Source organism: Chitinophaga filiformis (genome assembly GCF_023100805.1).
Taxonomy (GTDB): domain Bacteria; phylum Bacteroidota; class Bacteroidia; order Chitinophagales; family Chitinophagaceae; genus Chitinophaga; species Chitinophaga filiformis_B.
In genome coordinates, this window is record NZ_CP095855.1 from 865,071 (window position 1) to 980,413 (window position 115,343).

At 46.7% G+C, this 115,343-nt stretch carries 93 protein-coding genes and 1 tRNA gene (2 of these 94 cut by a window edge); 48 read left to right on the top strand and 46 right to left on the bottom strand.

Annotated features, from left to right (window positions below; genetic code table 11):
• The 4 genes from pafA to MYF79_RS03640 all read right to left on the bottom strand — a co-directional run.
• Positions 1-1,279 carry the 5' portion of an alkaline phosphatase PafA gene (gene pafA, locus MYF79_RS03625; protein ID WP_247812600.1) on the bottom strand. 359 nt of this gene lie to the left of the window's left edge, so only the first 1,279 of its 1,638 coding nucleotides appear in the window; it begins with the start codon at positions 1,277-1,279; the stop codon falls past the left edge of the window.
• Positions 1,280-1,486: 207 nt separating this feature from the next.
• On the bottom strand, positions 1,487-2,227 hold the full coding sequence (locus MYF79_RS03630; protein ID WP_247812601.1) for an MIP/aquaporin family protein: 741 nt from the start codon (positions 2,225-2,227) through the stop codon (positions 1,487-1,489).
• Positions 2,228-2,299: 72 nt separating this feature from the next.
• Entirely contained in the window at positions 2,300-3,838 is a 1,539-nt protein-coding gene (gene glpK / locus MYF79_RS03635; protein ID WP_247812602.1) for a glycerol kinase GlpK, read from the bottom strand.
• Positions 3,839-3,897: 59 nt separating this feature from the next.
• Positions 3,898-5,466, bottom strand: a complete 1,569-nt coding sequence (locus tag MYF79_RS03640) for a glycerol-3-phosphate dehydrogenase/oxidase (protein ID WP_247812603.1) — start codon at positions 5,464-5,466, stop codon at positions 3,898-3,900.
• Positions 5,467-5,786: 320 nt separating this feature from the next.
• Here MYF79_RS03640 and MYF79_RS03645 point away from each other — a divergent pair, with 320 nt between their 5' ends.
• The 8 genes from MYF79_RS03645 (at position 5,787) to MYF79_RS03680 (ending at position 22,400) form a co-directional block, all read left to right on the top strand.
• Positions 5,787-6,557 (top strand): DeoR/GlpR family DNA-binding transcription regulator, encoded by a 771-nt coding sequence (locus tag MYF79_RS03645; protein WP_199654382.1) that lies wholly within the window; start codon positions 5,787-5,789, stop codon positions 6,555-6,557.
• 472 nt (positions 6,558-7,029) lie between these two features.
• A complete protein-coding gene (gene gltB, locus MYF79_RS03650; RefSeq protein WP_247812604.1) occupies positions 7,030-11,559 on the top strand; it encodes a glutamate synthase large subunit in 4,530 nt (1,509 codons plus the stop codon).
• Between the two features lie 29 nt (positions 11,560-11,588).
• Entirely contained in the window at positions 11,589-13,064 is a 1,476-nt protein-coding gene (locus MYF79_RS03655; protein WP_247812605.1) for a glutamate synthase subunit beta, read from the top strand.
• A gap of 175 nt (positions 13,065-13,239) precedes the next feature.
• Complete coding sequence (locus MYF79_RS03660) at positions 13,240-13,788, top strand: hypothetical protein (protein ID WP_247812606.1); 549 nt, start codon at positions 13,240-13,242, stop codon at positions 13,786-13,788.
• Positions 13,789-13,865: 77 nt separating this feature from the next.
• Positions 13,866-14,438 carry a hypothetical protein gene (locus tag MYF79_RS03665; protein WP_247812607.1) on the top strand — a complete coding sequence of 191 codons (573 nt, stop codon included), beginning with the start codon at positions 13,866-13,868 and terminating at the stop codon, positions 14,436-14,438.
• 163 nt (positions 14,439-14,601) lie between these two features.
• Positions 14,602-19,674 carry a translocation/assembly module TamB domain-containing protein gene (locus MYF79_RS03670; protein WP_247812608.1) on the top strand — a complete coding sequence of 1,691 codons (5,073 nt, stop codon included), beginning with the start codon at positions 14,602-14,604 and terminating at the stop codon, positions 19,672-19,674.
• The gene (locus tag MYF79_RS03675; RefSeq protein WP_247812609.1) at positions 19,671-21,974 is read left to right on the top strand and encodes a BamA/TamA family outer membrane protein; all 2,304 of its coding nucleotides are present in this window, start codon (positions 19,671-19,673) and stop codon (positions 21,972-21,974) included. Before MYF79_RS03670 ends, MYF79_RS03675 begins: the two co-directional genes overlap by 4 nt.
• A gap of 48 nt (positions 21,975-22,022) precedes the next feature.
• Complete coding sequence (locus MYF79_RS03680; protein ID WP_247812610.1) at positions 22,023-22,400, top strand: septal ring lytic transglycosylase RlpA family protein; 378 nt, start codon at positions 22,023-22,025, stop codon at positions 22,398-22,400.
• A 69-nt stretch (positions 22,401-22,469) separates the two neighbouring features.
• Here MYF79_RS03680 and MYF79_RS03685 read toward each other — a convergent pair whose 3' ends face one another.
• Positions 22,470-23,021 (bottom strand): type 1 glutamine amidotransferase domain-containing protein, encoded by a 552-nt coding sequence (locus tag MYF79_RS03685; RefSeq protein ID WP_199654390.1) that lies wholly within the window; start codon positions 23,019-23,021, stop codon positions 22,470-22,472.
• A 975-nt stretch (positions 23,022-23,996) separates the two neighbouring features.
• Between MYF79_RS03685 and corA the strand changes: the two genes are divergently transcribed.
• Complete coding sequence (gene corA / locus MYF79_RS03690) at positions 23,997-25,112, top strand: magnesium/cobalt transporter CorA (RefSeq protein ID WP_247812611.1); 1,116 nt, start codon at positions 23,997-23,999, stop codon at positions 25,110-25,112.
• Here corA and MYF79_RS03695 read toward each other — a convergent pair whose 3' ends face one another.
• Positions 25,113-25,616, bottom strand: a complete 504-nt coding sequence (locus tag MYF79_RS03695; protein ID WP_247812612.1) for a DUF2480 family protein — start codon at positions 25,614-25,616, stop codon at positions 25,113-25,115.
• A 170-nt stretch (positions 25,617-25,786) separates the two neighbouring features.
• Positions 25,787-27,895, bottom strand: coding sequence for a peptidylprolyl isomerase (locus MYF79_RS03700; protein ID WP_247812613.1), 2,109 nt, complete (start codon positions 27,893-27,895; stop codon positions 25,787-25,789).
• A 769-nt stretch (positions 27,896-28,664) separates the two neighbouring features.
• On the opposite strand from MYF79_RS03700, the gene nadA reads away from it, so the two are divergent.
• Positions 28,665-29,669, top strand: a complete 1,005-nt coding sequence (nadA, locus tag MYF79_RS03705; RefSeq protein WP_199655052.1) for a quinolinate synthase NadA — start codon at positions 28,665-28,667, stop codon at positions 29,667-29,669.
• An 868-nt stretch (positions 29,670-30,537) separates the two neighbouring features.
• Here the strand turns inward: nadA and MYF79_RS03710 are convergent.
• The 3 genes from MYF79_RS03710 to MYF79_RS03720 form a co-directional block, all read right to left on the bottom strand.
• A complete protein-coding gene (locus MYF79_RS03710; RefSeq protein WP_247812615.1) occupies positions 30,538-31,254 on the bottom strand; it encodes an SDR family oxidoreductase in 717 nt (238 codons plus the stop codon).
• 67 nt (positions 31,255-31,321) lie between these two features.
• Positions 31,322-32,281 carry a helix-turn-helix domain-containing protein gene (locus MYF79_RS03715; RefSeq protein WP_247812616.1) on the bottom strand — a complete coding sequence of 320 codons (960 nt, stop codon included), beginning with the start codon at positions 32,279-32,281 and terminating at the stop codon, positions 31,322-31,324.
• Between the two features lie 63 nt (positions 32,282-32,344).
• Positions 32,345-32,584, bottom strand: coding sequence for a ferrous iron transport protein A (locus MYF79_RS03720; RefSeq protein WP_199654397.1), 240 nt, complete (start codon positions 32,582-32,584; stop codon positions 32,345-32,347).
• Positions 32,585-32,780: 196 nt separating this feature from the next.
• Between MYF79_RS03720 and ybeY the strand changes: the two genes are divergently transcribed.
• Positions 32,781-33,209, top strand: a complete 429-nt coding sequence (gene ybeY / locus MYF79_RS03725) for an rRNA maturation RNase YbeY (protein ID WP_247812617.1) — start codon at positions 32,781-32,783, stop codon at positions 33,207-33,209.
• Positions 33,210-34,532: 1,323 nt separating this feature from the next.
• Here the strand turns inward: ybeY and MYF79_RS03730 are convergent.
• Positions 34,533-34,727, bottom strand: coding sequence for a hypothetical protein (locus tag MYF79_RS03730; protein ID WP_247812618.1), 195 nt, complete (start codon positions 34,725-34,727; stop codon positions 34,533-34,535).
• 337 nt (positions 34,728-35,064) lie between these two features.
• On the opposite strand from MYF79_RS03730, the gene mnmG reads away from it, so the two are divergent.
• From mnmG to MYF79_RS03745, 3 genes are all read left to right on the top strand, one after another.
• Positions 35,065-36,933, top strand: a complete 1,869-nt coding sequence (gene mnmG / locus MYF79_RS03735; protein WP_247812619.1) for a tRNA uridine-5-carboxymethylaminomethyl(34) synthesis enzyme MnmG — start codon at positions 35,065-35,067, stop codon at positions 36,931-36,933.
• Between the two features lie 716 nt (positions 36,934-37,649).
• The gene (locus MYF79_RS03740) at positions 37,650-38,708 is read left to right on the top strand and encodes a lactonase family protein (RefSeq protein ID WP_247812620.1); all 1,059 of its coding nucleotides are present in this window, start codon (positions 37,650-37,652) and stop codon (positions 38,706-38,708) included.
• A gap of 66 nt (positions 38,709-38,774) precedes the next feature.
• Positions 38,775-39,146, top strand: coding sequence for a hypothetical protein (locus MYF79_RS03745; protein WP_247812621.1), 372 nt, complete (start codon positions 38,775-38,777; stop codon positions 39,144-39,146).
• Between the two features lie 17 nt (positions 39,147-39,163).
• Here MYF79_RS03745 and cls read toward each other — a convergent pair whose 3' ends face one another.
• The gene (gene cls, locus MYF79_RS03750) at positions 39,164-40,642 is read right to left on the bottom strand and encodes a cardiolipin synthase (RefSeq protein WP_247812622.1); all 1,479 of its coding nucleotides are present in this window, start codon (positions 40,640-40,642) and stop codon (positions 39,164-39,166) included.
• Positions 40,643-40,763: 121 nt separating this feature from the next.
• On the opposite strand from cls, the gene MYF79_RS03755 reads away from it, so the two are divergent.
• Positions 40,764-45,425 carry a DUF3320 domain-containing protein gene (locus MYF79_RS03755; RefSeq protein ID WP_247812623.1) on the top strand — a complete coding sequence of 1,554 codons (4,662 nt, stop codon included), beginning with the start codon at positions 40,764-40,766 and terminating at the stop codon, positions 45,423-45,425.
• On the opposite strand, the gene MYF79_RS03760 is transcribed toward MYF79_RS03755, so the two are convergent.
• Genes MYF79_RS03760 through MYF79_RS03795 form a run of 8 tightly spaced genes read right to left on the bottom strand, consistent with a single transcriptional unit; the run spans position 45,426 to position 55,377 of the window.
• Positions 45,426-46,556 (bottom strand): VWA domain-containing protein, encoded by a 1,131-nt coding sequence (locus MYF79_RS03760; protein ID WP_247812624.1) that lies wholly within the window; start codon positions 46,554-46,556, stop codon positions 45,426-45,428.
• A 6-nt stretch (positions 46,557-46,562) separates the two neighbouring features.
• Positions 46,563-48,809 (bottom strand): DUF5682 family protein, encoded by a 2,247-nt coding sequence (locus MYF79_RS03765; protein ID WP_247812625.1) that lies wholly within the window; start codon positions 48,807-48,809, stop codon positions 46,563-46,565.
• A gap of 9 nt (positions 48,810-48,818) precedes the next feature.
• Positions 48,819-49,895: an ATP-binding protein gene (locus MYF79_RS03770; RefSeq protein ID WP_247812626.1), complete on the bottom strand. Its 1,077-nt coding sequence runs from the start codon at positions 49,893-49,895 to the stop codon at positions 48,819-48,821.
• Between the two features lie 37 nt (positions 49,896-49,932).
• Complete coding sequence (locus MYF79_RS03775) at positions 49,933-51,381, bottom strand: DUF5691 domain-containing protein (RefSeq protein ID WP_247812627.1); 1,449 nt, start codon at positions 51,379-51,381, stop codon at positions 49,933-49,935.
• Between the two features lie 6 nt (positions 51,382-51,387).
• Complete coding sequence (locus MYF79_RS03780) at positions 51,388-52,695, bottom strand: SWIM zinc finger domain-containing protein (protein WP_247812628.1); 1,308 nt, start codon at positions 52,693-52,695, stop codon at positions 51,388-51,390.
• A 38-nt stretch (positions 52,696-52,733) separates the two neighbouring features.
• Positions 52,734-53,075: a hypothetical protein gene (locus MYF79_RS03785; RefSeq protein WP_247812629.1), complete on the bottom strand. Its 342-nt coding sequence runs from the start codon at positions 53,073-53,075 to the stop codon at positions 52,734-52,736.
• Between the two features lie 52 nt (positions 53,076-53,127).
• Positions 53,128-54,081 carry a carotenoid biosynthesis protein gene (locus tag MYF79_RS03790; protein WP_247812630.1) on the bottom strand — a complete coding sequence of 318 codons (954 nt, stop codon included), beginning with the start codon at positions 54,079-54,081 and terminating at the stop codon, positions 53,128-53,130.
• A gap of 6 nt (positions 54,082-54,087) precedes the next feature.
• Positions 54,088-55,377, bottom strand: a complete 1,290-nt coding sequence (locus MYF79_RS03795; RefSeq protein ID WP_247812631.1) for an MFS transporter — start codon at positions 55,375-55,377, stop codon at positions 54,088-54,090.
• 82 nt (positions 55,378-55,459) lie between these two features.
• Between MYF79_RS03795 and rpiA the strand changes: the two genes are divergently transcribed.
• From rpiA to MYF79_RS03810, 3 genes are read left to right on the top strand one after another with little or no spacing between them, the layout of a single operon-like run.
• Positions 55,460-56,134, top strand: a complete 675-nt coding sequence (gene rpiA / locus MYF79_RS03800) for a ribose-5-phosphate isomerase RpiA (RefSeq protein WP_247812632.1) — start codon at positions 55,460-55,462, stop codon at positions 56,132-56,134.
• A gap of 22 nt (positions 56,135-56,156) precedes the next feature.
• Positions 56,157-56,720, top strand: a complete 564-nt coding sequence (locus MYF79_RS03805; RefSeq protein WP_247812633.1) for a methyltransferase family protein — start codon at positions 56,157-56,159, stop codon at positions 56,718-56,720.
• A 30-nt stretch (positions 56,721-56,750) separates the two neighbouring features.
• Positions 56,751-57,596 (top strand): sulfurtransferase, encoded by an 846-nt coding sequence (locus MYF79_RS03810; RefSeq protein ID WP_247812634.1) that lies wholly within the window; start codon positions 56,751-56,753, stop codon positions 57,594-57,596.
• Between the two features lie 76 nt (positions 57,597-57,672).
• Here the strand turns inward: MYF79_RS03810 and MYF79_RS03815 are convergent, their stop codons facing one another.
• Positions 57,673-58,695, bottom strand: a complete 1,023-nt coding sequence (locus MYF79_RS03815) for a ketoacyl-ACP synthase III (protein ID WP_247812635.1) — start codon at positions 58,693-58,695, stop codon at positions 57,673-57,675.
• On the bottom strand, positions 58,688-58,927 hold the full coding sequence (locus tag MYF79_RS03820) for an acyl carrier protein (RefSeq protein ID WP_247812636.1): 240 nt from the start codon (positions 58,925-58,927) through the stop codon (positions 58,688-58,690). The genes MYF79_RS03815 and MYF79_RS03820 overlap by 8 nt, the downstream gene beginning before the upstream one ends.
• 25 nt (positions 58,928-58,952) lie before the next feature.
• Here MYF79_RS03820 and MYF79_RS03825 point away from each other — a divergent pair, with 25 nt between their 5' ends.
• Together MYF79_RS03825 and MYF79_RS03830 are read left to right on the top strand one after the other, a co-directional pair.
• Positions 58,953-59,789 carry an AAC(3) family N-acetyltransferase gene (locus tag MYF79_RS03825; protein ID WP_247812637.1) on the top strand — a complete coding sequence of 279 codons (837 nt, stop codon included), beginning with the start codon at positions 58,953-58,955 and terminating at the stop codon, positions 59,787-59,789.
• 25 nt (positions 59,790-59,814) lie between these two features.
• The gene (locus MYF79_RS03830; protein ID WP_247812638.1) at positions 59,815-61,080 is read left to right on the top strand and encodes a DUF4910 domain-containing protein; all 1,266 of its coding nucleotides are present in this window, start codon (positions 59,815-59,817) and stop codon (positions 61,078-61,080) included.
• Positions 61,081-61,133: 53 nt separating this feature from the next.
• Here MYF79_RS03830 and MYF79_RS03835 read toward each other — a convergent pair whose 3' ends face one another.
• Together MYF79_RS03835 and MYF79_RS03840 are read right to left on the bottom strand one after the other, a co-directional pair.
• Positions 61,134-62,915, bottom strand: a complete 1,782-nt coding sequence (locus tag MYF79_RS03835) for a DUF885 domain-containing protein (RefSeq protein ID WP_247812639.1) — start codon at positions 62,913-62,915, stop codon at positions 61,134-61,136.
• A gap of 89 nt (positions 62,916-63,004) precedes the next feature.
• Positions 63,005-63,805 carry a helix-turn-helix transcriptional regulator gene (locus MYF79_RS03840; protein ID WP_247812640.1) on the bottom strand — a complete coding sequence of 267 codons (801 nt, stop codon included), beginning with the start codon at positions 63,803-63,805 and terminating at the stop codon, positions 63,005-63,007.
• Positions 63,806-63,926: 121 nt separating this feature from the next.
• On the opposite strand from MYF79_RS03840, the gene MYF79_RS03845 reads away from it, so the two are divergent.
• Positions 63,927-64,544 carry a Crp/Fnr family transcriptional regulator gene (locus MYF79_RS03845; RefSeq protein ID WP_247812641.1) on the top strand — a complete coding sequence of 206 codons (618 nt, stop codon included), beginning with the start codon at positions 63,927-63,929 and terminating at the stop codon, positions 64,542-64,544.
• Positions 64,545-65,405: 861 nt separating this feature from the next.
• On the top strand, positions 65,406-67,160 hold the full coding sequence (locus MYF79_RS03850; protein ID WP_247812642.1) for a toll/interleukin-1 receptor domain-containing protein: 1,755 nt from the start codon (positions 65,406-65,408) through the stop codon (positions 67,158-67,160).
• 419 nt (positions 67,161-67,579) lie between these two features.
• On the opposite strand, the gene MYF79_RS03855 is transcribed toward MYF79_RS03850, so the two are convergent.
• From MYF79_RS03855 to recQ, 3 genes are all read right to left on the bottom strand, one after another.
• Positions 67,580-67,652: transfer RNA gene (locus tag MYF79_RS03855), tRNA-Phe, on the bottom strand.
• A gap of 70 nt (positions 67,653-67,722) precedes the next feature.
• On the bottom strand, positions 67,723-68,493 hold the full coding sequence (locus MYF79_RS03860) for a DUF3050 domain-containing protein (RefSeq protein WP_247812643.1): 771 nt from the start codon (positions 68,491-68,493) through the stop codon (positions 67,723-67,725).
• 19 nt (positions 68,494-68,512) lie between these two features.
• Complete coding sequence (gene recQ, locus MYF79_RS03865) at positions 68,513-70,714, bottom strand: DNA helicase RecQ (protein ID WP_247812644.1); 2,202 nt, start codon at positions 70,712-70,714, stop codon at positions 68,513-68,515.
• A 304-nt stretch (positions 70,715-71,018) separates the two neighbouring features.
• On the opposite strand from recQ, the gene MYF79_RS03870 reads away from it, so the two are divergent.
• The 3 genes from MYF79_RS03870 (at position 71,019) to MYF79_RS03880 (ending at position 74,300) form a co-directional block, all read left to right on the top strand.
• The gene (locus tag MYF79_RS03870) at positions 71,019-71,993 is read left to right on the top strand and encodes an SIS domain-containing protein (protein ID WP_247812645.1); all 975 of its coding nucleotides are present in this window, start codon (positions 71,019-71,021) and stop codon (positions 71,991-71,993) included.
• Position 71,994: 1 nt separating this feature from the next.
• The gene (locus MYF79_RS03875) at positions 71,995-73,086 is read left to right on the top strand and encodes a mannose-1-phosphate guanylyltransferase (RefSeq protein ID WP_247812646.1); all 1,092 of its coding nucleotides are present in this window, start codon (positions 71,995-71,997) and stop codon (positions 73,084-73,086) included.
• Between the two features lie 80 nt (positions 73,087-73,166).
• On the top strand, positions 73,167-74,300 hold the full coding sequence (locus MYF79_RS03880) for a methionine aminotransferase (protein ID WP_247812647.1): 1,134 nt from the start codon (positions 73,167-73,169) through the stop codon (positions 74,298-74,300).
• 90 nt (positions 74,301-74,390) lie between these two features.
• Here the strand turns inward: MYF79_RS03880 and MYF79_RS03885 are convergent, their stop codons facing one another.
• The 3 genes from MYF79_RS03885 to MYF79_RS03895 form a co-directional block, all read right to left on the bottom strand.
• Positions 74,391-75,071, bottom strand: coding sequence for a carbonic anhydrase family protein (locus MYF79_RS03885; RefSeq protein WP_247812648.1), 681 nt, complete (start codon positions 75,069-75,071; stop codon positions 74,391-74,393).
• A 52-nt stretch (positions 75,072-75,123) separates the two neighbouring features.
• The gene (locus tag MYF79_RS03890; RefSeq protein WP_247812649.1) at positions 75,124-76,770 is read right to left on the bottom strand and encodes a SulP family inorganic anion transporter; all 1,647 of its coding nucleotides are present in this window, start codon (positions 76,768-76,770) and stop codon (positions 75,124-75,126) included.
• Positions 76,771-76,980: 210 nt separating this feature from the next.
• Positions 76,981-77,271 (bottom strand): hypothetical protein, encoded by a 291-nt coding sequence (locus MYF79_RS03895; protein WP_199654428.1) that lies wholly within the window; start codon positions 77,269-77,271, stop codon positions 76,981-76,983.
• A 676-nt stretch (positions 77,272-77,947) separates the two neighbouring features.
• Here MYF79_RS03895 and MYF79_RS03900 point away from each other — a divergent pair.
• From MYF79_RS03900 to MYF79_RS03915, 4 genes are all read left to right on the top strand, one after another.
• Positions 77,948-78,274, top strand: a complete 327-nt coding sequence (locus MYF79_RS03900; protein WP_106600155.1) for a PadR family transcriptional regulator — start codon at positions 77,948-77,950, stop codon at positions 78,272-78,274.
• A 47-nt stretch (positions 78,275-78,321) separates the two neighbouring features.
• Positions 78,322-80,100, top strand: coding sequence for a PspC domain-containing protein (locus tag MYF79_RS03905; RefSeq protein WP_247812650.1), 1,779 nt, complete (start codon positions 78,322-78,324; stop codon positions 80,098-80,100).
• A gap of 181 nt (positions 80,101-80,281) precedes the next feature.
• Positions 80,282-82,417 carry a ferrous iron transport protein B gene (gene feoB, locus MYF79_RS03910; RefSeq protein WP_247812651.1) on the top strand — a complete coding sequence of 712 codons (2,136 nt, stop codon included), beginning with the start codon at positions 80,282-80,284 and terminating at the stop codon, positions 82,415-82,417.
• Positions 82,418-82,475: 58 nt separating this feature from the next.
• Positions 82,476-83,384, top strand: a complete 909-nt coding sequence (locus MYF79_RS03915; protein WP_247812652.1) for a M28 family peptidase — start codon at positions 82,476-82,478, stop codon at positions 83,382-83,384.
• Here MYF79_RS03915 and MYF79_RS03920 read toward each other — a convergent pair.
• Positions 83,324-83,998: a hypothetical protein gene (locus MYF79_RS03920; RefSeq protein ID WP_247812653.1), complete on the bottom strand. Its 675-nt coding sequence runs from the start codon at positions 83,996-83,998 to the stop codon at positions 83,324-83,326. The genes MYF79_RS03915 and MYF79_RS03920 overlap by 61 nt on opposite strands.
• A 64-nt stretch (positions 83,999-84,062) precedes the next feature.
• On the opposite strand from MYF79_RS03920, the gene paaA reads away from it, so the two are divergent.
• From paaA to nadD, 5 genes are read left to right on the top strand one after another with little or no spacing between them, the layout of a single operon-like run.
• Positions 84,063-85,067 (top strand): 1,2-phenylacetyl-CoA epoxidase subunit PaaA, encoded by a 1,005-nt coding sequence (gene paaA, locus MYF79_RS03925; RefSeq protein ID WP_247812654.1) that lies wholly within the window; start codon positions 84,063-84,065, stop codon positions 85,065-85,067.
• A 39-nt stretch (positions 85,068-85,106) separates the two neighbouring features.
• The gene (locus MYF79_RS03930; RefSeq protein ID WP_247812655.1) at positions 85,107-85,475 is read left to right on the top strand and encodes a 1,2-phenylacetyl-CoA epoxidase subunit B; all 369 of its coding nucleotides are present in this window, start codon (positions 85,107-85,109) and stop codon (positions 85,473-85,475) included.
• Positions 85,476-85,490: 15 nt separating this feature from the next.
• Complete coding sequence (paaC, locus tag MYF79_RS03935; protein WP_247812656.1) at positions 85,491-86,246, top strand: 1,2-phenylacetyl-CoA epoxidase subunit PaaC; 756 nt, start codon at positions 85,491-85,493, stop codon at positions 86,244-86,246.
• Between the two features lie 13 nt (positions 86,247-86,259).
• On the top strand, positions 86,260-86,751 hold the full coding sequence (gene paaD / locus MYF79_RS03940) for a 1,2-phenylacetyl-CoA epoxidase subunit PaaD (protein ID WP_247812657.1): 492 nt from the start codon (positions 86,260-86,262) through the stop codon (positions 86,749-86,751).
• Between the two features lie 56 nt (positions 86,752-86,807).
• Complete coding sequence (gene nadD / locus MYF79_RS03945) at positions 86,808-87,377, top strand: nicotinate (nicotinamide) nucleotide adenylyltransferase (RefSeq protein WP_247812658.1); 570 nt, start codon at positions 86,808-86,810, stop codon at positions 87,375-87,377.
• Position 87,378: 1 nt separating this feature from the next.
• Here nadD and MYF79_RS03950 read toward each other — a convergent pair whose 3' ends face one another.
• Positions 87,379-88,413, bottom strand: coding sequence for an AI-2E family transporter (locus tag MYF79_RS03950; protein ID WP_247812659.1), 1,035 nt, complete (start codon positions 88,411-88,413; stop codon positions 87,379-87,381).
• 258 nt (positions 88,414-88,671) lie between these two features.
• On the opposite strand from MYF79_RS03950, the gene MYF79_RS03955 reads away from it, so the two are divergent.
• From MYF79_RS03955 to MYF79_RS03965, 3 genes are read left to right on the top strand one after another with little or no spacing between them, the layout of a single operon-like run.
• The gene (locus MYF79_RS03955; RefSeq protein WP_199654439.1) at positions 88,672-88,869 is read left to right on the top strand and encodes a YtxH domain-containing protein; all 198 of its coding nucleotides are present in this window, start codon (positions 88,672-88,674) and stop codon (positions 88,867-88,869) included.
• Positions 88,870-88,893: 24 nt separating this feature from the next.
• Positions 88,894-89,346, top strand: a complete 453-nt coding sequence (locus MYF79_RS03960) for a hypothetical protein (RefSeq protein ID WP_247812660.1) — start codon at positions 88,894-88,896, stop codon at positions 89,344-89,346.
• Between the two features lie 31 nt (positions 89,347-89,377).
• Complete coding sequence (locus MYF79_RS03965) at positions 89,378-89,746, top strand: hypothetical protein (RefSeq protein ID WP_247812661.1); 369 nt, start codon at positions 89,378-89,380, stop codon at positions 89,744-89,746.
• Positions 89,747-89,753: 7 nt separating this feature from the next.
• On the opposite strand, the gene MYF79_RS03970 is transcribed toward MYF79_RS03965, so the two are convergent.
• Positions 89,754-90,779 carry an SPASM domain-containing protein gene (locus MYF79_RS03970; protein WP_199654442.1) on the bottom strand — a complete coding sequence of 342 codons (1,026 nt, stop codon included), beginning with the start codon at positions 90,777-90,779 and terminating at the stop codon, positions 89,754-89,756.
• Between the two features lie 145 nt (positions 90,780-90,924).
• On the opposite strand from MYF79_RS03970, the gene MYF79_RS03975 reads away from it, so the two are divergent.
• On the top strand, positions 90,925-91,692 hold the full coding sequence (locus tag MYF79_RS03975) for a glycoside hydrolase family 25 protein (protein ID WP_199654443.1): 768 nt from the start codon (positions 90,925-90,927) through the stop codon (positions 91,690-91,692).
• 14 nt (positions 91,693-91,706) lie between these two features.
• Positions 91,707-91,985, top strand: coding sequence for a hypothetical protein (locus tag MYF79_RS03980; protein ID WP_247812662.1), 279 nt, complete (start codon positions 91,707-91,709; stop codon positions 91,983-91,985).
• Positions 91,986-92,066: 81 nt separating this feature from the next.
• Here MYF79_RS03980 and MYF79_RS03985 read toward each other — a convergent pair whose 3' ends face one another.
• Entirely contained in the window at positions 92,067-92,279 is a 213-nt protein-coding gene (locus MYF79_RS03985) for a hypothetical protein (protein ID WP_199654445.1), read from the bottom strand.
• 509 nt (positions 92,280-92,788) lie between these two features.
• Here MYF79_RS03985 and MYF79_RS03990 point away from each other — a divergent pair.
• Complete coding sequence (locus tag MYF79_RS03990; protein WP_247812663.1) at positions 92,789-92,983, top strand: hypothetical protein; 195 nt, start codon at positions 92,789-92,791, stop codon at positions 92,981-92,983.
• Positions 92,984-93,115: 132 nt separating this feature from the next.
• Here the strand turns inward: MYF79_RS03990 and MYF79_RS03995 are convergent, their stop codons facing one another.
• Positions 93,116-93,538 (bottom strand): YybH family protein, encoded by a 423-nt coding sequence (locus MYF79_RS03995; protein WP_247812664.1) that lies wholly within the window; start codon positions 93,536-93,538, stop codon positions 93,116-93,118.
• A gap of 80 nt (positions 93,539-93,618) precedes the next feature.
• On the opposite strand from MYF79_RS03995, the gene MYF79_RS04000 reads away from it, so the two are divergent.
• From MYF79_RS04000 to MYF79_RS04010, 3 genes are read left to right on the top strand one after another with little or no spacing between them, the layout of a single operon-like run.
• Complete coding sequence (locus MYF79_RS04000) at positions 93,619-94,809, top strand: DegT/DnrJ/EryC1/StrS family aminotransferase (protein WP_247812665.1); 1,191 nt, start codon at positions 93,619-93,621, stop codon at positions 94,807-94,809.
• 9 nt (positions 94,810-94,818) lie between these two features.
• Positions 94,819-95,547, top strand: a complete 729-nt coding sequence (gene kdsB, locus MYF79_RS04005; RefSeq protein ID WP_247812666.1) for a 3-deoxy-manno-octulosonate cytidylyltransferase — start codon at positions 94,819-94,821, stop codon at positions 95,545-95,547.
• A 23-nt stretch (positions 95,548-95,570) separates the two neighbouring features.
• A complete protein-coding gene (locus MYF79_RS04010) occupies positions 95,571-96,647 on the top strand; it encodes an iron-containing alcohol dehydrogenase family protein (protein ID WP_247812667.1) in 1,077 nt (358 codons plus the stop codon).
• A 170-nt stretch (positions 96,648-96,817) separates the two neighbouring features.
• On the opposite strand, the gene MYF79_RS04015 is transcribed toward MYF79_RS04010, so the two are convergent.
• The gene (locus MYF79_RS04015; RefSeq protein WP_247812668.1) at positions 96,818-98,056 is read right to left on the bottom strand and encodes an MFS transporter; all 1,239 of its coding nucleotides are present in this window, start codon (positions 98,054-98,056) and stop codon (positions 96,818-96,820) included.
• 113 nt (positions 98,057-98,169) lie between these two features.
• Between MYF79_RS04015 and MYF79_RS04020 the strand changes: the two genes are divergently transcribed.
• Positions 98,170-98,910 (top strand): NYN domain-containing protein, encoded by a 741-nt coding sequence (locus MYF79_RS04020; RefSeq protein WP_247812669.1) that lies wholly within the window; start codon positions 98,170-98,172, stop codon positions 98,908-98,910.
• Positions 98,911-98,975: 65 nt separating this feature from the next.
• On the opposite strand, the gene MYF79_RS04025 is transcribed toward MYF79_RS04020, so the two are convergent.
• The 4 genes from MYF79_RS04025 to MYF79_RS04040 form a co-directional block, all read right to left on the bottom strand.
• Positions 98,976-99,119 (bottom strand): hypothetical protein, encoded by a 144-nt coding sequence (locus MYF79_RS04025; protein ID WP_247812670.1) that lies wholly within the window; start codon positions 99,117-99,119, stop codon positions 98,976-98,978.
• Positions 99,120-99,190: 71 nt separating this feature from the next.
• Complete coding sequence (locus tag MYF79_RS04030) at positions 99,191-101,170, bottom strand: thiamine pyrophosphate-dependent enzyme (protein ID WP_247812671.1); 1,980 nt, start codon at positions 101,168-101,170, stop codon at positions 99,191-99,193.
• A gap of 10 nt (positions 101,171-101,180) precedes the next feature.
• Positions 101,181-101,528, bottom strand: a complete 348-nt coding sequence (locus MYF79_RS04035; protein WP_247812672.1) for a phage holin family protein — start codon at positions 101,526-101,528, stop codon at positions 101,181-101,183.
• 47 nt (positions 101,529-101,575) lie between these two features.
• A complete protein-coding gene (locus tag MYF79_RS04040; protein ID WP_247812673.1) occupies positions 101,576-102,505 on the bottom strand; it encodes a hydroxypyruvate isomerase family protein in 930 nt (309 codons plus the stop codon).
• A 175-nt stretch (positions 102,506-102,680) separates the two neighbouring features.
• Here MYF79_RS04040 and MYF79_RS04045 point away from each other — a divergent pair, with 175 nt between their 5' ends.
• From MYF79_RS04045 to MYF79_RS04055, 3 genes are all read left to right on the top strand, one after another.
• Entirely contained in the window at positions 102,681-103,652 is a 972-nt protein-coding gene (locus MYF79_RS04045) for a formylglycine-generating enzyme family protein (RefSeq protein WP_247812674.1), read from the top strand.
• A gap of 68 nt (positions 103,653-103,720) precedes the next feature.
• A complete protein-coding gene (locus tag MYF79_RS04050; RefSeq protein WP_247812675.1) occupies positions 103,721-105,058 on the top strand; it encodes a Gfo/Idh/MocA family protein in 1,338 nt (445 codons plus the stop codon).
• Between the two features lie 68 nt (positions 105,059-105,126).
• Complete coding sequence (locus MYF79_RS04055) at positions 105,127-106,449, top strand: D-alanyl-D-alanine carboxypeptidase/D-alanyl-D-alanine-endopeptidase (RefSeq protein WP_247812676.1); 1,323 nt, start codon at positions 105,127-105,129, stop codon at positions 106,447-106,449.
• On the opposite strand, the gene MYF79_RS04060 is transcribed toward MYF79_RS04055, so the two are convergent.
• The 5 genes from MYF79_RS04060 to MYF79_RS04080 all read right to left on the bottom strand — a co-directional run bounded on the left by MYF79_RS04060 (position 106,446) and on the right by MYF79_RS04080 (position 112,680).
• Complete coding sequence (locus MYF79_RS04060) at positions 106,446-107,042, bottom strand: hypothetical protein (protein ID WP_247812677.1); 597 nt, start codon at positions 107,040-107,042, stop codon at positions 106,446-106,448. The two genes, MYF79_RS04055 and MYF79_RS04060, sit on opposite strands and share 4 nt — an antisense overlap.
• 164 nt (positions 107,043-107,206) lie before the next feature.
• The gene (locus MYF79_RS04065) at positions 107,207-108,577 is read right to left on the bottom strand and encodes a carboxypeptidase-like regulatory domain-containing protein (RefSeq protein ID WP_247812678.1); all 1,371 of its coding nucleotides are present in this window, start codon (positions 108,575-108,577) and stop codon (positions 107,207-107,209) included.
• 122 nt (positions 108,578-108,699) lie between these two features.
• Entirely contained in the window at positions 108,700-110,148 is a 1,449-nt protein-coding gene (locus MYF79_RS04070; RefSeq protein ID WP_247812679.1) for a Gfo/Idh/MocA family protein, read from the bottom strand.
• Positions 110,149-110,227: 79 nt separating this feature from the next.
• Complete coding sequence (locus MYF79_RS04075; protein WP_247812680.1) at positions 110,228-110,917, bottom strand: gluconate 2-dehydrogenase subunit 3 family protein; 690 nt, start codon at positions 110,915-110,917, stop codon at positions 110,228-110,230.
• Between the two features lie 23 nt (positions 110,918-110,940).
• Complete coding sequence (locus MYF79_RS04080) at positions 110,941-112,680, bottom strand: GMC family oxidoreductase (RefSeq protein WP_247812681.1); 1,740 nt, start codon at positions 112,678-112,680, stop codon at positions 110,941-110,943.
• A 103-nt stretch (positions 112,681-112,783) separates the two neighbouring features.
• Here MYF79_RS04080 and MYF79_RS04085 point away from each other — a divergent pair, with 103 nt between their 5' ends.
• Positions 112,784-114,280 carry a gluconokinase gene (locus MYF79_RS04085; RefSeq protein ID WP_247812682.1) on the top strand — a complete coding sequence of 499 codons (1,497 nt, stop codon included), beginning with the start codon at positions 112,784-112,786 and terminating at the stop codon, positions 114,278-114,280.
• On the opposite strand, the gene mutL is transcribed toward MYF79_RS04085, so the two are convergent.
• Positions 114,246-115,343: the 3' portion of a DNA mismatch repair endonuclease MutL gene (mutL, locus tag MYF79_RS04090; RefSeq protein ID WP_247812683.1), read on the bottom strand. 792 nt of this gene lie beyond the right edge of the window; the window shows 1,098 of its 1,890 coding nt (coding positions 793-1,890); the start codon falls outside the window, past its right edge; the stop codon is at positions 114,246-114,248. The two genes, MYF79_RS04085 and mutL, sit on opposite strands and share 35 nt — an antisense overlap.

The following is a 115,343-nucleotide window of genomic DNA, read 5'->3' on the forward strand; positions in this document are numbered from 1 at the left end:
ATTGTACTGTCGCCTTCCTGATCGCGTCATAATCCAGTTTTTGTGCAGAGATCATTTTGAGGTCAAAGCTGATATGATAATTCTCTGTGCTCAATGCCAGTTTATCCACACCAAAACGTTCTTTCAATGCCGCATTCAACCCGCTTAACATTCTCCCGTCGGGCAGGCCCGCAGGGATCTGATGCTCTTCCATAAAGGCTACGGAATTGGCAGCGCCATGGTCGGCAGACAGGAACACCAGGTAATTGCCCTTGCCTAAACGCTGGTCCAAATAACGGAAGAAGGCCGACAGGTCTTTGTCCAGCCGCAGATAAGTATCTTCTACCTCGATAGCATTGGGTCCATATCTATGTCCCACATAATCTGTTGATGCACAGTTGATAGTAAGGAAATCCGTCACTGTATTGCTGCCCAGTTGATATCCTTCAATGGCCGCTTTGGCAAATTCCAGGGTAAGGGTGTTACCGGAAGGCGTGGAGCGCAGGCTGCCTTTGTCTTTCTGGTAGATGTCCGGCATGTTATGCGGAAATGTAGCCTTTGTCTCCCCAATGAAAGTGCCTTCCCATTTCATATCATCCGCTGTACTCTGGATGTAGGTATTGATGGGATATAGTGTTTCCCAGGGCTTCGACATTAATTGCGCCGGCAATTGCCGGGCGTTAAACGCCTTTACCCATTCCGGCAGGTCCTGCATATAAAAGGTACTGGTCACAAAGCTACCATTACTATCGTCCAGCCAAAAGGCGCCGTTCGCTGCATGTCCGGCCGGCAGGATGGACGCCCTGTCTTTCAGGGACACGCCCACCACCTTTGAGCGGAAGTTGGTGGCTATTTTCAGCTCGTCGGTGATCGTAGAGGCCAGCAGGTTACGGGGCGACATTCTGCCGGCATCACTGCTTGTACCCACAGGTTGAACTGTAGTATCTTCCGTGCAATACCAATGACGGCCGGTCACCTGGTCAGTCCAGTCATTGCCGGTAATACCGTGGATGGCAGGTACAGATCCGGTGTAGATCGTACTATGCCCTACTGCTGTAAAAGAAGGTAAATGGGTAATAAAGGTGTTTTCGCAGGAAAAGCCTTCAGACAACATTCTCCTGAATCCGCCATTTTCGTAGCGGTCATAATACCGGTACAGATAATCCCAGCGCATCTGGTCAACAACAATACCTACAACCAATTTCGGATGGTCTACGGGCTTCTGGGCAGAAACGGCAACTGTCTGCAACATGGCGCCGGCGAGCACCAGTGCAGACAGTGATTGACATTTTTTTCTCATGAAAGATAGTTTGGATAACAAATAAGACCTGATTATTAACGCTTTCGGCTATTTAAGGTTGTTAAATTATCTATCCTTTCAAAATTTGAATTGTACAAATATTACCAACGGGAATATAACAGGATAAACACCCGGCTTCTTGTCGCCGGCTTCTCTGCTTATTCTCTCAGACAGGTGCGGCCTCCCGGGTGCCTTTTAAACTGATCATTACTTTATAGCCGGTTGCAGGCATAAGTATAATACTGCGGCAATAGCCGCCCCGATAAATGGGCCAGCCACGGGAATCCAGGCATAGTCCCATCCGTTGCCGGCCTTCCCTTTTACCGGCAGGATAGCATGCATAATACGGGGTCCCAGGTCCCTGGCAGGATTAATAGCATAACCGGTAGTGCCTCCCAGCGAGAGCCCTATTGCCAAGACCAGCAGGGCCACCGGTAAGGCGCCCAGGGAGCCCATTCCCACCGGCGTTTTCTCTTCCCCCAGTTCAGCCCCGGTAAAATAAAAGATGGTGAACAACAATACGAAGGTGCCGATCACTTCACTGCCGAGATTGCGACCGTTGTTCCTGATAGCAGGAGCTGTACAGTAACAGGCTTGTATCAGGCCAGGGTCTCCGGTAATATCCATATGATCTTTATAATAGAACCATACCAGGAAGGCCCCGGTCATTGCCCCCAGCAACTGAGCAAGGATAAACAGGGGAACAGATGCCCAGGCGAATTTTCCGGCTATAGCCAGTGCCAGTGTCACAGCAGGATTCAGATGTGCGCCGCTGTAAGGGCCGGCTACCACTACACCTACAAATACGGCAAGCGCCCAGCCGGTCGTGATCACGATCCAGCCGCCGCCATTGCCTTTTGTTTTATTGAGAATAACATTGGCTACTACGCCATTGCCCAGCAGTATCAGTAACATGGTTCCCAGGAACTCTGCTAATAAAGGGTGCATTGAAGATTATTTTTATCAGTTAGTCATTAAGTCGTGGCGCGGAAATGATCCTTCAGATCATCCGCAGGTATATTACTGGCTTACAACAGCGTCTTCCTGTGCCGAAAGTTTTGCCCAGGCTTTCACTGCCTTTACCGCATGGCTCCATCCCCTGATCCATTTGTGCACCTGCTCTTCCTTACCGGCCGGAGTAAACAAGTGATCCACCTGCCACTGGCGGGCAATTTCTTCCTGGTCTTTCCAGAAACCTGTTGCCAGCCCCGCCAGATAGGCAGCTCCCATTGCAGTGGTTTCTGTGATCTTGGGGCGTATTACCTGTGTACCCAGGATGTCGGCCTGGAACTGCATCAGTAAATTATTGTTGGTAGCGCCGCCATCCACCCGCAATTCCTTGATGCTGATACCGGCATCTGCCTCCATGGCACGCAGCACCTCCATAGTCTGGTAAGCAATACTTTCAAGCGCCGCCCTTGCTATATGCGCCGACGTTGTTCCCCTTGTCATGCCGACAAGTGTTCCTCTCGCATGCTGGTCCCAATGTGGAGCGCCCAGACCGGCGAAGGCGGGTACCAGGTACACGCCATCATTGTGAGGCGCTTTGGCTGCCAGGCTTTCCACTTCAGCAGAGGACCTGATAATACCCAGGCCATCTCTCAGCCATTGCACCACGGCGCCGGCAATGAAAATGCTGCCCTCCAGGGCATATTCCACCTTCCCGTTTATTTTCCATGCAATAGTAGTAACCAGGTTGTTTTGAGAAATGATCGGATGTTCGCCGATATTCATCAGCATAAAACATCCTGTACCATAGGTATTCTTTACCATTCCGGGAGATGTGCACATCTGTCCGAATAAAGCGGCATGCTGGTCGCCCGCAATACCGGCAATAGGAATCGTCACAGAGAAAATAGACGGTGTTGTTTCGGCTATCAGCTCACTGGACTGTTTTACTTCCGGCAGCATGGCAGCGGGAATATCGAAAAGGGACAACAGTTCTTCGTCCCAGCTTTGGGTATGTATATTAAATAACATCGTCCGCGATGCATTCGTAATATCGGTCGCATGCGTTTTTCCGTCAGTAAGGTTCCATACCAGCCAGGCATCGACTGTCCCGAAGGCCAGTAGTCCCCTGGCCGCCTTTTCCCTTGCTCCAGCAACATTGTCCAGGATCCATTTCACTTTTGTTGCGGAGAAGTAGGCATCAATTACGAGACCGGTCTTTTCGCGGATCATTTGTCCGTGGCCCGCCGCTTTGAGCTCGTCACAGTAGGCGGCCGTACGTCTGTCCTGCCAAACGATGGCGTTATGAACAGGCTTTCCCGTATGGCGGTCCCACACAATGGTCGTCTCCCGTTGATTAGTGATCCCGATCGCCGCGATATCTGTTCCTCTCAATCCGGCTTTGGCTACTGCTTCTGCAGCAACGCCCAGCTGACTGGACCAGATCTCGCTGGCATCATGTTCTACCCGTCCGGGGGAAGGGAAGATCTGCCTGAATTCTTTCTGGGCTACAGAAACGATAGCGCCGGCTTTATCAAAGATGATCGCCCTTGAACTGGTGGTACCCTGATCCAATGCCAGGACGTACCGGGTTATTTCCTTTTCCTTCATAAAACTTACACGTGAAATTTAAGGGATGTGGAACGATGGTTTATGCTGTTGATGGTTTATTAATGCAGTAGATAATGTGCTGCTATGGCGGTAAAGGCTTTCACCTGCTCATCTTCCCAGGCCTTGTCTTTTCCCAGCTCCGTTGCCAGTATATTGGCAACGGCAGGCGCCATTTCCACAGCGGCCCTGGCATCGAGCAGAAGGGCGCGTAGTCTTCTCGACAAGACATCGTCTACCGTGCGGGCCATTTCCTGGCGTACCGCCCAGACCACCTGCGCCTTAATATACGGCAACCGTGGGTGCAGCTGTTCTCCCAGATCGGGATTGGCTGTTATCAGGGCACTGATCTCTGCAGCATCACTGCCATATACGTCCAGCGGGGCGGGAGCGGCGGCAGCCGTCGTATAGCCATGGATATGCAGGCTTTGTGTAGCACAGGGCACAACGGCCAATCCTCCTGTAGCGATGGCCGTATCCACCGTATCTTCTGCCATCTTACGGAAGGTGGTCCACTTACCGCCAGTGATGGTAATAAGCCCCGAAGCGGCTGTGATGACCTTATGGCTACGGGATATTTCCTTGGTGCTATCGGTATCTTTCTGCGGCGCGGCCAGGGGTCGCAGGCCCGCATATACGCTCAGTACATCCGCACGGGTAGGTGCTTTTTGCAGGTAGCTACCGGCAGTCTGCAGAATGAAATTGATCTCTGTTTCAAGCGCCTGGGGTTCCAGGCTATGGTCGTTAAGTGGCGTATCGGTTGTGCCCACAAGCACTTTTCCGTGCCAGGGCAGGGCGAACAAGACACGCCCGTCAGCGGTTTTCGGGATCATCAGGGCGCTGCTGCTGTTCAGGAAGCTGGCGTCCAGTACCAGGTGTACTCCCTGACTGGGACGGATAGTAGGCCTGGCGCCCGGTTTATCCATCTGCAGCACTTCGTCGGCAAATACGCCCGTCGCGTTGATCACCGTTTTGGCCTGCAGGTCATATGTTTCTCCTCCTTCCAGGTCTTTTGCTGTCACGCCATTGATCTTTCCGTTTGCATCTTTCCGGAGGCTGGTCACTTTGAAATAGTTCAGCAGCACCGCGCCCTTTTCAGTCGCTGTCTGGGCAATATTTACCGCCAGGCGGGAATCGTCAAACTGCCCGTCGTGATAAACAATGCCTCCTTTCAGGCCATCCTTTCGTATAGCCGGCAAGGCGCTGATCACGGCCTGCCGCCCGATAACACGGGATGGGCCCAGGCTGAGCCTTCCCGACAGCAGGTCGTACAGTTTCAGCCCTATACCATAGAAGGGGCCCTGCCACCATTTATAATAGGGTATGATAAACTCCTGGTCATGTGCCAGATGCGGGGCATTGGCCAGCAGTAATCCTCTTTCGTACAGGGCTTCTTTTACCAGTCCGACATCTCCCTGGGCCAGGTAACGTACCCCACCGTGTACCAGTTTGGTACTACGGCTGGAAGTGCCTTTGGCAAAATCCGACTGTTCCAGCAGGAGCGTGCGGAAGCCCCGCTGGGCAGCATCCATAGCAATGCCCAATCCGGTAGCGCCGCCACCGATCACAATTATATCCCAAACGACTGTTGCCGTATTGCCTAGCTGTTGTTTAAAGGTTAACCTGTTCATTGTGAGGAATATGCTTTATTTTCTTTTAATTAGTTTCAGTTTATTTCATTCACACCGGACGAAAAAGTAACGGGCGCTGGCCGTCCCGTAAACCGAAAATAAATGTTTTGTTTGTTCCTTTTCAGGAAGTTAATGTATTAACGCGCATTTATACATGATATTCCTCACTTTTTACTAAATATTTTTTCTGATGCAATGTGTTTAATTCAACAACATGAAAGTACTTTTGTAACGAATTGGAAGAAGGCATAAGTGTATTTGTTCCAAATCTCCTTAAAACATGTAATGCTTTTTTCTACAACTGCTAATTTTTTGCGCGTATGTCAATGATCAATATTGCAGAAAGACACAAATACATTCTTGACCGTTTAGCTGAGAAAGGATATGTGAATGTAGTTGACCTCTGCAAAGAACTGGATGTTTCCGGTGTTACCATCCGTAAAGACCTCAAACTGCTTGAAGACAAATCTCTCTTATTCCGCTCTCACGGGGGCGCCACTGTCAATAATCCGTACATTAACGACAAACCCGTTAACGAGAAGGAGAAGCTGCGCCGGGATGAGAAGAATAATATTGCTATCGCAGCTTCTGCCATGATAGCCCCCAACGATGCCATTATAATTTCTTCCGGAACAACCGCGCTGGCCCTGTCCAGGAATATCCATCCGAAAGGGCACCTTACCGTGATCACCCCGGCCCTGAACGTAGCGCAGGAGCTGTTACGTCATCCGGAGATCGAGGTATTGCAATTAGGAGGCATTGTGCGCAACAGTTCATCCTCTGTAACAGGCACTTATGCCGAAAGGATCCTGGCCGATTTCTCCGTTTCCAAGTTATTTCTCGGACTAGAGGGTATTGATATCGAATTTGGCCTCACCACTACCAACCTCCTGGAAGCCCAGCTGAACCAGCGCATGGTGGCAACTGCCCAGAAAACCATTGTGCTGGCAGACTCCTCAAAATTTGGGCGTCGCGGTTTCGGAAAGATCTGTGACCTCGAAGAAGTGGATGAGATCATTACCGATAGCGGTGTTTCAGCACATATTGTCAAGGCACTGGAAGAAATGGGCATCAACGTTACGATCGTGTAGCCGACCTGCCAGCTTGTACTCCTTACTATAGTTCGGTCGAGGTAGCCTCATCCTCCCTTAATCTTCCGTTCGGGAACGGAAGATTAAGGGAGGATGAGGCTACCTCGACCGAACCTGTACTATACCTATACCAGATCAGGAAGCCCTGTTTTGTCTCAATTCCCCCGGGAAGGGGTGAAGATTACCCCCTCATTCTCTTTAAACCCCATTTGCCCTCAACACATTAAACATTTTCATTACCCAATAAGCTTCCTCCGGGGCCAAATATGGTCACTTATTACCTGTCCTCTTATTTAATTCTAACGAATGCATGTACTTTTTTAATCTTTTCTAATTTTTTGGGGTTATACAAAAACTTTCGTAAAAAATACCGGTTTCCTTTAGTATCTTTATACCGTTCCCGAAAAATTACGGTACCTCAACCGCCTGGAGTAAGCGGGGAAGGTGTGCCAAGGTCAAAAAATCTAAACGAATGCAAGAAGTGAAGCAATTGCAAGGACTGTATCACCCGGATTTTGAGCATGATGCATGCGGAACAGGCTTTACAGCCCACATTAAGGGCCGTAAATCGCATCAGATCATCCGGGATGCGTTGACCATGTTGGAAAACATGGAACACCGCGGTGCATGTGGTTATGAGCAAAACACCGGTGATGGTGCTGGTATCCTGATCCAGCTGCCACACGAGTTCCTGTACGACGAATGCCTGAAGATAGGCATTAGCCTCCCTGAATTTGGAAAATACGGGGTAGGCATGATTTTCTTTCCGAAAGAGCCTCGCTGGCGCGAAGAGTGCCGCGAGATCCTGAACCGAGCGGCCGAGAAACTGGGATTGGAAATACTGGGTTACCGTAAGGTGCCGGTACGTCCCGATGGCATTGGTGAGGGCGCACTTTCTGTTGAACCGGAAATTGAACAGGTATTTATTGCCTGTCCTTATCATATTACGGACAATGACACTTTTGAGCGTAAACTCTTTGTGCTGCGTAACTACGTTTCTAAAACCGTTCGCAACACTGTTCCGAAAGAGAAAGCGCTTTTCTACATTCCGTCCCTTTCTACAAAGACTATTGTATATAAAGGTCAGTTAACAACTTACCAGGTACGTCACTATTATGCTGACCTCAGCGATGAGAAGATGGTATCTGCGTTTGCACTGATCCACTCCCGTTTCGCCACCAACACGTTCCCAAGCTGGCGCCTGGCTCACCCGTACCGCTATATTGCGCACAATGGTGAGATCAACACGCTGAAAGGGAACCTGAACTGGTTAAGGGCAGGAGAGAAGGACTTCGTTTCCAAATACTTCTCACAAGAGGAAATGGATATGATCCTCCCACTCGTGGAGGAAGGACAGTCTGACTCTGCCAGCCTCGACAACGTTGTGGAACTGCTCCTGCTCACCGGCCGTTCACTGCCGCATGTAATGATGATGCTCATCCCGGAAGCCTGGGATGGCAACGACGACATGGACCCGGTGAAGAAAGCCTTCTACGAATACCATGCTTCCCTCATGGAGCCATGGGATGGTCCGGCATGTATCTCCTTCACAGATGGTAAGATCATCGGTGGCACCCTGGACCGTAACGGTCTGCGTCCTGCCCGCTTCGTCATCACTAAAGATGACCGCGTGATCATGGCATCTGAAGCAGGTGTATTGCCAATAGATCCTAAAAATGTAAAAGAAAAAGGCCGCCTGCAGCCTGGTAAAATGTTCATCGTGGACATGGAACAGGGCCGTATCATCGGCGATGAGGAACTGAAACAGAATATCTGCTCTCAGCAACCTTACGGCGAGTGGCTGAATAAATATAAGATCCGCCTGGAAGAACTGTCTGAACCAAGGGTTACTTTCACCCACCTGGAACACGATCAGATCTTTAAATACCAGCGCGCCTTCGGTTATTCTACTGAAGATCTTTATACCATCATCGCGCCAATGGCCCTCGATGGTAAGGAACCGGTAGGCTCCATGGGTACAGATGCTCCGCTGGCCGTTCTGAGCGATCAGCCGCAGCACCTGACCAGCTACTTCAAACAGCTGTTCGCCCAGGTAACCAATCCGCCAATCGATCCGATCCGTGAGAAGCTGGTTATGTCACTGGCTACCTATGTGGGTAACAATGGCAACCTGCTGGACGAAGATCCGCTGCACTGTCATGGTCTGGCGCTCCGTCACCCGATCCTGACCAACTTCGAACTTGAAAAGATCCGTAGTATAGATACCGGCTTGTTCCAGGCTAAAACACTCCATACTTATTTCAGGGCCGACGGTAAACCCGGCTCCCTCGAAAAAGGCCTGCAGCGTTTGTGCCGTTACGCGGTAGACGCCGTGGAAGATGGTTTTGAAGTGATCATCCTGTCAGACAGGGCGATCGACTCTGAGCACGCCGCTATGCCTTCTCTGCTGGCTGCATCGGCTGTACACCACCACCTCATCCGCAAAGGATATCGTGGCCAGGTAGGTCTGATCGTAGAAGCAGGAGATGTATGGGAAGTACACCACTTTGCCTGTTTGCTGGGCTTTGGCGTAACCGCCATCAACCCATACCTGGCACTGAGCACCATCCGCGACCTGAAGCTGAACGACAAACTGGAGACAGACCTGGATGTGGATAAACTGAAAAAGAACTACATCAAGGCCGTTTGTGACGGTTTGCTGAAAGTATTCTCTAAAATGGGTATCTCCACCCTGCAATCATACCAGGGTGCACAGATATTTGAAATATTAGGTATTAACCGCCAGGTAGTAGACAAATATTTCACCGGCGCCGTTTCCCGTATACAGGGTATGGGCCTCGATGAAATTGCCCGCGAAACACTGGCTAAACACTGGATGGGTTACGGCCGTAAGGAAACACCTGTACAGCGTCTGACCACCGGCGGTATCTACCAGTGGAAGAGAAAAGGGGAGTTCCACCTCTTCAACCCGACCACGATCCACCTCTTACAATATGCTACCCGTATGGGCGACTACAGCGTATTTAAGAAGTACTCAAAAGCTGTGAACGACCAGAGTGAAAAAGCAGCGACCTTGCGCAGCCTCTTCTCGTTCAAACGTACCCGTCCTTCTGTTCCGCTGGAAGAAGTTGAATCTGCTGAAAGCATCCTGAAGCGTTTCGCTACCGGAGCAATGAGCTTTGGTTCCATCTCCCACGAAGCACACTCCACACTGGCTATTGCCATGAACCGTATTGGCGCCAAGAGCAATACCGGTGAGGGTGGTGAAGATGAAATACGTTATCAGCAGTTGCCAAATGGCGACAGCATGCGCTCCTCTATCAAACAGGTAGCAAGTGCACGTTTTGGTGTAACAAGTAATTATCTGACAAACGCGGACGAGCTCCAGATCAAGATGGCACAGGGTGCTAAACCTGGAGAAGGTGGCCAGTTACCTGGTCATAAAGTAGATGACTGGATCGCAAAGGTTCGTCACTCCACACCAGGTGTTGGTCTGATCTCTCCTCCTCCGCACCACGATATCTATTCCATCGAGGATCTTGCCCAGTTGATCTTTGACCTGAAAAATGCTAACCGTGCCGCACGTATCAGTGTAAAACTGGTATCCAAGGCTGGTGTTGGTACCATCGCTGCCGGTGTTGCCAAAGCAAAAGCGGATGTAGTACTGATCTCCGGTTACGACGGTGGTACCGGTGCTTCTCCGATCAGCTCTATCAAACATGCAGGTCTGCCATGGGAACTGGGTCTGGCCGAAACACACCAGACACTGGTAAAGAACAAACTGCGCAGCCGCGTAGTGGTACAGACCGATGGTCAGCTGAAAACAGGCCGTGACATTGCTATCGCTACCCTGCTGGGAGCAGAGGAATGGGGTGTGGCAACTGCTGCACTGGTAGCTGAAGGATGTATCATGATGCGTAAATGTCATCTGAATACCTGTCCTGTAGGTGTAGCCACCCAGGATCCGGAACTGCGTAAGCGCTTCAACGGTGATGCTGAAAATGTTGTGAACCTGTTCAAGTTCCTGGTAGAAGAATTCCGTGAGATCATGGCGGACCTTGGTTTCCGTAAGGTAACCGACATGGTGGGCCAGGTAGACAGCCTCCAGGTACGTGAAAACGTTACACACTGGAAATACAAGCAACTCGATCTCTCTCCGATATTATATAAAGAACCAGCTGCTGAAGAAACAGGGCTGTTCAAACAGGAAGAACAGGATCATGGTATTGGTGAAGTGATAGACTGGCAACTGCTGAAATCAGCACAGCCGGCGCTGGAGAAAAAATCCCGTGTATTCCACCAGTATAATATCAAAAACACCGACAGGGCCGTAGGTACCATCCTCAGTAACGAAATATCCAAACGTTATGGCGGAACAGGTCTTCCGGAAGATACGATCCACTACAAGTTTGTAGGTTCTGCCGGACAAAGCTTCGGTGCTTTCAACACGAAAGGTGTAACACTGGAACTGGAAGGAGAGGCAAATGACTACTTCGGTAAAGGTTTATCCGGTGCAAAACTGATCCTTTATCCATCTCCTGAAGCAGGTTTTAAAGCGGAAGAAAACATCATCGCAGGTAACGTAGCCCTCTACGGTGCTACATCCGGCGAGGCTTACATCCGCGGTAAAGCCGGTGAGCGTTTCTGTGTACGTAACTCCGGCGCTACCATCGTAGCTGAAGGCGTTGGCGATCACGGTTGTGAATATATGACGGGAGGTAAGGCAGTAATACTGGGAGAAACCGGCCGCAACTTCGGTGCAGGTATGAGTGGTGGTATTGCTTATATATATGATGTAAAAGGTGTTTTTGCAGGACGTTGCAACAAGGACATGATCGACCTGGATCCGCTGGACCAGCAGGATGCTGCCGAACTGCAGGACCTGATCACCAAGCATCATGCATATACGAACAGTACGGTGGCCAAGTTCATACTGAAAGACTGGGAAAACCAGCTGCGCCACTTCGTGAAAGTGTTCCCGAAAGAGTACAAAGCTGTACTGAGCGCAAGCAAAACGGGAGCACAGCAGGTAGAGAAGTAGTAACATTCTAACATCTAAGACAAGAGACAATGGGCAAACCAACAGGATTCCTGGAATTTACACGGGAACTGCCGGGCAAAACTCCTGCTAAGGAGAGAGTCCAACACTATAACGAATTCGTAGAGAAATATTCAGAAAAAAAGCTGAATGAGCAGTCTGCGCGCTGTATGAACTGTGGCGTACCATTTTGTCACAGCGGCTGTCCGCTGGGCAACGTGATCCCCGAGTTCAACGATGCAGTGTATCATAAAGACTGGAAAGAAGCTTATGAAATATTGACCAGTACCAACAATTTCCCGGAGTTCACAGGCCGTATCTGTCCTGCTCCATGTGAAAGCGCCTGTGTATTGGGCATTAACCAGCCACCTGTAGCTATCGAGGAAATTGAGCGTCACATCATTGAAGTGGCTTTCGACAAGGGGCTGGTGCAGGCTAAAACACCAAGAGTACGTACCGGTAAAAAGGTAGCGGTGATCGGTTCGGGTCCTGCGGGACTGGCAGCTGCCGCTCAGTTGAACTATGCCGGTCACAATGTAACCGTATTTGAAAGAGATGATGCTCCCGGTGGCTTGCTTCGCTATGGTATTCCCGACTTCAAACTGGAGAAATGGGTAATAGACCGTCGTGTGAAACTGATGGAAGAAGAAGGGGTAGTGTTTCAATGTAACGCAAACGTAGGTGTGAATGTAAGTGTGAATGACCTGCTGCGTGAATACAACGCTATCGTACTGGCAGGTGGATCAACTATTCCCCGCGACCTGAGTATTCCTGGCCGTCAGCTGAACGGCGTACATTTTGCTATGGATTTCCTCAAGCAACAGAACAAGCGTGTCGGCAATCGCCCGGTATCCGGCTCCGACATTCTTGCTACCGGCAAGAACGTTGTTGTAATAGGCGGCGGTGATACCGGGTCTGACTGTGTAGGTACTTCCAACCGTCATGGAGCAATAAGTGTAACACAGCTGGAATTGTTGCCAAAACCTCCCGGAGAGCGTACGCCCTATATGCCATGGCCTACCTATCCTATGGTGTTGAAAACTTCCTCCTCACACGAAGAAGGTGCTGTACGTCAATGGGCTGTTGGTACCAAGGAATTTGTCGGCGATGAAAAAGGTAACCTGAAAGGGTTGAAAATAGTAAATCTCGAATGGGCGCTGGGGCCTGATGGCAGACCAGGCGGCTTCAAAGAAGTACCTGGCAGCGAACAGGAGATCCCTTGTGAAGCAGCCTTCCTGGCAATGGGTTTCCTACATCCTCAACATACCGGCCTGCTGGAAGAACTGGGTGTGGAAAAAGATGAACGTGGCAATGTAAAAGCCAGTGAGAAAGCTTACCAGACCACCATACCAAAAGTATTTGCTGCCGGCGATATGCGCCGTGGACAATCCCTGGTGGTATGGGCAATCAGTGAAGGTCGTGAGTGTGCGAGGAAAGTGGATGAATTCCTGATGGGCGCATCACAACTGGAAAGTAAAGATGATTCATTGCAGGCATTGGCCGTTTAAGAACACCAATGCTGCAGAGAACTACTTATAAAAATATCAAAGAGTCTCATAAGCAGGTTTAGATTTTGTTGTAACCTTCAGCCGGGCCGGGTCTTTACCCGGCCTTTTGCTTGCCTGTAAACCGGACTGCCTTTTTTTGCCATATATTTACACAATAATTATCCCTAAACACCCTATGAGAGCACTTTTACTGTCCCTGTTAGCTGGCCTGTTCCTGTTGCCAGCCTATGCCCAGAAAAGAATTTTTTTGCGTTCTTACGAAAAAAAACTGGATAGTGTCAGGCACTATCAGAGGCTTCTCATTGTAGGAGAAGGAGGAATGCAGGCACGTATGTATATGGACAACCTTTCTGCTGAACTAATCAAGGAATTCAAATCCCGGCAGATAGAATGCAAATATGAATACCTGGGCGATCACCATAAAATAGATACAGATCTTATACTCAAGAAAGCTGAAGCCTGGCCACATGATGCGGTACTCCGATTTTCGCCGCTGACGGCATTTGAAAGAGATGCAGCCCGTCTTAACAACTTTGAACCGTATACTTCTAACGTACAGCAGTTCCTGGTGAATGATTTTGATGTTACGCTGAACGAGGGCGAGGGCACGATATGGTATGCGCGGTTGGAGACAACGATTGAATTCGGAAAACTAACTGTTTACAGAAGGATCCGCAAGGTGATCCTGGACGACCTGGAGAAGCAGAACGTACTGCCACACTGATCTTGCTACCTTAAAAACAGTACATTTGTAATCATATGAGGCAGTTGGTACTTTTTATCATGTTATGCACAGGCCTTGTGCAATTTACATCCGCCCAGGTTGGCACTTCGGTTTACGATACCCACCAATATAAAAAAGGGATCTATAAAACTTTCCAGGAATTCAGGGCAAACACGCCTTCTATTACCGGCACCATTACGGTAAAAAACAGGACCCCTGCAGCACAGGTTTACCTCTTGTCGGCACCTAACGAGTTGAATCTGGTAGACTCCTCCGGGAAAGAACAGAAAGTGAAAAAATACTGGGGTTATTCAGACGGTACTTCTATTTACATAAAAGACAATGGCCTGAATAAGCTGGAAGAGATCGGATACTATTGCCTGTATCGCATTCATGCCATTACCTCTGCCGCTCCCAACAGGGCCACAGGTGGTATGGTGTTCGAGAACACGCCTCCTCCCACGGCCGACAAAAGGGTACTGAACCTGGCAACAGGCGATGTATATGACCTGACGCTGTTCAATATGCGCAGGTATATCCTCCCTCAGGACACTGCCTTACTAAGGGAATTCAACGAAGACAAGCAGAACAAGAACAGATTGGTCTATTATATCCAGAAGTTTAACCAGCGCAACACGCCCTCCTGGTAATATGAATATCCGGCATTTTATTTCAAAAGTCCTGTCCATGACGGGACTTTTTTTATACCTTCCGGCTCAGCAGGTATAGTATTTGTTTGTTTAACCAGATTAGCATACATACCCTAAAGTGTTTTATTTCAGTAAATTACTGTATAAGTAACCTTATTTCATAGTGACAGATCCATCTACAAAGGAAGAAATACATCATGGTCGTCCCTGGTGGCGATGGTTATTGTGGGGACTTGTTGTCATCCTGATACTGCCTGTAATGGTCGTATTACTCTTGCAACTGGCCCCTGTGCAGGACTATATTCGCCGGCAGGGAGAGCAGTATCTGCAAAACAAACTCCATACAAAAGTGCGTATCGGGCATCTCCGTATGCGGGGATGGCGATATCTGGAACTGAAAAATGTATATGTTGCCGATAAAGCATCAAAGACTTTGCTGTTTTCAGGTTCATTAAAAGTGCGGTACAATTTGTTGGCTTTTATCAACAATGAGTTGCGCGTTAATGGTTTGGAATGGGATTCTGTACTCGTCAATGTTTACCGCAACCAGGGGGATAGCACCTATAATTATCAGTTCATCCTGGATGCTTTCGTGTCAAAAAAGACTGAACCAGATACCCTATCTGAAGAGACAGGCACTTCACTTCAGTACCGTATTAAAGATGTAAGCCTCCGGCAGGTAAGGCTCCGCTTCGCGGATGCAGAAGGTGGAATGACCGCCATTGTGCATTTTCGTGAATTGCATATTGACCCGGACGACCTGTTGCTGGATCAGGGCCTATATGCCTTTCGGGGTATTGAACTGAATGGCTTAAAGGGTTTATATACACAGGGTTACCGTCCTAAAGCACTGACCAACGCCGCCCCTCCGCCCACACCGGCCGATACCGCCAGTACCCCGTTCCACCTGTTGTTGAAAAAACTGCACATTAAAAACAGCGCCTTCTTATATGCAGATGAGGCCAGTGGCCTGTCCACCGTTTGGCGCATCAGTGACTTCCGCTTGCTGAACTCAAGCATTGATCTGGATTCTACCCTGGTACAGATAGGCGATCTGAAGATCGGCAAAACAGCGGGCGTGTTTACCTTATCGTCTCCTAAAGATACTTCCTCACCAGTGCCTACGGACAGTCTTCCTAACACCTGGAAAGTGCTGGCCACCAAAGCAGAACTGGAACACCTGGATTTCAAATTTGACAACAATGCGGCGCCTCCGCCAAGAGGAGCGGGGAATGATCCGGATTATAATCATCTCCTGCTGTACAATCTCAATACTTCCATTTCCAATATTATTTACAAGCCCGACACCATTAGCGCAGTGCTTAAGAAACTGGAAACCAAAGAGAAATCCGGTTTTGCTGTGCATGAGGCCCGTTTCAATGTGTTATTCACACCCCAATCGCTGGCTTTGCAGAACATGCTCATTGAAACCAATAAGAGCCTGCTCAGGAAACAGATTGCCGTAACAGTGCCTTCATGGTCGTCGCTCTCTGAGAAGAATATGGATCTGTTACAGCTCCGCGCTAATATCGACTCTTCCCATATCTCCCTTGGCGAATGGTTGCCTTTTGTGCCGGATTCACGTAAGAACCCGGCAATGAAACCGCTGTGGGATAAGGAGATAGATGTAACAGCGGTATTGAAGGGCAGCCTGGGTAAACTGATCATAGAAACATTACGTATAGCAGATAACGTTGGAAACCGGATTCATACAAGTGGGGATATAGAACATGCAACAGATGCCAACCGCTTCTTTGCAAATCTGCCTTCTGTATATATTCAGTCGGGCAATAAACAATTAAGGTCCTGGCTACCGGCAGGTACCCTGCCGGATACGCCCCGCTTACCGGAACAGCTGCTTATTACAGGCAAGGTGCTTGGCGGCATGCAGGACCTGAAAACACAGCTGCAGCTTACAAGTAGCTCGGCCAACGCACAATTGTCTGCGCACCTGGTGAATATCATGGACAGCGTCCGCGCCCGTTATGATGTAGCACTGGCTTCTTTCAAAATACATCCGGGTATCCTGCTGTACGATACAAGCATGGGCTGGATCAGTGGACGGGCATCCGCTTCCGGACAAGGTTATACGTTTCCGGGTATGATAGCGCGGGCATCTGTTAACCTGGATGCGGCTACTTACAATCGTTATACCTATCATGATATAGCCATAAACGGCAATATAGACAAACGGCAGTTACAAGCACAGGGTCAAAGTAATGACACAAGTATCACCCTGGCCTTTGATGTCAATGCCTTATTAAATGATACGAGTGTACAGTCACTACAGGCATCCCTGCAAATGGACAAGGCAGACCTGTATACCACCAATTGGTACAGCGCCCCGCTGATACTCAAGGGAAACCTGACAGCTGACTTCAGCAGCCTCGCGCCGCAGCGCCTTGTGGGCAATGCTTTTTTTCATAATTGGCAGATCGCTACAAACGGACAGGTATTTCCACTGGATACCATTGCGCTCATTGCCAAATATGAGGACCAGCAATACCTGGCACTGGAAGGCCCCTTTGGATTTATACATGCCAATGGCAACATCGACTATACGAAAATAGGTGGCGCTTTCGGGCAGTTGATCAATAAACCACTCCAACCTTACGATAGCGCCAGGCTTGTGCAGCTACCTGCCGGACAAACGCTGGCGTGGAATGCCTCCTTAACCTGGCCCCGTAGTTTGAGGAATATGGCGCCCGGACTCCGGATGGAATATCCATTGCTTATTGACGGACGTTTGAATACTGATAGTAGTCTCCTGGTGATGAACGCCAATCTGCTCAAGCTGGCTTATGACTCATTGCTCGTTGACAGCGTAAAACTTGCTGCACGGATACAGGATACTTCACTCAATGCAACGGTGGACCTTGCAAGATTGTATCATAAGATTGCACCACTGAACCATACACAATTAAAAGCCAATGCGGTGGGCGGTAAGCTGGAATGGGACCTCTTGCTGGATGATATCAGACGCAGACCAAAATATAAAGCCGGAGGCTATGTTACTTTCCTGCCGGCCAATGCCATGGAACTATCTCTGAAAACAGACCTCCTGCTCAATAAGCAACAATGGAAAGTGGACGACAATAACCGCATCCACCTGATCAATGGCCATCCGGATACGGCTCAACTGATGCTTTCCTATCAAAACCAGTCCATACAGGTGCAGACACTACGGGATAGTGGCCAGGGCAAACTGCCTCCATTGAAGGCCACTATTAAAGACTTCAAATTATCTACTATTACGGCATTACTTTCATCCGATACTTTACTGGCCAACGGGATACTGAATGCAGAAGCCCAGGTCAGTAACCTTGACAATGCTCCCCTGATAAAGAGCACTTTAAAAATAGATTCCCTCGTTTTCAGAGGCACCCCGGTCGGCACGCTGGATGCAAATGTGGCAACCCCTCAGGCCAACCAATATAAACTTAGCGCTAATCTAAGCGGCAACCAGAACGATGTGAAAGTGGAGGGTACTTATGATAGTACTATCAATGCAAAGGTCGATATCAACAATATCAACATGGCATCGCTCGAGGCTTTTACATTCGGGAACGTAACACGTATGCATGGTAGTGCAGATGGACAGTTCAGCATTACCGGCACTACAGATAAGCCTAAGGTGCTGGGCACACTGCATTTCAACGATGCCGGTGGTACCGTTACGTCTGTAGGTGCCCGCCTGCGTTTGCCGGATGAAACCATCACCATGGACGAGAGGGGTGTTGCATTTAACCAGTTCGTGGTTGCCGACAGTCTTGACAATGAACTGGTGGTGGATGGCCGTATCAATACGCCCGATTTCAGCCAGTACAATTTCAATCTCAATATCAATTCAGACAACTTTATGATACTGGGCGAACAGCAGGATCCCAAGCAGTTATACTATGGTCCCGCGTTTATAGACACCCGTATCAGGGTACGTGGCAATCTTGATCTGCCCAGAGTAGATGCCAGTCTGAAACTCAGGGATAAATCCAAAATTACGGTTACCCTACCTTCTGAGGAACCCGGCGTTGCCAACAGGGAAGGTGTGATCGTGTTTGTTGACAAGTCAAATCCTGTGGATTCCAGTTTATTTAAAACGGTAGATAGCCTCCGTTTCCAAAACCCACGTTTGAAAGGCATCAACTTTTCCGGTAACGCGGAAATTACACCGGAGTCAATTATCAAGATCATCATTGATCCTGTGAATGGCGATTTTGTAGAGGCGCAGGGAACAGCGAATATCAATGCCACCCTGGATGCCAGCAGTAAGATGACCCTCACCGGACGTTATGAGATCAGTGAGGGAAAATATGAAATGTCCCTGAACCAGCTGATCAAACGCTCTTTCAGTATAGAAAAGGGGAGTACCATTACTTTCAGCGGCGATGCGATGGACGCAGACCTGAATATTACAGCGCGGTATACAGTCAATGCAGCAGCGGCAGACCTGGTACAAGACCAGCTGACTAACATGTCTCAAACCGATAGGAACAGGTATCGACAAAAATTACCTTTCTACGTATACCTCCGTATTAAGGGCGCCATGATGAAACCGGAGATCTCTTTCGAGCTGGACATGCCGGAAGCAGAACAGAATGCTTTTAATGGAAGTGTGTACAATCGCCTGAAACAGATCAACCAGATCCCTTCCGAACTGAACAAACAGGTAATGGGACTGCTGGTACTCAACAGTTTCATTCCCGACGATCCTTTAGCGAGCGATGGTGGCGGCAGTGGCGATTTTGGCGTGCGGAATATGGCGCGACAGAGTGTAAGCAAGATCCTCTCGCAGCAGTTGAATAACCTGGCGGGCAATCTTATTAAAGGAATAGACCTGAACTTCGACGTTGAATCAAGGGAAGATTATTCCACCGGTAACGCACAGGAAACCACCAATCTGAAAGTAGGCGCCTCAAAGAAACTGTTCAACGAAAGGCTCTCCGTATCTGTAGGCTCCAACGTAATGTTGCAGGGAGAGAACCAGGCAAACCCTTCTTCCCTGGTAGGTGATATTTCGATAGAATATAAACTGACAAAGGATGGCCGTTACCGGGTAAGGGTGTATCAGCGAAACGATAACAGTACTGTTATTGAAGGCCAGGTAGTGGAAACAGGTGTGGCTTTTGCGCTTATTATGGACTACGACGAATTCCGCGAAATATTCCACCGTGTCAAATCACAGGAGAAAAAGAAAAAACTCCGCAATAAGAAAACTGTCAGCAACAAAACAAAATGATCAGAAGCAACCAGTATATATCATTCACTGTTATTACAGCGCTTTTTGCCCTGTGCATAAGTGCCTGCAGTACCACGAAAACTGTTCCTGAAAACGACCGCTTGTATACTGGGGCCAAGATAAAATGGGAGGGAAAGAAACCCAGGGACTATGGTACGCTCTCCGTCGGCATGGAGAGCAGGATCAGGCCTAACCGTAACCGGAGATTTGCCGGCATGCCTATCCGGCTTTGGTTATACAATCTTGGCAAAGAGCCGAAAGGAAAGGGACTGAACTATCTGTTAAGGCGTAAATGGGGCGAACCGCCAGTGTTGCTGAGCAGCGCCAAGCCAGATTATACAGCTGATGTGCTGGAGCAGTACCTGGTAGACAATGGATTTTTCCAGGCCGATGTTGTATCTGCAGTGAATAACAAAGGAAAGAAAAAAGCCTCCATTACTTACACTGCTACCCCTAACCACAGGTACCGTATAAAAAGTGTTACCTATGAAACGGACAGCAGCGAACTTGGTAAGGCCATTGCTGCAGCACAAAAGGGCAGTTCCCTTAAACTCAGGCGGCCATTCCGTTTAGACAGTGTAGTGGCAGAACGTCAGCGGGTACATAACATTTTAAAGGAACAAGGCTATTATTACTTTACACCGGACCACCTGCTTGTGGAAGTAGACAGCACCAACAATGGCATGGTAGACCTTTTCCTGAAAATGAAAGATGAAACCCCCTTAGCGGCACGTAAGCAATACAGGATGAAGAATATCACCCTGTATCCGAATTACTCGCTGGATAACGATTCCATCTCCCGCAGAGGTAAGCCCGATACATTCCAGCATGTCAGGATCGTCGATTCCACTCATAAATTCAGGCCCAGCGTACTTGCACGTTCCGTGTTCCTGAAACCGGATAGCTTGTATACACTCAGTGCTCACAATACCACCCTGCACAGGCTGACAGACCTTGGTACCTTCAAATTTGTAAAGGGGCAATTCCGGCCGGCCAGAGGAGATAGTTCAAAATTAAACGCCAGTTTTTTCCTGACGCCCTATCCGCGGAGAAGTTTATCGGCCGAGTTAAGAGGAACTTCGAAATCCAATAACTTTGTCGGTTCTGAAGTACGGATCACCTCCCGCAACCGGAACTGGTTGCATGCAGCCAACCTGTTTGAGATCACATTGTCGGGTGGCGTGGAATGGCAGGTAGGAGGAACGCAGACGGCCAATAATACCACTTTAAAAGGAGGCAACTCCTACAACTTCAAAGCGGAAGCTGCTGTTACCATTCCCAAGTTCTGGCAGCCGTTGTTCAATTTCAATGTGCGAACCCCTTATGTGCCACGTACGCGCATCAGCCTGAGTTATGAACTGTTCAGCCGCAGTCAGTTATACAACCTGAACGCATATTCTTTCCAGTTCCAGTATATCTGGCGTCAGACTCAGTACCTGGAACACAAATGGTCGCCCATCGCCATCACATACGTATTGCCTACCAGTACTACGCCCGGCTACGACAGTATTCTGCGGAATGATCCCAGTCAAAGGGCGGCTATTGAAAAGCAGTTCATCCTGGGAGGAAACTACAATATCACCTACAACAACCAGGCAGATAACAGGGAACATAGCTTTTACCTGAGTGGAGATCTGGACTATTCCGGCAACCTGGCAGGGATCGTTATACCTAAAAAAGATAGTGCAAGAACGCTGTTCGGCGCTCCCTTCGCGCAGTATATACGGCTAACCGGAGATGTAAGGCATTATTGGAAGCTGACACGTAAGCTGACATGGGTAAACCGTTTATATGCCGGTTTTGGTATCCCTTACGGCAATTCCACTACCTTACCATTTGTAAAACAATACTTTATAGGTGGTAGCAGCAGCCTTCGCGGCTTCCGCGCCAGAACACTGGGCCCGGGAAGATATAAAGATACCACCAGCCGCTTCCTGGCTAACGAGGCGGGTGATATCAGGCTGGAATATAACTCTGAAATACGGGCACGTCTTACGGGTATCTTTAATGCGGCCGTTTTCCTGGATGCAGGTAATATCTGGCTGAAGCAGGACGTACCCTCCAAACCAGGCAGTAAGTTCAAAACCAGTACATTCGGGAGTCAGATTGCAGTGGACGCAGGTGTTGGTTTACGTATAGACGCATCTATTATCGTAGTAAGACTTGACCTGGCGTTCCCGCTACGTAAGCCGTGGCTACCGTCAAATGAAAGGTGGGTGGTAAAAGACATTAATTTTGGCGATCCGGACTGGCGCAGGGAGAATCTTATATTAAATATAGCGATTGGATATCCTTTCTGATTTTTTTACCTTGGGCCGGCGAAACCCCGCCCTATAAAAACCAGACCTATGATAACAAGAAACTATAATCCCCTGTTGCTGGTGCTGCTCTGCAGCCTGATTTGCTTTTCGTCCTGCAGCAGGAAGATCACTGAAAACGGCAAGGCATCTTACTATGCTGATAAGTTTGAAGGCCGCAAAACCGCCAGTGGAGAAACTTACAGGAAGAACGGATTAACAGCGGCACACCGTACATTGCCCTTCGGTACCAAGGTAAAGGTCTTAAATATCTCCAATGGCAAGTCCGTCACAGTAAGGATCAATGACCGTGGTCCTTTTTCACAGGGAAGGGTGATCGACCTTTCCAAAAAGGCAGCCAAACGGATCGGTATGCTGACAACCGGGGTAGCCGTGGTGGAAATAAAGTATAAGAAGAAGAAAAAATAACCTGATTATCAGATAAAAAGAAAGGCGTCCACTAAATCGGGACGCCTTTTACATATAAATTATCTGCCCTCATGCATGTATGCCTTCACCGATTTCCTCTACCATCTTGGTACAAAACGCAGGCAGGTCATTGGGATTACGGCTTGTCACCAATCCGTTGTCCACAACTACCTCCTGATCAACCCAATTAGCACCGGCATTGGTCAGATCTGTTTTTAAAGAAGGATAGGAGGTAACTGTCCTTCCCTTTAGTTCACCTGTTTCTATCAATGTCCAGGGGCCGTGGCAGATGGCCGCAATGGGTTTACTATCGTCAAAGAAACCGGAAACGAAATTCACTGCCTCCTGGCTTTCGCGCAGGTGATCAGGATTCATTACCCCACCCGGAAGTACCAGGGCGTCATAGTCTTTAGCATTGGCCTCACTCACTACCTTATCCACCGGATATGTTTTGCCCCAGTCCTTTTCGGCCCATGCCTTTACTTCCCCATCATGCAATGATATCACGTCTACATTCGCGCCGGCATTTTGCAAGGCTTCCAGTGGTTTTGTAAATTCAACTTCTTCAAAACCATCGGCCACCAATATGGCCACTTTCTTATTACTGAGCTTGTTTTCCATAATCTTTATGGTTTTTGGTATTATGTTGTTAGGATTACTATCTATCCGTAACAAAAACAATTCCTAAGGTCTAAACGCCATATTACGGCCATGATATAAGACATCTTTCCTTGATATTCAATTTATCTTTTGTACATTTTTTTACTCATAGTTACACGGACAATACTCATTTATCTCACATTTATATGGTATTTGCCCTATTTTTTTTGGAATTATTATGGTTGTATTGTTATTTGCAGCGCAATCAGTTTTACCATATTCTCATGGAAAAAAACATTACTTGCTAGAAGCGTCAGAGAATGCATGTTTTTAATCCGAGGTCTGCTGCGATGGCAATAGATGATAATATTAGTGAGAGAAAGCTGAATAATTGTTATATATCCAATCTCTATTAATTCCCTTTTCTGTAAAGTAATTTTTGCCCCGTAAGCATTACGGAGTCGATTTTATATAACCTGTTGTTGACCACAACATTATTGAACATGTCTTCCATATCCTAGTCTTAAATAGCCAATCTGCTGCCGGTGATACTCTTCGCCGGCAGTCCTTCTTTATTTATTACCTTCTGCCGCTGTATTTAAAGCTCCGTTCTGCTGCAATAATGTGTATATGTAACTGGCTCTCAGTTACTGACCGTTGATGTTATACAATGGGTCGTGACTATTCATAGATACTATAACCACAAATGACCAATAGAAGAGCCGCTATTACAAAAGTTAGTGTGCGCATAGATCATAAATTCACCAGTTATTGAAAAGCATTTCTAATTTTACCTATATAAACTGATGGCAGCATAATAATGCATAATGTACCGCGTAAGCTGGCGGGTAAGTGGAGCATTCGCCCTCCGGGGACAATTATTATGTGAGCAGTTGCAGGTGGCTATCAATACAAGATAGTTGCTGCCTGTTAATTCCTCGTTACGCCAATTTTAAGTTAATTTTAAAATAGGTTAGCATATAAATCCAGCGCACAATGGTTAAGCCGAATCGCATATTGCCCATACAGGATGTATTAGAGACACTCAATCCTTTCAAAGTCAGGAAGCAACGCCTGATGAACTACAATCCGGCAACTGGACCAATAACGCGGAAGCAGACTGTATGTGAGAAAATAACCATCTTCAATTATCGTCATGATCATTTTGAAGAGGAGACGGTAAAGGGCGGGAGTACAGAACCCATCTTCAAACACCTTGATAGTAAAAACACTGTGTGGATAAATGTGGATGGGATCAACAGAGAAACCGTACACGATATTTGTATGCGCCTGAACATCCATATTCTGCTGGAGGATGACATTATGAGCGTGGGCCAGCGAGCAAAAATGGATGAGATAGGAGAGCACCTGTTCTGCCTTTTACCAATGATGTATTTCAACCAGGATACCTGTACGATAGAGCAGGAACAGGTAAGCATTGTGCTGGGAAAGAATTTTGTTATTTCCTTCCAGGAAGATGCGGAACGGGATGTGTTCAATCATATAAGAGACAAACTGAGGATCAATAATTCCCGGATACGGGGGGCCGGCGCTGACTATCTCTGCTATTCCCTGCTGGATGTCATTGTAGATAGTTACTATAGTATCATTGAAAAGTTAGGGGAGCGGATAGAACTGATGGAAGATGCTGTACAGCACCAGGCAAACACCCGTGCGCAGGCCAGGATCAACCTGTTGAGAAGGGAGCTCTTACTGTTCAAAAGGGCGATTGCGCCGGTACGGGAACTGGTGAATGGATTCCTCAAAAGTGATAGTGAGTTACTGGAAGAGCGAACCACAAAATATTTCAAGGATGTGCACGACCACATCATCCAGGCGAATGACCTCGCTGAAAACTACCGTGATGTAATATTAACAGTGCAGGATCTGTATCATACCCAGATCAATCTCAAAATGAATGAGATCATGAAAGTACTGGCAGTGGTAACGACCCTGATGGCGCCGCTGACTTTCATAGCAGGTATCTATGGCATGAACTTCGACAATATGCCGGAGCTACATACACAGAATGGCTATTATTTTACCATGCTATTCATGTTGATCATGCTGATTGCAATGATCATCTTCTTTAAAAAGAAGAAATGGTTCTGATCATTTCTTCTTATAGATAGGTACGGTGGAACAAGGCTCTCCGTACATGAGGCTTTTCACTACGGGTGTCAGTAAACGGGTAATTTCGACATAGGCCGCTTCTCCTGCGCCCTGATCGCCACATCCTTTGATAACCACACGTTTATCAAGGTATTCATTAACATCGATAGCAGCGATGTTCTTTATAAATTGTACCTGGTGTATATGCTTTTTATCACCAAAGGCAGCAAAATGCGCTACGGGTGAGAGGTAAGTCATTACCAGCATATATGCCCAGAAGGGTATAACAGCATCCGCGGTGCAGATAATTCCCACATTTTTATTGCGGTATTGTTCCCAATCGAGTGACTGGAGTGCAGCTCTGAAATCTTTCTCCTTGAGTATCAGTTCCATGAAGAGATACTGCTTCAGATCAAATTCAACAATCTCTTCTTTTGGATAATAATCTTCCAGGTCCAGGGTGATCAACCCGCTCTGCGCTACCTTATTTACTATCTCTTCCATAAGCCGGTCTTTTTTACTATGCAAAGGTACTAAAAGTATCTATGGGATAGCCGGTTTACGGATTGGGTGCAGGGATTCCGATGTACGTGGAAATGAAAGGAGGTAAAACAAAAACGCCCGGGGTATAAGCCCGGGCGTTTTGATATCAGTTATTTGAAGATTCTTATTCCTTAAAAGAATTTGCTACGGTTATCTTCGATCTTGCTCAGTTTCTTCAGCACTGAGAACAGCTGCTGGTCTAAAGCAGAAAGCAGGCTCTGTTCATAAACACGGCTTACGCTTTTTGGATCCTGAGGCTGACCGGAAGGTTGATAAGCATTTACTTTAAGCACATATACACCAGCGTTACCTTCTATAGGAGCAGATACTTTTGCAGTACCCCAGCTCTTATTGAATGCAGCACCTACTACACGTGGTTCAAAACCAAGGCTGGCAACAAACGGAGTTCCGAAAGAAATATTATCTGCGGTCTGTAGCGGCTGGTTTGTTGATTTCTGTACAGCATCGAGAGAAGCAGTTGACTGGATCTTCTCAATGATCTGGGCAGCTTTTTTGTTCTTTCTTACTTCAGCTTCTACGGCAGGTCTTACATCTTCCAGGGCCGCGGTACCTTCTTCACGCACTGCTGTCAGTACAGCCACTACATAATTATTATCAAAGGTAAATACGTTGCTCACGTCACCTTTTTTAGCATCGTATGCCCAACGAACCAGTTCGCGTGCCTGACCGATACCAGGGATTGTGTGATCCATGGGACGGAGGTTGTCAGCGATACGTTTGTTCAGACCATTCTGCTGGATAGTTTTCTCAAATGTTTTCCAGTCGCGGTTCTTTGCAGCAAATTCATTTGCTTCGGCATATGCTTTACTATCAGTTTCGCGGCTTGGCGCTACCGGTTTAGCGAGGTAAGCAATTTTAACTGCCTGACCGATGTTTTTCTGATCCAAGATTTCAATCAGGTGGTAACCTGCCAGTGTTTTCACAACACCGATGGTTCCTTTACTTTTTTCCAGCGCGAAATCTTTGAATTCTTTCAGGAAGTCTGTAGAAGGAGTTACGTCGTACTCGCCACCGGTTGGTTTGCTTCTTACGTCGTCGGTATACTGTTCAACCAGCGCTTTAAAATCTGCACCGCCTCTTACAGCTCTTTCGATACTATCGATACGGGCTTTAGCAATTGAATCAGGTAAACCACCACCTTGCTGGTTCTGGGTAGCTATTAATATATGACGTACTTTAACACTGTCTGGTAATAACTTACGATCGATCATTTTTGCAAACACGATCAGGTTATTATCATAATATGGTCCGAACACTGCTCCGGTTGGTAAACTTAACAATGTATCTTTCTGCGGAACCATCAATGCACTCTTAGCAACATAGCTATCATAGAAAGGCAGGTCAGAGTTGCGGTTGATGAAAGCGGCAACATCAGCATTGCTGATAGTGTCCAGTTCCTGCTTTGCTTCCAACAGCACTTTCAGTGCCGCAGTAGTATCAGCTGCAGAAGGTATTACATTGAAAGATATATAATCTACTTTGCGGGACTCTTCTGTTTTGAACAGTTCTTTATGATTATTAATATAACTATTCAGTTCGCTGTCTGACAACTTAATAGTGGAGTCAGCGATAGTGGCGTAAGGAACTGACACATAAGAGATAGATGCCAGCTGTCCGTTATCCTGGATCTGCTTTTCAGCTAACCATTTTGGATAATACACCGCCTGTTTGATCAGGGAAAGATATTTTTCAGAAATCCTGGACTGAGCAATGTAATCTTCCAGTTGTAACAGACCAGCACGCATCTGGCCGGTTTTATCCTGGCTGATGCTGGCGAGTACCTGCTGCATACGGGCGCGATCAAACTGTCCTGTCTTTTCGTCAGTAAACTGTTGGGTAACGATCGGGCTGGGATTTTTGCCAGTGAACTGATCTTTGATTTCTTCGTCAGTTACAGCCAGACCGAGTTTTTTATACTGGGCATCCATGATCTGTTTGCTCAGGAACTGGTTCCAGGCAGATTCGCGTGCCTGTTCAGTAAGCTGGTCGTTCAGGACATTATTACCCTGACGCATCCGGTCTTCAGTAGTTTTGATCATCTGCTGATAGTCGGAGAATTCTAGTTCTTCACCATTTACTTTACCTACAGTCGTGGAACGGCGAATAAGTGAGTTTTTGCCGAAAAAGGCATCTTGCAACAGGAAGCTGACAATAGCCAGGCAGATCACTACTACGATCACCACGGCATATTTATCCCTGATCTTCTGAATAACTGACATATATTATATAGTCTAAATTTTTTAAGGAAAGCAAAAATAGAATAAAATAACTGTAACTACAAAACAGATTTTGTTGCCTCAAACCCAATACAGGAAAGGATTTCGGCCAATTTAGCAGGAAATAGATTTAAGTCTTCATTCACAGGTTATCCACATTTGTCATGATTTTTGTACCAGGTTGTATGTTCGACCCGGGGATTTTTCAATATGGCTATGGGCCATTATTTCAGGATTTTTGCCTTCTTAAAAATGTTTGCCTGTTTATTCACATTTCACAGAAGGCAATTTCTTCGTTCACATTTAAATGTGTACAAAGAATGATGTAAAGCTAAAAAAGCGTTCTTAACCTGATATAACTTTTTAGTTGTAGTTTATCCACATTGACTGTTAAAAAAGCGGTAGAAACTGTCCAATATCTTGGTAAAAACCTCCGTTCAGGTACCTGAAAACTAATTTTGTTATTTCCGGGGAAAAAGGTCCGGGGTTCAGAAAGTGTTTTTTGGGGATTGTTAGCCACAACTGTCCACATGTTTTCAATAGGTTGACGGCAAAAAAAATATTCACGGTAAACGATATCCACGGGTGTGGATGAAAGTAGGTTTTTCCAGTACTATGGCCGATCTTCATTGTTAATTTCCTGTGGATAGCCAACTCAAAAAGAATAACAACTACATTTGTACATCATGGTCAAAATTAGTTTTCACATATTCACAGCCCTAATAGTAGTGGGTTTTTTCTTTTTAAATAATAAACTATATATATAATTATGATGAGGGAGCTGGAAATTGCAAAAAGCGAACTGCAAAAAAAAGGGTACCTGGATTTGCCGGTCGACGTACGCCTGGATCTCTTTGCAGAAATCGAACGGTTAAAGAAGGAAAAGAATGCGATCGTCCTGGCGCACTATTACCAGGAACCTGACATCCAGGATGTAGCCGACTACATCGGTGACAGTCTGGGCTTAAGTCAGCAGGCTGCCAAAACAGATGCGGACATTATTGTTTTTGCCGGTGTCCATTTTATGGCGGAGACGGCCAAGATCCTCAGCCCGCAGAAAAAAGTTTTGCTGCCGGACCTGAAAGCGGGATGCTCCCTGGCTGATAGCGCCCCTCCGGAGTTATTCAGAAAATTCAAAGAAAAGCACCCCGACCACCTGGTTATTTCCTACATAAATTGTTCCGCAGGTATCAAAGCCCTTAGCGATATCATCTGCACGTCGTCTAATGCCGAAAAGATCATCGAAAGCGTCCCCAAGGACCAGCCGATCATTTTTGCCCCCGACAGGAATTTAGGGGCTTATTTGGCCAAAAAAACGGGTAGGGACATGTTACTGTGGAACGGCGCATGTATGGTACATGAGATCTTCTCCCTGGAAAAGATCACAAAATTGAAGATCCGTCACCCGAAAGCCAAGGTCATAGCCCATCCGGAATGTGAAGCGGCTGTACTGGAGATAGCAGATTACATCGGATCCACTACCGGGTTATTGAAGTTCTCCCAGAAAGATGACGCACAGGAGTATATTGTTGTGACCGAAACCGGTATTCTCCATCAGATGCAGAAAGAAAATCCGGGCAAAACTTTCATTCCCGCGCCACCCAATAATGCATGCGCATGTAATGATTGTCCCCACATGAAGTTAAATACGCTTGAAAAGTTGTACCTGTGCATGGAATATGAACAGCCAGAGATCACGATGAACGAACAGTTGAGGATCGCTGCGAAGAAACCTATTGAGCGAATGTTAGAGATCAGTGCACAGTACGGTTTGTAGATAATTTATTGATAATTACGTAGTTATGAATTATTAGCGATGTAATTAAGTCAAAAAAGGCCCGGTTGGAACGTCAACCGGGCCTTTTTTATGCTTTTAAGTGGCTTATAGTTGCGATGAAAATCAGCAGGACGGGGGATAGCCGGGACGATCTGAATATAAAGCACCTCCCATTTGAATTGCTTATAGCTGCGATAAAATAAAATTTTCTGTAGGGGGCTACGGGAGTTTTTCAATTATGCGAATTATAAAGCCTTCGTTTTGGAAGCGCTTATAGCTGCAATGAAAATGGGGATACGTGGATTGGTCAGTTATATTTTGTTCTCAGCGTTTTAAAACGAAGGCCTTATGGATGCAATGTGGCCTGTTAACCCGTAGGGTCCCACAGGAAATGACAGTTTGTTAGGTTTATAAGGCTTTCGTTTTTGAAGGCTTTATGCCTGCGATGGAAATGACGGTTCGATAGAGTGGTTAGATATATTTTATTCTTAGCGCTTTAAAATGAAAGCCTTATAGACACGATGTTTCCTGCAGTTCCGTAGGTACCTACGAAAAATACCAATGATTAAAACTATAAGGCCTTCATTTTTGAAGGCCTTATAGTTTTAATGAAAATGTGGATCTACCAAACTGCTTAAATATATTTTTTCTGCGGACCAGGATGAAAGCCTTATGCTTGCGATGGACACCACATTCCTGTGGGGGCCCACATAAAATAGGTGTCTGCAGAAAATATAAGGGCTTCGAAAATGAGAGCCTTATAAATGCGATGAAACTTTCTATACCGGTTATTGCACAGGATAGCGAATTGTGCCAGCCTTTCTTTGCGCTTAATTTAATGCCTTGTCTACCAGGAAATTATTTCAGATCAGGAAAGCCCGCCGTGACAGAAAATAACACTTCCGTTAATGTAGTTGTTTGACAAGACTCCCACAATTGCGTCGGCTATTTCTTCAGCTGTACCTACTCTTCCAACTGCTATCTGTTCCGAGAATTGTTCAAAGGTGGCGCGCTTTTCAGCGTCGTTCAGGAAATTCCACCAGGGGGTGTCAATTACACCTGGAGAGATAGCGTTGATACGAACTGGTTTAAGATCTTTCGCCAGGATAGGCACCATTAGTTCAAGTGCTCCGTTGATGGCGGCTAATCCGGCAGTACCCGGGAGGCGGGCAATCGTGGATGATGCAGTCAATATCGTAATGCTGCCATTTTTCTTTAAAAAGGGGAGGGCGGCCTGAATTGTGTGCAGGTAGGGCCAGAATTTTTTCTCAAAACCCTCTTTCAGATCATCCAGTGAAAGTTCCTGGAACTGTCCGCCGCCTTTTGCGCCACTGAGGGTCAACACCAGGTGATCGAACAAACCATATGATGAAAAGAAGTTTACGAGTTGGGTTTTGTCGGTGCTGTCTACAGCATGGGAATTTAATGCCGGGGTAGATGCACGAAGCGCTGCTAGTTTTTTCTGATCACGGCCTGTTACTATTACGTCCCCATTTAGTTCCAGAATTTTTTTTGCGGTGGCCAATCCTATGCCTGAGGTGCCGCCGGCAACAACTACTTTTTGATTGTTCAGATGCTTTGTCATGGTTTGTTTGTTTAACGGCACAAAGTTCCAAAGCCGGTGTCTGGGAGAATTGTTTGAAGTATGCAGATCATTGGCCAAATACTGCAGCTCCGTTTTTGGTTTCCTGCAGGCGATATTTAAGAGGAGTGAGGCCTGTTGATTTCTTAAAAAAGCGGCTGAAGGCGGCCGGATCGCTAAAATTCAACTGGTATGCAATTTCCGCAGCGGAGAGCGAGGTAGATCTTAACAGCACTTTTGCTTCCTGGGCCAGCATCTCGCTGATGGCATCTGAGGCTGTTCGACTGCTGATGTTTTTTACTATCCTGTTTAGGTGATTTGGGGTAACGTGGAGTAGTGCTGCATAGTCGGCCACTTGTCTGAGTGACAGGAAATGTTCACTCACAAGTTTATGAAACCGGGTAACCAGGTATGAGCTGGTGCCTGGATCTGAAAGAGGAACTGAGAGGTGCTGCCTTTCATAGCTTCGTCTGGCTGTTAGCAACATTAGATACAGGTACATTTTGATGGCAGTTTCTCTTCCAGAGTTAAGTTGGTGCAATTCCTCGTTTATTTTCAGGAGCAGGGAGGTCAATTCGTCTATTTCTACCTGATTACAATTGAAGATCTGTTGCCCGGTATAGTTAAGAAATGGGAATTCCGCTCCCAAGTGGTGTTGGGACAGCAGGTTCTGGAGGAAATTTTCCTCGAATAACAGGTAATACCCGAATATATCCGGGCTAACGTTTGACTTGGCATGTATTTGTCCTGGAATCGAAAAGTTGAGGGCACAAGCGCTTACTTTAAAATGTTCCAGGCCTAGTTGCACCTGGAGAGAGCCCTGGGTGAGTATTCCAAATCTGTAGAAACCGGATTTTGCAGGGCCATAATCGGGTATCATTCCATCAGTGGAATAGATTTCAAAACCTGTCAGCCTTTTGTTTGTTGGTAGTTGATCGTAACCAAATGAAGAAGTTCGGGTCTTGTCTCTATGGAGCGTTGCGTGCTGAGAAGAGAGTTGGTGGGTTGGAATATTGCCGGGTTGCTTCATGCTTTAAAAATACGAATGATCCATTATTTATTCATTGCTGGGAGGATCATTCGTATTCAGTTTTTAATGTACTTCTTCTACCCATATAAAATCAGCTTCTGTTTTACGGAGGGAGAGATTATAGCCGGCTACCATAATAGAGATTGGATCTCCGAGAGGAGCAATCTTTTCAACTTTCACCGTTTCACCGGGTACGCATCCCATTTCCATCAACTTGATGTGCAAATCATCTTTCTCAAAAGATGTGATAATAGCACTTTTACCTATTGCAAGCGAAGACAATTTAATCACTCCTTTTTTCATCCCTTGTAATTTAATCTTTAATGCCTGGTGCTTTTCCTCAAACTTAGCAGGTGATAAATTGTATACTTACTAAGGTCGATGTTTGATGAAGCAAAGGTACAGGGTGAGGCTCAATCGAACAAAGACAGATGAGGGCTAAACCGAAATTTCACTATATTTTTACATTCTCAATTACTTATAAATATAGAGCAAGGATATGGCTATTAATTTTACCCCTCATGAAGTGAAGATAAATCTTAAGAACAGGACAGTGCTGAAGACCTTTATTAAAAATTTATTTGTCCGGGAAGGGCAGGGGCTTAAGAATTTGCAATATGTCTTCTGCTCTGATGAGTACCTGTTACAGATTAACCAGGAATTTTTACAACATGACACGCTTACTGATATCGTAACGTTTGAACTAGGGGAGGATCCGGCTATTACAGAAGGAGAGATTTATATTAGCGTGGACAGAGTAAAAGAAAATGCCCAGAAGTTCAAGGTTACAGAGGAGCATGAATTACACAGAGTGATTTTTCATGGCGCTTTGCACTTATGTGGCTTTAAGGACAAAACTAAAGATCAGTCGGCCTTGATGAGGCAAAAGGAAAATGAATATCTTGAACTTTACTTTGGAACGAATTAGCAATGTTCCACGTGGAACATTCTTGACACCCCGGATTATAAGTCCGGGTTTTTTTATTCTCGGAGCTAATCCTGTTTTGATTTTTTGTGATTATTGGACTGGTTTTAGGGAAAGGTTTCCAACAAATCTACCGATGTGGTTGTCGGATAGGATGCTCTCCATATACTGGCGTTTTTTAATGATTATTTTAATGCTTGTGCAGCTGGTTGGAGGACTGCCTGCTTTTTTATTGGTTCTTCGCTGACACGATTGATCATAATAAAATCTTGCCCTTAATTCATCCCGGTCATCAAGTTCCCTCCTTTTTAACCATACTCTTTAAATCCACCATCACATTGTCACCAAATAAAGGAGGCTGTGCCTGCCTCAGAAAATGATCCTGTTCATACTTCGGGACTGGCATTGTACCTATGTTATCTTTGCTGTTACTTTTTTATAACCCATAGCCAAGCCATATATAACCCATATATAACCCATATCTCTAGAAATATGGGTTATATATGGGTCATATATGGCTTATATATGGGTTATATATGGGTTATCTCTGGAAATACGCTATGGTTGAGGCTTTGCCAGGGTGTATTAAATACTTGTATATGTAGTGGTCTATACGAGAGTATATTTTATACCAGGTATAAATGTTATGCCTGTTTATTTCGAAAATCCTTGTTAGAAAGCACATGAGATACACGGGTACAAAAAGTACCCTAGGTAGGTTTAATTGTTTCGGTTGTCGAAGATCCCCGGAAGATAAGCGCAGAATCCAGGGATATATAGGGACGTCCCAGTTACCTGCTTGTTGGGAATGTTGCTCACTATCTCAATGCAAGTTGGGAACCTGCGAATGGAAGTTATTTTCCTTTAGTAGAGGATAAGATCCGGAGATAGTAGACTTAAAACAAATGAAACGAGTGACACGATTATGATTGGCTTTAGTATCCTGTGGCCAGGAGGATGGTATTCGTCTGTTTTAGAAAGTTGAAGGGGATGCGAGGTGGGTGTTCGAGAACGTATGTGGGTATCCGCGGAAAGTCAAAAATGTAATGTAAAGCATTTCCCTGCCGGTCTACAGCTGGCACCGAACTTACGCAGGGCGCCACCTTCATAACGAAAATTACCTGGCAGTTTCGTACGGCTCCGAACTTCATTAGGAGCGGCCTGTGGTACTATTCATAACTTTTTGGGAGGTAAAAAATCGCAACTTGTGACTAATACTTATCCGGGCTAGTAATTGGGACCACACAGCGTTATGAACATAGGTCTTGGCGTATTTAACCCAAAGACCGACATCGCTTTCTCAAGCTTTTTTATTGATATTGCCGTTCACACACTCATAGAAGTTATGGAACCATACCTGGAAACGTTATGCACTCTATGAAGTGTACCATTGGCGGAATTAGCAGGAGTAGCCAGACCAAAGCCGGACGTAGCGGTAGTGGTATCCCCGAGACAGACCGTAACTGCGCCGATCGGCTTACCTGGAACAGTTGCTACTAAGCCAGTTTCTGGTGTATACACCAGTTGTGTTTTGTTGTGTCCACTTACTCTTCCATAATGGAAGCATTGCTCGTGAGTAATAGGGTTGTTACACAATAATTAACTTACCCCAGAAATATTATTTGGTTCGGTGCGCTTGCTAATCTTGTTATTCAAAAGAAGGGTAGAGCAGCCTCGTGACATAATACTGCGCCACTGATATATACCTTTGTCCCGCTTAGTATAATTGGCAAATGTATATTGATATCCTCCGGCACAAGGTGAAGTGTTCCACATGGAACATTCTTCAAGATGTTCCACGTGGAACATCATATATCCTTCCTTCTATGTACTTTTGCATTTCTATTTAAACAAGATTATGTTTCCATCTTACGATGTTATTGTGGTAGGCGCCGGACATGCCGGTTGCGAAGCGGCGGCAGCTGCTGCGAATATGGGATCCAAAGTTTTACTGGTGACCATGAACATGCAAACTATAGCTCAGATGAGTTGTAACCCGGCAATGGGAGGTATAGCCAAAGGTCAGATAGTAAGAGAAATTGATGCTTTAGGTGGATATTCGGGGATAGTTACAGATCAGTCAATGATACAATTCCGCATGCTGAACCGTTCCAAAGGACCAGCTATGTGGAGCCCCCGTACCCAAAATGATCGCATGCTGTTTGCTGCCAAATGGAGAGAAGCTTTAGAGCAAACGCCTAATGTAGATTTTTACCAGGACATGGTAAAAGGACTATTGGTAAAAAACGGTGTTTGTTATGGTGTGGTGACAGGGCTGGGACATGAAATAAAAGCAAAGTCAGTTGTTTTAACTAACGGAACTTTCCTCAACGGGGTAATGCATATTGGCGACAAGCAATTTGGTGGCGGAAGAGTTGCGGAAAAAGCTGCGACTGGAATCACCGAGCAACTTGTTTCCCTGGGCTTCGAAAGCGACCGTTTGAAAACAGGAACACCTCCAAGGATAGACGCAAGAAGTTTGGACTATTCCAAAATGGAAGAACAACCAGGTGATGAAGTGATCACCGGATTCTCTTTTTTAGATATCGAAAAGATCAAACCAGAGCAGCAAAGAAGTTGCCATATCACTTACACCAGCGATAAGGTACATGACATGCTGAAGACTGGTTTTGACAGATCGCCCATGTTTCAGGGAAGGATCCAGGGGGTAGGTCCGAGATACTGTCCAAGTATTGAAGATAAGATCAACCGTTTTGCAGAAAGAGACAGACATCAATTGTTCGTGGAGCCGGAAGGTTGGAACACCGTAGAAATTTATGTGAACGGTTTTTCTACTTCTCTTCCTGAAGATGTTCAGTATAAAGCATTGCAGTTAGTACCAGGATTTGAAAACGTAAAAATGTTCCGTCCGGGTTATGCTATCGAGTACGATTATTTTCCACCAACCCAGTTGCAGTTCTCCCTGGAAACTAAACAAATCCAGAACTTATTTTTTGCAGGGCAGATCAATGGAACAACTGGTTACGAAGAGGCAGCTTGCCAGGGATTGATGGCAGGTATAAATGCCCATCTGAAAGCAAGTGGTCAGGCACCATTCGTGTTGAAGAGGAGTGAAGCATATATCGGAGTACTGATCGATGATCTGATCAACAAGGGAACTGATGAACCTTATCGAATGTTTACCTCGAGAGCAGAATTCAGAACATTGTTGAGACAGGATAATGCCGACCTCCGCCTGACTGAAAAAAGTTTTGAGATGGGATTGGCTGGACAAAACAGGTTGGACAAAGTGGTATTGAAGAAAGAAGGAGTGGAGAAGATAAAAAGTATTCTAAAAGAATTGCCGATTGATCCGGAAGAAATAAATCACCTGCTCGCAGAGAAAAATTCATCACCACTTCCTCAAAGGATGCGCGCTTATCAGATTTTGTTAAGACCTTCTCTCGATATTTTTTCTATGAGGAACGGAGTGGCAAAAATAGAAAAAGCACTTGCCGGATTTACTGACGAAACTTTAGAACAGGCAGAGATACAGATCAAGTACGAAGTATACATTGAAAAGGAAATTGATCTGGTGAAAAGAATGAGCCAGATGGAAGACCTGATTATTCCGGATAGCTTTGATTATACAAAACTTGTTTCATTAAGCGCAGAAGCCAGACAGAAATTTAATAAAATTCGTCCGCGTACATTGGGACAGGCAAGCAGAATTAGTGGAGTGAATCCAAGTGATGTGCAGATCCTGATGGTGTACATGGGTAGATAAAAAAATTATTGAACTGAAATAAAAATACATGCTTTTCGACGGGGCATGTATTTTTTTTGTCTATATTCGTTTATCGACCAAAATTCCTGAGGACCCTGAAAGAAGAGATGAAAGCTGAACCTATGACACGATTGAAATAATAATAATTTTCATCCACGAAGAATTTCTAACGAAGCAGGTTGAAATTTATTTATAGCCAACTCTACTAATGAGCATTTAGTTTGTGCTATGAATTTATTCACCACCCGGATTTCCTGGAAAATTTACAAACAACTATTTCATGATCTAACTATACGGATAAATGCACATTGCAGTCCAATGTAATGTGACATTGCTCCAATTATATTTATTCATTTCATTTATGGAATGAATAACGATTAAAGTTAAGGTTAAATTAGAAGTATATAGTACCCGGTCCGTTTCTTCGGACTGGGCTTTTTTATCCCAAAAATACTAATTAACTGATAATCAAATATTTATCTATTTTTTTAAGTGAGCTCATTATCTCCTTAAATTTGGACGATCGTGCAATGGTTAATATGATTGCCTCAAAATGGGGTATGTTTAAGAATAAGGGCTCTAAAATGCTTTTTTCTACTTTATGTCATATTTAGTAATTTGTCTAACCTAAAAAGTCCTAGTATATGCTCAATACCTTACTCGCCGGCACGATTTTGTTATCCTCTTCTCTGTTACCAGCACAAACTGATACAACAATGGAAAAGTATTTACTGATAGGTACTTATACAAAAAGTGCGGAAGAGGGAATTAATGTATACGCATTCAATACAAGTACAGGAACACTACGTTATGTGAGCACTACCAAAAATGTAGAGAACCCATCTTACCTGGTTATTGCACCCGATAAAAAACATGTGTATTCAGTAAATGAAAATAATGACGGCGGAGTAAGTGCTTTTGCGTGGGACACAACAAGTGGAGAGCTGACTTTTTTAAACAAACAGTCTTCAGGTGGTGCGGCACCTTGTTACATCACTACCGATGAGGATGGCAAATATGTTATCGTAGGAAATTATGGTGGAGGAAGTTTATCCATACTGCCTGTTCGTGCTGATGGAAAAATTGATGCGCCGGTACAGACCATCGAACATACCGGAACAGGACCGAACAAGGAAAGACAGGAAAAACCACATGTGCATTGTACCGTATTTGGTCCCGATCATAAATCACTGTATGTGTCGGACCTTGGCATAGACCAGGTAGTGATCTACTCTTACAGGCAGGGCGATGTCTTACCTCTCGTACCGGCAGATACCGGGTATGCCTTGCTGCCACCCGGATCTGGTCCAAGGCATATTACTTTTCATCCCAACGGGAAATGGGCATACCTCATTCACGAACTGGATGGAAAAGTGACTGCCTTTAATTATGTAAGAGGAAGACTGATTCCATTCCAGACTATATCGACATTACCTGCTACCTATAAAGGCCCTGTGTCTGGTGCAGACATTCATGTTTCTCCGGATGGAAAATTTTTATATGCCTCCAACAGAGATAAGTTGAACAACATTGTTATCTACAGCATAGATCGTAAAAACGGACAGCTGGTGAAGAAAGGTGAACAGGCATCAGGAGGAAAAGCGCCGCGCAACTTTATGATGGACCCCGACGGTAACTTTTTGTTAGTGGCAAATCAGAACACCGATAATGTTGTCGTGTTTAAAAGAAATAAAACGAACGGTTTATTAAAACCTACTGGCCAGGAAATTAAAGTTCCGAAACCGGTATGTTTAAAAATGATCGGCACCAATTAATGATCGGCAATTTTATTGTACGTCTGATTGGCATAACTTTTTCAGAATAACGCTAAAAGAATAACTATGAAAAAGAAAGTGGAAAAACCGACAGATAAAAAATCCGAATTGAACGAAGATGAAAAATTTCCTGGTTACCCTGCCTATCCCGCAAATGAGGATATTACTTACAGAGGCGAACAGGAAGATCTTGATGTGGAAAAAGTAACCAGGTCTTCCCGCATCAATAATGAATTAGCAAGAGAGTCGTCTGATAATGTAGCCGGCCAGGATGAAGGTGAAGATGGCCTTGATGTTCCGGGAGCAGATCTTGATGATGAGAACGAACGGATCGGAGAGGAAGACGAAGAAAATAATTACTACAGTCTGGGTGGTGACAGACATGAAGATCTTGAAGAAGACAATGAAGATATGGAACAGGATTACGAAGATCGATGAATTATTGATCTTTTTGTTTACAACAAAGGAGTGAACAATCTGCATACAGCATCAATGAACCTTTCCCCGATAGAGCGGTTTTTCCACAAACGTCTTTCTATGTGAACAGAATCCTGTAAATCCTGTTCAAAGGCGGAGTTTAACTTATGCACAAACTGTTTGTCGTAAACGACTACTGCAATTTCACTGTTCAGATAAAAACTCCGGTAATCCAGATTAACAGAACCAACAATTGCGAGGTTGTCATCTATCGCAATTGACTTGGCATGTATAAAACCCTTTTGATAGAAATAAACTTTTACACCCGCATCAAGCATCGACTTGATGTAAGATTGTGCTGCATGTTGCACAAAAAAAGAATCTCCGCGGAATGGTAAGATCAGCTGTACAGTTTTTCCCGCAAGTGCGGCCATCTGCAAAGCTGTTAATATCTGTTCATTGGGTATAAAGTATGGATTACTGATACGGATGGAACGTCTTGCCAGGTTAATAGCCATCAGAATAGTCTGCATCGCCATGGGGAATTCGGAATCAGGTCCACTGGCTACAATATCTGCAAAACAATTCTCACGGAGATCGGAACGGTGAAAGTAAGGCGGGCCGAAAGGGAAAGTATTTTTACTACAATAACGATAACTCATCATGAATTGCAGTTGGAGTAAATTGACAACATCGCCTTCCAGCTTCAGATGAGTGTCTCTCCAGAATACAGCATTTTCTGCAGTGTTCAGATAACGTGCATCCATATTGATACCCCCGGTGAATCCTACTTCTCCGTCTATGATAATAATCTTCCTGTGATTACGGTAATTAGCATTGAGATAAAAATTGATCAGCACCGGTGAAAATGAAAATACTTCAGCACCATGTTCTTCCAGCAGATCAGGAATATCTCCGATGTCATCACTTCCCAGGTCGTCATATATGAACCGGACTTCTACTCCTTCTTTTAACTTCTCCACCAGGATATTGGCTACTTCATTACCTACATTATCTGCAGCGAAAATGTAGTACTCAATATGTATGTGATGTTTGGCTGCTCTTAATGCTTCCATGACTGCCGGAAATTTTTCCTCTCCGTTCAGTAATAGCTGTACGCGATTGTTGCGGGAAAGTACAGAGTGCCGGGTATTCAGCAACATGGCAGATATTTCCTGTTTGTTTGATACCAGGTGTCTGAGCTGGACCTGCAAATGTTCTATCTCTTTCCGCTGGGATTCCCAGTAACGCAACATTAGTGTTTCATCTTTACTTCCCTTGAGCGTGAAACGGCGTTTCTTACGTAGGTCTCTCCCCAGATAGTAATATACTACTAGTCCCAGTATGGGAACGAAGATCAACAACATAATGTAAGCCATTGCCTTAACCGGATTGCGGTTTTCCAGCAAGATAGTACCCACTATTCCTATAAAAGAAAGTGAGATGAGCACATAACCAGTGATTTTCAGTGCTATATGCCAGTCAGTACCCCAGAGGAAATATAATATCTGATACACGCAATTGCTTTCTAAAGAATTATGCCAATAAAGTTAATGGTAATATTTTTAGAATAAATTATCCCCATCAATCGTTCTTAACATAAATTATCATTTTTTTTGTTCTTACAACGAACTGTACATGAAGGAATCAATCCTTATCAAACTCGAGGCTTCACGCCGGGAGCTGCTGGATCTGGGACTACGTAACCCCTTGTTGAATTACCGTTTACCCCTTAGCAGAGGAGTGCATATTGAGCAGGAAAGCATTGCCAATATATATGAGGTATTGGTGAAGCAGGGGAAGGCGATGACTTTTCTACCTAAAACTGATCCGAAAGAAAAGAAAGAAAAAGAGGGGGAAGTTTCCGAACCACCGTTACCATTGCAGGAGCCGGAGGAAATAGTATACGATACGCGTCTGCAGACAACTGAAACAGCCGCTGCATTGCAGAACAGGTTGTTAAATACTTACTATGCTGCACGTACCAGCCTGGAAGAACAGGGTGTGAATATTCTGTTTCTGACTTTAGGTATGTTGAAATGGTATGAAAGAGATAATGGCAAAGAACTAAGACAGGCGCCCCTGATATTAATACCTGTTTCTCTTGAACGTTCCAGTGCCAGAGAAAAATTTCGTTTGCGCTATACCGGTAGTGAGGTAGAAATGAACCTTAGTTTGCAGACTAAGATCAAAGCAGAATTTGGTATTACCTTGCCCGATATGCCGGAGTCGGATGAAATAGCTGTCACCGAATATATAGAGCAGATCGCAGCAACCATCAATGGTATGCAGGACTGGGAAGTTGTTGCTGATGCTGTTGAACTCGGGTTTTTCTCCTTTGGTAAATTAATGTTGTATCATGACCTGGATAGTGATGGATGGCCTGCTGATGAAAAGCCTGCGAATCATCCTATTCTACAAAGTCTTTTCGGAGAAGGGTTTAAAGAGAATGCGTCAGACATTCGTGAAGATGCATTTATTGATACCGAAACAACAGCACATGAACTGCACCAGGTAGTTGATGCGGATGGTTCTCAGTTGCTGGCAATGCTGGCTGTACAGGAAGGCCGCAATCTGGTAATACAGGGACCTCCCGGTACAGGTAAATCTCAAACCATTACTAACCTTATTGCCAATGCAGTTGGTGAAGGAAAGAAGGTATTGTTCGTTGCTGAGAAAATGGCTGCACTGGAAGTAGTGAAACGCAGACTGGATAGTATACAACTGGGAGAAGCCTGTCTTGAGTTGCATAGTCATAAGGCAAATAAGAAAGAGCTGCATCAGGAATTAAGAAGAACACTGGAACTGGGCAAGCCGGCCATTCTGCAGTTACAGCAGGAAGTAACATTATTGGATGATTACAGGAAAGAGTTAAATGAGTATAGTACTGCTGTAAATACGCCTGTCGGAGAAAGTGGTATTACTCCGCATCAGTTGATGGGATACCTGTTGAAACTGAAAGAGCAGTTTGCGACAATAGCATTACCGCGTATCGCCATACCAGATATAGATGCATGGAATGCACTACGCATGCAACGTGCAGAAGCAATGGCGACAAGGATTGAAAACAGGTTAGGCGAAACAGGTATTCCTTCAGCATTGTTATTCTGGGGATGTGAGTTAACAGTATTGACACCTGCCGGCCAGGATAAATTAATACCCATACTTCAGAAAGCAGAAAGCACTACTACAGCCTTACAACATGAAAGTGCTGTTATTGCCGGCCAGGTAGGATTGCCAATGCCGCTCAACAGGAAATACAGCATGGACCTGTCTTTCTTTGTACAACTGGCTTCCGTGCGTCCGGATATAGCTGGTGTACATTTGAAGCACCCGGCATGGTTGCAACAGAAAGACGATATCAAAGAACTGATCGAAACAGGTAAGCGGCTGCGTAAGATACATCAGCTCTATGATGCTGTGCTGATACCGGAAGCATGGGATCAGCAGGTACTTGAAATGCGTCAGAACTTACTGGCGTATGGCGATAAGTGGTATAAGTTTTTAAAAGGCGATTATAATAAAACCAACCGTCAGCTGGCTGCTTTATATAAAACGGGAGCGCCTGATGATCTGCAGGCGAAATTAGCATGTATCGATGCTATTCTTGAAGCGAGACGGTTAAGTAAATTATTGCAGGAGTATGAGACCTTAGCAAAAGAATTGTTTGTACAGCGTTGGCAGAAAGGGCAAACCAACTGGGAATTGCTTGAGAATATAGCTAACTATTTAACAGAAGTGCATAAGCAGATCGGTTACGGTACATGCTCTTCCGTAATATTAGATTACCTGGAAAAAAATGAACCGGTAGAAACAGCTAAGCGATATTATGATACGCTGCTAACACTTCTATCGCAACAGGGAGCGGCTATAGATGCCGTAACAACTGCATTCGCCTTTAATGATAAAAAGCGCTTCCGAGATATCACACCATTACTGCAAAGACCCTATGAAGATCAGATCCTGCTGATGCAGTCATGGATCAACGGATTGCCTGAAATACATCACACCATCTCCTGGAACAATCTGGTAGAAACCGCTGTAGCGGAAGGATTGCAGACATTGACAGATGCAGTTGCATATTGGCCGGAAAGTGTAACCGCATTAAAAGGAGCATTGCAGAAAACATGGTATGAATATCTCTGGGAAAAAGCGTTGATAGCACATGCATCATTGCGCAAGTTTGAGAGATCAAGTCATGAAGCTGCGATAAAACAATTTGTAAAATTAGATACGCTTAACCTCCAATATAACAGGGCGCGGGCTGCATTAAAACATTGGGATGGGGTACCACCACTGGAAGCCGGCGGGCAGGTAAATGTACTGCGGACGGAGTTTAACAAGAAGGCACGTCATATGCCTATACGTAAATTAATGCAGGCTGCAGGACTGGCAATACAGGCTATCAAACCTGTTTTCATGATGAGCCCTCTTTCTATTGCAAACTTCTTACCACCAGGTGCGTTACAATTTGATCTTGTGATATTTGATGAAGCGAGCCAGGTAAGGCCGGTGGATGCACTCGGCGCATTATTGAGAGGAAAACAACTGGTTGTAGTAGGCGATAGCAAACAGCTGCCACCAAGTACATTCTTTGATTCTCTGATGAAAGAAGTAGATGATGAAGAGAATGTCACTGCTGATATGCCGAGCATATTAGGTATGTGCGATGCACAGGGTGCGCCGCAGAGAATGTTGCGCTGGCATTACCGCAGCAGACATGAATCGTTGATCAGTATGTCTAATCATGAATTCTATGAAGACAAATTAGTGATCTTTCCAAGTCCTGGAGCGGAGCACAAAATGGGATTAGTATATCATCATTTAAAAGATGCGACATACGACCGTGGTAAGACCAGAACAAATCAGCGGGAAGCAGATGCAATTACTGAGGCCGTGATCGAACATGCCCTGCATCATCCGGAGCTGAGCCTTGGTGTTGTTGCCTTCAGCTCTGCGCAAATGCAGGCTATACAGCAATCGCTGGAAGCGGCCAGGAAGAAAATGCCCGAGGTGGAAATGTTCTTTAAAGCACATCCGCATGAACCATTTTTTGTAAAGAACCTGGAGAATGTTCAGGGGGATGAACGTGATGTGATCTTTATCAGTATTGGTTATGGCCGCACACCGGAAGGCACGGTGAACCTGTCTTTCGGACCACTAAATAACGAAGGCGGTGAGAAAAGATTAAATGTATTGATCACCAGGGCAAAGCAACGCTGTGAAGTATTTACCAATCTTACTGCCGATGATATTGATCTGAGTAAAACAGAAAGTGAAGGCGTACGTGCGCTCAAGAACTTCCTGTATTTCGCACAACATGGATCAATGCAAAGCGGATATACGGAAGGCTTACCTGTAAACATTCCTTTTGAGATGCTTGTTGCCGATCATCTGACAGCAGCGGGTTACAATGTAAAGAAGCAGATAGGCAGTAAGGGATTTTATATTGACCTCGCAGTAGTTGATCCGCAGCATCCGGGTAAATATTTGCTGGGTATTATGTGCGATGGGGCCGCATATCATGCTGCACGTTCTGCAAAAGACAGAGACAGATTGCGCCAGCAGGTGCTGGAGAATATGGGCTGGAACATTTACAACGTATGGAGTACAGATTGGTTTCGGCATCCGGAAAGAGAATTGAGAAGATTAATAGCGGCTATTGAAAATGCAAGGGGAGGACAGGAGGATGTTCAAGGCAATATACCTGAGGAAGATTATACGATGATAAGAGAAGATGAAGAGGAGGGAAGTGATGTACCGTTATACGAGATGGCAGTATTACCGGAAGAAATAGCAACAAAAGATCTGCACCAGCATCCGGCTGAGAAATTAAGATCATGGCTGGAAATGGTAGTACGGGTGGAAAGCCCCGTTCATGTGGAGGAAGTGACCCGCCGGATACTTGAGGCCGCAGATGTATCGCGTGTAGGTAACAGGATACGTGAAGTGTTGAAACAGGCTATTGCAGATGCAGTTGGTAATGACTCCGTAGTAGTAAGGGATGAATTCCTATGGGATGCGGCTATGCTTACGCCATTGGTGCGCAGCAGGGCAAACCTTCCTGCCGCATCCCGCAGAATGACTTACATCGCAGCGGAAGAGTTACAGGCTGTAATTGAAAAAGTAGTGGGCGACGCAATTGCTATCACCATGGTTGCAGCTATTCCCGTCATTGCAAAGACACTGGGTTTTGCACGCGTCACAGAAGATCTGAGAGCTGACCTGCAGGAAGCCGTTGAAAAGGCGCTGGCAGATGGGATCATTTACCAGGATGATGAATGGTTAAAAGTGAAATGATCACTTTTTCAATATCAGATCTTCTTTAGCAGCCCAGCTGTTGATATCCTGTTTGCTAAGTGCAGCAGCCATCATGTCGGGAAACTTGTCCGGCGTACAGGCAAAAACAGGGATACCCAGATTGGAGAAGAATTGTGCATTGCTGTGATCATAGGCGGGCGCACCATCGTCGTTCAATGCAAGTAACACAATTACCTGTACTCCTGCTGCGATGAGTTCTGCAGCACGTTTTCGCATATTATCATCACTGCCTCCTTCAAAGAGGTCTGTGATCAGCACAAGTACTGTATCAGCAGGTTTTGTAATGATCTGCTGGCAGTACGACAGTGCAACATGGATATCGGTACCGCCTCCCAGCTGTACGCCAAATAGAAGATCAACAGGATCATCCAGTTCTTCTGTAAGATCAGCAACAGCAGTATCGAATACGATCATACGGGTTTTGATAGCAGGTATTGACGCCATTACAGACCCGAAGATGCCTGAGTAAACCACGGAAGTGCCCATTGATCCGCTCTGATCGAGACACAGTACAACGTCTTTCAGAGAAGTCGTTTTACGTCCATAACCGATGCGGGTTTCAGGGATAATTGTTTTGTATTCCGGTTGATAATGCTGTAAGTTCTTAAGTATAGTAGCATGCCAGTTGATCTCATTGTAGCGCGGCCTCCTGTTACGAACGCTTCTGTGAAGGCTGCCTGTAATTGCTTGTAGTGTTGGTTGTGTCAACTTTTTCAGCAATTCGTCCACTACTCTTTTTACCACCTGTTTCGCAGTATCTCTTGTCTTATCAGGAATAGCATGCCGCAATGTTAGCAATGTAGCGACCAGGTGCACATCCGGTTCCACATTCTCCAACATTTCTTTCTCCAGCAGCATCTGTGTGATATTCAAACGTTGTAAGGCATCGCGTTGCATTACCTGGACAACGGAAGCAGGGAAAAATGTGCGGATATCTCCCAGCCAGCGGCTTACATTGGGAGAGGAGGGGCCGAGACCTCCTTTTTTCTCACTGTCATAAAGCGCCTCCAGGGTTTTGTCCATTTGCAGTTCCTGTCCGCTGAGAGAGAAACCTGTACCGTCAGCATCATTGCCACCCAATACGAGACGCCATTTATTCAGATCATCCATACTTCGTTATTTAATACCTAACATTTGTAATACTACAGGTACGCCTTTCAATGCTCTTGTTGTATCGATGTTGTCCAGCTCCTGTTGATGAATGCCGGAGTTGCCGGCAGTGCCACCTTTCGCCTTTTCACCCAGCTTTCTTCTTTCAGGTTTACTGAAATTGGAAAAGGTTCTCCGTAATAAGGGAAGTAATTGTTTGAAGGCATCTTCTTCCAGTTGATGCATCCAGTTATATACCACCGTCCAGAGGTCGTTGTCTACAAGCAATAAGGTACCACTACCTTTCAGGAAGCCTTCCAGCCATGCAGCGGATATTGCAGGTGGTATAGCGGCAGACATGGCATAACTGAAGGTCTTTACCAGTTCGTTACCTGCAATTTGCCTGTGATCTGTCAACAATCTCGTGGCATATCCTCCGATGATGGGAGCGGTACTATCATTGCCTGCTATCTTGGAGAGCGTGTGTTGCCATTGTGCGGTAAGATCTGCTTCCTGTAATATCAGGATAGCGTCGTTCATACCATAGACAAGGTCCAGCAGTTCTGTTGCAGCATCATCCGCTATAGAGATACAGGCGGCCGGCAGACTGACGCATATACGTGTGATCATTCCGGCAATGATATTTTCAACCAGCGAGGCATCCGTCTTTCTCACGTTTCCATACCGGCTGATCTGCACCAGGCCTGGTATGACCGTCATTAATTGCATTACGTCGCCGGTAGCAGCGGCAAGATTATTCACCTGCTGTACCAATACCTCAACAGCAGTATGCAATTCAGCTGGTATGGCGGCTTCCAGCAAAGTACATACTTCATTCAGGGAGGTAGTGGTACGTGCCTGATGCTGAACATATTGAGAGGAGGCTTCTTCCACTGTATTGCCCCAGCTGCCTTTATCAATGATATCTATTGAAAAACCGGGATCCCATTGAAGGCGCCACTGTTCTTTAAAGGTTCCCTTTCCTGAGGCGCCGTATCGTTGGCCCCATTGGATGCCCAGCATTTCCAGCCGGTGTAGCAGGATGCTTCGTTCAAGATCTGTTTCCTTACGGAGATCAAGTACGTAATCTTTAAAGTCGGCGGTCTGTGGCAGGCGTAACCTTTTTTGCTGTTTTTCGATATCGGTCTGTAAGGGAGGCTTGGGAATATCTGATGGAACGTCTCCGATCTTATCGCTGACAATGAGCTCATTGTTGATCAGCTGCATCATGAAGTCTTCCCCGTTGCAAAGCACACTGAGTGTGGCTTCGTTCAGTTCTTCCAACCCTGGTTTGGGCAGATGCCGGAGTGCTGTCAATGCAGCCGAAAGACGAACGGCTTCCAGTACATGTGCTACTGATATATCTTTTTGCTGTTCCCGGAATAGTTTTGCTACGCGGGCCATCCAGCGGGTGCCATCGTCTGCAGGGTAACGCCAGTTATGCTCATACCATCCGGGAGAATTGATACCGGCGCCATAACCACTGCTATAACTCAGGCGGTTGTAGGTCCAGGGGATCCAGGTAGCAGCTACTTTTACTTTGGGAAGCCCTTTCAGCAGGTCATTATCATCTTTCGCTTTGGGCATGTCGGTGAGCGCAGGAGCATGCCATGCACCACAAACGACAGCGATCTCTGTGAACATTTCCCGCTCTGCCTGGCGAATAGTTTTGCGCATATGTGCTTCACGCAACTGTTCTACCCGGTCGTAGGGAAGGCGGAGATCCTGGCGTAATGCCTGCATACCTTCGGATATAGCAATAAATACATCTTCCGGGTGTTGCCTGTATTCAAACATATGTTCCCACCATTTCTCTTCATCTGCAAAGCCAGCTGCCCCGGCCAGATAAGCAATGGGATTATATTTAACAGTACGGGCATCAGGTATATGAGGAGCCAGTGTATTGTTTAGCGAGGGCGCTTCTTCCGTATCAGTCTTCGGTTCCCGGGCGGCCCTTATATCAAACTGGTGTGCCACGGGTAAATCCATGAAACGTACCGGTATCCTGTTTTTACGGGCATATAAAATGGCCTGCCATTCCGGAGAGAATTCGGCAAATGGATAGAATACTGCTTTTTGAGGAGCTTCCGGCTGATAACAAAGAATCGCTACCGGCGGCACCAGGTGTTCATTACCGACCCATTCCAGTATACCGTCTGCTTCAGGCGGCCCTTCCACCAGTACAATGTCGGGCTTAGTCTTCTCCAGGTAGTCTTTTACATTTCTGGCGGAGCCGGGTCCATGATGTCGTATGCCTAATATGTGTATTGACATAAGATCTGTTTATAGGTCGCGGCAGGCGCGGTAAATATCTTTCCAGTCTTCACGATTCTTCACCACTGTTTCCAGGTATTCCTGCCATACCAGTTTGTCCTGTACAGGGTCTTTTAATACCGCACCGATAATACCAGCAGCCAGGTCTGTTGCTTTCAGTTGGCCATCGCCAAAATAGGCCGCCATCGCCAGACCGTTATTCACAACAGATATTGCTTCTGCTGTGCTGAGCGTACCACTGGGCACTTTTATCCTGGTCTTTCCGTCTGTAGTAACGCCACTTCTCAATTCACGAAAGATGGTCACAATACGCCGGATCTCTTCTACTGCAGGCTTTTCCGCAGGCAGTTCCATTACTTTCTCATAGCTTTCCACGCGGCGTTTCACAATATCTATTTCTTCTTCCATGGACTCCGGCACAGGTAATATCACGGTGTTGAAACGGCGCTTTAAGGCGCTGGAGAGATCGTTTACACCCTTGTCCCTGTTATTGGCAGTGGCAATGATGTTAAAGCCTTTTTGAGCCATTACAGCCGTGTTCAGTTCGGGTACCGGTAATGTCTTTTCAGACAGTATGGTGATCAGGGTGTCCTGTACGTCGGCACTGATACGCGTCAACTCTTCTATCCTGGCTATTTTTCCGGTCTGCATAGCGCGCATTACCGGCGTTTCCACCAGTGCTTTTTCTGATGGGCCTTCTGCCAATAGTCGTGCATAGTTCCAGCCATACCGGATGGCTTCTTCTCCAGTGCCTGCTGTACCTTGTACGATCAGTGTGGAATCTCCGCTGATAGCGGCAGACAGGTGTTCGCTCACCCAGCTTTTGGCGGTACCGGGCAGTCCGTATAAAAGTAAGGCCCTGTCAGTAGTAAGCGTCGCAACCGCGATTTCAATAAGTCTGCGGTTGCCGATATATTTAGGCTGTACTTCAAACCCGTTTTTCAGGCGTCCTCCCATCAGATAAGTAACTACTGCCTGCGGGGATAATTGCCAGGAGTAAGGACGCTTTTCAGTATCCTGCTTTTTCAGCTCTTCCAGTTCCTCCAGGAACAATTGTTCGGCATGTTGACGTAGTACGTTTGACATCTTTATATGCTTGAAAGTGATCGTTTGAATTTATAAATTATTTGAAAGCATTGCTGATCTCTACTTTACAGGACAATAGCTTTCGTATATGCTCGCTGGTATTTCTCCAGGTAGCCTGATATGCAGGTTCTTCCGGCGCCAGTTTTTCCAGTTCATCTGTTATGGCCGGCGGAAGTTGCAGTACGTGTTTATCAAAGAAATTGCGGGTGTACTGATAAGGATTGCGTGCCATCCACCTTAAAACTTCGCTGGTAATTTCAAGCCCCCATTCATCTGTACGGTTGCTCAGGTAATTAATAACGTCCTGCGGATGGTTACTGAACAGGCGTAAAGCATATGCTTCCTGTTCTGCCGCAGGTAGTAAAGGAATGACATCAGGATAAAAGGCGGTACTTTTCTGCAGCAACAATCTTAACCATGCTGCATCCTTAAACCTGCCTGCTGCCAGTATAAGTGCGGGGATGAAACGTTTGCCAAGATCATCTTTTTCAAAAAGCTGGAAAACCTCTTCCTTATCTGTATTAAAATGCGACTCCCACCATGATGGCGGCACGCTGCCCATCAATTGAAAGAGGATGTATGCTTCCTCGCTGACGTTCTTTTCATTGCTTAGGGTGGCGATACCTGAATCGACAATCCTTTTATCCAGCGGCAGCTGTAAGGAAATGTGCAACGACTGGCCTGGTCCACGGGATATAGCTCCTTGCAATATCTGCCAGTAAGACTGTACAATGAAAGAGGAGGGAACCTGTTTCAGGAGTGCCCATATTTCATCTTTTACCTTCTGGTTTTTCTCCTGCAGTGATTCCAGCCAGGAAAGATCCTCTTCAGAGATATTGATGCGCATGATCTTCAGGAATTCTGTCCTGGTGGAAATATTCTCCTGAGCCCATGTTTGTTGTAACCATTCGCGGGCCATACCCGGATAGGATTGCCTTATTTCCTGTAATACCTGTCTGCGGTCTTCAGCACTACCGGTCTGCCAGCGATCTTCGTTGCTTACAGCAAAAGGGAACTGCCAGTCGGGATTCATACTGCTTAGCCATTGCCCTCGTTTTCCACATACCGTCATGGCCAGATGGCGGATGCGTTTCTGGGAAACAGCAATATCTAACAGTACCGGAACATATTCCGGGACAACGATCCGTCCTTTGTTATGACAAGCTTCCAGCCAGTAGGTAACCAGTGGTAACAGGTCCATGTCGAGCGCGTCCTGTAATGCATAAATAGCGCGGGTACTACAATATGGGTGTTCTTCTGCAGGCGCGGGTGCAAGAGAAACGCCGCTGTTGTTGACCGGGTTCACGCCGCTTTGCCTGTAGTTCAGCATTACTGCAGCGATGTGCAGGAACTGTGTCTCCGCATCGAAGCTTTTGTTCCCCATTATCTTTTCAGCCACAGGCGCCAGATCGGCCGGAAGATCAGCAGGAGTTAACTGCTTTTTTCCCGTACCCAGTAAAGCGGTGTTGATAATATTATTCCACATGTCCTGCTATAATAATTTATAGGTCCCATTATGCCATACGCCCAGTGGTTCGTATTCCTGCTCTTTTCCCAGCAGTGCCATATCTAATGGATGGCCGCCGCTCAGCGAAAGTAGTTTCCATATATTCCGAAAACCGCTTTTCAGCGGCATGATCTGTTCCCGTTGATCTTTCAGCCACCATGTCAAATTGTGCTGAACGGGAGTGAGCTGTTGTACAATATACGGCCGTTCACTGCGGACAGGCATCTTTTCAGAAAGGGAAGTTTCTGCAGCTGCCAGCTCCTGCCATCCCGGTAATCCGTATGTGTCCTGAAGGGAATTGTTGGTGACCGGTTCTTTGATAATAGCCCTCAGGGGTACATTGGACTGGAAATAGACCAGTTCTGCCTCAATAGACATGCCCGGAGTTAATAACAATTGCGGCCTTGACATACCTCTGGCGTAGAACTGTAGTACAAGTGCAGGTTGAAAAGAGTGAAGGCCGTACAGCCAGTATTTTTCTGTTGTGAGATTATCTTCTTCGGTCGATTGTTTATTGAGTATCAGCCAGGTATCTTTTGTGCCGGCTTGCTGCCGCAGCAATTCCTGGCTTTGTGTAAAGCCAACAAGTGAGCGAAGTTCCTGTTGCAGCGGGGAGGAAAGGGCCTCTCCCTGCAGGAAGCCCTGTGTTACCAGGTAGATCCGGAGGAACTGATCCATGAATTCATGCTGCCAGCCTTCGCTGTAAAAATTGATCTCTGATAGTCCGCGTACCATGCCAGCCAATCCGGGTGCCTGCGCATCCACCATTCTGCGCGCCATGGTCTCCCAATAGGAAGTGCCCTTCTCTGGCAACTGAAGCAGGCCGTTACGCACAATATCTTTCATCCACAGTAACAACTCATAGATGCCATCTTCCACTTTCTGTTGCCTGGCCTGTTGCCGCTTAGCCTGTGCTGTTTCATCGACAGGCTTCTCTTCCTTATCCGGTTGTTTTATCTCCTTTTGAGACCGCTTTTGTAACCAGTCATTCACCCAGGCAGGCGGAACATTATCTGTGAATAATTCCGGCTGTCGTGCATACAAAAGCATTAGCCCAATACCATGTTTACAAGGGAATTTACGGCTGGGGCAACTGCATTTGGACGCAATGTTCTCAGAAAGAGCTATCTGGGTCTGATAAGGTTTGCTGCCACTTCCCTGGCATTCTCCCCATAAGGCCTGTTCACCGGCTCCTTTACTCACCCATTTGGCAGTACCGGCCAATGCCTTTCCGGCTTTCCTGGAAGGTTCATCTGGTGCCAATGCAAGCACCTGTTCTTCTGATAGGCGCAATGGATATAAAGTTTAAAAAGTACTGTATACAAACAATGTTAGGCCAGCAGCGCATGATAGATCCTGGTATATAATATCACCAGGTAAGCTATCAGGATAACGGAATTCAAAACGAGCAACCAATTTATGTCTGTTTGCCGGTATTTATTTTTTATGCAGATGATGGCAAGCGTAAGAAAACCAATAAACAGGATGGCTGGATAGACCAATGTCCATTTACTGGGGAATACCAGATGACCGGTGACCATTTTAGCTTCCCATGACTCACCCTTTCCGGCAATGAGCGGCAGGAGTCCCATGGCCAAAATGATAACAAATATCCTCAGTGCTGTCTTTGCCGCAATTTTGCTGATTTTCTGACTTTTACTTTCCTGTTGCATTGTTTCTTCAAATTTAAAATAACATCCGGTTGCTAAGTTCGGGATTAAAATATTAGGAACCTATTGCCGGTTTGCGGAGATGGGTCCACCAGTGAATAAATATACCCAGCAACAGATTTAAAACGCTGAAGAAAGTCATCCAGGCGTTTTCTCCCGCAAAGCCGCCGATGAATAACCAGGCGAAAAAGTAGAGATGAAACCAGCCAGGCGCCAGCCATGTAACAGCGGGAAGCTTGACCATCGGCAAGGTTCTTGTTTTCCGGAATCCCCGGATGGCAAGTATTGGGAATAAGACGAGCAGGAAGATCAGTTTTTCCCTGCTTGCAATGCCGAATTTATCATGCAGCCAGGTCGACATAGGAAATAGAGATATCCATAATGCGGCCTGGGAAATAAGAATAGATAACAAAGGCGTCATGGCCTGCCAGATACGGGAAATAAGCCTGCCCCGGAAGTGTATTTTTTCAAGCGTACGGGCAAATGTGGAATAGAAGAACACTACGCACAGCCAACCGAAGAAGTTGCCATAGGGAATTCCGAACCATTGAGCTGTAAGGGGCGAGAGGCCTGGTCCCCGGTTTTCCCAGTCCCAATGCCACATGTGCAGGCGATAAGCCACTACGTCCATGCTCAGATCAATATTCAGGGCCAGCAATGCATCAAGTGCAGCGGCAGCAATAAGCGGCAGGCCACGACTGTCGGACACAAGGCGGGAAGTGTAAATGATAATACCCCATCCCATACCGATGCAGATGGGAATGTTGTCAGGCGCATGTCCAAGCATCAGCCAGAACTGGCCATATTTATAGCCGGCGTTGGAAGCGACGTTGACATATTCCAGCAGTAGCCCGAAACCCAGGCCTCCCAGCAGATAGGCAACATGTCCTGTTCCTGTTTTCCATGCATGCAATAATGAGAGGATGAACAGGATGATCATACAGGTTTCTGTAAGCGGATAACAGAAAGGGGGAGGAAAGCCATAAGGCATGTTTGCATAAGGGAACATAGGCAATTATTGTTCTTTATCCATAAAGGAAGTGTGTTTAGTGTCTCTAACCACGGTATAAACGATCAGGGATATAAAGATACAAGCGGTGACGTACCAGTAATACAGTGATTCATGACCTGCCTTCTTGAACTGGAGAGCTATAACCTCAGCAGTACCGCCAAACAGGGCTACTGTAAGTGCATAAGGAAGCCCGACGCCTAATGCGCGGATCTCAGAAGGAAACATTTCTGCCTTCACTACTGCGTTGATGGAAGTATATCCACTTACAATAAGCAGGGCAGCGAGGAGAAGGAAGAAGGCCGTCAGCTCATTCGTTGCATGACTGATGGCCGTCAGAATAGGAACGGTGAGCAATGTACCTAATATCCCGAAGGAAAGTAGCAATGGTTTACGGCCAATTTTATCACTCAGCATACCAAACAAGGGCTGCAGGCAAGCGTAGATGAGCATCAGGAAGAAGGTCAGGACCGTGGACCGTTCTTTGGTAAGATGCACGGTATTTACCAGGAACTTTTGCATGTAGGTGGTATAGGTGTAGAAGGCCAGCGTACCACCCATGGTTAAACCTACAACAGTCAGCACCGCCTTTGGATGTTCTTTCAGCAGTATGATTACAGACCCCCGTTTTTTATTTTCTTTTTCAGTGGTAAGGGTCTCCTGCATATGCTGGCGGATTACCAGGGCGAACAGGGACAATCCTGCACCGATCACAAAAGGGATCCGCCAGCCCCATTCCTGCAATTGTTCGGGAGTAAGAAAGACCTTTTGCAGTAACAATTGTATACCGAGAGCCGTTAGCTGGCCGCCGATGAGCGTTACATACTGAAAGCTGGAATAAAATCCCCGCCGTCCCGGTGTGGAGATCTCACTGAGGTAAGTAGCCGAGGTACCGTATTCACCCCCTACGCTTAATCCCTGCAGGAGTCTTGCCACGAGAAGATATATTGGAGAAAGGTAACCGACGCTTTCATAGGAAGGGGCCAGGGCGATCATCATACTACCCAGGGACATGAGCAGTACAGATAATGTCATTGATACTTTCCGGCCCTTTTGGTCGGCTATACGGCCAAACAACCAGCCTCCGATGGGGCGCATAAGGAAACCGACAGCGAAGACCGCAGCAGAGTCCAGCAGCTGGGCAGTGGTATTTCCCTTAGGAAAGAATACAGGTGCAAAGTACAGGGCGAAGGCAGCGTAGGCGTACCAGTCATACCATTCAACCAGGTTGCCGACAGAGCCGGTAAATATGGCTTTTATACGGTGGACGGTATCATTTTTTTGATAATTGCTCATTATTTGAAAAGGAGGGTAGGTTTCAAAAATAATACAATCGGGGCAATAGTATTATATTGCTAAACAATTAACAGGATAATCAATGGACGCGATCACACAAGCAAAGAAAGCAGCAGGAGAGAAGGCTGCAGCGTTGGTACAGCCCGGTATGCTGGTTGGATTAGGAACAGGGTCAACGGCCTTTTGGGCCATTGAAAAAATTGGCGAAATGGTCAAAGGTGGATTGAACATCCGCGCAGTGGCCACCTCTCTTGCATCCGAAAAACAGGCAAGGGAACTGGGTATTCCCATTACCTCTTTCAGCGAGATACAGCAACTGGATATTGATATAGATGGCGCAGACGAGGTTAGTCACGATCTTCAGATCATTAAAGGGGGCGGCGGTGCTTTATTGCGCGAGAAGATAGTCGCCATGGCCAGCAGAAGAAAGGTGATCGTGGCAGATGAGCGTAAGTATGTAAAGACCCTCGGTAAATTTCCTTTGCCGATAGAGATCATCCCTTTCGGCTGGGAACTGGTGTTCAGAGCGGTGCAATCCCTGCAGGGCGCGCCTACACTGAGAACGAAAGAAGATAAGCCCTATATAACAGACAACGGGAATTATATCCTCGATTGTGCCTTTGGTGCAATTGAAAACCCCGAGCAACTGCATCATCAGCTGAAGGCGATCACCGGGGTTGTAGAAACAGGACTGTTCATCAACATGAAACCGACAGTGATTATCGCCTATGAAAATGGTGAAGTAAAGACGATTTAACAGTACATAACAGTCTTTCTCCATGCACTCAACCCTTCATCTGATTATTGCTGTTATCTGGGTCAGCTCAGAGATACTGCTAAGCCGCTTACTCAGATCGTCACAATCTGATAAAACAAGAGCTGACAAACAGTCCCTCCGGATCATCTGGATCACTATTATGATCGCATTGCCGCTGGCGCATTTGCTTTCACTGCAATTGAACTGGCCGATCAGTGCATCAACGCTGTTGCCGGACGTGGGCTTAGGGATGATTATAGCGGGAATGCTATTCCGGTTTACCGCTATATACACATTGGGGCGGTATTTCACTGTCGATGTGGCTATCCGGACAGATCATAAAATTGTGAAGTTCGGCCTTTACCGGTATCTGCGGCACCCGTCCTACCTGGGCATGCTGATCTCTTTTTTGGGTAATGCACTGGCGTTTAACAACTGGATAGTAGTGCTGATCGGTTTCCTCCCGGTACTGGGAGCGGTGCTCTACAGGATGAAGATAGAAGAGGAACTGCTGGTATCAAATTTCGGGCAGGAGTATATTGATTACAGGAAGGAAACATGGCGGTTAATACCCTTTATATACTGAGTTAAAGTTCATTATTTAAAAAGACACATTATGAGCTATACAAATTTTGTAAAGCCTGCAGAAGCACAGGTGCTTATTAATACCCCGGATGTTCTTTTTATAGATTGCAGTTTTGCGCTGAACGATAAGGAATGGGGCAGAAAAGAATATGAGCAGTCACATATACCAGGCGCAATATATGCTGACCTGGATAAAGACCTTTCAGGAGCGATCATAGCGGGAGTAACGGGGCGCCACCCCCTTCCGGAGAAGCGTGACCTCGAAGCAAAGTTCGCTGCATGGGGTATTGCGCCAACCACGCAGGTAATTGCCTACGATGCCGGCGCTGGCTTTATGGCTGCCGCCAGGCTATGGTGGCTGCTGAAATGGGCGGGGCATGAGAAGGCAGCAGTATTGGACGGTGGAAAAAAGGTGTGGGCCGGGATGGGATTCCCCCTGGAAAGTGGTGTTGTTTCGCCGAAAGCGGGAACATTCACTGCACATTTTAACGATTCCCTGCTGGCCTCCGCAGAAGAAGTCATGGCTGCAACAGCAAAGCATGGCAGTTGTGTGATAGATTCAAGAACGGCAGACAGATATGCCGGGCAGAATGAGACCATTGATCCCGTTGCGGGGCATATCCCGGAGGCTATTTCCAGGCCATTTAATGCGAATATTACGTCCGATGGAGTAGTAGCAGGGCAGGAGACAGTAAGGGCCTATTTTGCGGCTGATTTTGCGAAAGAAGACGTGATCTTCTATTGTGGATCAGGGGTAACTGCGGCATTCAATGTATTATTATCAGCATATGCGGGATATCCTTTGCCAAAGCTGTATGCAGGTTCCTGGAGTGAGTGGATCACTGATCCGGGACGGCCTGTTGCGGTGGGAGCATAAGTTTTAGAAAAAAGGGAAGGCCTCTGAAACTGTATTACCAGTGCAGAGGCCTTCCCTTTTATAACAGGTAGTGGTTTTAGAATTCCAGTACGGTTGCTCCCATGGAAAGCCCCACACCAAAGCCGCTCAACAATACCTTCTTTCCTGGTGTTACAACCTGCTGTTCCAATGCGTTGCCAAGAGCGATGGGAATGGTAGAGGAAACGGTATTCCCGCAATCTTTCATAAAAAGATAGAATTTCTCGGGTGGAATTTTACTCATTCGCCTTACCGTATCCAGCATATACTGGTTTGCCTGGTGAAAGATAAAGACATCAATATTTCCAATTTCCAGGGCATTTTTACCGAGGCAGTCTTTAATTAACCTGGGCACGTTGAAGGCAGTAAAGTCAAAGATCTGTTTTCCGTCCATGAACAGATAATCATCGTTGGAAAGGAATTCATCTTCTGCATACACGTCCTCAGCTATACCTGTTTGCCTGTTCCTGAAAGCGCCATTTTTAACAATAAGATGTGCTGCACCGGAACCGTCGGTTTTATAAGCAAAGTCAAGAATTTTTCCAGCCGGCATATTGGGTCGCGGTGTAGCGGAAATAAGTGTAGCCGCAGCTGCATCGCCGAAAATGGTCTTATTCTTCTTATCGTCAGGATGAATGAATTTCGAGTATGTTTCTGCTGTCAGCAAAAGAACATTCTTTGCCTGCCCACTGGTAATAAGGCCTTTGGCAATACCAAGTCCATAAACAAAACCGGAACACCCCAGGTTAAAATCGAAAGCGCCGATCTCTTTCCTTAATCCTAATCTGTCCTGAAGGATGCAGGCCGTAGTAGGAAGAAAATAGTCAGGACTTTGGGTACACAAGATCAGGAAATCAATTTCGTCTCTGCCAATGGCGCCTTTTTCAAAGAGACGGGTGGCTGCTGCTGCAGCAAGGTCTCCGCTGGTTTGATTTGTGCTGGCATAATATCTGTTCTCAATGCCTGTTTTTGAAGCGATCTTGTCGATCGACCATTCCGGGTGGGCCGCATTTATCTTTTCATTGCTCAGCAGCTCTTCGGGTAAGTAATAAGCGGTCTGTATGAGAAAAGCATCAGGCATCAGCAACATTTTTTTCCACAAAATCGTATACATCACCAATTGTGATGCATGCCTTCAATGCATCAGCACTCATGTCGATATCATATTCATCCTTTATCATGACGAGTATGGACATTCCGGTAAGTGAATCCCAGGAATCAATCTTACGGAACTCACTTTCTAATGTTAATGAGCTCGTCTCGCCAATATATTGTTCCTTAAATTGATTCAAAAAAGTCTGTTTGTCAATCATATGAAAAATGATATATTTTCGTGTTATGGAAACAAATATAGAGAAAAATGTCAGGACTTTGATTGGACGCAAGAACCCGGAGAGTGTCCTGATCCATTCCGATCTGATGCAAGGTTTCGCTGTTGAATTCAAGAGAGGTGGAAAAGAAAAATTTATAGCAGACCATTGCGACAAGTTGTCTCAGTTATTTGGCAATAGCAGCATTTACCAGCCAACATTTAACTATAAATTCCTTCCTGAAAGAAAAACAGATGTGCGGAACAGGCGTTCCGAAGTTGGAGTACTCTCTGAGTATTTCCGGAAAAATATCGCAGAATGGTATACGAGAGACCCTGTTTTTTCTTTCAGCGGCAAAGGCCCTTATACATATAATGAACCGATAAAGACATCTGGTCTGGAAATAGATCCCTTTGATAATACCTCTTTTTTCCATTACCTGTACGTTCAGGATGCGTTGCTGTTCCACTACGGATCAGAGTTTAAACATTCAACCATCCTTCATTATATAGAAAGGAAGCTGGGGACGGTTGTATACCGATATGACAAAATATTCGAAGGAATTGTAGTGGATGGTGAAGAGGAAATAGCGGTTCGTTATAAATATCATGTACGTCCCTGGGGAAAGCATCTGGATTATGACTGGGATAAAATTATAGCAGACCTTGTCAATGCAGGTATCCTATACATGGAAGAAGAGGGGAATACCAGGATCTGCTTTTGCAGTATACGTGAAATGACAGATTTTCTTTTTGAAAAGATGTCTGCGAATCCCTTGTACTCATTAGACAAAGAAACCCTGGATTGGGTTACTCCTGCCCTGGACAAATTAGGGCGTGCATTTACTATATCCGATTTTGAGTAATTAGATCTTTAAACTGAGCGGCGCAATGATGATAGAGCTTTGTAAAGAACTTTTCCCCATTAACAGAAGCATTACCGGCGATGGCGTAAGGGCATCATTAAAAATACTTCAGAAGAGGATACCGATCCGGATGCATGAGGTGCCTTCCGGAACAAAAGTATTTGACTGGACAGTTCCAAAAGAATGGAATGTATCTGAAGCATATGTGATTGATCTGAAGTCCGGAGAACGGATCATAGATTTTAAGAACTGCAATCTGCATCTTGTAGGGTATTCCATTCCGATGGACGCAGTTGTGTCCTGGGAAGAGCTGAACAAACATCTGTTTACAATAGAAGAGCAGCCTACTGCGATACCGTATATCACATCCTATTACAGGGAATTCTGGGGGTTCTGTGTAGCATATAATGAATACCAGCAAATCGACAGGAGTTCATCGTTCCATGTAGTGATTAAGAGTGAGTTAAAGGACGGCCATCTTACCTATGCAGACCTGATCATTCCCGGTGAAACGGAGAAGGAGATCTTTATATCTACTTATGTGTGCCACCCGTCGATGGTAAATAATGAGCTCAGCGGTCCTGTAGTGGCTACGTTTCTGGCAGAATGGCTATTGAAGAAAGAGAAGCGTAAGTACACATATCGTTTCGTATTTATTCCTGAGACAATAGGATCCATCACTTATCTTCATTATCACCTTGATGTCTTAAAGGAAAGAGTGATCGGCGGATATAATCTTTCATGTGTAGGCGATGAGAGAACGTTCTCGTATTTGCCCTCCAGGTATGGTAATACATTGTCTGATAAAATAGCGTTGCATGTGTTGAACAACACAACAACGTTCAGAAAATACTCATTCCTGGACAGGGGAAGCGATGAACGCCAATACTGTGCGCCAGGAGTGGATTTGCCGATCTGTAGTATACTGCGGACGAAATTCGGCGATTATCCGGAATACCATACATCACTGGATAATTTTGACCTGGTAACAGAAAAGGGATTGAGTGGAACCCTGGATGTGTATAAAAAGTGCATAGATCTGTTTGAATTGAATTTTACGCCCAAAGTGAAAGTATTATGCGAACCACAGTTGGGGAAACGGGGACTGTATCCTACTATTTCAACCAAGTCGACAGGAGCCACGGTCAGGAACATGATGAATTTCATTGCATATGCTGATGGCACCAACGACATGATAGATATCTGCAATATAATAGGGGTTCCTTATTGGGATTGTGCGTCTTTTTTACAGCCGCTCCTGGAAAAAGACGTCCTGGAGGCGATAGGCTAGCAGGTAGAAAGACAAAGGCTTTGAAACAAACGTTCCAAAGCCTTTTTTATTGATCAGTGATTGGCGGCCCGGTTATCCATATAACGTTCAAGTACCTTCAGCGGCATATCTCCCTGTGCCAGCAAAGCATCATTGAATTGAATGATATTAAATCGTGTTCCCTGCAATTTTTTATATTTCGCACGCAGGCGTAATATTTCCTGTTCCCCGATCTTATAAGTGAGTGCCTGTCCGGGAATGGCCATATAGCGCTCTACCGACGTAACAGCCTCCTCTTCACTGATAGATTCATGGGCCAGCATATACTTGACAGCATCTTCTCTTGTCATTTTGCCGGTATGGATACCAACATCTAACACCAGCCGGATGGCCCGGTGAATCTCATTATTGAGGGCCCCCATTTGCTGTGGTATATCGGTATAACAGCCCAGTTCTTTGCCGAGCGACTCGCAATACAGTGCCCATCCCTCAGTGAAAGCGGAGAAATTGATCTGTCGTCTGAAGGTTGGCAGCGTCGTATTTTCCTGCTGTAATGAGATCTGGTAATGATGCCCGGGAATGGCTTCATGTATGAAAGTGGCTTCCATACCCAGGAATGTAACATTGATCTTTGTGGGGTCAGGTACCGGGACATAGAATATTCCCGGGCGACTGCCATCCATAGCGCCTATTGTATAAGAAGGGCCATTTTGCGATGCTTCCCGGAAGGCTTCCACTCTTCTGATCTCAAACCTGGCTTTTGGAGCGACGCTAAGCATGGTATGCAGTCGTGGCTTTATCTTATCATAGATCTGCTGGTAAGCCTGTATCACCTCTTCCGGGCTCTTAAAAGGCATGAATTGCCGGTCTGTTCTCAGAAAAACGAAGTACTCCTGCAAGGTGCCCCTGAAACCACTTTGTTCTTTTAATTCCTCCATGGCTTTGGAGATCCGTGTAACTTCCCGGATGCCAGTCTCGTAAATGTCTTCCGGAGAGCGGTCGGTGGTAGTAAAATACCGTACATAATACCTGTATAACTCTTTCCCGCCGGGGATACCAGAGAGCCCGGCCGCATCAGATGCATGTGGCAGATAATCGTTCTTCAGATAGTCTGCAAAGTGTTGGTAGGCCGGCAGCAATACCGAGGTTAATGCCTGCAGAAAGGATTGCCTTAGCTGCTCCTGCTCCGCTGCTGATATGTGGGTGGGGAGGTGGTTTAATGGCAGAAACAGCGGGTTTTTGGCTGTATCCTTTTCAGCGAGGCTTTCCATTTGAGGGATCATTTTCACTACCAGTGCTTTAGGTAATACGATTCCTTTAGAAACGCCTTTTTGCATGTTGCTGATGGCAGTATCTGTCCATGCTGAAAATGCCGTGATGCGCTTAAACCAGTTTTCGTAATCCTTTATTGTTGCAAAAGGTTGTGCGGATTGTCCGGAACCAAGTTGTCCCATTAAAAGCGGGAGAGAAGAGAACTGGTTGACGGGCAGATATTCCGGATGATATTTCATTCTTTCAATATCCATGTCGAGAATCTCTTTCAACACGTCAAACGAAATCTGGTCAGCCGTATTCAGTGTACGTTTGTCATACACCGACAACAGGCGCAGGTACTTTTTGTCAAACTGTTCTTTCTGTTTCAGATAGGGCGCTGATATATCATTAGCCAACAGGTCATTATAACGGGCATCACCTGCAAACGTAGCACTGATAGGATCCTGCTGCAAGCTTTCCTGGTAATAGCTTTCAAAAAGTTGATGCAACCGTACATTGCGCTGTTGACCATCGGCTGTGGCATTGAAAGCACAACAACATACAACCAGGAAGCAGCTGATTTTTAGAGGAACTTGTTTCATAAACGAACCGGGCGCCTTTCTACCCTTGCAGGTACAAAGGTAAAGGGCTGCCTTACCGCAAAATTGTACAGGATTAGCGTGGGGAGGGATCAGATCTTCCTGTATTCTTTGGGAAGCATGGCGGTAAGCTGCTGAAAAGTCCTGGTAAAATGCGCCTGATCAGTAAAGCCACACATATAGGCAATTTCTGTCAATGAATGCGTTTTCGACCGTATTAAAACAAGTGCCCGTTCAATTTTGATCTTTCTCAGGTATTCGCCCAGTGTGCAGGAGAAATACCGGCTGAAGTATTTTGACAAGGTAACCGGGTGAATATTTACATGAGCTGCAAGACTTGCCAGAGATGGTGGTTCATCCCAAAGATCGTTCAGTACAGTTTTGATCTGCAGGGTCCATTCAGGATAATGCTTTTCTATAGTAGGGGTGGAGTCGATCAGGTTTATGCACAATTGCTCCAGGGAAATGCTGCTGCAGGAGTCATTGTAGTAATGTTCCCTTAACAAGCGTAGCAAGCCACCGGCATTAATGATCGGATTGCCTTCATACATCAGGGATTCAGGGGGAATGGCCAGCTGGTATGTTTTAAAGAAACTTTCTTCTATCTCGAGGTTGAATATGCGTGTTCCGGGACGGTAGTGTACATTTTGATGGATCACTCCGGGGTAATAGTACAATCCTGTTCCTGCCATTTGCTGTTCGGCCTTTTTCTCTCTAATTTCCTGGCTGCCACCGGAAAGGATATGGGAGAAGTGTGGGTTTTCATGGCAATGCCAGTCAGAAGTAAGGTTCTCAGGGAAGATGGTCTCACTGGTGATGATATATCCGGTGTTATGTTCCTTCACCTTCGATCCGACGTAACAGCCTTTGGAAAGCACAACAGGATTGTTCATGCGAATACTTTTAAAGTTGGAATATGGTCAAAGGTAGGGGTTAAAACAGCCGCAGCAAACATATGATGAAAATGCTACAAATGTGTTATTTTTAGCGTAAGTGAACATAACCCTAGCGCCCATGAACACCAGAAAACTTCCCACAAAAGAGGACCTCATACCACTGTGGCAAATGTTAAACTCATTTCATCCTGTAGGAAAAGGAATTGAACAGCATTTGTTGAAAAGTATCTATTGTTGTAGCATCTCCAAGGGAAAACATCTGCTACGGAACGGAGAAATAAGTCACAGCCTTTATTTTATCAGAAAAGGATTATTAAGGGGCTTTATTAAAGAAGAGAATAAAGAGATCACCACCTGGTTTGCCATGGAAAATGAAATGGTTTCGGGGATCCGGAGCTTTTTGCTGCAGGTAGAAACGGTGGAAAATATACAGGCGGTAGAAGACTGTGAATTGCTGGCAATTAGTTTTTCTGATCTGACTAAAATATATGAGAAGTATCCTTCGTTCAATATTACCGGCCGGAAAATAACAGAGTTCCATTACACGTCTGCAGAAAACAGGGCATATATTACAAGGCTCCATGATGCAGAAAAGAAATATGCACTTTTCCTGGAATTCTATCCCCAGCTTGCCAATCGTGTACAACTTACCTATGTAGCCTCTTTTTTGGGGATAACCAATGAAACATTAAGCAGGGTACGGGCCAAAACCTCCGCCAGGAAGAAGCCAGTATAAAAATAAAAATTGATATATATCAAAAAAACGACCTTGACAGGCGGTGTTTCTTCCTCAGATAAATACGCTTGAAGCTTTGCTATGTCTGCATTTCGGCGTTTTTCATTTTAAAAAGTGTCTTTTAGACAGTTTTCCGCAGGTTGCGGTGTATCGCCAATTCTGTCTAATTTTCCGGCACAATGTGAATGAAACATTGTCATGAAAGAAGAGATAACCAGTAAAGTGTGAAATGACTGTACCTGCTTTTTAAAGTATTTTATTTCTAAGAGAACATGTAAACGAAAACATGTAAAAAACATGACTGTAGCTAATTTTCGAGCCAATTTACTTTTATAGACAGATGTAATTGTCCCAATACCTATACCTATGAATGCCAGTGAAAAGTGGCCGGTATTTTCATGCCGGTATACTATTAGCACAACAAGTTAACCATTTAACCACTACTCAAGGGGAACACGGGAGGCCGGAGAATGTCTTCTTCTTCGGTCCCGGTTCCCTGCCGAGTAAAGTAGCATCGGAATTTTTCTAACTATTCCAGTCTTTTCTGTTTTACATGATGATATTGTTCCGTGCCGGTGGGCAACGCTATTGTTTTCAAGTTAGTTGAAAGGGAAGAATGGCCGTTACATCAGGCTTTGAATTTCATTAATCCTCCGTGGGCGTATATGTAAGGGGCGCAAACATCTTCCAGCAGCTCTTTTCTTCAATCTGGTTTTCAGTACGGAGGGGGAGTACATCTTCAGTTCATGGATCGGCGTTTCATTATACTGACGTAATCGTACCTTTGGCGCTCTCAAGTGTTCCCGAATATCATCTGGAATGTTTAGTTTACGATAACCTTAGCTTACAGTTGCTTGGTGTATGAACCTCATTGTCTTTTTAATACGGGCTTTCACTGGTGCTTTCTTTCTGTTGCTGGCAGCAATATCGATGGATCCTACCTTGTCCAAAAATAATCCCGAATGGCATGCCAGCTATGCAGCTGCTTTTGCTTCGCTTTTGCTGGCCGCAATGTATTTCTGGTCTTTGTTTGTTGAGGCTAAGCGTAGAAAAGTGGTAGCAAGGTGGCCCACAGCGAGATCCTTTACTGTCAGAAGACTTTTTACTTTTGGTCGATGGTGGCTGGCCTATACACTTGGGATGGCAGCAGGGGCTTTTTTTTTGGAACTGAAATTCACTTGTGGCATTCTTTTACTGATAGTTGTGGCATGGCTGATGCCGCCCCTGGATTGGCTGCTGTTTGCGCCTGGGCCTGAGATGGCGGTCCGGCTGAAGGGAAAGGGTAATGCTGCGATTCTCAGGGCATTCTCCAACCTGGGGGGGGGTGCCGCCGTTATTGCCATCGGCTACTATGCTCAGAAGAATGAAGTTGTTGCAATTGGTATGCTGCTTACAAGCATCGGCCTGCTGTTGTCGGCTCCCGTTGTTTTGTTTGTCAAGGGAGGCTGGAAGGGGCTCTCACTTAAGCCAGTGTTGCTACCAGCAGCCACGCCATATCTGCCAGTTGAAACATCTGCAGGACGTCCTATACCAGTCAGCGAGGGCCGGGTACAACGAGGGCCTTCTCCCAAAAGACAAACCAGACGTAAATACTACAGCGCTAAAGCGTGGTATTGGAACTGGCCCATTCCCCCAGGCGGGCAACGCTATCCGCTTGATGAACAGAACTTTAATTTTTTAATCAGAGGTTTTGAAGAAAGCTGGCTTGAGTCAAAAGAGTACTATCAGCGGCTTGGTTATCATCGAGATCCACCGGCATTTATACGAGAGATCATAGCGGAAGTCGAAACCTATATTCAATCCATGGAACTCCGTCCCGAATTGCTGATACACAATAACTCCATGAGTCTTAGGCGGGGGATTGCCGGCTTTATCCCTCATGAAGTAGGTAAGATCTGGCAGGAAGACAGGCGATTGCGATCGCTTTATCAGGCCACCCGGTGGTTTGTTGATAACCAGGCGAAACTGTCTATCATGCCCTTTCGTGCTATTGCGCCACATATTGCTGAATATCGGGCTATGATAAATCTTGTTAAGCATCTCAGGCACTCGTTGAGCCGTATGCGTGGACAGGAGGTAAAAAAATTATCTGATCCAATAAATAAACCAATGCAAACAGAAGAGAAAATTCCTATTGTCTTTATTTCTTATTCCTGGGACACTCCGGAACATGAGAATTGGGTAATCCGGTTAGCAACCAGGCTTCGTGAGAACGGGGTTGACGCCATTTTAGATAAATGGGATCTCGGGCTTCTCGGGAACCTTTTGCCACATTTTATGGAGACATCAATATCTAAATCAGATAGGGTTATTTGTGTAATGACACCGAATTATAAAAAGAAAACGGAGAACCTCGCAGGTGGTGTAGGTTACGAGTATTCGATTATAACTGCTGAAATATTTGCAGATAGTATCAATACATCAAAGTTTATACCTCTGATCAGGAGAGGTACTGATATAGATGCAATTCCAGTTGCATTGAGAGGGCGAAAGTATGTTGATATGAGAAATGATGCCGAATTTGATGAAAAATTTATTCACGAGTTATTGAGGGATATTCATAATGAGCCGAAATACAGGAAGCCTCCTATAGGTAGCAGAACGAATTTCAATTGATCCGGAAATTCTATTAACTGCCGATAGTTCAGATCCGGTTTATCACTCTTAATGAGCTGAAAAACAACACATTTTTAATCTTATCCCATGGTTTCGACTTGATCCGTTAAAAGACGGATTAGGTGGGTTAAATCTAATTCAGGATCATTTTGTCCCTACGGACAAATTTCAATAAACAAGGCGATATGATCAGGCCTAAGGATAGACGGGCAGGATCTTAGTGCCCTCTTGAAGTCTTAATCTGTTCATTTCATCGAAAAGTGATTTCGGCTCTTTTATAGAACTGTTCTATGTCGTGGTAATTTCAAAAAGTTACGAAGAAAGCTTTGAGTGGGATAAGATAGCGGAGAATTCTTGCACTTATATTGCACTAAAAAAAAGGCTTCAAGAGATTTCCTCTTAAAGCCTTATCTGTTTCGTGGTGTGAGGCGGGATCGAACCGCCGACACAAGGATTTTCAGTCCTTTGCTCTACCAACTGAGCTACCGCACCATCTTTTTTTTGTGTCCTTCTCGTGAAGGGATTGCAAAGATAAGCAAATTAAAAAATAACTTCCAAATTTTTATGCAACAAAACTTTTAATTTCTTCCAGAATCCCATTCCACAGCACGTTTCGTTGTTCCAATGCCTTCTTTGAAGCCTGTGCAGCCTGCTCCCATTTTACCGGATCATTGCCACAAAGTTCCTGCACCATTTCCATGCCTAAATGGCTGTGATGATCACCATCAACTTCAATATGTCTTTCCAGGTAATATTTAAAGAGGCTGATCTGTCCCGGAAATTGCCTGTCCAGGTCTGTCACCAGGGCGAGGAACATATCGGGAATAAGGTCTTCACGGCCGAAGGTAAATACTGCCGCCTGCACGTGTACAGGCGCAGTAGCGATCAGGTCGAATGTATATTTTACAAAAGAACGTACCGCAGGTGGCAAGGTGTCCAATACTGATGCAATTGACTGTCCGTCACGTAACTGCCGGAGGCAGTCAGATATGCCGGAAATATCTGCACCTGCCTGTTCCATTGCCTGCAGGTACAATTCGAAATGACTGACACGGGCGCCATCGGGAGCCACATCACTTTCTTCACCGGTCACGATCTCGTTGATAAGATAGCGGGTGGCGGCACTGCCTTTCGGCACCCAGGGAATATCTGTACAGGTGAGGTGCTTTTGCAATGACTTCAGCAAAGACATGAAATCCCACACTGCGAATACATGATACTGCATAAAAGTGCGGATATCTTCTATGCGTTGCATTTCGGAATATAGCGGATGTTGTATAATAGTCTCTCTGATAGGAGCAATGGTTCCTTTAATGTGTGGTATGCCAGTCATGTATGTTTAAATTCAGCTATTAGTTTCCATATTCCACCAGGAACTTGATACGCATGAGTTTCAGCTGTTCGATAGTATAATCGCTTTCTATCAGCTCTTCCCGTGCCAGTGCAAGACTGGAGGTTTCGCAACCCTTGAAATATTCCATGATCTCATCCTGCGCGTAATCGTCCAGCTCTTCATCCAGGCAATAATCCAGGTTTAGTTTAGTACCGCTTGCTACGATGGTCTCCATTTCATCCAGCAATTGAGGAATGGTCAATTCCTTATTGCGGGCAATGGTTTCAAGCGGCATTTTCTTATCAATGTTCTGTATGATGAACACTTTCAGACCGCTCTTATTCACCACGCTCTTCATCACGAAGTCGTCTGGCTTTACGATATCATTCTCTTCCACATATTTGGAGATGACATCCACAAACTGCTTACCGTAGCGGATAGCTTTACCCTTACTTACGCCCTGGATCTTTTCAAGTTCCTGTATGGTTGTAGGGTATTGGGTGGCCATGTCTTCCAGTGATGTTTCCAGGAATATCACAAAAGGAGGCAGGTTCTTTTCCTTGGCTACCTTTTTACGCAATTCCTTCAGCATTTCGAACAGCACGGTGTCTGCTGAGGCCTGGCCTTCAGTAGCCACATCATCTTCTTCACCGCCTTCTTCTTCAAACTGGTGGTTTAAAGACACCATGATGGAATACGGCTCTTTCAGGAACTTGCGTCCTTTTTCTGTGATCTTCAGCAGGCCGTATTCTTCAATATCCTTTTCGATCAGGTCTTCCAGCATCATCTGGCGGATGAGGGAATTCCAGAAATGAGCGTCAAATTCCTTACCCTCGCCAAATACTGCCAGCTGGTTGTGCTGATAGGTAGTGATCTGAGGATTCACTTTTCCGGTGATGATATTTACCACATAATCGCTGCCAAAACGTTCTTCCAATGCTTTGATGGCATTGAGTACGATCACAACCCTGTTTTTAACTTCTATCTTTTCCTTCGGATTCCGGCAGTTGTCACAGGCATTATTACACTGCGATTCCTCATACTTTTCACCAAAGTAATGGAGGATCACCTTCCTGCGGCAGGCAGAACTTTCTGCATAAGCCACCGTTTCATTGATGAGTTGTGCACCCATTTCCCGCTCACTCAATGGTTTATCGCGCATGAGGTGCTCGAGCTTCTGTACGTCTTTATAAGAGTAAAAACAAACACAGATGCCTTCCAGTCCATCACGACCCGCACGCCCTGTTTCCTGGTAATAGTTTTCCAGGCTCTTGGGAATGTTATAGTGAATAACAAAACGGACGTCAGGTTTGTCGATGCCCATACCAAAGGCGATAGTGGCCACTATCACGTCCACATCCTCATGCAGGAACATGTCCTGGCGCTGGGCGCGGGTACCCGCATCCAGTCCGGCATGATAGGCAACAGCTTTAATGTTGTTGGCTACCAGCATGTCTGCCAGCTCTTCAGTGGTTTTACGATTAAGCGTATATATAATGCCGCTTTTACCTTTATGTTGGTGAATAAACTTGACAATTTCCCGGATCGTCTGGTCCTTTTTGCGCTTGGGGCGGATCTCATAATAGAGGTTCGGCCTGTTAAAAGAAGACAGGAATACCTGTGGATCGCGGAGACCGAGGTTCTTTACTATATCGCTCTGCACTTTAGGCGTAGCAGTGGCCGTCAGGGCGATAATAGGAAGATTGCCATTGATCTGTTCTATCATCTCTTTCAGGCGGCGGTATTCCGGACGGAAATCATGACCCCATTCAGAGATACAGTGTGCCTCATCCACGGCAATGAAAGAGATCTCGAGCTCTTTGAAGAAATCCAGGTTCTCCTGCTTGGTCAGCGTTTCAGGTGCTACATAGAGCATCTTGGTCTTGCCGGCAAGCAGATCAGTCCGTACTTTTTTTATCTGTGCTTTTGACAGGGTAGAATTGAGAAAGTGCGCCACATTATCTTTACTGCTGTATGAGCGGACCAGGTCCACCTGGTTTTTCATTAAAGCAATAAGAGGGGATACTATCAGCGCGCAACCCGGACTCATAAGAGCGGGTAATTGATAACATAAAGATTTTCCTCCACCGGTTGGCATAATTACAAAAGTATCTTTACCGGCAAGGATGCTTTTGATGATGATTTCCTGGTTCCCTTTGAAGGAATCAAACCCAAAGTGTTCCCGTAATGCATCGATCAAACTTACCTTTACAACAGCCATTGCATTCAATTTTAAAACAAATAAACTCTAAAGAAAGTAACAAATTATGGATATTGTTTATGTGTTTTTTAGGGGACACGAAGTTAACTAAAAATGCGCTGACCGGCAATTATTTTATGAGCTTCAGGCTGTTCTGACTCATCCTAAGGCCCGTTCAGCTTGAGTTTACCGGCTTCATGAGTACCCGGTGGGGAAAACGGATAGGGGAGATGGGGAAAATTCCGCCCCCAAGGGCCCCTTATTATAAAATAAGGCAATATCATAGGCTTAATCTGCTGAATCCTAGTTAACTTTGTGACTGCCCATGAAAAATAGAACGGTTATTAATATTGCCGAAGTGGCGAACCGGACACTGAGCCTGGAGGCGGCAGCTGTCTCAGAGCTCCGGCAGTACATCAATAGTGATTTTGAACAGGCGGTTGAATTGATTGCACATTGTGCCGGACGATTAGTAGTATCCGGCATAGGTAAAAGTGCAATTATCGGTCAGAAGATTGTAGCAACCCTGAATTCCACTGGTACTCCTGCGATTTTTATGCATGCTGCGGATGCTATCCACGGGGATCTGGGAATGATCCAGGAGGAAGATGTTATCTTATGTATTTCGAAGAGCGGTAATTCACCCGAAATAAAAGTACTGGTCCCACTAGTGAAGAACTTTGGGAATAAGCTCATAGGCATGGTGGGGAATATGGACTCTTTCCTGGCCCGGGAATCAGACCTGGTATTGAATACCACCGTCAGCCAGGAAGCCTGTCCAAATAACCTGGCGCCTACCACCAGCACTACTGCCCAACTCGCAATGGGGGACGCGCTGGCTGTTTGCCTGATAGAATGGCACGGATTTACGGCTTCAGATTTTGCGAAGTTTCATCCGGGCGGCACACTGGGTAAAAAATTGTATCTGAAGGTGGGCGATTTAAGCCGTCTTCATAAAGCGCCACAGGTACAAAGGAATAGTTCTTTAAAAGAGATCATTGTGACAATCTCATCAGGCATGCTGGGCGTAACAGCCGTACTGGAATCAGACGAACAGCTGGCCGGAATTATCACGGACGGAGACCTTCGCCGTATGCTCGAAAAGGGAATACCGGCAGAAAGTGTTATCGCAGAAAATATCATGTCCCGGCATCCGAAAACGATCCAGGAAGATGAATTAGCCATTAATGCCCTGGAGAAGATGAGGGAACATGATATTACACAACTATTGGTTTTGAGAGATAAACGATATATTGGCATCATTCATTTACATGATTTAATCAGGGAAGGAATTATATAAGATGACAGCTGTGAACAGGCATTTTTACGTGGCCATTATGGCCGGGGGAATAGGTAGTCGTTTCTGGCCCTATAGCCGCACTGATCACCCCAAACAGTTCCTGGATATTCTGAATACCGGGAAAACGTTATTACAATGGACCTTCGAAAGGTTCGCGCAATTTATTCCACATGAAAACATTTTCGTAGTCACACATCATCATTATGTAGCAAAGGTCAGGGAACAACTTCCTGAGCTCCCGGGGGAAAATATCGTCAGTGAGCCCTCCAGGAAAAATACAGCTCCCTGCATTGCGTACATTTCACATAAGATAAACAAGCAGGATCCTAAAGCAAATATCATCTGCGCACCTGCAGATCATCTGATCATGGATCCTATTGCCTTCGCCAGTACCTGCCTGAACGCATTGATGTTCGTACAGAAGCACAGTGCCCTGGTGACGCTTGGCATCAAACCAACCCGTCCCGATACCGGTTATGGCTACATCCAGTTTGAAACACAGCAGGTGGCCGATAATGTGTACCCCGTAAAGACATTTACAGAAAAGCCTAACCTGGAACTGGCAAAGACATTCCTGCAAAGCGGGGACTTCCTCTGGAATGCCGGTATCTTTGTATGGAACGTAAAAACAATTCTCACCGCCTTCAATAAATACCTGCCGGAGATAGATGAACTGTTCCTGCAAAGCACAGGGAAGCTGAATACTGCAGAAGAAAAGAAAGTGATAGAGACGATCTATCCACAGTGTACGAACATTTCTATTGATTATGCCATCATGGAAAAGGCCGATAATGTATATGTGATCCCTTCCAACTTCGGATGGAGCGATCTGGGTACATGGGCCTCTGCATATGAGAACCTGGATAGAGATGAGGATGGTAATGCAGTACAGGGCAAGAACGTTATGCTGGTCGATGCTACCAACTGTATGGTCAAAGCGCCGCAGGAAAAACTACTGGTCATACAAGGCCTCGATGAGTTCATCGTGGTTGACACTTCCGATGTGTTGCTGATCTGTAAAAAAGAGAACGAACAACAGATCAAGGAATATGTGGCCGAAGTAAAAAGAAACAAAGGGGAAAAGTTCCTTTAAATTATAAAAGACCGGATGATCAATTACGGATTACATGTTTTAATTTCAGACATTGATCCGCAATTGATCATCCGTTTTTTATGTCAAAACTTCCTAACGTAGGCACCACCATCTTCTCCATCATGTCTGCGCTTGCTGCGCAACACAAAGCCATCAATCTTTCGCAGGGATTCCCCGACTTTGATTGTGATGACCTGCTGAAAAAGCTGGTAACTGAAGCGATGGAAGATGGATATAATCAGTATGCTCCCATGCCGGGTATTATGCCGCTGAGGGAAGTGATCGCCCAGAAGATCGAAAACCTGTACGGCCAGCAGGTAAACCCGGATACAGAGATCACCATCACGCCTGGCGGCACATATGCGATCTTTACCGCGATTGCTACGTGTATTGGTCCCGGTGACGAGGTCATTATATTTGAACCGGCTTACGACAGCTATATCCCTAATGTACGCGTAAATGGAGGCGTGCCGGTAATGATCCCCCTGTCTTATCCCGATTATAGCATTGACTGGAACCTGGTACGGAGTAAGATCACGCCACGTACAAAGATGATCATGATCAATACCCCGCACAATCCTACTGCCAGTATTATTAGCCGGGAAGACCTTGAAGAGCTGCAAAAGATCGTGACTGAGCATAAGCTGCTTGTCTTATCTGACGAAGTATATGAGCACCTGATCTATGATGGGGAAGCTCATCTCAGCATACTTCGCTACCCCGAATTGCTGCGGAATAGTTTTGTAACCTTCTCCTTCGGAAAGGTTTTCCATAACACCGGCTGGAAAATGGGCTATTGTGTGGCCCCAGCACATCTTATGGCAGAATACCGGAAAGTACATCAATACCTGTGTTTTTCTGTGAACACCCCCATGCAGTACGGACTTTCCCGCTATCTGCAAACGCCGGAACATTATCTTTCCCTGCCGGGTTTCTACCAGCAGAAACGGGACTATTTCCTGGAACTGATGAAGGATACGCGTTTTACACCACTCCACTCAAAAGGCAGCTATTTCCAGCTGATGCGCTATGATCGTATTTCCAATGAAGGAGATAAGGATTTTGCCACCCGTATTACAAAGGAATTCGGCGTGGCCAGTATTCCCGTATCGGCATTTTATGAAAACGGAAAGGATGATCATGTGCTGCGTTTCTGCTTTGCCAAGAAGAAGGAAACACTGGAACAGGCGGCAGAAAGGCTCAGAAAGATATAGCCTGGCATAAAGAAAAAAGCCACTCCTGAAGAGGAGCGGCTTTTCCTTTGTATATGACTACAAGCATGGCTTGTCAACAGTTGTAGGTCCTTAGGCCAATACTGCCTCAGGAACCTCTTTGAGCGCCTCACTACCTATCACCAGGGTGTCTTCATGGAAGGTTACCACACCTGTTTCTACATTATACACAGCGCCGATAATGCCGATCTCTCCGTTCAGGATCATTTCACGCAGAATATGGCTCTGCTCCATGATAGCCTGTACGGAACGCTTTGTATGAATGTCTGTCACTGCGTCAACAAATTCAGGATTTGCAGACGTTCTGTTTTCTTTGATCGTCTTTTCCGCATACACCGCCGGGGTGATCTTACCCAGCAATCCGGTCAGGTTACCCATTTCCACCTTATCGCAGGCGCCCTTGATAGCACCACATTTTGTATGGCCCAGCACAACAATAAATTTCGAGCCGGCGACCTTACAGGCATATTCCAGACTGCCCAATACGTTCTCGGAGATCACGGCACCAGCCAGACGGATGCTGAAGATGTCTCCCAGTCCCTGGTCAAAAATGAGCTCTGCAGAGGTACGGGAGTCCATACAGCTTACGATAGCCGCCATTGGCCACTGGCCGTCGCGGGTCTCATTTACCTGCTCCAGCAGGTTGCGGTGTAGTCTCAGGTTGTCTACAAAGCGTTCATTGCCTTTTCTGAGAAGTTCATAAGCCTGTGCCGGAGTAATATTTGCCTGGGATGCTTTATTTAATGTTTTCATTTTTTTCAACTTTTACTGTTTTAAGAATTAGTTCTTTCTTTCCGCAACTATTTTAGTTCAGTTGCAGCTCTTTCAATAATTGTTCATGATTACCGGTTATGGTATGAACATGACCACTGGCGATCTTTTCCTGGTGCTCAGGAGAAATGTTTTCCGTATTTGGAAGTTTGTATTCATCCCTGAACCCGGTGAGGATTACAGTAATGTTCTTCTGAGCGGCCTTTACATCTTTGAACTCACGGATAGTTTCCAGTACATCAAAGTCTATATAGGTGGTCTTGCTCGCGTCTATCACTACTGTGGAGTTTTCCGGCATATGATCCAGCGTCAGCAGGATGCTTGCCTTATTCAGGAAGGACACTTCCTGGGCCAGTTCCAGGATGATGCTGTCGCCGCTCCTGTATTTTTCCTTACGGAAGAAGTATGAGCTGCGGATATTACCGCGTAAGATGGCGATCACGCTAACTGCCATACCAAGGGCAATACCGATCAGCAGGTCTGTAAATACGATGGCCACTACTGTTACCAGGAATGGAACCCACTGGTATTTACCATTCTTGAACATCTCTTTAAAGATGGAGATCTTACACAGCTTGTAACCGGTTACCAGCAGTACAGCGGCCAGGGTAGCCAGCGGGATCTTATTTAACAGGGACGGTATAAGTGCAGTACACACCAGCAACAGGGAGCCGTGTACAATAGTGGAAAGCCTGGTACGGGCGCCGGAATTAATATTCGCAGAAGAGCGCACGATCACGGAAGTGATAGGCAAACCACCCAGCAAACCGCTGACGATGTTACCGATACCCTGCGCCTTCAGTTCCCTGTTGGGGGAAGAGTACCTTTTCAGCGGGTCCAGTTTATCGGTCGCCTCCAGGTTCAGCAGCGTTTCTATAGAAGCTACAATTGCGATAGTAGCCCCAACGATCCATACATCCTTGTTGGTAATGGCGCTGAAATCAGGCATGTTGAATTGCCCGATGAAGGAGCCGAAGTCCTGTGCCACCGGCAGATTTACCAGGTGACTGGGAGCAACTGCCAGGACGCTGCCGGTTGCTATAAAGAGCGCATTCAGACCCACGCCTACCAGTACCGCTACCAGTGGTGCAGGAATCACCCCCAGTTTCGGGATCTTGTTCCAATAAAGGATGATCAGTATGGATACCAGGGTAATTAATGTAGCTCCGAGGTGAATATGGTTCAGCGTGGAGAGCAGCGCGGTAAAGCTGTTGTCTCCATCTAGCTGGATAAAGGCGAAATCTCCCTCAGAATCGGCATCATATCCGAATGCATGCGGCAGCTGTTTCAGTATAATGATAATACCGATAGCCGTCAGCATGCCTTTGATAACGTTGGACGGGAAATAGTTCGCGACAACACCGGCCTTCAGCAGTCCGAGTATCAGCTGCATGATACCTCCGATAACAACGGCCAGCAGGAAGACGTCAAATACGCCAAACTTGGTTATAGCGGTAAGTACTACAGCCGTAAGACCGGCTGCAGGGCCGCTTACGCTCAGTTGAGAACCGCTCAGTGACCCTACCACCAGGCCACCCACTATACCTGCAATCATTCCGGCAAATAAAGGAGCTCCAGAAGCCAGGGCAATACCCAGGCAAAGAGGTACCGCGATCAGAAATACAACAAGACCGGCGGAGAAGTCACCTTTCACGTTGGAAAATATAGATTGCCTGCTCATAGTCAGAAGGATTTTAAAAACGCAATGCGTTCAAACAGGGAATAAGTATGCCTATACTACGTGGCATAGTTACGTTACTCCTGTTAAGTGAATGAATATTGATATTGGTAAACGCAGCGCAGTACGCGCAGAAAAGCAGCAGATTACAGTAGCGATATGCCGGAATAGCCTCTTACAGGCAATACCGCCATATGCTAAAGCACAATATTATTAACAATTGGGTGGGGGACAGTGTATTTCGCGGGTAGGACCCTGGGGAATTTCCGCAAAGAAGTTATAATGAAGACTTTTTATCAGCAATGAAGGTGCAAACTGGAGTGTGTTGTCGTTATGCAGGAACTTTAGTTCCTTACCCAGTTTTATGAGATCGCAGCAACCGCCATCTTCTACCGGATGTTCCTCCACGATCTGATTATTGAACAATAGTCTCCCCATCTCCTTGATTGGAAGGAGCTGTGTGCACATCAGTGCCAGGAGAAATATGCCAATGATTCTTTTCATCGTTCCGTACAAAAATAGCTAAGCCAATGTCGACTTTGTAAATATACTATTTAAAAAAATGTTAAATCCCCTTTTATGATGAATGGTGGCGGCCTGTAGCGCTGCAAATGGGCGTTGTCTGCTGATTGGCATGCCCCTTTCGCTCTCCCGGAGAAGAGACCGCTTATAGTGAGATAAGTGTATAGATAGGCTTGAGTTCCTATATCTTAATGTCTCCACAATGTGATATAGACGTTATCTAAAGGGTACTTATATATCCCCTGGATATAGAGGTGCCGTTAAGATGACCTCTAAATGATCATAGAATAACGTAGTAGAAGCGAAGGTACACCGTATCTCAAGGCCTTCTTAATAATATATCAGGGGAGATGCTGAGCAGAGAAGGTTAACCCTGCCCGTCGGAACGTTGCCTGGAATGCACCCGAAATACGTTCATACAAGTCTAATGCCACTCATCACAAAAGGGAAAATTCAAAAAGGTAACTGAAAACACGTCCTAATGCCCTGCCATAGAGGGAATAGGTATAAAAGATGGTAATATCCTAAGCAAGTTATTTTGTTTTATATGGTATTGTGTATTGCATAGTAGTATAAAATGCCTATCTTTACATTGTAAATATCAAAAACCACCATTAGAAATGTATAGGTATCATTTTATTCATAAAGCTCACTTGCCATGAATATAGATAACACACAGTCACAGATGAGAAAAGGGGTGCTGGAATTCTGCATTCTCTCAGTCATCAAGCAAGGAGAAGCTTATCCTTCAGACATTATAGAAAAAATGAAAGAAGCAAAGCTGGACATCCTGGAGGGCACCCTTTACCCGCTACTTACCCGACTTAAAAATGCGGAATTGCTTTCTTACCGATGGGTTGAAAGCAGCTCAGGGCCGCCGAGAAAGTATTTTTCCATGACCGAAAAAGGAGAATTATTCTACAAGGAACTGGAAGCAACCTGGAACGAGCTGGCGAACGCGGTCACACAGCTCACAAGTAAATAACAAAAAGTACCATCCAAATAAACCAAAACCTAAAATAGAGACTCGAAATGAAAAAGATTATCAACATAAACCTGGCAGGCCGCCTTATCGCTATAGAAGATAGCGCTTATGAGATATTGCGGCAATACCTGGATAGTCTGGCGCGGTACTTCGCCCGCGAAGAGGGTGGGGATGAGATTGTGAGTGATATTGAGAGCCGCATAGCCGAACTGTTCCTGAACAAGCTTAAAACAACGCATTGTATTACAGATGAGGACGTACAGTCTGTAAAAGCGGCCATGGGAACGCCTGAGCAGTTTGACGACGCAGGAGAAACCAGCCAGCAGCAACCGGCAAATGACCCGGTATACGATAGCATACGTCCCCGTAAAAGGTTATATCGCGACCCCGACAGTAAAGTACTGGGCGGTGTGTGCGGTGGCCTGGGCGCTTACCTGAACGTAGATCCGGTAGTTTTCCGTATCATATTTGCCCTCCTGGCCATCGGTGGCTTCGGTTCCGGCATCCTGGTATATTTCATCCTCTGGGTAGTAACTCCTGAAGCCAACACTGCAGCTGAAAAGCTGCAGATGCGCGGGGAGAAGGTAGATGTGAATAACATCAGGGCTACCGTACAGGACGAGTTGAACGCGGCAAAAGGTCATCTGAAGAACTTCGGAAATGACATGAAAAATTTTTCCCAGGGCCGCGGAAGACAATTTGGAAGTGATATAGAAAGGATCTTTCGTAACCTCTTTGAAGGTTTAGGAAGAGTCCTGCTGTTACTGACCAAGGGATTCTTTTATTTTCTTGCGGTAGTGATCCTCCTGGCGCTGATCGGTGTCGGAATTGCTATCACCGCATCTTCTGCGGCCCTCTTCCCACTTAAGAACCTGATTCTGGCTGGTCCCTTACAGAACCTGCTGCTCTGGGTGTCCATTTTCTTCCTGATCGGTATTCCTATCGTGGCGCTGATCATATTCTTTGTACGTAAAGCAACCGGCATAAAAGAGGCTAACCGCTATGTGGGGTACACCCTCAGCCTGCTCTGGTTTGCCGGATTGATCTCCGCTATCGTATTGATAGTTTCTGTAATAAAAGACTTCCGCACCGGCAACACTCCTATAAAAGAAAAATTTGCACTCGTGCAACCTTCTGGTGGAAAGTTAGTCATTAAACAGGCGGATGATTTTACCGGCATCGACGAGATAGAGTTTTTCGATGATATTTTACGCGTAGCCGAAGACACCGTCATCATCAATACGGCCAGGATAAAAGTGGAAAAGAGCGACACAGACAGTTTCGAAGTGTATGTTGAGCGCTACTCCCGTGGCAGAAGAGTGTCTCAGGCAAGAGAACTGGCAAGGGAAATACAATACCAGATCGTTCAGAAGGATTCCATTCTGTATGTACCCAGTGGAATATCCATCCCTACCGATTCAAAATTCAGAGGACAACATGTGAGAGTTATCGTGAAAGTGCCAGCCAATAAACATATAGTGATGGACAAAAGCCTGAACTATTATAATAATCACTGGGACAATGACGACGACTGGGATGAGTGGGGACATTACCGCGAAAGAGGCCAGGTGGAGTTTAAAATGAATGATAATGGCCTCCCTGAAGATCTTAACCAGGAGCATCATAACGATTCCAACAATGACGGCACCCCTGAAAACAAGGTGGATTCCCTGGAAAAGAACTACCGCTACAAGGGAGGAAAACAGGAAAATAAAACACCTGTAGAAGACAGCGGCTCAGACAAAACCCCGGCGGCAGCGCATAGTGAAGTTGCCCTGGACGGGATGAGCGTGATCGCCTACAGTTTTTATAAACTGATTAAGTGATGGGATTGTGAATCTGGAGAAAAACTTTGTCATCACAATAAGTTCAATAGTTAAAGAAACATTACCACGGTTTTTACCGTGGTTTTTTTATGTCCCATCTTTTTTCCCGATCCGACACCGGCCCTGCCGTATTAATTCATAGTTTTGCTTTTTTAATCGTTTATCAGGACAAGGCTAAGGAATGCAGGCAACAAAAAAAGCAACGATCAACATTGCGCTGGTAGGTAATCCAAATAGTGGGAAAAGTTCGCTCTTTAATGCGTTGACGGGTCTGAATCAGAAAGTTAGCAACTTTCCGGGCGTAACTGTCGACAAAAAGACGGGGGCGGCCACCATTTCGCCCAATCTGCAAGCCAATATTATAGACCTGCCCGGTACTTACAGCCTTTATCCCAAAAGCGCAGACGAGTTTGTTACCTACGATGTACTTGTAAATCCTGCCGCCGGTGAACAGCCCGACATGATCCTCATCATTGCCGATGCGGCAAACCTGAAGCGGAACCTGCTCTTCTGCTCCCAGATCATGGACCTGAAAATTCCTGTCATTATCGGCCTTACCATGATGGATATTGCCCGCAAAAAAGGGGTTGAGATCGACGAGGCTGGTCTTGAAAGAGAATTAGGTGTGCCCGTAGTGACCATCAATCCCCGTAAGAACAAGGGAATATCCGAGCTGAAGAAGATGATCGACCTGCTGGCCAGGGAAAAACAATCCGTTCAGCCGCGCGACTTCATTGACAGCCAGGCCCTGGCGCCCGAGGTGGTAAACGAGATCAGGAAATATGTGCAGGTAAAAAGCGACTACGCCGCCCTGCATGTAGCGGTAAACCACCATGAGCTGCCATTTCTGAACGGCGGACAGAAACTGGCCATTACCAACATCCTGCAAACATATAACTTCAATAAGACCAAGGTACAAGCGGAAGAGATCATGCAGCGGTATGCCAAGATCAAGCATATCATGAAGAATTCCGTGGTGGAAGCCGATCCTTTACAAAAGCAGTTGCAGACAGAAAAACTCGACAATCTGCTGCTGCATCGTTTCTGGGGTTATGTGATCCTGCTGGGTATTATGTTCTTTATGTTCCAGTGTATATTCTGGCTGGCCTCCTTCCCGATGGACTGGATCGAAGCCGGGTTTGGCGCAGCAAGCGGCTGGCTCACGGATGCTCTTCCTGCCAACCAGCTGACAGACATCCTTGTGAACGGCATTATTGCCGGCCTGGGAGGGATCGCGGTATTCATACCCCAGATCATGATCCTGTTTGCCTTCATTACTGTACTGGAAGATACCGGTTACATGGCAAGGATCAGTTTTCTGACCGACAGGTTGATGAGACAGGTGGGGCTGAACGGGAAATCGGTGATGCCACTGATAAGCGGTGTTGCCTGTGCTGTACCCGCCATCATGGCAACCCGTAATATTGAAAACAGGAAGGAACGCCTGATCACTATACTGATCACACCTCTTATGAGCTGTTCCGCCCGTCTGCCCATTTATACTGTAATGATTGCGCTGGTGATACCCAATAAACCGGTGCTGGGCTTCCTGAACCTGCAGGGAGTAGTGATGATGGGATTATACTTAATGGGTTTTGTCATGGCCCTGCTCATTGCTGCCATACTGAAGTTATTCATCTCTATAAAGGAAAAAAGCTACTTCATCATGGAGCTGCCTGTATACAGGGCGCCCCGCTGGGCGAATGTTGGCACTACCATGGTACAAAAGGCCAAGATCTTTGTGACAGACGCCGGTAAAGTGATCATGGTCATCTCTATTATACTCTGGTTCCTGGCCTCTTATGGTCCTAAAGACAGAATGCAACAGGTGACCGCGCAATACGAACAGCTGAAAACTACCCATCCCGAACAAAAGGAACAGCTGGATATGGAGATGAAATCCGAAAAACTGGCAAATTCCTATGCCGGCGTATTAGGACATGCCATAGAGCCGGTGATCCGCCCGCTGGGGTATGACTGGAAGATCGGGATAGCGCTGATCACATCTTTTGCAGCCCGCGAAGTATTTGTCGGTACGATGGCAACCCTCTACAGTGTAGGTGAATCTCCGGAAGATGACGACGCTACACTGAGGGAAAAAATGAGCAGCGCTACCTGGAGAGATGGCCGCCCGGTATACACCCTGGCCAGCGGCATCTCGCTGATGTTGTTTTATGCCTTCGCCATGCAGTGTATGAGTACCCTGGCCGTTGTAAAAAGGGAGACGAAATCCTGGAAGTTCCCGGCAGTACAGTTTGTATACATGACAGCACTGGCATACCTGTTTGCCTTCGTTTCTTTCCAGTTGTTGAAATAAGTCGTAGGTAAGGGGCACGCAGTGAAATACCTTATATTGCATTATAACCAGATCAGGTATGAAAATACTCATCTGCAGCTTGCTGCTCTTATCGACCATCGGTATACGTGCTCAGTCATCAATAGACTCGACCCAGTTAATAAAAGATATACAGACCCTTTCTTCCGACAAATATGAAGGCAGGATGGCTGGCACACGTGGCAGCCGGCAGGCCCAGTTCTATCTTATCGGGCGTTTTAAGCAGATAGGATTGTCCCCATTCCACAATACATATGAATATCCCTTCTACTTTCAGCAGGGAGAAAAGCAGATCATGGGGACCAATCTGTTCGGATATATCAAAGGGAAGTCTGCATCCTCCATTGTCGTTACAGCACATTATGACCACCTGGGAGTGAAAAGCGGAACCCCGGCAGGTAAAGACAGCATCTATAACGGGGCGGATGATAATGCCTCCGGCGTAGGCGGCCTGCTTGCCCTGATGGCGTATTATAAAATGCACCAGCCGGAACATACCATGATCTTTGTAGCATTTGACGGAGAGGAGGAAGGCTTGCAGGGTGCCAAGGCCTTTTTGAAACAACCGCCGGTGCCGGTAACAGATATGGTCCTGAATATCAACATGGATATGATAGGCCGGAACGATAAGAATGAATTGTATGTTTGCGGGTTAACCCAGTTCCCGGAGCTAAAAAAATACGTTGATGACGCGGTCAATACCGGTGGACAGGTAAAAGTGCTTTCCGGTCATGATAAAAAAGAGGAGGGATCCAATAACTGGATCAACCAGAGCGACCACTATGAATTTTATAAGTTAAAGATCCCCATGCTTTATTTCGGCGTAGAAGACCATCCTGACTATCACCAGCTGTCAGATGAGTTCAAGGGCATCCAGCCATCCTTCTATTACCAGGCAGTACTAAAAGTGCTGACCGTCCTGCAATCTGCCGATAAGGGCTTTAAGTGAGGCGTAAGGGCGCCTTCAAGTGTTAAGGCGGCTAGGGCTTCTCCGATGGAGCGTTTCCAGTTTTTCTGGGCGGCAGGGTCCTGCCCATGATTGGTTTCCCGGTCATATGCTTCCTGCAGCTTATTCATTTCCCTGAACGATTCAATATATTGATACTGGATGATGCTGTCGAAATCTTCAGGCGTTAGTTCCATACTTTTAATACGTTGCTGGAACCTGAGCGCAACCAGCCAGGTGATGTCAAAATGAAGCTGTTCATGTTCCAGGGCAAACTCGTCTTTCGCAAATGATTTGACCCAGGATGCGCTTTTAATAAAGAATACCTGTAATGTGAGGTTGATCTGCAGGGTGTCTTTCCGCTGAAGGCTGTTGCCTTCATAGGCAAAACTCGTATAAGACACGGCAGCACTCGGACCACGGAGGGGAGGCGTAGCCCTGAAATCGGACCAGCGGAGTTTCCGGTGCGGTTGGTAGAAGAGGCTGTCGGATGTTGGATCTTCCGGCCGTTTGTCTGGCGAGAACACTACTTTTATAACAGTAGCGGGAGGCGCCTCCGGCAGAGACCTGGCAGGAAACAGGCAACAACACCATATGAAGGAAAGGAATAAAAACATAGTACCTCTTCAAAGTTAAAGGTACATTTTTTCGTAACTTACGATCTACCAAAACAATCGCACTATGTACGGTGGCGGATACATTTTCGACGAACCCAACAGGAAGCAGCAGCGGGAAGAACAGTTGCATGATGATCCTGAAAAACTGGCAGCGTTTGAAGCGCGGATTGCCAGAGGGGAAAAAATTGAACCGGGCGACTGGATGCCGGCGGAATATCGCAGACAGCTCATACGACTGATCGAACAACATGCACATTCCGAAATAATAGGCGCACTGCCGGAAGGCACCTGGATCACCCGGGCGCCGGGCTTTAAACGCAAACTGGCGCTCATTGCCAAGGTGCAGGATGAGGTGGGTCATGGACAACTGCTGTATAATGCTGCAGAAACATTGGGAAAATCCAGGGAAGCGATGATCAATGATCTGCTGAGTGGAAAATCCAAGTATTCCAATGTTTTTAATTACCCGGCCAAAACCTGGGCAGATGTTACCGTGATCGGCTTCCTGATCGATGCTGCTGCAATAGTGAACCAGGTAGCCAATTCCAAAGGCTCTTACGGCCCTTATTGCCGTGCACTGGAAAGGATCTGTTATGAAGAAAGCTTTCACCTGAAACAGGGACATGACGCCTTCATAGAACTGGCTACAGGTACGCCTGCCCAGAAGGCAATGCTGCAGGATGCCCTTAACCGCTGGTGGCAGCCTATCATGCATTTCTTTGGCCCGCCGGACAAAACCTCCAGCCACAGCGAGAAGCTGATGCAATGGAAGGTGAAAATGGCGAGTAACGACGATATGCGGAACCAGTTCCTGGACACATACGTCCCGAAGATATGGGAGCTGGGATTAACACTCCCGGACCCCCTGCTGAGAAAGAACCCGGATACCGGGAAATGGGAGTATTCTGACCCTGACTGGAATCTCTTCTTTGAAGTGATCAACGGGAATGGCCCCTGCAACAAAGAAAGGCTGGATGTAAGGAGATGGGCAGAAGAACATGGCCGCTGGATCAGGAAGGCCCTTATGCGTCCTGAGGAAATGGAACGCAGCGCCCCTCCGGTGGCATAAAACCGTTTTCCACGTATAATATTATAAGTACCACGATTTATGAATGACTCACTAGATCCACGTGTTAACCGGCTCAGGTTAGATAAGAATGACGGCTCCTTCAAAGTAGAAGAAGGGGAGAACTGGAATGTATTTGAAGTATTTCACCAGGAAAAACGAGGCGGGCACCACGAACATGTAGGCTGTGTGCATGCCCCTGATGCAAGTCTTGCACTGATCTTTGCCAAGGAACAATTCGGGCGCCGCAAGAAATGTGTGAATCTGTGGGTAGTACGCAGCGCAGATATACTGGCGTTTGACCTGGAAGATGAAGACATGTTTGCCAACAACCCGGACAAGACCTACCGCGATGCCAGCGGGTTCAAAGTCATGGAAAAGATCAACAAGTTTAAGAAACAGACAAAATAGTCCCCACATATCCCAATGCAATTACAACAAGCACTACAGGAACTGATCACGAAAATGGCTGATGATGAACTGGTGATCGGGCATCGCAATTCAGAATGGACCGGCTTAGGCCCGGTCATGGAAGAGGATATCGCGTTCTCTTCCATGGCGCAGGATAAAATAGGCCATGCATTGGCGCTCTACCGCATCCTGGAAGAGCAGTTCGGAGGCGCAGCCCCCGACCAGTTTGCATTCCTGAGGAATGCAGCAGATTTCCGGTGCTGCCACTTCGTGGAAATGCCTATAAGCTCGTATGAATTCAGCCTGATGCGGCACTTCCTTTTTGATCATGCCGAGACGGTACGATACCAGGCCCTTGCCCAAAGCAAATTTGCGCCATTTCAACACCTGGCCGGAAAAGCAAAGGGTGAACTGAAATATCATACACTGCATGCAGACGCCTGGATCATGCAACTCTGTACAGCGGGAGAGGATAGCCGTCAGCGTATGCAGGCAGCGCTGGATAACAGCTTCCAGCTGGCGGGGGGCATTTTTGAACCTGGCCCCGCAGAGGACCTGCTGATAGCAGAGCAGATCTATCCCGGAGAAGCGGCTTTGTATGAACAGTGGCTGATGCATATATCTCCAGTCATGGAAAAGGCTGGCCTGGTGTTACCTGAAATGACAGCGCCTGTATACGGCGGCCGTACCGGCCGGCACACCCCGCATTTACAGCAGTTACTGAATGAAATGGGAGAGGTGTTCCGTCTTGATCCTGAAGCAACCTGGTAGAAATAAAAGAACTATGCAAACAATAACAACAATGCAGGCCGTATATCAATCGCTGGAGCATGTCATGGATCCCGAGATACCTGTATTAAACGTACTGGAACTGGGAATGATCACAGATGTTAAAGTCGATATAGAAGGCGTGCACATTAAGATGATCCCCACCTTCGCAGCCTGCCCTGCAGTAGACATCATTAAGGAAAACATTAAAAATGCGGTGGAGAGAGACCTCCAGATGCCGGCATTTGTAAGTGTGGATAAAGACGTGAACTGGAACAGCAACCGCCTGACCGCCGAGGCCAAAGCGAAACTGCGCGATTATGGGATTGCGCCTCCCGGCAGGCATGAAGGGGATGTCAACATGGACATGCTGGTCAAGGTGAACTGCCCTCATTGTGGCAGCGAAAACACCTATCTGCGCTCCCCATTTGGATCCACCCTCTGCAGGGCCCTGCATTTTTGCCGGCAATGCGGAATGATGTTCGAACAGTTTAAGCCACTGTCCTAAGCACATATATCACATTTCCTCATTATTGATTACATTCACGCTCAAAAAACAGGGGCATGAAGATAGGCTTGTATTTTGGGTCCTTTAATCCTATACATACCGGGCATCTGATTATAGCTAATTATGTGGCATACAATACGGACCTCGATAAAGTATGGCTGGTGGTATCACCGCAAAACCCTTTAAAACCGGCAGGATCACTACTAAATGAACATAACCGGTTTCACCTGGTAGAAATGGCCATTAAAGACGAACCCAAACTCAGGGCCAGCAACATTGAGTTTTCCCTGCCAAGACCCTCCTTCACCATCGATACACTCACCTATCTGACAGAGAAGTTTCCCACACAAGAATTCACCATCATCATGGGCAGTGATAGTTTCCAGAATATTACCCGCTGGCGCAACTATCAACAGCTTACCAAAAACTATCCTATTTATGTTTACCTGCGGCCGGGGCATGAAGTAACCGAGACGCATGGGGCACGGGTAGAAGTCCTGAAAGCGCCTATGCTGGATATTTCGTCTACAGATATACGTAAATGGATCCAGGAGGGGAAATCCATCCGGTACCTGGTGCCAGACAATGTACTGGCATATATAGCAGAGAATAATTATTACCGCTAAATCAACGCTGCACCCGTACTTCCCTCTTTTTGGTCAGGAATTCGTTTGAGTAGATATCCAGCAGAAGTATGAACATGGATATGAGCAGCGGACCGAAAATCAGCCCGATAAACCCAAAAAGGTTCACACCGATCAGTACACCGAAAACAGTGATCAGCGGGTGTACATCTCCGATCCTCTTAGCCAGGATCATGCGGAATAAGTTATCAGAAGTACCAACTACAGCGAACCCATATACCAGCACCCCGATACCCTGCCAGGTCATATTGGTGGCAAGCAGGTAAATACCCATGGGCACATATACGGCAGCTGCACCTACAACTGGTAGCATAGCTGTGAAACAGGTAACGGCAAACCAGAACCAGGGTTGGGGTACCTGGAAAATAAAATAACCGACCAATGACACGATGCCCTGTATAACAGCAATTAGTGGAATTCCCACCGCATTGGCAATCACCAGTTTATGGAATTCAGTCCCAAGTCGTAATACGTTCTCGTCTTTCAGCGGAATATATTCATATAACCAGGCCTCCATTTCCTTTCCGTTCACAAGCATAAAATACAGGATAAAATAAAGTATAGCGATGGCGGTTAGAATGTTAAAAGTGGCGCCCAGCAGTCCTGGCAATACAGAGGTCAGATATTCCTGCAGTCTTTCCAGTCTCACCTGTGAAAGGATATCAATCTTGGTAGCAGCCTGTATCCGGTCGTTCACCGTTTTGAGGCCCGCTACCAGTTCTGACGAATGACTGACCGCATAACCGATCTTATTGGTCAGCATGTTTATAAGCAGGCCGAAAGGCAGTAGTATAATAATGAACGACATGAACATTAACACCGCCGCAGCGAGGCTTTTGCGCCATTTACGCTCTTCCACCAACCGGAACATATATTTTCTGCTGAGGATATACATGGTGACAGCACCAAGGAATCCGGGGAAAAATGTATACAATTCAGAGAAGAGTACAAATGCCAGCAGTACAATGATCAACAGAAAGCTGACCTGTTTAATTCGCTCGTTATCTATTACGCTCATGAGGTTGAATGTTATTCTGTCAGGAATATTGATAGTTGTGCAAAAAGAGTACCGTTCCCTGCAATAGTACCGGCTGGTGCAAAGTAAACTAATCTTCTCTGTAAAGTGTTTAATGAGAACAGGTTACCGGATGCTTTCCGACACAGGAAAATATTTTATTCATGGTGATTACAGAAAGATTAAAATTATTGGAATAGTGTTTGTAACCTGTACAGTACGATCTATAAACCATTGTTCATCTTTTAAAACTTTTATTTTATGGCGAACAACAGTTCAAAAGCAGTTGTATCATTCATTGTTGGTGCCGCAGTAGGTGTGGCTGTAGGTTATTTACTGAATACTGACAAAAGGGACGAACTTGTAGAAAAGCTGAGATTTCAGGCAGATAAATTGAAAGACAAGTTTAAAAAGAGGAAGGAGCATTTCGAAGATGCGCTGGAAAATGAGTTGGCGTAAAACCTTGTCACAAAAAAAATTTGCATGGAAGATAATTTCAGCAATTACTTCAATCAGACAGGCAAGGTAGCCAAGGAATACCTGGAAACCCGTTTGGATCTGATTAAACTCCAGTCAGCAGGAAAGCTATCAAAAGCCTTAGGGCTCTTCTTTTCATTGATACTGGCTTTCCTGCTGTTCTTTTTTGTTATCGTTTTCCTGGGTATGGTGCTTGGCTTCTGGATTGGAGAAATGACCAATAGCTTTACCATTGGTTTCTCCTGCTCTGCAGCCCTGTTTGTAGTGCTGTTGGGTATCCTGCTCATTTTCCGCAAGCCACTGATCCAGACCCCATTGTCCAATATGTTGGTCCGGGAGTTAATGAGCGAGATGGACATAGTGGACAAGGAGGAAGAGGCTAAGAGCCAGGAAAGGGAAGAAAAGGATGCCGACAGCAAAAAGATGGAGGAAGAAGAAGAATTGTACGAACAACTATAATCGTTGAAAGATTAATGATAAACCTTTACACATGCCCAAGGTGAAAGTAACAAACGGGGACCAGTTACAGAAGGAGATAAACCGGCTGAAAAAACGCTCCCGTGCACTGGAAAATGAGTTAGGAGAGAGGATTCATTATTTCAAAGGGAACTACGGGAAAATGGCATTGAACTCTGTGCTTCCCGGCAGCGCTAAACATGGCGCCATGCTGGGCATGGCTGGGCGTATTGCGAAGATCGCCTGGCAGAGCGGCAAATTCAAGTCCTTTACCACCAGTGCCCTGATGACAGCTTTAGAGTTTGCCGGAGTGCGGATGGGTATGAATCTCTTTGACAAGTTCCGCAAAAGCCGCAGCAAGAAGAAAAAGGCAAAAGCTGCGGCCGAAAAAGAAGAAGAATAAAGGCTTGTTATCCCCAAACCTTTGTACCCTCGCTGCAGTTAGCACAGATGTCAATATTCTTACGGCCCTGCTGGATCTGCGTCCTGAACCGGATATACTTATCGTTATGCCACAATTCCTTCAGTGATTCCTGTTTGAGGTCGCCCAGTTTATGCTGAGCATCTTTATCGAAGCAGCATGGCACCACCAGCCCGTCCCAGGTAATTACCGGGGAATGCCATAAACGCCAGCAGTGATTCCCCATTTTATTCTTGATCTTATAGGTACCGTCATCATTCTTGTGATAACGGCTGTATTTATCAATGGTCGGGATCAGGCGGTTGCCCTCTTCATAATCGTATACCTGCGCCGTCTTAAAGCGAACTTCATCCACACCGATCTCTTTTGCCAGTTGCTTTATATCCTCAATTTGATGCTCATTCGGCTTTACTACCAGGAACTGGAAGAAGACGAAGGGCGTTTTTGAGTTCAGTTCTTTTTTCCATTTTACGATATTCTTCGCCCCCTGTATCACTTTCTCCAGGTTACCGCCTACCCGGTACTGCGTATATACGTCCTGTGTTGTACCATCTATTGAGATGATCAGCCTGTCCAAACCGCTTTCCACGGTTTTGCGGGCATTCTCATCAGTGAGGTAATGGGCATTGGTGGAAGTAGCGGTATAGATGCCTTTTGCATGCGCATATTTGACCATCTCCAGGAAACCCGGGTTCAGGAAGGGTTCTCCCTGGAAATAAAATATCAGGTACAGGAGTTCTTTATAGATCTCATCGATCGTTTTCCTGAAGAAATCCTGCTGCAGCATGCCGGTGGGGCGGGTGAAGGCCCTTAATCCGCTGGGGCATTCAGGGCACCTCAGGTTGCAGGATGTTGTTGGCTCGAAAGATACCGAAATGGGGTAACCCCATTGAATAGGTTTCCCTGTCCATTTGCTTACAAAATAGCTGCTCAACACCTTGGCGGCGTTCCAGCCACGCCGTAGCGTAAACTTGGACATCAGGTTGAGGGTATCGTTTAAATTGAAATCAGGCATAACAACATCACTTATTGTTGTAAAATTAAGATATCTATGCCGGTTATGTATAATAATAATTATACTTGCTGTGAAATTGGGAATGAGATTGAAAATGTGAGCATTAAATGCCATCACGCTAATCCGAAAGCCGAATAAATAAAAAGTGCCAAAACTCCGAATCAAGAAATCCAGGCGTTTAGTTTTCGCCCTGTTATTCCTCCTATGTGCGACATTTGGAGCGTGGCTGTGGTGGCGGGAAAGAGAGGAAGCGCTGAATTTTGTCAGGTATGAAGAATTTGGGATCGACATGCCGGTTAACTATTCCATCCACGGGATCGACGTATCGAAATTCCAGAAGAATATCAACTGGGCGGCGGTGGAACAGATGCAGGTAGACCGTATCCATATCTCCTTTGCATTTATTAAGGCAACCGAGGGGATCACCCGTCAGGATGCCTTATTTAAGCAGAACTGGCAGAAAGCCAAAAAAGCCGGTATTGTCAGGGGGGCCTACCATTTCTTCTATTCCACGCGCGACCCCCTGAAGCAGGTGATCAATTTCCAGAACGTCGTACAGCTTGAATCAGGCGATCTGCCGCCGGTGCTGGATATAGAAGTACATAACAATCAACCTCCGGCGGTGATCAGGTCTACTGCCAGGATATGGCTGGAAGAGATGGAAAAGGCCTACGGGGTGAAGCCGATCATTTATACCAACATGCACTTCTACGAAACATATCTTGGAGAGGAATTTGACCGTTATCCCTTGTGGGTAGCCCACTATTATCAGAAAGAGCGGCCATCTACACAGCGTCACTGGTTATTCTGGCAGCATAGCGATATAGGACGGGTGAATGGGATCTCTACCACGGTCGACTTCAACGTTTTCAGGGGAGATAGCCTGGCGCTTCGTAAATTATGCCTTCCTTAACACAACACATTCATATGGAAAATCAGGAACCACAGCAGGACAGGAAGGAACCTTTCGATATGAGGATCGTGCACTATTTTGTCCGGATCATGCGGACGGTGTTCCTGGGTTTTTTCTGGATGCTGGTGAATGTATTTCTGGGTTTGTACCTGGGGTTTGCAGTACCGGAAGAATCCACCCGGGGCAGGATGATCTTCTTTTACATTTTTCTGGTGCTTTCACTGGCGGGATACCTGTTCATCGTCAGGAAAATGTGGAGGAATAACGGGCATGTGCAGGATAACTATGAATAAAAAAAGAAGTGATCAATTATAGCAAAACACTTACAGGCTTTTGGCCCATACGGGTAACATATAATTGATCACTTTACGAACCTACAGCAATGTGGACTGCTGCAAATATGCTTGTTGCATACCTTTGATTATGCGGGCAACATCTTCCTGCGACTTGCCGGTTTTCCGTCCAAGCCTGCTATACAGCTCCCTCTCTTTACCTCTTTCAAACACTAAATCTTCATCTGAAAGTTGACTGAACCGCTGCTTTAGCAGTTTCTTCAGTACCGACCACTGGTAATCCCGGATGTTCATAGTAGCATATTTATTTGTTATAGAATTTATATTGTAGATATCCAAGTTGCCAATTTCGATTTACGTCCGTGTTTCTCGTTAGGGTAACTGTACACTATTGCTGAGGTATAACTATCATGGTTATCAACACGGCTGGATGATATAATGTTCAATATTTATGCCATTAGCAGGCACATAAAAGTTAAAACAATGTTAGTGTTTCCAGGCGCTATTCCTTTGCAGTATTGAGTTTGGACAAACTAAATTACAATATTGTTAATGGGCCGGCTGCTAAAAAAGTGCTAAAACGTACCGAACGGGGCAAAGCTGCAATCTATTGCATCGGCCCCGGCCAATATTGCTTTGTGGAAACTGCTTCACATCCTTTACAACGGTTTGGGGCGCCCGGTGTGGAATGCTTTACTCATTACTGCCGTGTAATGCGTAATTGGCAAGGATTTACCTCATGGAACAGACTTTGCAAGTATTATAATTGAAGATGACACGATAACAACTAAAAACGGAAAGTTATGCTAAGTGAAAAGGAATCTGAAAAGGATAAAAAATCTTCGGAAAATTATGCGCAGAGAGAACAGCATCCCGTTGAAATTTTAAAAACAGACAAAGCAGAACATAATAACAATAGCAATCCGCTGCATGCAGACCTTTCGGAAGAGCCCGAAAAAGAAAATGCAACGGTGCGCGATCAGGATACTGAAAACTAAATCGTTACCATAGTTTATTGATTGACCTCTTAATGTAATATGGTATTTCCTACGGAGGAAAAACGATTAGTAACATTCTTCTTTAATGTTGTGGTGTATAGCAGGCCGTCCCATTCATGGGATGGTTTTTTTTTAGCTACTATGGTCAGCGATGATCTTCCAGCTGCCCTTAATACGTTTAATGATCAGCGAGAAATGCCCCTGCAGGTCGCCCACCGTTCTTTGCAGGTGCCATTTACCTACTACAAAATACACATCTGAAGCCAGGGGCTTCATTTCCAATATATTGAACGCCAGTTTGCCCATGGCTGTTGTGTCAGGATAAGATTTTCTGTAATTATCTAACGTAGCCTGCCAGCCATAGGTGGGACCCTTCCTGCCAATAAATATCAGGGAATCGGACTGCCAGTAAGTTGTCATAAAGGCGTCCAGGTTGCCCTGGTTCCAGGAAGCAGTCTGTTTCGCCAGCAAAGCCTTGATGGCAGACTGGGGCTGTTGGGCACGTATGGCCGTAAACGGAGCGGCCAAGAGGATAAGGAACAATAATAAACGCATGGTAATTTTTAGTAAAAGATAAACAGTTTTTGCGATGCAGGGCAATCCGATTATACTACCTTTGCAAAAATCAATAACTTATGCCCGGATATGAATTTTTTGGCCCGGAAGAACGCAAAGAGATAAATGATGTACTGGAAACAGGCATTTTTATGCGTTATGGCTTTGATGGTCCCCGTAAAGGTATCTGGAAAGCTAAAGAGCTGGAACAGGCCATTTCTGAAAAACTGAACGTAGCCCACACCCAACTGGTATCCAGTGGTACTGCCGCCCTCACAACAGTTATGGCTGCATTGGGAATTGGCGCCGGGGATGAGGTGATCATGCCGACATTCACATTTGTGGCCAGCTTTGAGTGTATCTTTTCCGTAGGGGCAACTCCCGTCCTGGTAGATGTGGATGACACCCTGACGCTGGATCCTAAAGCAGTGGAAGCCGCCATTACCCCCCGTACCAAAGCGGTGATGCCTGTACATATGTGCGGCGCCATGGCCGACCTGGATGCGCTGAAGGCTATCTGTGACAAACACAACCTGATCTTACTGGAAGATGCCTGCCAGTCCTTTGGCGGCAGTTATAAAGGCAAAGCGCTGGGAACCATCGGTCATGCCGGTGCCTTCTCTTTCGACTTTGTAAAAACAATTACCTGTGCGGAAGGTGGCGCTATCGTAACAAACGATAGGGACATTTATATTAAATGTGACGGATATTCCGACCATGGTCACGACCACCTGGGCGTAGACCGGGGCGCTGACCTGCACCCGTTTATCGGGTATAACTACCGTATTTCCGAACTGCATGCTGCCGTGGGCCTTGCCCAGATACGCAAGCTGGATACTTTCCTGAGCATCCACCGGAAAACAAAAAAGATCTTCAAGGATGCCCTGGCAACTGTACCGGGTGTAACCTTCCGCCGCCTGCCTGATGCAGATGGCGACAGCGCTACCTTCCTGGCCTTTTTCCTGCCGGAAGAAAAACAGGCAAGAGCTGCAGCTGCAGCAATGAAAGCTGCCGGTTTGCCTGCCTTCTACTGGTATGATAACAACTGGCACTATATCCGCAACTGGGAACACTTCAAGCAAAGCACCGTGCTTTCCCGCTTCGCTCCCGGATTGCAGCAGGCAATGGAATTGTACAAGGTGAAACAGTTCCCCGTGTCAGACGCTATTATGAGCCGCTGTATCTGTACGCCTATTAACCTGAGCTGGAGCGACGAGGAAGTACAGCAGCGTGCTGAGAAATTGGTGAACGCAGTAAAGAGCGCCCTATAAAAGATAAGCATGAAGAAAGTAGCCTTGATTCCCGCCCGTTATGGGGCTACCCGTTTCCCGGGTAAACTGATGGCTAGGCTGGGAGGTAAATCCGTTATTCTGCGTACATACGAAAGTACCGTGAACACCGGGGTGTTTGACGAGGTAATGGTGGTGTGCGACAGTGAGGTCATTTACAATGAAATTGTCAGTAACGGCGGTAAAGCTGTCATGAGCAAAAAGGAACATGAATGCGGTACCGATCGTATAGCGGAAGCTATTGAAGACCGTGCAGATGTTGATATTGTTGTAAATGTACAGGGAGATGAGCCTTTTACGCAGAAGGAACCGCTGGAAAAGTTGCTGAAAGTATTTGAAGGAGAAGAAGGTAAACAGGTACAGGTGGCCTCCCTGATGCAGGTACTGAAAGACCAGAAATCCATCGAAGACCCGAACTACGTGAAAGTGGCGGTGGATAAAAAGTTCAATGCCCTCTTCTTTTCCCGCGCTGTGATCCCTTACCCGCGCGACAAAAATGTCCAGACCGTATATTATGAGCACATCGGCATCTATGCATTCCGCAGGCAGACGCTGATGGACTTTACCAAAATGCCGGTAAGTCCGCTGGAAGCTGCAGAGAAAATAGAATGCCTGCGCTACCTGGAGAATGGTATTCCCATGAAAATGGTAGTGACAGAATATATGGGTGTGGAGATAGATACGCCGGAGGACCTGCTGAAGGCGGAAAAATTACTGTAATACTAAATCATTAAACGACTGAGATGAAATTCAGGAACTTTAAAATGGTCGATTATGTAGTGTTTGGCCGTGGTGCGTTTGACCAGCTTGATGAAATACTGGCTCCCCGCCGTAAGGGCGATGCGCCAATGATATTCTTTGTAGACTATTTCTTCCAGGGTAATGAGGCTTTTGCTAAACGTATTCCCCTGAGAGGTAAAGATAAGATCGTGTACATTGATGTTACTGACGAGCCGAAGACCAAATATGTGGATAAAGTACGGGACGAACTGAAAGCGGAGTTTGGCGAGGTAAGCGGCATCATTGGTATTGGCGGTGGTTCTGTAATGGATATGGCCAAGGCGGTATCCCTGATGATGAAAAATCCTGGTTCTTCTGCTGATTACCAGGGCTGGGACCTCGTAAAGGTAGCTGGTGTGTATAAGGTGGGTATCCCCACACTCTCCGGTACAGGCGCAGAAGTAAGCCGTACCTGCGTATTGACCGGACCGACCCGTAAGCTGGGTATGAACTCCGACTTTACACCATTTGACCAGATCGTACTGGACCCCGACCTGATAAAGGGCGTACCGGTGAACCAGCAGTTTTATACAGCGATGGATTGCTATATCCACTGTATCGAATCCCTGCAGGGTACCTACCTGAATGCCTTCAGCCGTTCTTACGGAGAAGAAGCGCTACGTCTCTGCCAGGAGATCTTCCTGGAGAAAAACACCTGGGACGATGATGCTGACGAGAAACTGATGATGGCGTCTTATGCAGGTGGTATGAGTATTGCCTATTCACAGGTGGGCGTGGCACATGCTGTAAGTTATGGCCTGTCATACCTGCTGGGTACGAAACATGGTATCGGCAACTGTATCGTGTTTGATAAACTGGAAGAGTTTTACCCCGAAGGCGTGAAGGAATTCAAGCAGATGGTGAAGAAGCATAATATCGACATCCCGCAGGGTATTACGAAAGGTCTGTCTGACGAGCAGTTCAATGCGATGATAGACGTATCGCTGGGAATGGCGCCCCTGTGGGAAAATGCACTGGGTAAGAACTGGAAAGAGCAGATGACGCGCGAACGCCTCCGTGCTTTGTACGAGCAGTTATAATACCGGAGACATCATTTATAATAAAAGAGGCCAATCATTTCACCTCGCTTCCAAAAGCCTGATTTTTGGAGGTAAGCGAGGCGAATTGATTGGCCTCTTTTTGAAATGCCCCCAAAAGTGTCTGACTTTTGGGGACATTTTTATTCATGATGCCGCCTTTCTTTATAAGCTTACGGCAGGAACCGTCTGATAGGAACAGGCGCCCGCATATGAACAAAACGCCACATGATCTGCAGGCGGCGGTTGTGGTAAATAAACAGGAGATAGAGGGCCGCCATCAGTGTTACAACTGCTGTACAGTAGAACGTGAGTGGGAAGAAGCGGGCATCATTGTGATAGATAAAGGCAGACAGGTATGCGCCCAACCCGATACCAGCTTCCATTGCAATATACATGGTGGCCAATGCCCGGCCTTTGTGTTGCGGATGACCCAGGTCGATCGTCCAGGCGGTAATAGCGGGAGAGTTCATGCCGACAGAAACGCCATAAATGATGGCTGCCGTCAGCATCATGGCCGGCGTATGTGCAATGGCCAGGAGGAAAACACCGATGGCCATGGTAATGGTAGAGATTTTCAGAACAGGCACCCGGCCGTATTTGTCGGACACCTTACCGGCCAGCAGGCGAATACTGATCGAGGCGGCAGTAAAGAAAGTAAAGAAGAGGCCTTTATTCTGGATGCCCAGGTAGGTACTGAAATCCGGAATGATGGTGAATAGTACCCCATAGCTGAGATATGTCAGAAAGATAACGATCACCGGCGCCAGTACCAGGGGCTCAAATATTTCATTCCTGGCAATCTTTAATGTGGATAAACGGAAGCGTTGTTTGTCCTGTAAGGTCTCCCGCATACCGCCCATCAGTATCACGACAGATAATAATGCAAATACTGCCGATACCTGGAACATGATATGTATGTCCCAGTGATTAGTGATATAACCACCAATGGCCGGTCCCATGGCGAGGCCGATGGTGCTGAACAGGCCAACCATGCCCATTGCTTCGGCCCTGCGGGTAGCAGGTACAATATCCGCAACATAGGCGGCGGTACCGGTAGGCTTGAAGCCGGTGGAAAAACCATGAAAGAAACGGAGTAATAAAAAGGCGCCTACAGAGCTGACCAGTGGGTACAAAAGGCTGCACACCACACATACCAGCGAGCCGAAGATCATCACCGGCACACGTCCGATCGTATCTGTCAACTTTCCGCTGAAGGGGCGGGACAATCCGGCCATTAGCGTAAAAAGCGCAAGAATATATCCTTTGTAGTCCTCACCACCCATCCGGGTCAGATAGGCGGGCAATTCCGGTAGCAACATGTTAAAGCTGGCGGAAAACAGTGCGTTGCTGAGGCATAACATTATGAAATGGAAGGTGTAAATTCTCCCGGGCAACTGATCCTGGTCCATGCTGCAAAGTTACAATAAAGGGCAGAACCCCAGGCGGTTAACAGGAAAAATACAACTTATATTATTTATCGGCGGGCCGGTAGTAAATTTGTCAGACACCCCAATCTACAGGTATGGAAAACAAAGAGCTCCGTTTGGCAGTCCTCATCGATGCAGATAACATTCCTTACGCCAGCGTAAAGGCCATGATGGAAGAAGTTGCCAAGTATGGCATCCCGACTTTCAAACGGATATATGGAGACTGGACAAAGCCCACGCTGACCGGCTGGAAGGCGGTACTGCTGGACAATGCCATTACCCCGATACAGCAGTATAGTTATACCAGTGGCAAGAATGCGACTGACTCAGCCATGATCATTGACGCCATGGATATTCTTTACACCGGGAGGGTGGACGGATTTTGCCTGATCACCAGCGACAGCGATTTCACCCGTCTGGCTACCCGCCTCCGGGAGGCTGGAATGCGTGTATTCGGGCTGGGAGAGCGGAAAACGCCCAGCGCCTTCCGCGCAGCCTGCGACAAGTTCATTTACCTGGAGATCCTGGCAGATACGGGGAAGGAGTCGTCCACGAAACGTAAAACAGATAAAAGTGGTGCTAAGGGTATCAGTAAGGCCGATAAGGAGGTGATCAACCTGCTGTCTTCAAGTATTAATGATATTGCAGATGAAGATGGATGGGCCTACCTGGGAGAGCTGGGCAACCTGTTGCTGAAGAAACAGCCTGACTTCGACGCGCGTAACTATGGATATAACAAGCTGATACAGCTGATCAAGAGCTTTGAGGATTTCGAAATAGATATCCGCGAAAGCAGCCGTAAAATGGGGAAGCTTGTGTATGTCAGGGTAAAATAAGACATAAAAAAAGCTGCTCTACTATGGAGTAAAACAGCCTTTTTAATATCTTAATAAGTTGGATACTAGCGCTTAGCGTATTTGATAGCTGCGTAGAGGAACATTAATGCAAACAGGATAATAACTGCATAGGTCAGATAGTGAGCAACCTTGTCTCCAGCCCTGTAAAAATCGGTAGTCTCTACGTTATTGATTACTTCAAGCAACATAAAAATAATGTTTAGTGGTCCGGGCTGCAAGTTAGCGCATTCTGTTCGAAAATCCCAACATACGTACTAGGCTAATAGCTTGCCAGTTGCTCTATATACTGATGCAGACGCGATTTAGCCAGGAAATTTTTCTCCAGTGCTGCGGCGAAGGGAACCGGGGTATCCAGTCCTGCGCAGCGCATCACCGGGGCATCCAGCAGGTGGAAGCAATGTTCCGCTATCCACGCGCTGATCTCTCCACCCAATCCGCCGGTGAGTGTATCTTCATGAAGAATTAACACCTTGCCGGTAGCGGCTACCGCTTCCCGGATTGCGGTATAATCCAGGGGTAATAAAGTACGGAGGTCCAGTATATGAATGGATATCTGTGGATAATGCTGTGCATATTCCTGTGCCCAGTTTACACCACTGCCATACGTGATGATGCTGATATCTTCTCCTGCCTGCACAAGCCGGGCTTTCCCGATCCCGATGGTATAAGGCCCTTCCGGCACCGGCCCGCTGATGCTGCGGTAAAGTGCTTTATGCTCGAAGAACAATACAGGATTGGGGTCGGCAAAGGCAGCGAGTAAGAGGCCCTTGGCATCTGCCGGGGTGGCGGGATACACTACTTTCAGGCCCGGAACATGTGTGAACCAGGCTTCATTCGTCTGCGAGTGGAATGGGCCGGCCCCTACACCAGCACCTGCCGGCAGCCGGATCACGACATCGGCGGTCTGGCCCCATCGATAGTGGATCTTTGCCAGGTTGTTAACGATCTGGTTGAAGCCGCAGGTTACAAAGTCAGCAAACTGCATCTCCACCATACTTTTATATCCCATAATGGACAGTCCAAGCCCGGCGCCTACAATGGCGCTTTCGCACAGGGGGGTATTTCTCACTCGTTCCTTTCCATATTTTGCAACAAAACCATCTGTGATCTTAAAGGCCCCGCCATATTCCGCAATATCCTGTCCCATCAATACCAGTTCGGGATACTGTTCCATGGCCTGGTCCAGCCCCTCTGAAATAGCGTCGATGAATCTTTTATCGCGAACAGCGCCGTCTGTTGCAGGTGGAAGGGGGCTGGGAGCGGGGGCGTAAATATCCTTCAGTTCATCGGCCTCGCTGACCGGTGGAGATACCGCTACCAATGCGGTATTGATATCTCTGTCTATTTCGTGCTTCAGCGATTCCCGGACCTCGTGAATGCCTTCTTCGTTGATAAGTTGCAGATACTGCAGGAAACTTTCAAAATGCAGGATGGGATCCTGTTTGGCCCATTCCTCCAGCAGGGCGGGAGGAACATATTTGGTGCCGCTGGCTTCTTCATGTCCCCTCATGCGGAAGGTCATGGCCTCTATTAATACCGGCTGCTGTTCCTGCAGGGCATGACGTTTTGCTTCTTTTACAGCGTGATATACCTCCAGGAGGTTGTTCCCGTTGATGCGCATCCCCCGCATGCCATATCCGGCAGCTTTCTGTACGAGCTGCTCACAGCGGTACTGTTCTTCTACCGGTGTGCTCAGTCCATAGCCATTGTTCTCTATGAGGAAGATGACGGGCAAATCCCATACTGCCGCCACATTCAGGGCTTCGTGGAATTCGCCCTCACTGGTACCGCCTTCGCCGGTAAAGGCCAGGGATACCTTGTCCTCTTTTTTTAGTTTATGTGCCAGGGCAATGCCATCCGCAATGGAAAGCTGTGGGCCCAGGTGAGAGATCATGCCACAGATATGATGTTGCCGGCTGCCGAAGTGAAAGGATCGTTCCCGTCCTTTACTGAAGCCCAGCGGACTGCCCTGCCACTGGTGGAACAGTTGCTGCAAAGGCAACTGCCGGGCTGTGAACACACCCAGGTTCCTGTGCAGGGGGAGGATCCACTCGTCGTTATCCAACGCTAGTGTGGCGCCTACTGCAATGGCTTCCTGGCCGATGCCGGAAAACCATTTGCTTACTTTCCCCTGCCGCAGCAACAGCAACATCTTCTCTTCTACCAGTCGGGGGTATAGCAACGCTTTATAAAACGTCAGCAGTTCTCCGTCACTGATATGTGCACGTTCAAAATACATGGTATTAAGCTCAATCGTTATCGCCTCCCGCTATGCTGTGCATGATACCGTTTACAACGGTCAGGACCAGGCTGAATATCAGCGCCCACCAGAATCCGTCCACCTTGAACCCTTTTACCAGGTTAGAGGCCAGCAGTATAATAACAGCATTGATCACCAGCAGGAACAATCCCAGTGTAAGTATCGTAGCAGGAAGTGTTAGTAGTATCAGTATGGGTTTTACCAACAGGTTCAGGACCGCCAATACTAATGCGAGTACAAGCGCAGTTGTGAAATCCTTGATAGTGACGCCCGGCAGCAGGTATGCTGAGAGCATGGCTGCCAGTGCCGTCACAAGCAAGCGGATGAGAAAGTTCATGATGATGAAATTTTTTGGGAAGGTAACAAAAATGAAGTTACACCGGATTACAGAAAATCATCGCTTTCCCTGTAAGCTTTTATCACCGCCAGTTCGCCTTCCTTGCCGGGGTTGGCATTGCCATGCTCCATACCCAGCACGCCCTTAAAGCCTTTTTTATGCAGGTGCTTGAAAATATTCTTGTAATTGATCTCGCCGCTGGTAGGTTCCTTTCGGCCCGGATTGTCTCCTATCTGGATATAGGCTATCTCATCCCAGCAAAGGTCCATGATGGGGATCAGGTTGCCGGTATTGCGCTGCATATGGTAGATGTCGTACAGGATCTTACAGCTTGGACTGTTTACCGCTTTACAGATTCCATAGCTCTGTTCTGCCGTACGGAGGAACAGGTCAGGATTATCACTCAATGGTTCCATTACCATGATCAGCCCTTCTTTCTCCAGTACGTCTGCTCCCATACGAAAAGCCTCGATCACGTTGCCTGTCTGTACGCCGATAGGCAGGTTCCTCTCAAAGTAACCCGGTACCACGGTTGCCCATTTGGCATTCACACGTTTAGCCGTTTCCAGCGCCTGTTTACATATTTTTACAAAAGCATCTTTGAACTCCTGCTTGCCGGTGGTGAGCGATACCTTCCAGTTGTCTCCCGCATCGATCACAAAAACGCCCATCTGCATACCCAGTTTACTGAGCAGCTTTCCGATCTTTTCCTGTTCAGCAGGATCGCGTTTCATCATCCCATTGTCTTCAATGGCGCGGAAGCCCTGGTCATACATAAACTGGATCTGGTCCAGGAAGCTGGCGCCGCCGCTGTTTTTAAACATCCCGTCGTGGGGGGCATAGTTCAGGTTAAATGTCTTCCCGGCGGCAGGTTCCGGCTTTGTGAGACCATTGGGCATTGCCGCGGCTGTGCTGCCTATAGCCAGCGTGGATAGTCCTGCTAATGTGCTTTGCTGAAGGAATTTTCTTCTTTCCATAACGTTCTAAGGGTTGATTGCATGAATACTAAATGTAATCGCTTTTTGATTCTGTTGCAAGGGGAGACGGAGGAAAAGTGTAGAATTGACGCATCTTCATCACAAAAACGTTGCATTCCATTATTTGATTTAATAAATTCACAGGCATTACAGGTTTTATCTTTCAAGAAGTGTTATGAAAAACAGACTATTGGCGTTATCGCTGGGAAGCATGCTGACCGGTACCGCATTCGCACAGGAAACTATCAACCAGCCGTTTACCGCGTATGAGGAGAAGCTGCCCGGAACAACATTCACATTTAAAATGGTGCCTATACCTGCGGGAGAGGTCACCATCGGAAGCCCGGATGGTGAAAAAGGCAGAGGCGCTGACGAAGGCCCTCAGAAAAAAGTAAAGATCGCCGCTTTCTGGATGGGCGCATACGAAGTGACCTTCGAGCAGTATGATGTATATTCAGATCCGGAAAAAGACAAGACGCCTATTCCTGATGGAATGACCCGGCCAAGCCCACCTTATATAGATCTGACGCTCGGTATGGGAAAAGTAGGCGGTTACCCGGCCAATAGTATGAGCCAGTATGGAGCACTGATGTACTGTAAATGGCTCTATGCGAAAACCGGCGTTTTCTACCGCCTTCCTACAGAAGCTGAATGGGAATATGCCTGTCGTGCCGGAGCTGCCACGGCCTATCCTTTCGGCAATGACGCCTCGCAGCTGAAGGATTATGCCTGGTATGCCGCCAACAGTGATAATAAATATCATAAAGTTGGAGAACTGAAGCCCAATGCCTGGGGACTGTACGATATGCTGGGAAATGTGGCTGAATGGACACTGGACCAGTATGACGAGCAGTACCTGCAGCATGCGTCCGATACGGACCCCTGGACTAAGCCGACAACCAAAACTCCCCGGACCATCAAGGGGGGGAACTACCGCGATGACGCAGCCTTGCTGCGTTGTGCCAGCCGTCTGAAATCTGACCCTAACTGGAACCGCCGTGACCCGCAGATCCCTAAGAGTTACTGGTGGAACGCAGATGCTCCTTTTGTAGGATTCCGTGTAGTCCGGCCGCTGAAACAGCCGACAAAAGAAGAAGCAGAACAATTTTTTGAGGAAGTCATCGATCAGTATAAAGGAGCAAGATAACAGCCACTAACAGGGCTGTATATTCCTTATTATTTATATCCCCCACATTAACACATAAAAACTCTATCATGCAACAGGAAGAACTGAATCAATTCCACGGAAAAACCCGCAGAGACTTTATGAAACAATCGTCTCTTTTAGCCGGCGGACTGCTGGCGGCACCTATGCTGTCCCAGGCCAACTTTTTTTCAGGTGCAGACAATGTTATCAAAATAGCCCTGGTCGGCTGTGGCGGTCGCGGAACCGGTGCTGCTGTACAGGCACTCAGCACAAAAGAAAATGTGCAACTGGTGGCAATGGCCGATGCTTTTGCCGACAAGCTGAATGCAAGCTATAACAATATCAAAGACGAAGTAGGCGATAAACCGGGCCGCCTGAATGTAAAGGAAGAAAACAAGTTTGTAGGCTTCGACGCATACCAGAAAGCCATCGCACTGGCAGATGTGGTGATCCTTGCAACGCCCCCGGGTTTCCGTCCCATCCATTTTGAGGAGGCCGTGAAACAGGGGAAACACATCTTCATGGAAAAGCCGGTAGCTACCGATCCTGCGGGTATTAAGCGGGTGCTGGATGCCGCCGAAGTGGCAAAATCAAAGAAACTGAATGTGGTGGTAGGCCTGCAACGCCGTTATCAGACCTCTTACCGCGAAATGTATAAACGCTTCCAGGACGGCATTATCGGCGACATAGTGTCCATGCAGGTATGGTGGAACCAGGGAGCGCTGTGGGTAAGGCCACGTAAACCGGAGTATACAGAAATGGAATACCAGATGCGTAACTGGTATTATTTCAACTGGCTGTGTGGCGATCATATCGTAGAACAGCATATTCACAATATTGATGTGGGTAACTGGTTCATGAACGATTACCCGGTAACAGCCGTAGGGATGGGTGGCCGTTCCGTGCGTACCGGCAAAGAGTTCGGAGAGATCTACGATCACCACTATGTAGAATACCGCTATGGCAATGGCGTGGTGATGAACAGCCAGTGCCGGCACTGGAAAGACGCCGACAGCAGGGTGGATGAAGAAATAGTAGGTATAAAAGGCCGTATGCTGATGGATAAGGCTGTGATCAAAGATCACAAGGGAAAGGTGCTGTACCAGTTCGATAAGAAAAAAGAAAACCAGCCCTACCAGGCCGAGCATGATGAACTGTTTGCCGCTATTGCCAAAGGAGAACATAAGTTCTGGGATGCAGAAAGGGCAGCTAAGACAACGCTCACCGCTATTATCGGAAGGCTGGCCACTTATTCCGGACAGACCATCGCTTTTGACAAGGCGCTTAATTCTGGCCTGAACCTGCAGCCGGCTACTTATGCCTTCGATGCTGCGCCACCGGTGGTGACCGATGCATCTGGCAACTATGCTTACGCAAAACCAGGTATCACTAGATATTTTAGCTAACGCTTAGTATATTTATAAAAGAGGATATTGAAGGCCCCGGCAAGGGGCCTTCGCTTTATTGGATGTATATGAGAGTATTCAGGATCGTTTTGTTGGTCTGCCTGCCATTGCTGATGAAGCAGACTTCTTTTGCACAATATGGCCAGATCAAAAAATGGGCAGAGGAGGAATTACTGACCAACCCAGCCTTGCGGCAGGCACATACAGGTGTCTGCATTTATGAACCAGCCACCGGAAAATATTGGTACAGCTACCAGGACGATCACTATTTCACGCCTGCATCCAATACCAAGATATTTACCTTGTATACCGCCCTGCGCCTGCTGGGCGATTCTCTGCCTGCATTACGTTACCTGGAAACCGATTCTGTATTGTATGTAAAAGGTACTGCAGATCCGGCCTTCCTTCATCCGGATTACACGCTGCAACCTGCCTGGCAGTTAATGCAACAGACCTCCAAACGGATAACGATAGTGCCCGCCGTATCGGAGAATAAACGTTTCGGCAGTGGATGGGCATGGAGTGATTATCAGGACTACTACCAGCCGGAATTAAATGAATGGCCCATGTATGGCAACGTAGCCCACATCCGTCACCATGGCGATACCACAGTGATCTGGCCGCGTATGTTCAGCGACACCGCGCATTTTACCTTTCGCAGAAATGATACGCTGGAGGAGCTTCTCGCGGAAAGGGACGAACGGAGCAACCGCTTTTCCCTGACCTTTAACGGCAATGATAAAAGTGTACAGGAAACAGAAGTACCCTTCATAACAGGCCCCCTGGGCGATCTTGCTTACAGGCTGCAGGATACATTACATAAACCGGTTACAGTGCTGACAGATGGAACACCGATACCATCAACAGCTTTCACATTGTTGAAAGGCATCCCGGCAGACTCCCTGTTCCTGCCAATGATGCACAGAAGCGATAATTTCTTCGCAGAACAGACGCTGATGATGTGTGCTGCGCGACTTTGGGATACGATCAGCACCGCCCGCACCATCGATTTTATGCAGAAGAGCTACCTGGCCAATTTGCCCGATACGCCTAAGTGGGTGGATGGTTCCGGCCTGTCGAGATATAACCTGTTCTCTCCGCGGGACTTCGTAAGTGTATTGTCAGACATGTATAAGACCTATCCTTCTGAAAGGCTTTATGCCTTGTTCCCGACAGGGGGTAAAGGCACGCTGAAGAACTACTACAAGCAACAGTTCGTCCACGCCAAGACAGGTACCTTGTCGGGATGTGTGGCCCTAAGCGGCTATCTTGTTACGAAAAAGAATAAGACACTGGTATTCAGTGTATTGGTAAATAACCATAACAACAGCGCCTCCAATGTCAGAAGAACGGTAGAGCGTTTCCTGACCCAGGTCTGGGAAAAATACTAGCGGATCGTATACTGCTGCAGACGGATGGTATCAGTAGGAGAGGCGGTCTCTATGTAGCCTATTCCCAGCGCATAATAATACGTGGCAATGGTACCCACCGGGTATGCGGATTCTCCGGCCAGAACGGCGGCATCCTGCCGTACTACAATAACATTTTTATATTCCTTCCCCAACACGGTATGCGATACCTGCTGTCCGAGCATATGGTATTGCAGTAATCCCTTCTGTGCTACACCGGAAATAGTCACTGATACGGTGTCACTCCAGCTGCTTCCCTCGCTGTAATCATCGTGCAGGAACAACCTGTCTCCACCCTCCAGTTGATAATCCGGCAGGGATAGTGCCTGTTCGTACAGGAAGTAACTGCCGTTATCACAGCGGATGAACTGGTTGGAATAACCGTCAGTGACAACGGAATACACATGACCAAGGATGGTCGTATCGCCGGTTACCAGCAGCTCATATGCTGAAGTATCTCCGCTGCTGTTAGTGTATTGGTAGGTAAAAGAAGACCCGGTGGAGTAAGGCGCGTAACCGCAATGAAAGTTGGTGATATTGTCTTCAAGACTTTTCTCTTTACGGCAGGCATACATAGAAAATATGGCTAATGCTCCGACAAAAAACAGGGACCTATACAGCATAAAGGAACGAAATAGTTATAGAATGTATAGGGCAGATAGGATGGTAAGGCGGGCAAATGTAGTAAAAAAGAAACGGCAGCGTGAATGATAAATTATTGTGTTTAATACATAAAAAATCAGTTACACACCTGCAGCACAGGCGTGATCGTTCCACTACCCGCCTGTATGGTACTGATCGATGTTTTGTTGGTACGGTTGTCTGTCGCGGTGAAAGTGACGTTTGCGGGTTGGCCGCTGCACCGAAGCACCGTAACGCTGAAATTGCCATTGGTGATAGTGGCCGTATAGTTCCGGTAATCCACGTTTACGATCACCTTACCTGTTACCACATTGAAGCGATCGCAGTCTTTCGCCGTTCCGTTGATGGTCAGTGTCTGGCTTTCCGGAACAGTGACGCTCATATTGCTGATCTCTGCAGTGGTACTAAAGGGGCCAATCTCCTGCTGGTGGAGTACATTGGAACAATTGTCTGTTAGTGTCATGATCAGGGGCTGACCGGAAGCGACTTTACCATAGTACACGCCATCTGCATTGGTGAATCCATAGGCAGGAATGAAACCGTTTTTTGTGAGCAAGGTCACGCGGGTATCGGGCAGCGGGGCTGCCTGTTGATCCTGTACATGGACTGTGAGGGTAATTTGGGGAAAAGTGGTTGCGCACAACCAGAAACCCGTTTGGCTGGCAGTACCTGTATAGTCATTCCCTTCGCGGGTAGCCTGTCCTTCCTCTTTCCAGAAACCGGTAGCATCGTCGAAATGCCATAGCGATATCTGCTGGGGTGCGCCGGAAGTCAGTTCATTTGGTATCATGATCCGAAAGCTGACGGGCCTTGCCGGATCAGGATGCAGGGCAGCGCCTGCCGCATCTTCCATCGTGAAAACGATCATACTGAATGCCCGCAGGCCAGTTTGTTTGTTATTCTTGTCGATGCCGCGGAGGTCTCCCGGCATCTGGTCTGCCACTGCGCTGCCGTCGGGGTTGATGTAAATTGACCGGACGGTCATCGTTCCGTTGTAAGCGTCATTGTTAGCCGTCAGAGCGGCGCCGGCAGGAAAGGTAAGGGTGCCTTCCGGGAAGGGAATAAGATCGCCGGTAGCGGCACTGATCTTATTCTCGTTTTTAAGTAAGAGTTGTAACTGAACATATTGCGACTCGCCCTCACGTACCATGAGCGTTCTGTAGCTCCTGAAGTAGCCATACTTTTCTACGGTAACCACGGCTGCATCATCCAGCACCCGGATATCTTCCAGCTGGAAATGTCCGTCTTCATTGGTCGTGGCGATCTGGCCCCCGGAGGATATAAATGCATTCTGTACAGGCTGTAATTGTTCATTCAATACACGGCCCTCGATGCTGGTCTGCACTATCTGGGCAATTGAAGTGTTGTCGGGAGGTGCGCCTTCCTCAGAGAGCATTTTTTTACATCCACTTACTACGAGTAAGAACAACAGTGTTGGCAATAGCGGGGACAATCTTCGCAAGTACATATCTTCTGGGGATTGGGATTATGATCCGTCATAGTAAATATAGCACTTAAGCTGCTGATTTCCAAAGAAAAGGGGAAAGCCATCCGGCCTTCCCCTGGTGATTATCATGTAGTTGCATAAGTTTATACGCCGAGGCTCCAGCCCTGACGGTATGTTCTTTTTACAAACTGGTTGGCATCATCAAAGTTGGTGATCTTCATCTCTTTGCTATCCCACAGCAGCTTGATATAACGGCCCGGGAATGATGTTTTTCCATCCTTTTCTTTCTTGATATCAAAGCTTCTGATGGCCAGGTTCGCCATTAGCAGGGTTTCCGTAAGCGGGCCGGCAATAGAGAACGGAGAGCTGATCACTTTGTTCTTATCACTATTGAAACCGGCAATAGCTGCATTTACCCACTGCACATAGTGCCCTTCCGGTACGCGTGCAATAGTTTGCGGAACATTGGTCTGCTTGGTCTTGCTGGTTGGCAGCAACTGAGGATCCCTGCCATAGGTACCACACATCATCTTGCCTTTGTCGCCGATCAGGATAGCGCCATTACCACCGTCGCCCATTACTTCGTTAGGGCCCAGTTCTTCCGGACGTTCCGGTTGAATACCACCGTCCATCCAGTGGAGGGTGATCTCTTTACCGTTCTTGCCGTCAAACTTCAGGATCACGTGAGAGGACGGAGGGCAGCTTTCAGGGAAATAGCCACGTTTGAATTCATCCACATATACACTACCTACACTGCACTCTACTGATTTAGGATAGCCCAGGCCCAGTATGCGGAAAGGAGGTTCTATGATATGGCATCCCATGTCGCCCAATGCGCCGGTACCATAATCCCACCAGCCGCGCCAGTTAAATGGCACCAGTTTATCAATATAGTCTTTATAAGGTGCTGTACCCAGCCAGAGGTCCCAGTCGAGTTCTTTGGGTACTTCTGCCTTCATGCTGGACCATGGAATACCCTGAGGCCATACCGGGCGGTCTGTCCAGCAATATACCGTGTGTACGTCACCGATAAGACCGGCATTGTACCATTCCATCATCTGGCGTACGCCGTCGCCGGAAGCGCCCTGGTTACCCATCTGGGTTACCACCTTATGTTTCTTCGCGGCAGCGGTCAATGCGCGTGCCTCGTAGATGTCGTGGGTGAGCGGTTTCTGAACGTATACGTGTTTGCCCAGTTGCATGGCTGCCATGGCAGCAACGGCATGCTGGTGGTCGGGCGTGGACACCGTAACGGCGTCTATATTTTTGTGCTCTTTATCCAGCATTTCCCGGAAGTCCTTGTAGAATTTCGCTTTGGGAAAACGGGCAACGGAGGTGGCAGCCCTGCGGGTATCAACATCGCAGAGATAAGTGATGTCTGCCGGGCCTTTAGCGATTTCAGACAGATCGCTTTCGCCTTTACCACCCACACCTATACCGGCTACGCGTAAACGATCGCTGGGTGCAATAAAACCTTTACCTCCTAATACGTGACGTGGAACGATCATAAAGCCGGCCGCCGCCAGGGCGCCGTTCTTTAAGAATGATCTGCGGGATTCATGACTTCCCTGATTGTTTTTTTCCTGGACCATATGTAACAAAATTTACCGATCAATATAATAGAAATGAGAGAGAATGCCTGTTAAATAATGATGTACGGGGGATTGAGCTTTACTGGTCCCATGTCATGATCTTACTCCTGTCCTCCATTTTCACATAGAGCGGCAGCAGTTTTTCATCGTACGACAGTCCGTAATGTTGCAATACATCGGCGGGAACACCATCCCACTCATTCGGTGTATTGCCTTTATAACCAATATCTTTGATACCCATCTGGGTAGTGAAGAAGCCATTTGCTGTCAGGTCTCTCATCAGGCTGAAGAAGGCCGCACCCTGCACCATGTCTGGTTTTACCTGTTCAGGATAGGCTATCTGGTCTATCAGCTCCAGCTGTTGCTGCGGTGTACAATCTGTAAAGGCGTTGTTGTAACGTTTTGCACATTGCACATCGAGCCAGCGCAAGCCTCCGCGGAGCGGCAATTTGAACTGCGGCTGATCTTTGGCCATGAACTCAATGAACTCGGGTACCTTGGCTTCAGAGGCGCTGCCCGAATGTTCGTCGGCCGGAATGATAATATCTGCAAGTACCTTGATTGTTTTCATTTCTGCGGCGGTGAAGAATGTTTCCGCCATCAGGGCCGCGTCTCTTGCTGCTTCAGGTTCTGTACGGCCGTAGGAGGGCAGTTTACCTGCTCCGTCTTTTTCCTTCGCTGTTGTCTTTTTATCGTCACAGCCGGTCAGTATGGCGCCAACCGAAAGAGAGCCAATGGTCAACGCTTTGAGTGATTCCCTTCTGTCCATATGTTAAATGAGTTGAAGTTGTGTTAAATGTTTTGTTTCTTCATTTCGCCCATGATGTATTCTGATGCACGCAGCGATAAAGCCAGGATGGTCCAGGTAGGATTCTTGTCTGCCTGCGATACAAACGGACCACCATCTACGATGAACAGGTTCTTCACATCGTGCGCCTGGTTGTATTTATTGAGCACAGAGCGTTTTGGATCATCGCCCATACGGGTGGTGCCCACTTCATGGATGATCCTGCCGGGTGTTTCCAGTCCGTAGTTGGTTTCAGGACCAGGCTTGGTGCCCAGCGGAACGCCACCCATTTCATGGATGATCTGTTCAAAAGTATCCTGCATATGCTTCGCCTGTTTGACCTCATGTTCACTCCAGGTGTAATTGAAACGTAACACAGGGATACCCCATTTATCCACTACTTTCGGATCTATTTCACAGTAGTTGTCTTCGCGCGCTATACATTCCCCTCTGCCGGCAAAGCCAATGGTAGCGCCATAGAAACGGCGATAATCCTCTTTCAGCGATGCGCCGTAGCCTCCTGCCGGTTTGGTCTTACCGTCTTTACCCGGGTATTTCCCGTTGAAGCGTTCAACACCGGAGAAGCCGCCATAGGTAGGCATACGCATACCGCCGCCGAATTCTATATGATAACCGCGGGCAAAATCCAGTTTCTTATTGTCTTCCCACCATGGAATGTACACGTGCATACCACCCACGCCATCTTCATTGTATCGCTTGTGATCCATTAGTTTAGGCATGAATGCCGCACGGGAGGAACCGGTGGAATCGTGCAGGTATTTACCCACCACGCCGCTTGAATTGGCCAGCCCGTTGGGGTGTTGCGCCGATTTTGAGTTCAGCAGCAGGCGGGCAGATTCGCAGGCGCTGGCAGCCAGTATCACCACTCTTGCCCTCACTGTATATTCCTGGAGATCGGTTTTATCCACAAAGGAAATACCTGTGGCCTTACCTTCTTTGTCAGTGAGCACTTCGCGTGCCATGGCATTATCGTAAAGGTCTACATGTCCGCTTTTCATAGCAGGCTTCACCAGCACGGAAGAAGAGGAGAAGTCGGCGTATACCTGGCAGCCGCGGTTACATTGTCCGCAGAAGAAGCAGGCGCCGCGTTCTTTATTCACCGGGCGGGTCAGCATGGACATGCGTGCAGTGATGACCGGTATATTCAGTTTTGCACCCGCCTTTTGCAGCATCAGTTCGTGTAGCCTTGGTTTGGGCGGTGGCAGGAAATAGCCGTCCGGTTCATTGGGCATACCTTCCTTCGTGCCGAATACACCGATCATTTTATCGACACGGTCATAGTAAGGCGCCACATCTTCATAACTGATCGGCCAGTCATCGCCATGACCATCATAGCTTTTATGTTTGAAATCGCGCGGACCAAAGCGCAGGGAAATGCGTCCCCAATGATTGGTACGGCCGCCCACCATGCGGGAACGGAACCAGTCGAACTTGGTGCCGCCACTGGTGGTGTATGGTTCCCCTTCTATTTCCCAGCCGCCATAAGCGGCATCGAAATCACCAAAAGGGCGGGTCGTAGAAGCGCCTCTGCGGGGAGAGGCATCGGGCCATTTCAACTGTGTGATCTGTTGCGGGTCTGCCGGATCATATTTTGGCCCTGCTTCCAAAAGGGCTATTTTGAGTCCGGCCTCAGAGAGTATTTTAGCAGCCATACCGCCTCCTGCACCTGAGCCAACAATGCAAATGTCATAAACAGGTCCTTTCTGTTTGATCTGAAAAGCCATAATCGTGGATAATTTAATTGAGCTAAAGTGATTTTAAATCTATAAATTATTTTCAAAGGTTAATAGCAAAAAAGTATAAAAGGAAATTTATAAAATCATAGTAATGGAATATATAATAGGAGTGGATCTTGGAACAAGCAGCGCTAAAGTGATCGCAGTAAGGCAGGATGGGAAAGTGATGGCCCAGTCGCAGCAGGAATACCCGATTCACCAACCGGAGCCCGGTCATAGTGAGCAAGACCCGGATGTGATACTGGAAGCAGTAAAGAGTGGAATAAGAAGTGTGGCCACTATTATGAAAGATCCACCGGCGGCAGTGTCGTTCAGTACGGCCATGCACAGCGTTCTGGCTATGGATCAAGCGGGTAAGGCCCTGACCCCCCTGATCATCTGGGCAGATAACCGGAGTCAGCCAGTAGCCGACCGCTTACGGAAAACGCCTTTGTCGGCTACCCTGCACCAGCAGACGGGTACGCCTGTACACCCGATGTCGCCCTTATGTAAGATAATCTGGTGGAAGGAGCAGGCGCCAGATATTTTTCAGTCGGCAGCGCGTTTCATCGGTATCAAAGAGTATATCTTTTATCATTTCTTTGGCCGGTATATCACAGACCATTCCACAGCGTCAGCTACCGGCCTGTTTAATATTCATGAGCTGACATGGAACAAAGACTCGCTCGAAGCAGCCGGTATTACGGCCGCACAGTTGCCGGAGGCGGTGAGCAGCGATAGTATTATTGAGGGCTTACAGGAAAATGTGGCCCGGGACCTGGGCCTGCCTTTAGATACGCGCTTCGTAGCGGGGGCCAGCGACGGCTGCCTGGCGCAACTGGGCAGTAATGCATTGGATAAAGGACATGCTACCCTGACCATTGGCACCAGCGGCGCAGTGCGCATGGCTATTGACCGCCCGGTAACAGACCCGCAGGGAAGGTTATTCACTTATGTGCTTACGCCGGGTCATTTTGTAACAGGGGGCGCCATAAATAATGGGGGAGTGGTATTACAATGGTACCTGAATGCTTTCCTGCAAACAGTTTCCGACAGGCCCTTACAGGTAGACGCCGGTCTGCAACAGGCATTAAGCACTCCTCCGGGGGCAGAAGGGCTGTTATGCCTTCCGTACCTGCATGGAGAACGTGCGCCTGTGTGGGATGGGCATGCCAAGGGTGCTTTTATTGGCGTACAGCCACAGCATACTACCTGGCATTTCCTGCGTGCCTTACTGGAGGGAATGGCCTTCGGGTTGCTCAGCATCACAGAGGCCCTGGAGGAAACCGCGGGAAAAGTAGAGAAGATCTCTGTCAGCGGTGGGTTTACACACTCGCCGGAATGGGTGCAGTTGATGGCGGATGTTTTTCAGCGCCCGATGTACCTGCGTCATGAGAGTGACGCTTCTGCCCTGGGCGCCGCGCTGCTGGGCTTCCAGGCTTTAAAGGTTTCCACCAGTTTCACTGCCGTGGAGGAAGAAGTGTTCCCGCCGGCAGTGGAACATGCGGAAGTGTATAAAAATGCTTATGCTGTACATGGAAAGTTATATGCAGCCCTCAGGGATATATTCCCCGTTATCCAAACATCTTTGCCAGGTCAGTCAGCTTAAAGGAGATGTAGGTGTACTTGCCGCCCGGCGCCGCATTGGGCATTGAACAGGCGAACAGTTCATCAATGATGTTCTGCATCTCGCGGGTAGACAATGACTTACCGCTTGGAATGGCATTATTGCGGGCCATGGAACGTATCAGTTGTTCCCTGCGGGGCACCTTGAGCTCATGACTGAAGTTCTTGAACTGCTCCAGCAATCCTTCAATGCTTGCCTGCTCATTACCGCTCTGGATATCTGCCGGCGTACCTCTTACAACAAATGTATTGTTGCCGAAAGGCTCCAGGTCATATCCCAGCACCTGCAGGTCTGGCAGCATTTCTGTGAGCAGGGCTGCATCCGCAGGTGGTAAAGGCAGTGTTTGCGGAAACAGGCTTTGCTGTGTAGCCATAGGGCTTTCCTGTACGGCGCGCTGATAGCGTTCATACAGAATGCGTTCATGGGCTGCCTGCTGATCTATCAGGATAAAGCCTGATTTGATCTGTGAAAGGATGTATTGCTGATGTACCTGTACAGGTACTTTCTGGTCAATAGTGGTGTCCTGCCAGCGTTCGTCTATCATGGACGCTGCAGAGGGACGGTTCTCCACGGGAGCGGAGCTGGTAAAACGTGCTTCCTCCTGTATGCTGCCAATCGTATCATTTACAGGGGCTGCAACAGGTTTACCGATATCGTACAGGTCTTTCCAGTGTTTCAGGTTACTACTGCCGGTAGTATCGATGGTGTGCGCCTGGTTAGCCTGTGTAAAGCTTTTGTATAAGGAGGTGTTGACAGACTTGGCCTGCTGCTGCTCTGTGAAGGGTTTGCTTACGGCGTCCAGCTGCTGAATGCCGGGGTCCAGTTCAAAGTCCAGGGTAGGCGTAATATTAAACTGTGCCAGTGCATGTTTCACGGCAGATTGTATGAATGCATACATCACCTTCTCGTCGTCAAACTTGATCTCCTGTTTGGTAGGGTGTACATTGATATCCACATGGCCCGGATCCAGGTCAATGAACAATACATACAAAGGATAACTATCTGCCGGAATCATTTCTGCAAAAGCATTCATGATGGCATGGTG

What these genes read in the sequence shown, in the direction of transcription:
- MYF79_RS03630 (WP_247812601.1), bottom strand. Translation starts at nt 2,227, where the DNA reads ATGCACCCTTTATTAGCAGAGTTCCTGGGAACCATGTTACTGATACTG.
- glpK (WP_247812602.1), bottom strand. Translation starts at nt 3,838, where the DNA reads ATGAAGGAAAAGGAAATAACCCGGTACGTCCTGGCATTGGATCAGGGT.
- MYF79_RS03640 (WP_247812603.1), bottom strand. Translation starts at nt 5,466, where the DNA reads ATGAACAGGTTAACCTTTAAACAACAGCTAGGCAATACGGCAACAGTC.
- MYF79_RS03645 (WP_199654382.1), top strand. Translation starts at nt 5,787, where the DNA reads ATGTCAATGATCAATATTGCAGAAAGACACAAATACATTCTTGACCGT.
- gltB (WP_247812604.1), top strand. Translation starts at nt 7,030, where the DNA reads ATGCAAGAAGTGAAGCAATTGCAAGGACTGTATCACCCGGATTTTGAG.
- MYF79_RS03655 (WP_247812605.1), top strand. Translation starts at nt 11,589, where the DNA reads ATGGGCAAACCAACAGGATTCCTGGAATTTACACGGGAACTGCCGGGC.
- MYF79_RS03660 (WP_247812606.1), top strand. Translation starts at nt 13,240, where the DNA reads ATGAGAGCACTTTTACTGTCCCTGTTAGCTGGCCTGTTCCTGTTGCCA.
- MYF79_RS03675 (WP_247812609.1), top strand. Translation starts at nt 19,671, where the DNA reads ATGATCAGAAGCAACCAGTATATATCATTCACTGTTATTACAGCGCTT.
- MYF79_RS03680 (WP_247812610.1), top strand. Translation starts at nt 22,023, where the DNA reads ATGATAACAAGAAACTATAATCCCCTGTTGCTGGTGCTGCTCTGCAGC.
- MYF79_RS03685 (WP_199654390.1), bottom strand. Translation starts at nt 23,021, where the DNA reads ATGGAAAACAAGCTCAGTAATAAGAAAGTGGCCATATTGGTGGCCGAT.
- corA (WP_247812611.1), top strand. Translation starts at nt 23,997, where the DNA reads ATGGTTAAGCCGAATCGCATATTGCCCATACAGGATGTATTAGAGACA.
- MYF79_RS03695 (WP_247812612.1), bottom strand. Translation starts at nt 25,616, where the DNA reads ATGGAAGAGATAGTAAATAAGGTAGCGCAGAGCGGGTTGATCACCCTG.
- MYF79_RS03700 (WP_247812613.1), bottom strand. Translation starts at nt 27,895, where the DNA reads ATGTCAGTTATTCAGAAGATCAGGGATAAATATGCCGTGGTGATCGTA.
- nadA (WP_199655052.1), top strand. Translation starts at nt 28,665, where the DNA reads ATGAGGGAGCTGGAAATTGCAAAAAGCGAACTGCAAAAAAAAGGGTAC.
- MYF79_RS03710 (WP_247812615.1), bottom strand. Translation starts at nt 31,254, where the DNA reads ATGACAAAGCATCTGAACAATCAAAAAGTAGTTGTTGCCGGCGGCACC.
- MYF79_RS03715 (WP_247812616.1), bottom strand. Translation starts at nt 32,281, where the DNA reads ATGAAGCAACCCGGCAATATTCCAACCCACCAACTCTCTTCTCAGCAC.
- MYF79_RS03720 (WP_199654397.1), bottom strand. Translation starts at nt 32,584, where the DNA reads ATGAAAAAAGGAGTGATTAAATTGTCTTCGCTTGCAATAGGTAAAAGT.
- ybeY (WP_247812617.1), top strand. Translation starts at nt 32,781, where the DNA reads ATGGCTATTAATTTTACCCCTCATGAAGTGAAGATAAATCTTAAGAAC.
- mnmG (WP_247812619.1), top strand. Translation starts at nt 35,065, where the DNA reads ATGTTTCCATCTTACGATGTTATTGTGGTAGGCGCCGGACATGCCGGT.
- MYF79_RS03740 (WP_247812620.1), top strand. Translation starts at nt 37,650, where the DNA reads ATGGAAAAGTATTTACTGATAGGTACTTATACAAAAAGTGCGGAAGAG.
- MYF79_RS03745 (WP_247812621.1), top strand. Translation starts at nt 38,775, where the DNA reads ATGAAAAAGAAAGTGGAAAAACCGACAGATAAAAAATCCGAATTGAAC.
- MYF79_RS03755 (WP_247812623.1), top strand. Translation starts at nt 40,764, where the DNA reads ATGAAGGAATCAATCCTTATCAAACTCGAGGCTTCACGCCGGGAGCTG.
- MYF79_RS03760 (WP_247812624.1), bottom strand. Translation starts at nt 46,556, where the DNA reads ATGGATGATCTGAATAAATGGCGTCTCGTATTGGGTGGCAATGATGCT.
- MYF79_RS03765 (WP_247812625.1), bottom strand. Translation starts at nt 48,809, where the DNA reads ATGTCAATACACATATTAGGCATACGACATCATGGACCCGGCTCCGCC.
- MYF79_RS03770 (WP_247812626.1), bottom strand. Translation starts at nt 49,895, where the DNA reads ATGTCAAACGTACTACGTCAACATGCCGAACAATTGTTCCTGGAGGAA.
- MYF79_RS03775 (WP_247812627.1), bottom strand. Translation starts at nt 51,381, where the DNA reads ATGTGGAATAATATTATCAACACCGCTTTACTGGGTACGGGAAAAAAG.
- MYF79_RS03785 (WP_247812629.1), bottom strand. Translation starts at nt 53,075, where the DNA reads ATGCAACAGGAAAGTAAAAGTCAGAAAATCAGCAAAATTGCGGCAAAG.
- MYF79_RS03790 (WP_247812630.1), bottom strand. Translation starts at nt 54,081, where the DNA reads ATGTTCCCTTATGCAAACATGCCTTATGGCTTTCCTCCCCCTTTCTGT.
- MYF79_RS03795 (WP_247812631.1), bottom strand. Translation starts at nt 55,377, where the DNA reads ATGAGCAATTATCAAAAAAATGATACCGTCCACCGTATAAAAGCCATA.
- rpiA (WP_247812632.1), top strand. Translation starts at nt 55,460, where the DNA reads ATGGACGCGATCACACAAGCAAAGAAAGCAGCAGGAGAGAAGGCTGCA.
- MYF79_RS03805 (WP_247812633.1), top strand. Translation starts at nt 56,157, where the DNA reads ATGCACTCAACCCTTCATCTGATTATTGCTGTTATCTGGGTCAGCTCA.
- MYF79_RS03810 (WP_247812634.1), top strand. Translation starts at nt 56,751, where the DNA reads ATGAGCTATACAAATTTTGTAAAGCCTGCAGAAGCACAGGTGCTTATT.
- MYF79_RS03815 (WP_247812635.1), bottom strand. Translation starts at nt 58,695, where the DNA reads ATGCCTGATGCTTTTCTCATACAGACCGCTTATTACTTACCCGAAGAG.
- MYF79_RS03820 (WP_247812636.1), bottom strand. Translation starts at nt 58,927, where the DNA reads ATGATTGACAAACAGACTTTTTTGAATCAATTTAAGGAACAATATATT.
- MYF79_RS03825 (WP_247812637.1), top strand. Translation starts at nt 58,953, where the DNA reads ATGGAAACAAATATAGAGAAAAATGTCAGGACTTTGATTGGACGCAAG.
- MYF79_RS03830 (WP_247812638.1), top strand. Translation starts at nt 59,815, where the DNA reads ATGATGATAGAGCTTTGTAAAGAACTTTTCCCCATTAACAGAAGCATT.
- MYF79_RS03835 (WP_247812639.1), bottom strand. Translation starts at nt 62,915, where the DNA reads ATGAAACAAGTTCCTCTAAAAATCAGCTGCTTCCTGGTTGTATGTTGT.
- MYF79_RS03840 (WP_247812640.1), bottom strand. Translation starts at nt 63,805, where the DNA reads ATGAACAATCCTGTTGTGCTTTCCAAAGGCTGTTACGTCGGATCGAAG.
- MYF79_RS03845 (WP_247812641.1), top strand. Translation starts at nt 63,927, where the DNA reads ATGAACACCAGAAAACTTCCCACAAAAGAGGACCTCATACCACTGTGG.
- MYF79_RS03850 (WP_247812642.1), top strand. Translation starts at nt 65,406, where the DNA reads ATGAACCTCATTGTCTTTTTAATACGGGCTTTCACTGGTGCTTTCTTT.
- MYF79_RS03860 (WP_247812643.1), bottom strand. Translation starts at nt 68,493, where the DNA reads ATGACTGGCATACCACACATTAAAGGAACCATTGCTCCTATCAGAGAG.
- recQ (WP_247812644.1), bottom strand. Translation starts at nt 70,714, where the DNA reads ATGGCTGTTGTAAAGGTAAGTTTGATCGATGCATTACGGGAACACTTT.
- MYF79_RS03870 (WP_247812645.1), top strand. Translation starts at nt 71,019, where the DNA reads ATGAAAAATAGAACGGTTATTAATATTGCCGAAGTGGCGAACCGGACA.
- MYF79_RS03875 (WP_247812646.1), top strand. Translation starts at nt 71,995, where the DNA reads ATGACAGCTGTGAACAGGCATTTTTACGTGGCCATTATGGCCGGGGGA.
- MYF79_RS03880 (WP_247812647.1), top strand. Translation starts at nt 73,167, where the DNA reads ATGTCAAAACTTCCTAACGTAGGCACCACCATCTTCTCCATCATGTCT.
- MYF79_RS03885 (WP_247812648.1), bottom strand. Translation starts at nt 75,071, where the DNA reads ATGAAAACATTAAATAAAGCATCCCAGGCAAATATTACTCCGGCACAG.
- MYF79_RS03890 (WP_247812649.1), bottom strand. Translation starts at nt 76,770, where the DNA reads ATGAGCAGGCAATCTATATTTTCCAACGTGAAAGGTGACTTCTCCGCC.
- MYF79_RS03895 (WP_199654428.1), bottom strand. Translation starts at nt 77,271, where the DNA reads ATGAAAAGAATCATTGGCATATTTCTCCTGGCACTGATGTGCACACAG.
- MYF79_RS03900 (WP_106600155.1), top strand. Translation starts at nt 77,948, where the DNA reads ATGAATATAGATAACACACAGTCACAGATGAGAAAAGGGGTGCTGGAA.
- MYF79_RS03905 (WP_247812650.1), top strand. Translation starts at nt 78,322, where the DNA reads ATGAAAAAGATTATCAACATAAACCTGGCAGGCCGCCTTATCGCTATA.
- feoB (WP_247812651.1), top strand. Translation starts at nt 80,282, where the DNA reads ATGCAGGCAACAAAAAAAGCAACGATCAACATTGCGCTGGTAGGTAAT.
- MYF79_RS03915 (WP_247812652.1), top strand. Translation starts at nt 82,476, where the DNA reads ATGAAAATACTCATCTGCAGCTTGCTGCTCTTATCGACCATCGGTATA.
- MYF79_RS03920 (WP_247812653.1), bottom strand. Translation starts at nt 83,998, where the DNA reads ATGTTTTTATTCCTTTCCTTCATATGGTGTTGTTGCCTGTTTCCTGCC.
- paaA (WP_247812654.1), top strand. Translation starts at nt 84,063, where the DNA reads ATGTACGGTGGCGGATACATTTTCGACGAACCCAACAGGAAGCAGCAG.
- MYF79_RS03930 (WP_247812655.1), top strand. Translation starts at nt 85,107, where the DNA reads ATGAATGACTCACTAGATCCACGTGTTAACCGGCTCAGGTTAGATAAG.
- paaC (WP_247812656.1), top strand. Translation starts at nt 85,491, where the DNA reads ATGCAATTACAACAAGCACTACAGGAACTGATCACGAAAATGGCTGAT.
- paaD (WP_247812657.1), top strand. Translation starts at nt 86,260, where the DNA reads ATGCAAACAATAACAACAATGCAGGCCGTATATCAATCGCTGGAGCAT.
- nadD (WP_247812658.1), top strand. Translation starts at nt 86,808, where the DNA reads ATGAAGATAGGCTTGTATTTTGGGTCCTTTAATCCTATACATACCGGG.
- MYF79_RS03950 (WP_247812659.1), bottom strand. Translation starts at nt 88,413, where the DNA reads ATGAGCGTAATAGATAACGAGCGAATTAAACAGGTCAGCTTTCTGTTG.
- MYF79_RS03955 (WP_199654439.1), top strand. Translation starts at nt 88,672, where the DNA reads ATGGCGAACAACAGTTCAAAAGCAGTTGTATCATTCATTGTTGGTGCC.
- MYF79_RS03960 (WP_247812660.1), top strand. Translation starts at nt 88,894, where the DNA reads ATGGAAGATAATTTCAGCAATTACTTCAATCAGACAGGCAAGGTAGCC.
- MYF79_RS03965 (WP_247812661.1), top strand. Translation starts at nt 89,378, where the DNA reads ATGCCCAAGGTGAAAGTAACAAACGGGGACCAGTTACAGAAGGAGATA.
- MYF79_RS03970 (WP_199654442.1), bottom strand. Translation starts at nt 90,779, where the DNA reads ATGCCTGATTTCAATTTAAACGATACCCTCAACCTGATGTCCAAGTTT.
- MYF79_RS03980 (WP_247812662.1), top strand. Translation starts at nt 91,707, where the DNA reads ATGGAAAATCAGGAACCACAGCAGGACAGGAAGGAACCTTTCGATATG.
- MYF79_RS03985 (WP_199654445.1), bottom strand. Translation starts at nt 92,279, where the DNA reads ATGAACATCCGGGATTACCAGTGGTCGGTACTGAAGAAACTGCTAAAG.
- MYF79_RS03990 (WP_247812663.1), top strand. Translation starts at nt 92,789, where the DNA reads ATGCTAAGTGAAAAGGAATCTGAAAAGGATAAAAAATCTTCGGAAAAT.
- MYF79_RS03995 (WP_247812664.1), bottom strand. Translation starts at nt 93,538, where the DNA reads ATGCGTTTATTATTGTTCCTTATCCTCTTGGCCGCTCCGTTTACGGCC.
- MYF79_RS04000 (WP_247812665.1), top strand. Translation starts at nt 93,619, where the DNA reads ATGCCCGGATATGAATTTTTTGGCCCGGAAGAACGCAAAGAGATAAAT.
- kdsB (WP_247812666.1), top strand. Translation starts at nt 94,819, where the DNA reads ATGAAGAAAGTAGCCTTGATTCCCGCCCGTTATGGGGCTACCCGTTTC.
- MYF79_RS04010 (WP_247812667.1), top strand. Translation starts at nt 95,571, where the DNA reads ATGAAATTCAGGAACTTTAAAATGGTCGATTATGTAGTGTTTGGCCGT.
- MYF79_RS04015 (WP_247812668.1), bottom strand. Translation starts at nt 98,056, where the DNA reads ATGGACCAGGATCAGTTGCCCGGGAGAATTTACACCTTCCATTTCATA.
- MYF79_RS04020 (WP_247812669.1), top strand. Translation starts at nt 98,170, where the DNA reads ATGGAAAACAAAGAGCTCCGTTTGGCAGTCCTCATCGATGCAGATAAC.
- MYF79_RS04025 (WP_247812670.1), bottom strand. Translation starts at nt 99,119, where the DNA reads ATGTTGCTTGAAGTAATCAATAACGTAGAGACTACCGATTTTTACAGG.
- MYF79_RS04030 (WP_247812671.1), bottom strand. Translation starts at nt 101,170, where the DNA reads ATGTATTTTGAACGTGCACATATCAGTGACGGAGAACTGCTGACGTTT.
- MYF79_RS04035 (WP_247812672.1), bottom strand. Translation starts at nt 101,528, where the DNA reads ATGAACTTTCTCATCCGCTTGCTTGTGACGGCACTGGCAGCCATGCTC.
- MYF79_RS04040 (WP_247812673.1), bottom strand. Translation starts at nt 102,505, where the DNA reads ATGGAAAGAAGAAAATTCCTTCAGCAAAGCACATTAGCAGGACTATCC.
- MYF79_RS04045 (WP_247812674.1), top strand. Translation starts at nt 102,681, where the DNA reads ATGAAAAACAGACTATTGGCGTTATCGCTGGGAAGCATGCTGACCGGT.
- MYF79_RS04050 (WP_247812675.1), top strand. Translation starts at nt 103,721, where the DNA reads ATGCAACAGGAAGAACTGAATCAATTCCACGGAAAAACCCGCAGAGAC.
- MYF79_RS04055 (WP_247812676.1), top strand. Translation starts at nt 105,127, where the DNA reads ATGAGAGTATTCAGGATCGTTTTGTTGGTCTGCCTGCCATTGCTGATG.
- MYF79_RS04060 (WP_247812677.1), bottom strand. Translation starts at nt 107,042, where the DNA reads ATGTATGCCTGCCGTAAAGAGAAAAGTCTTGAAGACAATATCACCAAC.
- MYF79_RS04065 (WP_247812678.1), bottom strand. Translation starts at nt 108,577, where the DNA reads ATGTACTTGCGAAGATTGTCCCCGCTATTGCCAACACTGTTGTTCTTA.
- MYF79_RS04070 (WP_247812679.1), bottom strand. Translation starts at nt 110,148, where the DNA reads ATGGTCCAGGAAAAAAACAATCAGGGAAGTCATGAATCCCGCAGATCA.
- MYF79_RS04075 (WP_247812680.1), bottom strand. Translation starts at nt 110,917, where the DNA reads ATGGACAGAAGGGAATCACTCAAAGCGTTGACCATTGGCTCTCTTTCG.
- MYF79_RS04080 (WP_247812681.1), bottom strand. Translation starts at nt 112,680, where the DNA reads ATGGCTTTTCAGATCAAACAGAAAGGACCTGTTTATGACATTTGCATT.
- MYF79_RS04085 (WP_247812682.1), top strand. Translation starts at nt 112,784, where the DNA reads ATGGAATATATAATAGGAGTGGATCTTGGAACAAGCAGCGCTAAAGTG.